General features: G+C 35.4%; 103 protein-coding genes, 4 tRNA genes and 11 pseudogenes (2 of these 118 only partly in view). 46 read left to right on the forward strand and 72 right to left on the reverse strand.

All coding sequences use genetic code 11. The features are described from left to right. From WKH12_RS01275 to WKH12_RS01285, 3 genes and pseudogenes are all read right to left on the reverse strand, one after another. Positions 1-102, reverse strand: a pseudogene (locus tag WKH12_RS01275) (transposase); its annotated part reaches 115 nt to the left of the window's first position; the annotation flags it as partial. Between the two features lie 63 nt (positions 103-165). Further along, positions 166-991: pseudogene (locus WKH12_RS01280) on the reverse strand (transposase family protein). A 79-nt stretch (positions 992-1,070) separates the two neighbouring features. Next, on the reverse strand, positions 1,071-2,054 hold the full coding sequence (locus WKH12_RS01285; RefSeq protein ID WP_265016760.1) for an IS481 family transposase: 984 nt from the start codon (positions 2,052-2,054) through the stop codon (positions 1,071-1,073). Between the two features lie 25 nt (positions 2,055-2,079). Between WKH12_RS01285 and WKH12_RS01290 the strand changes: the two are divergent. After that, positions 2,080-2,663 (forward strand): annotated as a pseudogene (locus WKH12_RS01290) (transposase); the annotation flags it as partial. Between the two features lie 433 nt (positions 2,664-3,096). On the opposite strand, the gene purD reads toward WKH12_RS01290, so the two are convergent. Both purD and serS read right to left on the reverse strand, forming a co-directional pair. Next, on the reverse strand, positions 3,097-4,368 hold the full coding sequence (gene purD, locus WKH12_RS01295; RefSeq protein WP_253307305.1) for a phosphoribosylamine--glycine ligase: 1,272 nt from the start codon (positions 4,366-4,368) through the stop codon (positions 3,097-3,099). Between the two features lie 34 nt (positions 4,369-4,402). Then, a complete protein-coding gene (gene serS, locus WKH12_RS01300) occupies positions 4,403-5,680 on the reverse strand; it encodes a serine--tRNA ligase (protein ID WP_434732676.1) in 1,278 nt (425 codons plus the stop codon). Positions 5,681-5,823: 143 nt separating this feature from the next. Between serS and WKH12_RS01305 the strand changes: the two genes are divergently transcribed. Both WKH12_RS01305 and dusB read left to right on the forward strand, forming a co-directional pair. Next, positions 5,824-7,152 carry a hypothetical protein gene (locus tag WKH12_RS01305; protein WP_434732449.1) on the forward strand — a complete coding sequence of 443 codons (1,329 nt, stop codon included), beginning with the start codon at positions 5,824-5,826 and terminating at the stop codon, positions 7,150-7,152. Further along, positions 7,137-8,099 (forward strand): tRNA dihydrouridine synthase DusB, encoded by a 963-nt coding sequence (gene dusB, locus WKH12_RS01310; RefSeq protein WP_434732450.1) that lies wholly within the window; start codon positions 7,137-7,139, stop codon positions 8,097-8,099. Before WKH12_RS01305 ends, dusB begins: the two co-directional genes overlap by 16 nt. 6 nt (positions 8,100-8,105) lie before the next feature. Here the strand turns inward: dusB and WKH12_RS01315 are convergent, their stop codons facing one another. From WKH12_RS01315 to WKH12_RS01375, 13 genes are all read right to left on the reverse strand, one after another. Beyond that, a complete protein-coding gene (locus WKH12_RS01315) occupies positions 8,106-16,619 on the reverse strand; it encodes a DNA-directed RNA polymerase subunit beta/beta' (RefSeq protein ID WP_434732451.1) in 8,514 nt (2,837 codons plus the stop codon). A 58-nt stretch (positions 16,620-16,677) separates the two neighbouring features. Further along, positions 16,678-17,079: a 50S ribosomal protein L7/L12 gene (gene rplL, locus WKH12_RS01320; RefSeq protein WP_434732452.1), complete on the reverse strand. Its 402-nt coding sequence runs from the start codon at positions 17,077-17,079 to the stop codon at positions 16,678-16,680. A 26-nt stretch (positions 17,080-17,105) separates the two neighbouring features. Beyond that, the gene (rplJ, locus tag WKH12_RS01325) at positions 17,106-17,624 is read right to left on the reverse strand and encodes a 50S ribosomal protein L10 (RefSeq protein ID WP_253307300.1); all 519 of its coding nucleotides are present in this window, start codon (positions 17,622-17,624) and stop codon (positions 17,106-17,108) included. A gap of 12 nt (positions 17,625-17,636) precedes the next feature. Then, positions 17,637-18,290 (reverse strand): 50S ribosomal protein L1, encoded by a 654-nt coding sequence (gene rplA / locus WKH12_RS01330; RefSeq protein WP_182183217.1) that lies wholly within the window; start codon positions 18,288-18,290, stop codon positions 17,637-17,639. A gap of 4 nt (positions 18,291-18,294) precedes the next feature. Further along, complete coding sequence (locus WKH12_RS01335) at positions 18,295-18,735, reverse strand: 50S ribosomal protein L11 (protein WP_253307298.1); 441 nt, start codon at positions 18,733-18,735, stop codon at positions 18,295-18,297. 2 nt (positions 18,736-18,737) lie between these two features. After that, positions 18,738-19,574: a transcription termination/antitermination protein NusG gene (gene nusG, locus WKH12_RS01340; protein ID WP_434732677.1), complete on the reverse strand. Its 837-nt coding sequence runs from the start codon at positions 19,572-19,574 to the stop codon at positions 18,738-18,740. After that, positions 19,564-19,764, reverse strand: a complete 201-nt coding sequence (gene secE / locus WKH12_RS01345) for a preprotein translocase subunit SecE (RefSeq protein ID WP_205517846.1) — start codon at positions 19,762-19,764, stop codon at positions 19,564-19,566. The genes nusG and secE overlap by 11 nt, the downstream gene beginning before the upstream one ends. Before the next feature lie 19 nt (positions 19,765-19,783). After that, a tRNA-Trp gene (locus WKH12_RS01350) sits at positions 19,784-19,856 on the reverse strand. 13 nt (positions 19,857-19,869) lie between these two features. Next, entirely contained in the window at positions 19,870-21,042 is a 1,173-nt protein-coding gene (tuf, locus tag WKH12_RS01355) for an elongation factor Tu (RefSeq protein ID WP_434732453.1), read from the reverse strand. A gap of 11 nt (positions 21,043-21,053) precedes the next feature. Then, positions 21,054-23,126: an elongation factor G gene (gene fusA, locus WKH12_RS01360; RefSeq protein ID WP_434732454.1), complete on the reverse strand. Its 2,073-nt coding sequence runs from the start codon at positions 23,124-23,126 to the stop codon at positions 21,054-21,056. 21 nt (positions 23,127-23,147) lie between these two features. Beyond that, complete coding sequence (gene rpsG / locus WKH12_RS01365) at positions 23,148-23,627, reverse strand: 30S ribosomal protein S7 (protein WP_434732455.1); 480 nt, start codon at positions 23,625-23,627, stop codon at positions 23,148-23,150. 5 nt (positions 23,628-23,632) lie between these two features. Beyond that, the gene (rpsL, locus tag WKH12_RS01370) at positions 23,633-24,007 is read right to left on the reverse strand and encodes a 30S ribosomal protein S12 (RefSeq protein ID WP_006279787.1); all 375 of its coding nucleotides are present in this window, start codon (positions 24,005-24,007) and stop codon (positions 23,633-23,635) included. Positions 24,008-24,781: 774 nt separating this feature from the next. Next, positions 24,782-24,858: transfer RNA gene (locus WKH12_RS01375), tRNA-Arg, on the reverse strand. A gap of 148 nt (positions 24,859-25,006) precedes the next feature. On the opposite strand from WKH12_RS01375, the gene WKH12_RS01380 reads away from it, so the two are divergent. The 9 genes and pseudogenes from WKH12_RS01380 to WKH12_RS01420 all read left to right on the forward strand — a co-directional run. After that, positions 25,007-25,735, forward strand: a complete 729-nt coding sequence (locus WKH12_RS01380; RefSeq protein WP_253309408.1) for an ABC transporter ATP-binding protein — start codon at positions 25,007-25,009, stop codon at positions 25,733-25,735. A gap of 173 nt (positions 25,736-25,908) precedes the next feature. Beyond that, positions 25,909-26,076, forward strand: a complete 168-nt coding sequence (gene tatA, locus WKH12_RS01385) for a twin-arginine translocase TatA (RefSeq protein ID WP_006013840.1) — start codon at positions 25,909-25,911, stop codon at positions 26,074-26,076. Between the two features lie 289 nt (positions 26,077-26,365). Next, positions 26,366-27,460 (forward strand): hypothetical protein, encoded by a 1,095-nt coding sequence (locus WKH12_RS01390; protein ID WP_434732456.1) that lies wholly within the window; start codon positions 26,366-26,368, stop codon positions 27,458-27,460. A gap of 226 nt (positions 27,461-27,686) precedes the next feature. Continuing rightward, positions 27,687-28,343, forward strand: coding sequence for an exopolysaccharide biosynthesis protein (locus WKH12_RS01395; RefSeq protein ID WP_264735898.1), 657 nt, complete (start codon positions 27,687-27,689; stop codon positions 28,341-28,343). A gap of 90 nt (positions 28,344-28,433) precedes the next feature. Further along, the gene (locus tag WKH12_RS01400) at positions 28,434-29,090 is read left to right on the forward strand and encodes an exopolysaccharide biosynthesis protein (RefSeq protein ID WP_341822799.1); all 657 of its coding nucleotides are present in this window, start codon (positions 28,434-28,436) and stop codon (positions 29,088-29,090) included. Beyond that, positions 29,083-30,456 carry a cysteine--tRNA ligase gene (cysS, locus tag WKH12_RS01405; RefSeq protein WP_341822798.1) on the forward strand — a complete coding sequence of 458 codons (1,374 nt, stop codon included), beginning with the start codon at positions 29,083-29,085 and terminating at the stop codon, positions 30,454-30,456. Before WKH12_RS01400 ends, cysS begins: the two co-directional genes overlap by 8 nt. Before the next feature lie 6 nt (positions 30,457-30,462). Then, positions 30,463-30,882: a YqaA family protein gene (locus tag WKH12_RS01410; RefSeq protein ID WP_096560637.1), complete on the forward strand. Its 420-nt coding sequence runs from the start codon at positions 30,463-30,465 to the stop codon at positions 30,880-30,882. A gap of 227 nt (positions 30,883-31,109) precedes the next feature. Continuing rightward, the gene (gene tnpC / locus WKH12_RS01415) at positions 31,110-32,465 is read left to right on the forward strand and encodes an IS66 family transposase (RefSeq protein ID WP_434732115.1); all 1,356 of its coding nucleotides are present in this window, start codon (positions 31,110-31,112) and stop codon (positions 32,463-32,465) included. A 20-nt stretch (positions 32,466-32,485) separates the two neighbouring features. Continuing rightward, positions 32,486-32,575, forward strand: a pseudogene (locus WKH12_RS01420) (IS66 family transposase); the annotation flags it as partial. 115 nt (positions 32,576-32,690) lie between these two features. Here WKH12_RS01420 and WKH12_RS01425 read toward each other — a convergent pair. Continuing rightward, entirely contained in the window at positions 32,691-33,734 is a 1,044-nt protein-coding gene (locus WKH12_RS01425) for a hypothetical protein (RefSeq protein ID WP_434732457.1), read from the reverse strand. Between the two features lie 50 nt (positions 33,735-33,784). After that, positions 33,785-36,343: a DNA polymerase I gene (polA, locus tag WKH12_RS01430; RefSeq protein ID WP_434732458.1), complete on the reverse strand. Its 2,559-nt coding sequence runs from the start codon at positions 36,341-36,343 to the stop codon at positions 33,785-33,787. A gap of 1,261 nt (positions 36,344-37,604) precedes the next feature. Between polA and tnpC (WKH12_RS01435) the strand changes: the two genes are divergently transcribed. After that, positions 37,605-38,960: an IS66 family transposase gene (gene tnpC, locus WKH12_RS01435; protein ID WP_434732010.1), complete on the forward strand. Its 1,356-nt coding sequence runs from the start codon at positions 37,605-37,607 to the stop codon at positions 38,958-38,960. Between the two features lie 75 nt (positions 38,961-39,035). On the opposite strand, the pseudogene WKH12_RS01440 reads toward tnpC (WKH12_RS01435), so the two are convergent. Then, positions 39,036-39,993: pseudogene (locus tag WKH12_RS01440) on the reverse strand (IS630 family transposase). 280 nt (positions 39,994-40,273) lie between these two features. Beyond that, positions 40,274-41,701 (reverse strand): sensor histidine kinase, encoded by a 1,428-nt coding sequence (locus WKH12_RS01445; protein ID WP_264688069.1) that lies wholly within the window; start codon positions 41,699-41,701, stop codon positions 40,274-40,276. 65 nt (positions 41,702-41,766) lie between these two features. Here WKH12_RS01445 and WKH12_RS01450 point away from each other — a divergent pair, with 65 nt between their 5' ends. Then, entirely contained in the window at positions 41,767-42,942 is a 1,176-nt protein-coding gene (locus WKH12_RS01450; RefSeq protein ID WP_434732459.1) for an aspartate aminotransferase family protein, read from the forward strand. A 10-nt stretch (positions 42,943-42,952) separates the two neighbouring features. Here WKH12_RS01450 and WKH12_RS01455 read toward each other — a convergent pair whose 3' ends face one another. From WKH12_RS01455 to WKH12_RS01470, 4 genes are all read right to left on the reverse strand, one after another. Continuing rightward, positions 42,953-43,195, reverse strand: a complete 243-nt coding sequence (locus WKH12_RS01455; RefSeq protein WP_434732460.1) for a hypothetical protein — start codon at positions 43,193-43,195, stop codon at positions 42,953-42,955. 83 nt (positions 43,196-43,278) lie between these two features. After that, complete coding sequence (tnpC, locus tag WKH12_RS01460; protein ID WP_434732159.1) at positions 43,279-44,634, reverse strand: IS66 family transposase; 1,356 nt, start codon at positions 44,632-44,634, stop codon at positions 43,279-43,281. 178 nt (positions 44,635-44,812) lie between these two features. Further along, the gene (locus WKH12_RS01465; RefSeq protein ID WP_434732461.1) at positions 44,813-46,069 is read right to left on the reverse strand and encodes a hypothetical protein; all 1,257 of its coding nucleotides are present in this window, start codon (positions 46,067-46,069) and stop codon (positions 44,813-44,815) included. An 85-nt stretch (positions 46,070-46,154) separates the two neighbouring features. Next, the gene (locus WKH12_RS01470) at positions 46,155-46,742 is read right to left on the reverse strand and encodes an ankyrin repeat domain-containing protein (RefSeq protein WP_434732462.1); all 588 of its coding nucleotides are present in this window, start codon (positions 46,740-46,742) and stop codon (positions 46,155-46,157) included. 136 nt (positions 46,743-46,878) lie between these two features. Between WKH12_RS01470 and WKH12_RS01475 the strand changes: the two are divergent. From WKH12_RS01475 to WKH12_RS01485, 3 genes and pseudogenes are all read left to right on the forward strand, one after another. Beyond that, positions 46,879-47,028: pseudogene (locus tag WKH12_RS01475) on the forward strand (MFS transporter); the annotation flags it as partial. Positions 47,029-47,100: 72 nt separating this feature from the next. Next, positions 47,101-48,115, forward strand: a protein-coding gene (locus WKH12_RS01480) for an IS630 family transposase (protein ID WP_434732009.1) whose coding sequence is annotated in 2 segments (ribosomal slippage) — positions 47,101-47,565 and positions 47,567-48,115 — 1,014 coding nt in all. Because the reading frame shifts where the segments join, the coding sequence is not laid out codon by codon here. 13 nt (positions 48,116-48,128) lie between these two features. Next, on the forward strand, positions 48,129-49,637 hold the full coding sequence (locus tag WKH12_RS01485) for an ABC transporter ATP-binding protein (RefSeq protein ID WP_434732463.1): 1,509 nt from the start codon (positions 48,129-48,131) through the stop codon (positions 49,635-49,637). A 12-nt stretch (positions 49,638-49,649) separates the two neighbouring features. On the opposite strand, the gene lon is transcribed toward WKH12_RS01485, so the two are convergent. The 5 genes from lon to WKH12_RS01510 form a co-directional block, all read right to left on the reverse strand. Then, positions 49,650-52,100 (reverse strand): endopeptidase La, encoded by a 2,451-nt coding sequence (gene lon, locus WKH12_RS01490; protein WP_434732464.1) that lies wholly within the window; start codon positions 52,098-52,100, stop codon positions 49,650-49,652. Positions 52,101-52,115: 15 nt separating this feature from the next. Next, entirely contained in the window at positions 52,116-53,393 is a 1,278-nt protein-coding gene (clpX, locus tag WKH12_RS01495) for an ATP-dependent Clp protease ATP-binding subunit ClpX (protein WP_253309481.1), read from the reverse strand. Further along, positions 53,393-54,019, reverse strand: coding sequence for an ATP-dependent Clp endopeptidase proteolytic subunit ClpP (gene clpP / locus WKH12_RS01500; RefSeq protein ID WP_164225183.1), 627 nt, complete (start codon positions 54,017-54,019; stop codon positions 53,393-53,395). The genes clpX and clpP overlap by 1 nt, the downstream gene beginning before the upstream one ends. Positions 54,020-54,030: 11 nt before the next feature. Continuing rightward, positions 54,031-55,365, reverse strand: coding sequence for a trigger factor (gene tig, locus WKH12_RS01505; RefSeq protein WP_434732465.1), 1,335 nt, complete (start codon positions 55,363-55,365; stop codon positions 54,031-54,033). A 158-nt stretch (positions 55,366-55,523) separates the two neighbouring features. Next, positions 55,524-55,605 (reverse strand) — tRNA-Leu (locus tag WKH12_RS01510). A 140-nt stretch (positions 55,606-55,745) separates the two neighbouring features. On the opposite strand from WKH12_RS01510, the gene WKH12_RS01515 reads away from it, so the two are divergent. Further along, the gene (locus tag WKH12_RS01515; RefSeq protein ID WP_434732466.1) at positions 55,746-56,342 is read left to right on the forward strand and encodes a BON domain-containing protein; all 597 of its coding nucleotides are present in this window, start codon (positions 55,746-55,748) and stop codon (positions 56,340-56,342) included. Between the two features lie 60 nt (positions 56,343-56,402). Then, positions 56,403-56,792: pseudogene (locus WKH12_RS01520) on the forward strand (glutathione synthase); the annotation flags it as partial. 133 nt (positions 56,793-56,925) lie between these two features. Here the strand turns inward: WKH12_RS01520 and ltrA are convergent. The 3 genes from ltrA to WKH12_RS01535 form a co-directional block, all read right to left on the reverse strand. Then, the gene (gene ltrA, locus WKH12_RS01525; RefSeq protein WP_434732173.1) at positions 56,926-58,269 is read right to left on the reverse strand and encodes a group II intron reverse transcriptase/maturase; all 1,344 of its coding nucleotides are present in this window, start codon (positions 58,267-58,269) and stop codon (positions 56,926-56,928) included. A gap of 76 nt (positions 58,270-58,345) precedes the next feature. Continuing rightward, positions 58,346-59,360 (reverse strand): IS630 family transposase gene (locus WKH12_RS01530; protein WP_434732009.1). Its coding sequence is split into 2 segments (ribosomal slippage): positions 58,346-58,894 and positions 58,896-59,360, totalling 1,014 coding nucleotides; the frame shifts between segments, so codons are not numbered across the junction. Between the two features lie 63 nt (positions 59,361-59,423). Then, positions 59,424-59,570: a hypothetical protein gene (locus WKH12_RS01535; RefSeq protein ID WP_434732467.1), complete on the reverse strand. Its 147-nt coding sequence runs from the start codon at positions 59,568-59,570 to the stop codon at positions 59,424-59,426. A 454-nt stretch (positions 59,571-60,024) separates the two neighbouring features. Here WKH12_RS01535 and WKH12_RS01540 point away from each other — a divergent pair, with 454 nt between their 5' ends. After that, on the forward strand, positions 60,025-60,207 hold the full coding sequence (locus WKH12_RS01540; protein ID WP_434732468.1) for a hypothetical protein: 183 nt from the start codon (positions 60,025-60,027) through the stop codon (positions 60,205-60,207). Then, positions 60,197-60,739: pseudogene (locus tag WKH12_RS01545) on the forward strand (glutathione synthase); the annotation flags it as partial. The gene WKH12_RS01540 and the pseudogene WKH12_RS01545, both read left to right, overlap by 11 nt. On the opposite strand, the gene murG reads toward WKH12_RS01545, so the two are convergent. Beyond that, entirely contained in the window at positions 60,724-61,755 is a 1,032-nt protein-coding gene (gene murG / locus WKH12_RS01550; protein WP_434732469.1) for an undecaprenyldiphospho-muramoylpentapeptide beta-N-acetylglucosaminyltransferase, read from the reverse strand. The pseudogene WKH12_RS01545 and the gene murG overlap by 16 nt on opposite strands. 69 nt (positions 61,756-61,824) lie before the next feature. On the opposite strand from murG, the gene WKH12_RS01555 reads away from it, so the two are divergent. Beyond that, positions 61,825-62,220 (forward strand): hypothetical protein, encoded by a 396-nt coding sequence (locus tag WKH12_RS01555; RefSeq protein ID WP_434732470.1) that lies wholly within the window; start codon positions 61,825-61,827, stop codon positions 62,218-62,220. Position 62,221: 1 nt separating this feature from the next. On the opposite strand, the gene lpdA is transcribed toward WKH12_RS01555, so the two are convergent. After that, on the reverse strand, positions 62,222-63,607 hold the full coding sequence (gene lpdA / locus WKH12_RS01560; protein ID WP_341822764.1) for a dihydrolipoyl dehydrogenase: 1,386 nt from the start codon (positions 63,605-63,607) through the stop codon (positions 62,222-62,224). A gap of 251 nt (positions 63,608-63,858) precedes the next feature. Here lpdA and tnpC (WKH12_RS01565) point away from each other — a divergent pair, with 251 nt between their 5' ends. Further along, entirely contained in the window at positions 63,859-65,214 is a 1,356-nt protein-coding gene (tnpC, locus tag WKH12_RS01565) for an IS66 family transposase (RefSeq protein ID WP_434732115.1), read from the forward strand. An 88-nt stretch (positions 65,215-65,302) separates the two neighbouring features. Here the strand turns inward: tnpC (WKH12_RS01565) and WKH12_RS01570 are convergent, their stop codons facing one another. From WKH12_RS01570 to gatB, 5 genes are all read right to left on the reverse strand, one after another. Further along, entirely contained in the window at positions 65,303-66,244 is a 942-nt protein-coding gene (locus WKH12_RS01570) for an ankyrin repeat domain-containing protein (RefSeq protein WP_434732471.1), read from the reverse strand. Beyond that, a protein-coding gene (locus WKH12_RS01575) for an IS630 family transposase (protein ID WP_434732009.1) occupies positions 66,241-67,255 on the reverse strand; the annotation gives its coding sequence in 2 pieces (ribosomal slippage) (positions 66,241-66,789 and positions 66,791-67,255; 1,014 coding nt in all). The genes WKH12_RS01570 and WKH12_RS01575 overlap by 4 nt, the downstream gene beginning before the upstream one ends. A gap of 53 nt (positions 67,256-67,308) precedes the next feature. Further along, positions 67,309-67,575: a hypothetical protein gene (locus WKH12_RS01580; RefSeq protein ID WP_434732472.1), complete on the reverse strand. Its 267-nt coding sequence runs from the start codon at positions 67,573-67,575 to the stop codon at positions 67,309-67,311. 129 nt (positions 67,576-67,704) lie between these two features. Beyond that, positions 67,705-68,472: a hypothetical protein gene (locus WKH12_RS01585; protein ID WP_434732473.1), complete on the reverse strand. Its 768-nt coding sequence runs from the start codon at positions 68,470-68,472 to the stop codon at positions 67,705-67,707. A 204-nt stretch (positions 68,473-68,676) separates the two neighbouring features. Next, positions 68,677-70,101 (reverse strand): Asp-tRNA(Asn)/Glu-tRNA(Gln) amidotransferase subunit GatB, encoded by a 1,425-nt coding sequence (gene gatB / locus WKH12_RS01590; RefSeq protein ID WP_434732474.1) that lies wholly within the window; start codon positions 70,099-70,101, stop codon positions 68,677-68,679. Positions 70,102-70,475: 374 nt separating this feature from the next. Here gatB and ruvX point away from each other — a divergent pair, with 374 nt between their 5' ends. Then, complete coding sequence (gene ruvX / locus WKH12_RS01595) at positions 70,476-70,943, forward strand: Holliday junction resolvase RuvX (RefSeq protein WP_253309368.1); 468 nt, start codon at positions 70,476-70,478, stop codon at positions 70,941-70,943. 44 nt (positions 70,944-70,987) lie between these two features. Here the strand turns inward: ruvX and ruvC are convergent, their stop codons facing one another. The 11 genes from ruvC to pheS form a co-directional block, all read right to left on the reverse strand. Further along, positions 70,988-71,476, reverse strand: coding sequence for a crossover junction endodeoxyribonuclease RuvC (ruvC, locus tag WKH12_RS01600; protein WP_253309367.1), 489 nt, complete (start codon positions 71,474-71,476; stop codon positions 70,988-70,990). Beyond that, positions 71,477-72,304 (reverse strand): cytochrome c oxidase subunit 3, encoded by an 828-nt coding sequence (locus WKH12_RS01605; protein ID WP_341822789.1) that lies wholly within the window; start codon positions 72,302-72,304, stop codon positions 71,477-71,479. Between the two features lie 47 nt (positions 72,305-72,351). Next, positions 72,352-73,011, reverse strand: a complete 660-nt coding sequence (locus tag WKH12_RS01610) for a TenA family protein (RefSeq protein ID WP_264731414.1) — start codon at positions 73,009-73,011, stop codon at positions 72,352-72,354. 43 nt (positions 73,012-73,054) lie between these two features. Continuing rightward, complete coding sequence (locus WKH12_RS01615) at positions 73,055-73,729, reverse strand: TenA family protein (protein ID WP_353288874.1); 675 nt, start codon at positions 73,727-73,729, stop codon at positions 73,055-73,057. 125 nt (positions 73,730-73,854) lie between these two features. Then, entirely contained in the window at positions 73,855-75,027 is a 1,173-nt protein-coding gene (gene metK, locus WKH12_RS01620; protein WP_434732475.1) for a methionine adenosyltransferase, read from the reverse strand. Positions 75,028-75,090: 63 nt separating this feature from the next. Next, a tRNA-Ile gene (locus WKH12_RS01625) sits at positions 75,091-75,167 on the reverse strand. A 9-nt stretch (positions 75,168-75,176) separates the two neighbouring features. Beyond that, positions 75,177-75,446 carry a 50S ribosomal protein L27 gene (gene rpmA, locus WKH12_RS01630; protein ID WP_096617064.1) on the reverse strand — a complete coding sequence of 90 codons (270 nt, stop codon included), beginning with the start codon at positions 75,444-75,446 and terminating at the stop codon, positions 75,177-75,179. A gap of 10 nt (positions 75,447-75,456) precedes the next feature. Then, positions 75,457-75,759: a 50S ribosomal protein L21 gene (gene rplU, locus WKH12_RS01635; protein WP_434732476.1), complete on the reverse strand. Its 303-nt coding sequence runs from the start codon at positions 75,757-75,759 to the stop codon at positions 75,457-75,459. Between the two features lie 330 nt (positions 75,760-76,089). Continuing rightward, the gene (locus tag WKH12_RS01640) at positions 76,090-76,554 is read right to left on the reverse strand and encodes a P44/Msp2 family outer membrane protein (protein ID WP_434732477.1); all 465 of its coding nucleotides are present in this window, start codon (positions 76,552-76,554) and stop codon (positions 76,090-76,092) included. A 71-nt stretch (positions 76,555-76,625) separates the two neighbouring features. Further along, entirely contained in the window at positions 76,626-77,918 is a 1,293-nt protein-coding gene (gene glmU, locus WKH12_RS01645) for a bifunctional UDP-N-acetylglucosamine diphosphorylase/glucosamine-1-phosphate N-acetyltransferase GlmU (protein ID WP_253307320.1), read from the reverse strand. Further along, positions 77,919-78,962 carry a phenylalanine--tRNA ligase subunit alpha gene (pheS, locus tag WKH12_RS01650; RefSeq protein ID WP_264735885.1) on the reverse strand — a complete coding sequence of 348 codons (1,044 nt, stop codon included), beginning with the start codon at positions 78,960-78,962 and terminating at the stop codon, positions 77,919-77,921. It lies immediately after the preceding gene. Between the two features lie 145 nt (positions 78,963-79,107). On the opposite strand from pheS, the gene WKH12_RS01655 reads away from it, so the two are divergent. The 5 genes from WKH12_RS01655 (at position 79,108) to WKH12_RS01675 (ending at position 83,908) form a co-directional block, all read left to right on the forward strand. Then, on the forward strand, positions 79,108-80,895 hold the full coding sequence (locus tag WKH12_RS01655; protein ID WP_434732478.1) for a hypothetical protein: 1,788 nt from the start codon (positions 79,108-79,110) through the stop codon (positions 80,893-80,895). A gap of 266 nt (positions 80,896-81,161) precedes the next feature. Then, the gene (locus tag WKH12_RS01660; RefSeq protein ID WP_434732479.1) at positions 81,162-81,749 is read left to right on the forward strand and encodes a riboflavin synthase; all 588 of its coding nucleotides are present in this window, start codon (positions 81,162-81,164) and stop codon (positions 81,747-81,749) included. A 57-nt stretch (positions 81,750-81,806) separates the two neighbouring features. Beyond that, complete coding sequence (locus tag WKH12_RS01665) at positions 81,807-82,412, forward strand: CvpA family protein (RefSeq protein WP_253307316.1); 606 nt, start codon at positions 81,807-81,809, stop codon at positions 82,410-82,412. Positions 82,413-82,552: 140 nt separating this feature from the next. Then, positions 82,553-83,263 carry a DUF6444 domain-containing protein gene (locus tag WKH12_RS01670; protein ID WP_434732480.1) on the forward strand — a complete coding sequence of 237 codons (711 nt, stop codon included), beginning with the start codon at positions 82,553-82,555 and terminating at the stop codon, positions 83,261-83,263. An 18-nt stretch (positions 83,264-83,281) separates the two neighbouring features. Next, entirely contained in the window at positions 83,282-83,908 is a 627-nt protein-coding gene (locus tag WKH12_RS01675) for an IS66 family transposase (RefSeq protein ID WP_434732481.1), read from the forward strand. A 32-nt stretch (positions 83,909-83,940) separates the two neighbouring features. On the opposite strand, the gene WKH12_RS01680 is transcribed toward WKH12_RS01675, so the two are convergent. Further along, positions 83,941-84,363: a penicillin-binding transpeptidase domain-containing protein gene (locus tag WKH12_RS01680; protein ID WP_434732678.1), complete on the reverse strand. Its 423-nt coding sequence runs from the start codon at positions 84,361-84,363 to the stop codon at positions 83,941-83,943. A gap of 12 nt (positions 84,364-84,375) precedes the next feature. On the opposite strand from WKH12_RS01680, the gene WKH12_RS01685 reads away from it, so the two are divergent. Further along, a complete protein-coding gene (locus tag WKH12_RS01685; protein ID WP_434732329.1) occupies positions 84,376-84,714 on the forward strand; it encodes a helix-turn-helix domain-containing protein in 339 nt (112 codons plus the stop codon). Here WKH12_RS01685 and WKH12_RS01690 read toward each other — a convergent pair. Further along, positions 84,705-85,719, reverse strand: a protein-coding gene (locus tag WKH12_RS01690; RefSeq protein ID WP_434732009.1) for an IS630 family transposase whose coding sequence is annotated in 2 segments (ribosomal slippage) — positions 84,705-85,253 and positions 85,255-85,719 — 1,014 coding nt in all. Because the reading frame shifts where the segments join, the coding sequence is not laid out codon by codon here. The two genes, WKH12_RS01685 and WKH12_RS01690, sit on opposite strands and share 10 nt — an antisense overlap. Before the next feature lie 77 nt (positions 85,720-85,796). Between WKH12_RS01690 and WKH12_RS01695 the strand changes: the two are divergent. Continuing rightward, a pseudogene (locus tag WKH12_RS01695) lies at positions 85,797-86,308 on the forward strand (IS3 family transposase); the annotation flags it as partial. Between the two features lie 74 nt (positions 86,309-86,382). Next, a complete protein-coding gene (locus tag WKH12_RS01700; RefSeq protein ID WP_434732482.1) occupies positions 86,383-87,561 on the forward strand; it encodes a ribonuclease D in 1,179 nt (392 codons plus the stop codon). A 155-nt stretch (positions 87,562-87,716) separates the two neighbouring features. Here WKH12_RS01700 and coaE read toward each other — a convergent pair whose 3' ends face one another. Beyond that, positions 87,717-88,304, reverse strand: a complete 588-nt coding sequence (gene coaE / locus WKH12_RS01705) for a dephospho-CoA kinase (protein WP_253307192.1) — start codon at positions 88,302-88,304, stop codon at positions 87,717-87,719. Between the two features lie 166 nt (positions 88,305-88,470). On the opposite strand from coaE, the gene WKH12_RS01710 reads away from it, so the two are divergent. Then, positions 88,471-89,874, forward strand: a complete 1,404-nt coding sequence (locus tag WKH12_RS01710; protein WP_434732483.1) for an NAD(P)H-dependent flavin oxidoreductase — start codon at positions 88,471-88,473, stop codon at positions 89,872-89,874. A gap of 80 nt (positions 89,875-89,954) precedes the next feature. Beyond that, on the forward strand, positions 89,955-90,794 hold the full coding sequence (locus tag WKH12_RS01715) for a hypothetical protein (protein ID WP_434732484.1): 840 nt from the start codon (positions 89,955-89,957) through the stop codon (positions 90,792-90,794). Positions 90,795-91,303: 509 nt separating this feature from the next. Here WKH12_RS01715 and WKH12_RS01720 read toward each other — a convergent pair. From WKH12_RS01720 to WKH12_RS01740, 5 genes and pseudogenes are all read right to left on the reverse strand, one after another. Continuing rightward, positions 91,304-92,456, reverse strand: a pseudogene (locus WKH12_RS01720) (transposase). A 243-nt stretch (positions 92,457-92,699) separates the two neighbouring features. Beyond that, positions 92,700-93,863, reverse strand: a complete 1,164-nt coding sequence (dxr, locus tag WKH12_RS01725; RefSeq protein WP_264731948.1) for a 1-deoxy-D-xylulose-5-phosphate reductoisomerase — start codon at positions 93,861-93,863, stop codon at positions 92,700-92,702. 73 nt (positions 93,864-93,936) lie between these two features. Continuing rightward, positions 93,937-94,434: a hypothetical protein gene (locus tag WKH12_RS01730; protein WP_434732485.1), complete on the reverse strand. Its 498-nt coding sequence runs from the start codon at positions 94,432-94,434 to the stop codon at positions 93,937-93,939. 142 nt (positions 94,435-94,576) lie between these two features. Next, a complete protein-coding gene (locus WKH12_RS01735; protein ID WP_434732486.1) occupies positions 94,577-95,281 on the reverse strand; it encodes an ABC transporter ATP-binding protein in 705 nt (234 codons plus the stop codon). After that, a complete protein-coding gene (locus tag WKH12_RS01740) occupies positions 95,274-96,056 on the reverse strand; it encodes an MlaE family ABC transporter permease (RefSeq protein WP_434732487.1) in 783 nt (260 codons plus the stop codon). The genes WKH12_RS01735 and WKH12_RS01740 overlap by 8 nt, the downstream gene beginning before the upstream one ends. A gap of 331 nt (positions 96,057-96,387) precedes the next feature. Here WKH12_RS01740 and rpmF point away from each other — a divergent pair, with 331 nt between their 5' ends. Genes rpmF through WKH12_RS01755 form a run of 3 tightly spaced genes read left to right on the forward strand, consistent with a single transcriptional unit; the run spans position 96,388 to position 98,567 of the window. Then, the gene (rpmF, locus tag WKH12_RS01745) at positions 96,388-96,570 is read left to right on the forward strand and encodes a 50S ribosomal protein L32 (RefSeq protein ID WP_434732488.1); all 183 of its coding nucleotides are present in this window, start codon (positions 96,388-96,390) and stop codon (positions 96,568-96,570) included. A 10-nt stretch (positions 96,571-96,580) separates the two neighbouring features. Next, positions 96,581-97,618: a phosphate acyltransferase PlsX gene (gene plsX / locus WKH12_RS01750; RefSeq protein ID WP_253310008.1), complete on the forward strand. Its 1,038-nt coding sequence runs from the start codon at positions 96,581-96,583 to the stop codon at positions 97,616-97,618. Beyond that, a complete protein-coding gene (locus WKH12_RS01755; protein WP_434732489.1) occupies positions 97,611-98,567 on the forward strand; it encodes a beta-ketoacyl-ACP synthase III in 957 nt (318 codons plus the stop codon). Before plsX ends, WKH12_RS01755 begins: the two co-directional genes overlap by 8 nt. 515 nt (positions 98,568-99,082) lie before the next feature. Here the strand turns inward: WKH12_RS01755 and WKH12_RS01760 are convergent. Together WKH12_RS01760 and WKH12_RS01765 are read right to left on the reverse strand one after the other, a co-directional pair. Then, positions 99,083-100,097, reverse strand: a protein-coding gene (locus tag WKH12_RS01760; RefSeq protein ID WP_434732009.1) for an IS630 family transposase whose coding sequence is annotated in 2 segments (ribosomal slippage) — positions 99,083-99,631 and positions 99,633-100,097 — 1,014 coding nt in all. Because the reading frame shifts where the segments join, the coding sequence is not laid out codon by codon here. Positions 100,098-100,622: 525 nt separating this feature from the next. Continuing rightward, positions 100,623-101,117, reverse strand: coding sequence for a Smr/MutS family protein (locus tag WKH12_RS01765; protein ID WP_264688028.1), 495 nt, complete (start codon positions 101,115-101,117; stop codon positions 100,623-100,625). 92 nt (positions 101,118-101,209) lie between these two features. Between WKH12_RS01765 and rlmB the strand changes: the two genes are divergently transcribed. The 3 genes from rlmB to WKH12_RS01780 all read left to right on the forward strand — a co-directional run bounded on the left by rlmB (position 101,210) and on the right by WKH12_RS01780 (position 103,314). Next, positions 101,210-101,974: a 23S rRNA (guanosine(2251)-2'-O)-methyltransferase RlmB gene (rlmB, locus tag WKH12_RS01770; protein ID WP_264731958.1), complete on the forward strand. Its 765-nt coding sequence runs from the start codon at positions 101,210-101,212 to the stop codon at positions 101,972-101,974. 80 nt (positions 101,975-102,054) lie between these two features. Then, the gene (locus WKH12_RS01775) at positions 102,055-102,777 is read left to right on the forward strand and encodes a Bax inhibitor-1/YccA family protein (RefSeq protein WP_434732490.1); all 723 of its coding nucleotides are present in this window, start codon (positions 102,055-102,057) and stop codon (positions 102,775-102,777) included. After that, positions 102,778-103,314, forward strand: a complete 537-nt coding sequence (locus WKH12_RS01780; RefSeq protein WP_253307274.1) for a cytochrome c oxidase assembly protein — start codon at positions 102,778-102,780, stop codon at positions 103,312-103,314. It abuts the gene before it with no gap. A gap of 277 nt (positions 103,315-103,591) precedes the next feature. On the opposite strand, the gene WKH12_RS01785 is transcribed toward WKH12_RS01780, so the two are convergent. Further along, positions 103,592-104,317 carry an ankyrin repeat domain-containing protein gene (locus WKH12_RS01785; protein ID WP_434732491.1) on the reverse strand — a complete coding sequence of 242 codons (726 nt, stop codon included), beginning with the start codon at positions 104,315-104,317 and terminating at the stop codon, positions 103,592-103,594. A gap of 147 nt (positions 104,318-104,464) precedes the next feature. On the opposite strand from WKH12_RS01785, the gene WKH12_RS01790 reads away from it, so the two are divergent. After that, positions 104,465-105,442, forward strand: a complete 978-nt coding sequence (locus tag WKH12_RS01790) for a quinone oxidoreductase family protein (RefSeq protein WP_434732492.1) — start codon at positions 104,465-104,467, stop codon at positions 105,440-105,442. Positions 105,443-106,309: 867 nt separating this feature from the next. On the opposite strand, the gene WKH12_RS01795 is transcribed toward WKH12_RS01790, so the two are convergent. Beyond that, positions 106,310-106,474: a hypothetical protein gene (locus tag WKH12_RS01795; protein ID WP_434732025.1), complete on the reverse strand. Its 165-nt coding sequence runs from the start codon at positions 106,472-106,474 to the stop codon at positions 106,310-106,312. Continuing rightward, positions 106,443-107,657: an IS66 family transposase gene (gene tnpC / locus WKH12_RS01800; protein ID WP_434732026.1), complete on the reverse strand. Its 1,215-nt coding sequence runs from the start codon at positions 107,655-107,657 to the stop codon at positions 106,443-106,445. The genes WKH12_RS01795 and tnpC (WKH12_RS01800) overlap by 32 nt, the downstream gene beginning before the upstream one ends. A gap of 70 nt (positions 107,658-107,727) precedes the next feature. Between tnpC (WKH12_RS01800) and WKH12_RS01805 the strand changes: the two genes are divergently transcribed. Then, a complete protein-coding gene (locus tag WKH12_RS01805; protein ID WP_434732493.1) occupies positions 107,728-107,910 on the forward strand; it encodes a hypothetical protein in 183 nt (60 codons plus the stop codon). 131 nt (positions 107,911-108,041) lie between these two features. On the opposite strand, the gene WKH12_RS01810 is transcribed toward WKH12_RS01805, so the two are convergent. After that, a complete protein-coding gene (locus WKH12_RS01810; protein WP_264735363.1) occupies positions 108,042-108,380 on the reverse strand; it encodes an outer membrane protein assembly factor BamE in 339 nt (112 codons plus the stop codon). A 130-nt stretch (positions 108,381-108,510) separates the two neighbouring features. Between WKH12_RS01810 and WKH12_RS01815 the strand changes: the two genes are divergently transcribed. The 3 genes from WKH12_RS01815 (at position 108,511) to tsaB (ending at position 111,496) form a co-directional block, all read left to right on the forward strand. Beyond that, positions 108,511-109,500 (forward strand): ribonucleotide-diphosphate reductase subunit beta, encoded by a 990-nt coding sequence (locus tag WKH12_RS01815; RefSeq protein WP_434732494.1) that lies wholly within the window; start codon positions 108,511-108,513, stop codon positions 109,498-109,500. A gap of 263 nt (positions 109,501-109,763) precedes the next feature. Continuing rightward, positions 109,764-110,894 (forward strand): cation:dicarboxylate symporter family transporter, encoded by a 1,131-nt coding sequence (locus WKH12_RS01820; RefSeq protein ID WP_341822669.1) that lies wholly within the window; start codon positions 109,764-109,766, stop codon positions 110,892-110,894. After that, complete coding sequence (tsaB, locus tag WKH12_RS01825) at positions 110,894-111,496, forward strand: tRNA (adenosine(37)-N6)-threonylcarbamoyltransferase complex dimerization subunit type 1 TsaB (RefSeq protein WP_264688015.1); 603 nt, start codon at positions 110,894-110,896, stop codon at positions 111,494-111,496. Before WKH12_RS01820 ends, tsaB begins: the two co-directional genes overlap by 1 nt. Here tsaB and WKH12_RS01830 read toward each other — a convergent pair. From WKH12_RS01830 to rpmH, 6 genes and pseudogenes are all read right to left on the reverse strand, one after another. Beyond that, positions 111,491-112,072 carry an AAA family ATPase gene (locus WKH12_RS01830; protein ID WP_434732679.1) on the reverse strand — a complete coding sequence of 194 codons (582 nt, stop codon included), beginning with the start codon at positions 112,070-112,072 and terminating at the stop codon, positions 111,491-111,493. The two genes, tsaB and WKH12_RS01830, sit on opposite strands and share 6 nt — an antisense overlap. Before the next feature lie 61 nt (positions 112,073-112,133). Next, entirely contained in the window at positions 112,134-113,489 is a 1,356-nt protein-coding gene (gene tnpC, locus WKH12_RS01835) for an IS66 family transposase (protein ID WP_434732010.1), read from the reverse strand. A gap of 78 nt (positions 113,490-113,567) precedes the next feature. Continuing rightward, on the reverse strand, positions 113,568-114,101 hold the full coding sequence (locus WKH12_RS01840) for an IS630 family transposase (RefSeq protein ID WP_434732680.1): 534 nt from the start codon (positions 114,099-114,101) through the stop codon (positions 113,568-113,570). Next, positions 114,031-114,510, reverse strand: a complete 480-nt coding sequence (locus WKH12_RS01845) for a helix-turn-helix domain-containing protein (RefSeq protein ID WP_341822923.1) — start codon at positions 114,508-114,510, stop codon at positions 114,031-114,033. The genes WKH12_RS01840 and WKH12_RS01845 overlap by 71 nt, the downstream gene beginning before the upstream one ends. A gap of 53 nt (positions 114,511-114,563) precedes the next feature. After that, positions 114,564-114,884: pseudogene (rnpA, locus tag WKH12_RS01850) on the reverse strand (ribonuclease P protein component); the annotation flags it as partial. A 19-nt stretch (positions 114,885-114,903) separates the two neighbouring features. After that, the gene (rpmH, locus tag WKH12_RS01855) at positions 114,904-115,038 is read right to left on the reverse strand and encodes a 50S ribosomal protein L34 (protein WP_006279898.1); all 135 of its coding nucleotides are present in this window, start codon (positions 115,036-115,038) and stop codon (positions 114,904-114,906) included. Positions 115,039-115,145: 107 nt separating this feature from the next. On the opposite strand from rpmH, the gene pstC reads away from it, so the two are divergent. Beyond that, positions 115,146-115,343 carry the beginning of a phosphate ABC transporter permease subunit PstC gene (pstC, locus tag WKH12_RS01860; protein WP_434732495.1) on the forward strand. Its footprint extends 891 nt past the window's final position, so 198 of the gene's 1,089 nt are visible here — the first part of the coding sequence; its start codon is at positions 115,146-115,148; its stop codon lies off the right edge, out of view.

Genomic DNA, 115,343 nt, shown 5'->3' on the forward strand with positions numbered 1-115,343 from the left:
TATGGTGGCAAAAATAAGATTTTACACTTCCCACTTTCTATTAATTTCCTTGTTTTTTTTGGACTTATGAAAACTTGCGTTGTCAAGAATTACTAAACCCCCTGCGAAACAAGTGGAAGCGGGTTGTCCGATAAAATCGGTAAGAAATCCCAAACCCAAAAGATGTTAAAACCCATGCCTCAAATTCACAATACCTGCAATAATATTAAATCTCATGTTATATTTTTTCTGAAAATTACGGTAAACATGCGACATAATCTTAAATATCTTTATCTCACGGATCTTATTTTCTACTCTCATTCTAAATGATGCTAATCTTCTATTATGCTCTTTCTGCTCTGGAGTTAATGGCTTTTTACGATACTTTTTATATGGAATTATGACATTGCTCTGCAGCTTTTGCCAGCCCTGATAGCCAGAATCGGCGTATTTTATGCTATCCGTGGGAAGAAGTTTTTCCTTTTTCCTTATCTTAAAATCGTGCTCGATGCAACTTTGAAATCGACAAAATTTGCCCATTTTCTTCGATCACAATTTCGGTTTTTATCGTGGTCGTTTTCTTTTTTCCGGAATAACTTTTCTTGCGTTTTTTGTTGTCTTTCGGACGCTGCACAGGCTGCTCTGTTACATCTGCTAAAATCTTCAAAATCCCGTCTGTAGTCATCGTTCTATCCTTTTTTATAGTAATTTTTTTGGCCAATAATGGCTCCATTTTCTTCAAAAGTCGGCAAATATTTGAGTTGTGCAAATTAAACAAAAAGCCCAAAAATGGGTGCGTTATGTATGTTCGACAATAAATTAATATACATAAAATCTTGTCTTCTAACGTCTCAATGTGCGATTTTCTTCCTTGGCATTTCTTTTGTTTTTCAACTTTTTTCCATTCTGGCCTAACTTTTTCTACTGTTTTTTCAAATTCTTCTTTTGTCAGACCAGTTAATTGCCTCAAAACATACGGGGTTTTTGCAACTTTTGCGTAACTTATTGCCAAATTTGCTATTTTATACACTTTTTAGTGTTTTTTATCCATTTTTTACCTTTTCGCAGGGAGTCTAATGTTTGTCCAGGTCTTAGATGTATGGTCCCAGAGTGTGGTGGTGTTGGTTTAGTATAAATAATTCTGGAGACTGTGTCCACTGATAACATATAAATTCATAAGGAGTAAGACCCTTAAGAGTTTTGAGTCTCTTTGCATAATTATAAGCGATAACAAAGTTATAAAGGTGTTCTTTAAGTTGCTGATGCGATTGATAGTAATACTTCTTAACTGTAGTATCCTTTAAAGTTTTATTCATACGTTCAACTTGCCCATTTGTCCAAGGATAGCTAACTTTTGTCAAACGATGTTCAATAACATTCTCTTCGCAAACTCTATCAAATATGTGTTGGAAAGCATACTTATGACGCTTCTGGTTTGTAAATTGTATACCGTTATCTGTCAAAATAGTATGGATTTTATACGGTAAAATTCTAATTAAATTACGTAAGAACTCAGCAGCTATGGGTTTTGTAGCACTGTTATGCAACTCAACATAGGTGAATTTGGATGTCCTATCAATAGCAACAAACAAATGTAATTTGCCCTCCTCAGTTCTAACTTCAGCAATATCAATATGAAAGTAACCGATAGGATATTGTTTGAATTTCTTTTTTGACTTAACTTCTCCATCAACAGTTGGTAATCTGCTAATGTTGTGTCTTTGTAAACAACGATGCAAGCTAGAGCGAGTCAAATGCGGAATTGTAGACTGCAGAGCGTAAAGGCAATCATCTAGTGGCAGTAGTGTATACTTGCGAAATGTAACTATTATAGCTTCCTCTTCTAGCGTTAAAACAGTCGATCTTGGATGCTTTGGACCCATATCAGCATCTTTCGTAAATGAACGTTTTCTCCACTTAATAATAGTTTTTGGATTAAGGTTATAATGCTTGGAGAGTTTTGCTATGCTCTCTTTTCTATTTTGTATTGCTCTACGAATCGTCTGTGTTGTTTTGGCGCACCCATGTAACCATAACTCCTCCTTTGATGGTATTTTTTTCTCATATTTTATCATACCATCACACTCTGGGACCATACATAGGTCAAAAATGGAAAGAAACGAGGAGCCAAGTGCTTGTATAGTGGATAGCCAATCTATAAAGACAACAGAAAAAGGGGGTCAAAGGTTACGATGGAGGCAAGAAAGTCAAAGGTAGAAAGAGGCATATAATCACAGATACTCAAGGGTTTATACTCAGTTGCTATGTCGGAGCTGCCAATGAAAATGACAGAGATGGCGTGAAAATAGCATTAGATAACATGAAGAAAAAATATAGTAAAATTAGAAAAATGTGGGCTGATATGGGGTATCAAGAAAAAGATTTAAAGGATCATATAAAGAAAGAATATGGAATAGACATTGAAATTGTTAAGAGGCCTCCGTGCAGATTTTGGGTGCATCAAGACACGCCACCAGAACTATTGCCTCAACGAGATCCAGGATTTAAAGTGCAGCCCAGAAGGTGGGTTGTAGAAAGAACTTTTGCTTGGATCAATAGGAATAGAAGGCTATCAAAGGAGGAATAGAAGGCTATCAAAGGAGTATGATTTGCTTACAACATCTACTGAAAATTTTATATATTTAGCTATGAGTAAGGTTATATTGCAGAGGGAATATTCTTGAATTTACTGGTTTGCGGACAAGTTCTTATACCAAACTTCGTTATTGGGAAGACAAATAGAATATACGATAAATTCACTTAAACCTCCATTTATAGGCGGAAAGCACTCTTTTTCATTTGTCTCATTATTATTGAGAATTGGTATTATACAGCTCGACAAGACTAATTAACAGTTGAAACATCTAGCTCTACAATTGCTACCAAATATTTTGCATTATTATCACTTTAATATATTCTTTCACTTATTTTTTTTCTTTGCCACTTCCCTTAACGGATACATTTTTCTTCGCTGTTTCCTGACGAATCAATGTTAATTTAGCATTGAATACTACTAAAAACTTAAATAATACAACCATTTTCAGCAACAAAAATCAGCTAGCGTGAGGGGTGTTCGTTTTGGAATCGGTTGGTCTACCTGCTAACCGACAGCTAACATTAACTACCAATATCGTATCTGAAGAAGCCCCCTGGCCATTCTAAAAAATTTAATGCTGAGTACACCTTACTTTTGGCTTCCTCTATAGTGCTCCCTTCTGCTACTATATTTAGCACTCTTCCGCCATCTGAAACCCAATTACCACTCTCATCTAATTTAGTACCAGCGTGAAATACCAATATACCAGGAATGCTTTCAATTTTATCTAATCCCTTAATTACTTCTCCCTTTTGATAATCACCCGGATAGCCTTTACTTGCAACAACTACACAAACTGTAGATTTGTTGTTAAGTTCCACCATTTTGACATTTAACTTTCCTTCTGCAACTGACAACATCAATTTTAACAAATCGCAATTTGAATCAAATCTAGGTAATATAGATTGCGTTTCTGGATCACCGAATCTAACGTTATACTCGAGAAGTTTTGGGCCATCTCTGCAAATCATTAAACCAGCAAAGAGTACTCCCTTATAAGGCGTACCCATGTTAACCAATGCTTGAGCTGTAGGGTATATTATTTTTTGGATGATTTTTTGCTCCATGTCCTTACTTATAATTGAAGGTGATGAGTACGATCCCATACCCCCAGTATTTTGGCCTTCATTATTTTCATTCACTCTCTTATAATCTTTTGCGCACCCAAGAGTTACTACTTTCAACCCATCAACAAGAGCAAAAAAGCTTACTTCTTCTCCAATTAAAAATTCTTCTATGATTATTTCTTCACCTGATTCACCAAATTCTTTCTCCACTAGCATTGAATCTATTGCTGAAAAAGCTTCGTTTTCTGCGCAACATATCATCACGCCTTTCCCTGCCGCAATTCCATTTGCTTTCACTACAAGTGGAAACTTTATTTTATTGCTACGTACAAAATCTTTAGCTAATCCTTCATCAACAAAACACTCGTACTTGGCAGTTGGTATGCCATATCGCTTGCATAGTCCTTTGGTGAAAGACTTTGATCCCTCAAGTTTTGCAGTTGCTTGACTCGGAGCAAAAACATTTATTCCCTCTGCAACTAAATCATCAGCAAGCCCATCAATTATTGGTTGTTCTGGACCAATAACAACCAACTCTATATTTTCTCTCTTGCAAAATTGTGTAACATCCACTGAATTTTGAATATTTACATCCACAAGAGTCCCAAGATCTTTCATAGCTTGGCGACCAGGAGTTACATATAACTCAGTCAAGATAGGAGATTTTTTTAGAGCCCAAAGTAGAGCGTGCTCACGTCCACCAGAACCTATAACCAGAACCTTCATCTTTATTTCCTCGCTTTTCTATATGTCAAAATTATTATTTGCTTATAACAGTATCATTACTCATGTATTTTTGCAACACGTTTGGTATTGCAATCGACCCGTCAGAATTTTGATAATTCTCCATTATGGCAACAATCGTTCTTCCTATAGCTAAAGCTGAGCCGTTTAAAGTGTGAACATATTTTTTTATCTTTTTATCAGTTTCTGAAGAGTATTTAGCGTTCATCCTTCTTGCTTGAAATGCACCACAATTTGAGCAGCTTGATATTTCTCTATATTTATTTTGCTCAGGTAACCATACCTCTATGTCATAAGTCCTTTGTGCAGCAAAACCCATATCACCACTACACAGTAGCATTACTCTATACGGTAATTCTAGTTTTTTTAATATCTCTTCAACAACATTCGTCATGCGCTCAAGTTCATCATTTGATTGGTCTTCAGTTGTAATACTCACCAACTCCACTTTACCAAATTGGTGTTGCCTTATCATGCCTCTCGTGTCTCGCCCTGCGCTGCCTGCTTCTTTACGAAAACACTCTGAATACGCAGTAAAACGAATAGGCAGTTCTTTTTCCTCTACTATTTTATCAGCAACCAAATTTGTTAAAAACACTTCACTTGTGGGAATCAACCTCAATTCGTCGGTAGTTAAATACGAATCGTCAGAAAATTTCGGTAGCTGACCAACATTATACATAGCTTCGTTTTTCACCAAAGCTGGGTGGTACACCTCAGTATAGCCAAATTCATTAACATGCATTTCAAGCATAAAATTTATTAGCGCTCGTCCAAGCTTAGCTAACTGTCCTTTTAATATCGCAAATCTTGATCCGGAAATTTTCGCCGCTTGTTCGAAGTCCATTAAACCTAATTTTTCTCCGAGTTCATAATGAGATTCTGGTACAAAATCAAACTGTCTTTTTCCTCCATATCTTCTCACCTCTAAATTAGAGTTCTCATCTGTGCCTATTGGCACATCTTGCGCAGGAATATTCGGCAAGTTAGATAAAACATTCACTAACTTATCCTTTTCTGCTTGTTCTTTTAAGCTAATTGCCTCTATCTCATTCGTGATGTCTTTTGACAACTCTATTTGCTCTTCACAGGGGCTCTTGCTCATTTTAAGCTTCTTTATTTCCTCTGTGATTTCATTGCGCTGCCTATTTAAATCTTGCAATTTAGTGGTTAATGACCTTTTCTCGTGATCAATTTCTAATACCTCTTTTGCAGTAAACTCTCTTATCCCCCTGCTTTTCATTGCCTTTTCAAATCCTTCAGGGTTTTTGCGTATATATTCTATATCGTGCATATATTGTGCTATTACTAACATTATTACTGTACTTCAAAAGCTCTTAATATTCAATATTTTCTCATACTACTAAAATTATTATGGTTGATTTTTTTGTTAGAATTTGTTAAAATTTAATTAACTTAGCGTTCATAGGATATAGTATGTCGAGCATCATAAAAAAATATAATCAATTTAAAGAGAGCACTTACTTTGCTGGTGGAAAATTCGTTATCTACGCTACTTGTGTATGCCTAGCAGCCACATTTGCTGTTGGCTATTTGGGGTTGATAATAGGATTCCCTCTATTGACCTTTCCACTTGCTATGCTCATCTCTAACCCCGTAGTTTGGGTTTTAATGGGAATAATTCTTACAGTAGCATACAAAATGGTTGTTGAACCTTTATTTTACTTAGCAAAGAACTATATTAATGGAAAAGGAGCAGGTCAAGGTGAGCAAAAAACTCAAGATGGAGATAGTGGTATTGTACCAGGCAGTGAACCCGATTCAAGGAACAGTAGTCGTAGAAGCTCTTTGGATAGTGGTTTGGGTGGTAAAGAGTTTCATGAAAATTTGGACACTCTTGTGCATCAAACAAATAGAAAGAATTACGCTTACTGGTTGCAGCAACATGATATTGCTAATATTGCAAGAATTAAATATAAGTATTCAGAAGGTTTTACGGATGGTGTATTCTTCTGTATTCCTGGTAATCTTGAAACCTTGAGTGAAAGGTTGGGAGAATATAAAAATAAAGCAGAACGAGAGAGTTCGAAAAGGATATTTACTTCAGTTATTAATTTGGGTGGTAATCATTGGGTAACGCTAGTTGTTGCATACAACTCGGATAATAAACAATTTAGAGCTTATTATTGTGATTCTTTTAGTGCTGATTTACCAAGTCCTGGTAGTCAACGTAAGAAAATAGAACTTGCAAATGCAATTAAAGAATTGGTTACACCTCTTACTGATCAAGCTAGTGAGTTGAATGCGCAAGGAAAAAAAGAAATGAGTAAAGATGTCAAAGAGACAGCACAAACGTGTCGGAACAAGAAAAATGAATTAATTAATGTCCCAATAAATACTGATAATATAGTGAGCGCACTGGAAGCAGTTTTGGAAATAGAGAACTGTAATATAAGAAGCTCCGGAGCCAAACAACAAAGCGATGGACATAATTGTGGAATATTTGCATTGGAAAACGCTCATAGGATTACGCAAATGCTCAACGAAGGTAAATCATTTGATGAAATTGACGCAGAGTTATCGGAATACAAGCCTAATCCAGAACAATTGCAAAAGAAAAGAAGAGAGTTTACAAAAGCGCTTATGGAAGATGAAAAATGGAAGGAAGATCTAGAAAACGGGCTTTTATGCGATCTTCCACCAGGAACGGACACCTCTCTTACCTCAAGGGGTGCAGAATACAGCTCAGTTTGCTATATAGTTTACAATGAAGGATTACCATTAACCTTATGCCCCTCCAAATAGGAAGTTTGACGATTGATTCTTCAGTTATTTTAGCTCCAATGTCAGGGGTAACTGATTATCCGTTTAGAAGTATTGTAAAGAAGCTAGGTGCAAGTTTGTTAGTTTCAGAGATGATTGCAAGCAGAGCTATGATTATGCAAACTCGTCAGAGTCTGCAAAAAGCAAAAGTCGATGAATTAACTGCTGTGCAGCTTGCTGGATGCGAGCCGGATGTAATGGCAGAAGCTGCAAAACTAAATGAGGATATGGGTGCAAAAATAATAGATATAAATTTCGGTTGTCCTGTTAAAAAAGTTGTAAACGGTTATGCAGGATCAGCGCTAATGCGTGATGAGAAAAAAGCCGCTGAGATAATTGAGGCCGTGGTCAAAGCAGTGAATGTGCCAGTTACGGTGAAAATGCGCACTGGATGGAACGATGAAAATCGCAATGCACCGAGGCTTGCGAAAATTGCCGAAGACTTAGGAGCAAAAATGATCACTATGCATGGAAGAACGAGGGCACAGCTCTATAACGGCCAAGCAGATTGGAAATTCGTTAGAAATGTTAAAGAGCAAGTGAAAATTCCAGTTATAGTAAATGGCGATATTAAAAATTTAAATGATATTCAAAGTGCTCTCAAAGAATCTGGAGCAGACGGAGTGATGATAGGTCGTGGTGCCTACGGTAAACCTTGGCTGATTAATCAAGCAATGAACTTTCTCAGTGGAAGTGAAACTTCTGAGCCAACAGCTTCAGAGAGATTAAGCATCATACTCGAGCATTACGACAATATTCTTGAGTACTATGGAAATAACACAGGAATAAAGATGGCCCGCAAACACATAGGTTGGTACAGTAGCGGGCTTCAAAGCTCATCTGAATTTCGCATGAGAGTAAATAACATGACAGATAGCACAGAAGTGAAAGAAAATATTATTGGCTTTTTTGGTCAAGAGACACACTAGCTGTACTCAATTCGACTGATCATATGCCACTACGCTCTCTTCCTCACCAGAGTGTAAATGACAATTATTATCCATAAACCATTTCTCGTCATAAGTTTCAATATCAAAATATTTTTCATATTTATCTATATTATCACAAAGTGAAAGTGCTCTGATCTTATTCATAATCAAACCTGTACCAGCAGGAATTAATCTTCCTACTATAACATTTTCTTTTAATCCACTTAAAGGATCACTCTTCCCGCAGAATGCTGCTTCTGTAAGTACTTTTGTTGTCTCTTGGAAAGAAGCAGCAGAAATAAAGGAGCTAGTTTCAAGACTTGCCCTAGTAATCCCCTGCAGAATAGGAAGATAATGAGCAGGCCGTTTGCCAGAGTTACTCATAGCATCATTTTCCCTATCAACTTCCAGCTTGTCAATGCTTTCGCCAACCAAGTACATAGTATCACCAGGATCAGTAATTTCCACTTTTTGTAGCATTTGTTTTAAGATCACCTCTAAATGCTTGTTGTCTATACGAACACCCTGCAATCTATAAACTTGCTGTATTTCAGAAATCATATAGTGCGCTAAAGCTTCTAACCCAAGCACACGTAAAATATCATGGAGATCAGGGTCACCATCCATCAATAGATCACCTTTACGTACAAAATCACCTTCATTGACTATTACATGCTTACTTCTTGATACCAAATATTCAACTGGAGAAATTTGTTCATCTACAGGTTTAATTAATATACTGCGTTTTCCTCTACGGTCTTTTTCAGAAAACGCTACATAGCCATCTATCTCACTAACAATAGCATGCTCTTTAGGACGACGTGCTTCAAATAACTCTATAACCCTCGGTAAACCACCAGTAATATCACGAGTTTTAACTGACTCTCTTGGTGTTCTTGTAATAACATCACCTGCATGAACCTTCTGGCCATTTTGTACATTGAGCACTGCACCAATTGGTATAAAATAACATGCTTCAACGCCACTTGCGAGTGTCATTACTTCACCATTATCGTCAAGCAGCACAATACGAGGACGTAAACTAGCTCCACCAGAATGCAATTTCCAGTCTTTTACTACTTTGCTTGATATTCCTGTAGATTCATCCATCACTTCAGTGATCGAAATTCCATCTTTTAAGTCCTGATAAGACACTGTACCAGTCTTCTCCGTGATAATAGGCAATGTATAAGGATCCCATTCCGCAACTTTATCGCCAATTTTTACTGACCCACTCTCATCCACATAAAGTTTAGCACCGTAAGGTACACTATGCTTCAACTTCTCACTACCAAGGCTATCAACCAACACGACTTCACAGGAACGGCTTATCACAATTTTATTTCCGTTTCTATCTATAATTATATTACTATTGTTTAACTTTATTTTAGCACTAATAGAAGCTATAATATTTGAGGATTCAACGCCTCTAGTCATTACCCCACCTATATGGAAAGTACGCATCGTTAACTGAGTACCTGGCTCTCCAACAGATTGAGCAGCTATAACACCAACTGCTTCACCTATTGAAACAATTTTACCAGTTGCAAGGTCTCTTCCATAACACAAAGAACACACACCAGGACTTATTTCACAAGTTAAAGGCGATCTAATTTTTACAGCATCAAGACCTGCAATGCTGATTTGCTTTACTTTATCCTCATCAATTAATTCCCCTGCTTTTACTAATAATTCTTTTGTCACTGGGTTATATATACCATTTGCAGATGTTCTACCCAGCACAACACTCTCTAGAGATGCAACTATAGTACTTCCTTCAACTGTAGCTCTCACAACAAGACCATTTTTTGTTTTACAGTCATGCTTTGTAACTATGCAATTTTGAGACACATCAACTAAACGACGAGTTAAGTATCCAGAGTTTGCAGTTTTAAGCGCAGTGTCAGCTAAACCTTTACGCGCACCGTGAGTAGAATTAAAGTATTCAAATACGTTCAATCCTTCACGGAAATTAGAAATTATAGGTGTTTCTATAATCTCACCAGAAGGTTTGGTCATGAGCCCTCGCATTCCTGCTAGCTGTTTCATCTGTGAAGTAGAACCCCTTGCACCAGAGTTAACCATCATATACACTGAGTTGTACTTACTATTTCCATCATATATAGATATTGCTTTTAACATATCATTAGCTATCATATCCGTACACTTAGACCATTCATCTATAACCTTGTTATACCTCTCACTTCTAGTTATTAGCCCATCTTGATATTGCATAGAGAATTTCTTAATTTCACCCCTCGCGTGATCAACATGTGTAGCTTTAGTTTCAGGTATAACCAGATCACAACGACCAAAAGAAACACCAGAAAATGTGGCATACTCAAAGCCAAGTACCATTAATTTATCAGAAAATGCCACTGTAGCACTTTGACCACAGTTACGATATACTAAATCAACTATACCAGTTATTTCCTTGACTGTTAATATCTGATTTATTAGATCGAAGCCTAGATTCTCATGCTTAGGAAAAATTTGCCATAATATTAAACGGCCAGGAGTTGTACAAACAGTTTTATAGTGAGTTTCACCGCTGCTATTAATATACTCCATCCTATACTTTATACTAGAATGAATATGTAAAGTACCATCACTCAAAGAATGCTCAACTTCACAAAAAGCACCAAAAGATGGTAAATTATCTTCCTTAGGTTCTTGTAAAGTCAGATAATATATACCAAGTACTATATCTTTACTAGGAACTATAATCGGTCTGCCATTAGAAGGACTTAAAACGTTATTAGTGGACATCATCAACACCCTAGCTTCAAGCTGAGCTTCCAATGAAATTGGCACATGCACTGCCATTTGGTCACCATCAAAATCAGCATTAAACGCCGTACAGACAAGCGGATGAAGCTGTATTGCTTTGCCTTCAATAAGGATTGGCTCAAAAGCCTGAATACCAAGTCTATGTAGCGTAGGCGCTCTATTCAACAAAACAGGATGCTCTTTTATTACCTCTTCAAGCATATCCCAAACTTCTGGTTTTTCTGCTCTTATCAACTTACTAGCAAACTTAATAGTTGGAGCCATACCATACATCTTAAGCTTTGAGTAAACAAAAGGTTTGAATAGTTCAAGAGCCATTCTTTTTGGTAATCCACACTGATTTAGTTTCAAAGTTGGACCAACAACTATTACAGAACGTCCAGAGTAGTCTACCCTTTTTCCTAAGAGGTTCTGGCGAAAACGACCCTGTTTTCCTTTTAACATATCACTAATGGACTTTTTATATCCAACAGCACCAGCTTTGTTTACCAAAGTATTACGACGACTATTATCAAAAAGAGAATCAACTGCTTCTTGTAACATCCTTTTTTCATTACGAATCATAATCTCAGGAGGATTTAAGCTCAACAATTTCCTCAACCTGTTATTTCTATTAATAATAGTCCTATAATGATGATTCAGATCAGAAACTGCAGGACGACCACTTTCAAGCGATACCAAAGGACGCAAATCAGGTGGTAAAATAGGTATAGTTGTAAGTATCATCCACTCAGGCCTATTTCCAGATTTAATGAAGTTTTCAATAATACGCAATCTCTTTATAATTTTCTTTCTTCTTATCTCAGAAGCAACAGACTCTAATTCTAGTCTTAAATCCTTCCTAATTTCATGTAAATCAAGGCGCGTTAGCAACTCTCTTATAGCTTCAACACCTTGCATAGCTACAAAACTATCGATCCCATAGCTATCTTTAGCTTCATTATAAGCTTTTTCACTAATAATCTCACCTTTTTCAAAAGGCGAAACAAGAGGATCTATCACGATATAATTATCGCTATATAAAATATTCTCAATATCTCTGAGAGACATATCCAATAATGCTCCAATTCTTGAAGGAAGCGATTTCAAAAACCATATATGAGCAACAGGAGATGCAAGCTCTATATGACCCATCCTTTCTCTTCTTACTTTAGAAGATGTAACTTCTACTCCGCATTTTTCACATATGCGACCTCTGTGTCTTCTTTTTTTGTATTTTCCACATAAACATTCATCGTTATTGACAGGGCCAAAAACCTTAGGGCAAAATAATCCACCTTTCTCAACTTTGAACGTACGATAATTTGCAGTTGAAACATCTTCTATCTCACCACAAGATATACGCTTAATACTTTCAGGGCTAGCAATCGATATGCTAACCTCATTAAAAGGTTGTGCAATGTTAGTGTGAGATATATCTTCAATCACTACATCATTTTGCTTTAAATCTACATTTAAACATAAAGAACGTAGTTCTTTTATCATCACATTAAAGGATTCAGGAATTCCACATTCAAAATTACTGTCACCTTTTATTATCGATTCGTAAATCTTAACTCTACCATTAATATCATCAGACTTCACAGTTAACATTTCCTGCAAAGTATAAGCAGCACCATAGGCTTGTAATGCCCAACATTCCATTTCACCAAAACGCTGACCACCAAAATGAGATTTTCCTCCTAGAGGTTGTTGAGTAACCAAACTATAAGGCCCTACTGAACGCGCATGAATTTTACCATCAACCAAGTGGTGCAACTTAAGCATGTACATGTAACCAACTGTAACCTTGCGGTCGAATTTTTCACCACTGCAACCGTCATATAATACAGCTTGTCCAGAGTTATCCAAACCAGCAAGTTCAAATAATTTTGCTATTTGTTCATCTTTTGGACCCTCAAATACAGGTGCAGCAACAGGAACGCCATCACGTAATTTACGTGCAAATTCAATGAGATTATTATCACTAATATTACGAATATCATTACAGATAGATACGTTACTACCATAGCTATAAACCTCAATCAGGAAATTACGTAAATTGCTGTATGAACTTTTACAAGAGTTCAAATAGTTCTCTACTAACGCATTCAACTCGTCATTTAGTGCATTTTTATTAGGTGTATTTAAAACAGAAGCCATTATTTCATCATCATCAATATTTTCAATTTTTTTATTGTCAAGGTATGCTACTGCAAATTGTGTAAAATTATCATCGTTAAGGGACCTAATTCCCTTGCAAAAAGCACTTTTGATTTTATTGATCTCATCGAGAATATTACTTACCCTTTCCCCTAATTTTCTACAAGCCCAACCTACATGCGTTTCCAGTATTTGCCCTACATTCATTCGTGAAGGAACACCAAGAGGGTTAAGAATAATATCAACAGGAGTACCATCTTCCAAATAAGGCATATCTTCCACTGGCACAACTCGAGAGATCACACCTTTATTCCCATGTCTACCAGCCATTTTATCCCCTGGTTGCAGACTATGTTTCACAGCAATGAAAACTTTTACTGACATCGACACACCTTGAGGCAGGTCATAACCTTCATGTAATTTTTCTACTTTTCGCTTAAACTGTGCTATTGCATGTGATACTTTTTCATCAAAATCTTTTTTTAAGCTCTTAACTTGCTCAGAAATGGGTTGGTTTTTTAATCCTATACTCCACCATTGCTCACGTTCAATAGAGTCAAATTTTTCTCGATCTTGAGAACCAGAATTAATAAGAAGTTTCTTCAGTTCATCATAGAAATATTCACTAGTAACATTGATTATATAATCTCGCTCTTCCTCAAAGTCATTTACCTCTTTTTGTTTGATGAGTAATGCCCTTTCATTTTCTTCAACCCCTCTGCGTGTAAAGACTTGTACATCAATTACTGTCCCTTCAACATCTGGAGATGTATATAAAGAGGAATCCGCACAATCGAATGACTTTTCACCAAAAATTGTCATTAATAACTTCGTTTCAGGAGGCAATGAAAGAGAAGGTTTAGGTGTAACTTTACCTACCAGAATATAGCCTGGACCAACTCTTGTACCAATTTTCACTATACCACTATCATCTAAGTGATATAGATTTTCTTCATTAACACCAGGTATAGCACGAGTTATTTTTTCTGATCCTAAAGGGGTATCATGTACAACACAGTCAAATTCTTCTATATGAATAGAAGTAAAGAGATCTTTTTTAACAACTTCACTAGAAATAATAATAGAGTCTTCAAAATTATAACCTTGCCAAGACATAAAAGCGACTAGCAAATTTTTACCAAGCGCCAACTCACCACTGTTAATTGCAGGACCATCAGCTATTACATCACCCTTTTTAACATAATCACCTACGCACACTAGCGGTCTTTGATTAATACAAGTATTATGGTTAGAACGCTGAAATTTCCTTAGATGATAAATATCTACGTCCAAGTAGTTAACCCTTTCTTTATCAAAAGCACGTATAACTATAGAGTTACTATCAGAACTATCAACTATGCCATCGCGTTTTGCTAAAACTACAGCACCAGAGCCAGAAGCTACAAAAGACTCCATACCAGTAGCAACCAGAGGAGCGGTAGGCTTCAATAAAGGTACGGCCTGACGTTGCATATTTGAGCCCATTAATGCTCTATTAGCATCATCATTTTCTAAAAATGGAATCAAGGAAGCCGCAACTGATATTACCTGCTTAGGAGATACGTCAATGTAACTCACCTGATCACTACTTACCATAATGAAACTACCAGCATATCTACAGTATAGCATATCATCAACAAAGCAATTATTTTCATCGAGCTTTGCGCTGGTATCAGCTATATAATATAAACCTTCATCTATGGCAGACAGATACTCAATTTGATCAGTAACAACCCTATTAACTACTTTTCTATAAGGACTTTCAATGAAACCATATTTATTAATACGCGCGTATATAGCTAAACTGTTGATTAACCCTATGTTTTGCCCTTCAGGAGTCTCAATAGGGCAAATTCTTCCATAATGAGTTGGATGAACATCACGCACTTCAAATCCTGCCCGTTCTCTTGTTAAACCGCCAGGACCTAACGCGGACAACCTTCTTTTATGTGTTATTTCAGATAACGGATTAGTCTGATCCATAAATTGAGATAATTGAGAAGAATTGAAGAAATCTCTTAAGACATTAGTTAACACTTTTGGATTAATAAAATCAGATGGAGAAACTTTATCTAAACTAGAAGTGGACATAGAATCAACTATTGCGCGTTCCAATTTCAACAACCCAGTTCTAAATTGATTTTCTATAAACTCTCCAACTGATCTTACTCTTCTGTTTCCTAAATGATCAATATCATCTACAGATCCTTGACCGTCACGTAACAATACTATTTTTTTTACAATTTCAATAATATCTTCATACGTTAAAACAGTTAAATCCTTATCATAATTTAATCCAAGGTAAGAGTTAAGCTTCAACCTACCAATGTTAGACAAATCATAATATTCCGGACTGAAGAAAAGATTACGGAAAAACTCCTCTACTATCTCTAAAACAGGAACTTCACCAGGACGCAAAACTCTATATATTTCATATAGCGCATCCTGATAAGACATGTTTTCGTCTAAGAAAAGCGTATTTAATATATAAGGTCCAACAGATACATTATCTATGTTCAATACTGATATTTCATCCACAGACAATAACTCAAGCTTCTTTATGTCTTCCAGCTTTATAGATTCACCAGCAGATAAAATTTTCGTAGAGCTAGCACTATCCATTAAATCTTCTGCGAGGAATAAACCACATATAGAATTAAAAGGAACCAGATACTCTTTCAATTCATTATCATATAGCTTTTTAGCTAGTCTTGAGGTGATACGAACGTTAGCTTTAAGCAGCACATTACCTTCAATATCCATTAAGTCGAAAGGCAACCTCACTCCTTTAAATTTATCAGGAACAAAAGGCACTTTCCAACCATCTTTATGTTTTACATACTTTATTTTCTCATAAAATCTATCGAGTATATCATTATTTGATAGACCTAACGCCTTTAACAAAACTGAGATTGGCAATTTTCTTTTTCTATCAACACGAAAATACAAATGATCTTTAACATCAAATTCAATATCAAGCCAAGAACCCCTATAAGGAATAATTCTAGCAGAATAGATCAATTTACCAGAATTGTAAGTTTTTCCCTTATCGCTATCAAAAAATACACCAGGAGACCTATGCATTTGTGAGACAATAACTTTTTCTACACCATTAATGATGAAAGTGCCCTTATCAGTCATCATAGGCAACCCACAAAAGTGGACTTCCTGCTCTTCTATAGATTTTACAACGGTTGCAAGTTTAGAATGATCTCCACTCTCTTTAATCGATTTATATTCATCAAGAGAAATACCATCCTGCATAACAACAAGACGTATAGAAGCAATAACCTGAGCAGAAAAAGTTACACCACGCTTTATACACTCAGATTCATCATACTTAGGATCATCTACCCTACAACTTATAAACTCAATAGTAGCCCTACGCAAAGGATCATTTATTGGAAAGATTGTATGAAAGATAACTTCAAGTCTTTCATTACCCTTATTCTTAGGAGCAAATGAATCATACGATTCTTTTTGAACCTTAACCAAATCCAATAAAGAATCTTTTAAATCAATCGACCTAGAATAAGAAACTCTAGGAACAAAAGCACCAGAAGCGTACATATAAGAAGAATCAACCATTAAAATACCCCAAACTAATTAAAAGAGCTATATCAATATAAAATTAATACATTAAATATTATTCAAGCTCCACTTTAGTTGCTCCTGCTTCAATAAGTTTTTGCTTGATTTTTTCTGCTTCGTCTTTAGGAACATTAGCAGTTAAATCTTTAGGTAAAGATTCAACCAACTCTTTTGCTTCTTTTAAACCCAATGTAGAATTAACTTCTCTCACAGCTTTAATAACTCCTATTTTTTTACTCGCATCAATTTCTTTAATCACAACTTTATACTCAGCTTTTTCTTGAGCAGCAGGAGCAGCAGCATTATCACTAATAGGCGCCCCAGTACCAACAGCCCCACCAAGAAAAGAACCAGCAGGCAACCCTATTTTCTCTTCTAGAACTTTTACAAGTTCAGAAGCCTCTAATAGGTTTAAAGATAATATTTTATCAACCAAATCACTTGTTACATTACTCATAATTACCACCTTACTTAACAACAAATTTATTTTTTAGAACTATAATAATCCAAAACTCTCATAAGCCTCATAGAAGATGAATTAATAGACAACGCCAATCGAGCAGGAATATCATAAGATATTAAACGCATAATTTTAACACGCAACTCATCCAAAGAAGGCAACTTAGCCAGTTTATTAACATCTTCCACTGTTAACAATTCATTTATATGAGCCGCGCAAATCACAGACATTTTTTCTTTGTTAGCATTAATAAAATCAACTATTAACTTTGCAGCTTCTACTATGCCACTAGAGTATATAATAGCAACAGAACCAGAAAATTTGCCTGATAAATAAGAAAATTTACCAGTCCTTTCCAAAGCCAAGCGCGCTAGAGTGTTTTTAACTACTAATACCCCACCTGCTATAGACTTCAGGCTATTCCTCAGAGTTAATGAATCATTAGCATTTATAGATTTAAAATTTACTAATATCAAGAAATCATTATTTACAAATACGTTTATTGTGCTCTGTATAAATTCATCCTTATTTTTACGCTTCACGGTATCACTCCCTTAAATTATATCTTCCACTTTGCTTATCTTATAAGCTTCACCCATAGTTGAATTTAAAAAAACACCCTTAAAGTAAATTCCTTTCGCAGAAATAGGTTTATTATCTTTAATTACTTTAAGAAAGGCTTTTAAATTTTCTAGCAAGTCATCAATATCAAATTTAATATTTCCTAATTTACCATGAATAACACCATTTTTATCTGTTCTAAATTTTATCTGACCAGACTTAATGGTTTTAATAGCTTCTGCAATGTTAGAAGTCACAGTACCAAATTTAGGGTTAGGCATCAGCCCTTTAGCACCCAATACTTTTGCAATAGGAGTGATTTTTGCCATAAAATCAGGAGTAGTAATGCACCAATCAACATCTAATTTTCTACCCTTTTTTATTTCTTCAACTAAATCCTCTCCTCCTGCAATATCAGCACCAGCTTTTTCAGCTTCTAATAAATGTTTATCTTGAGCGAAAACAGCTACTTTAATATTCTTCCCGATACCTTTAGGCAAAACTACTGTACCACGCACCTGCTCTTCAGATTTACGTGAATCTACGCCTAAATTGACTGCAATATCAACTGATTCATTAAATTTTGCTGAAGCAGACTCAATAATCTTCTTCAAACACTGCTTAGGATTATCATTATATGTATTCATTTACCTAACCTTCCACAACTTCTATACCCATAGATTTTGCAGTGCCTACAACCATTTTCACTGCTGAATCTTCATTATCCACTTTCATATCAACCATCTTGCACTTTGCCACTTTAATTATAGCAGACATAGGTAATTTAGCCACTAATTCTTTACCAGGATTACCAGAACTTTTACTTAATTTAGCCTCCTGCTTAAGTAAATAAGCCACAGGTGGACCGCTGACAGTAAAATCATGAGAGCGATCATCCTTTATGGAAATTCGCACTGTTACTAAATCGCCTACTTTATAATTAGCGTTAGCAGCGCTAGTAACTTTATTAAAAGCTTCACAAAACTTAGGAACAGGTATACCACGTGGACCAAGTACTGAAGCAATTTTCGGTCCTGGAATTGCTTTCCCAGCTTCCATAAGTAAGTTAATCTTAGCAACTATAACACTCATAATTAATCCTCTATTTTCTCTACTTGAGCCAGATCAAGCTCTATTATTGTCGGCTTACCTAAAATTGATACTTCCACATTAATAATTTTTTTCTCATCGTTTACCATATTTACCTTACCAGTAAAATTTTGAAAAAGACCATCATTAATTTTCACTTTTTCACCTTTTTCATAACCATAACCTAACTTCTTTGTCTCTTGAGCATTATAAAGTGCATTACACATTGAGTGAATCTCATCGTCCAAAATCACCTTTGGAATATTACCATTTTTCAAAAACCCATAAACCTTAAGAGATTTTGGTATATTATTGATAAAATTCAATACTTCATCGCATAAATTCACGTATAAAAAGACATAACCAGGAAAGCATTTCCTTCGTGTAGCAATTTTCTTAGATTTCAACTCTACTTCACTTAGCTCTTCATATGGAATAAAAACTTCCTTAAAGTGACCATTAACACTCAATCTCATAGAATTTTCCAATATATGTTGGCGCACTTTCTCTTCACAATTGGAAGCAACTCTCAAAATATACCATTTATATCTATTAAATTCTTTACACTTTAAACTTATCTCATCATCTGAAATCATCTCAAAATCACCAGATTCGCCACTGCAGAATCCAGGCGTTTGATTCAAAATATTTTTGCTTTCATCACATAGATGCATATATACATACACTTCACATAACTCTTTTATATCAGACTTTGAATTACATACCGTTTGATAAGGAATAAACACTTCCTTAAAATAAACAGCATTACTTACCAATTCACGTATATTTTGCTCATATCCATAATCAACTCTAATGATATACCATTTATATTCACATTCCATAAATAATTCCAAATAAAGCCTTAATTACGTAAAGAGACATAAAATCCACAAAACAGAAGAAAATCGAAAAGCATAATATAACAATCATCACAACAAATAGAGATGACAACACCTCCTGTTTCTTTACCCAAGCAATTCTTCGTATTTCTTGCTTTATATCATAGAAAAAAACACACAAACTTTTTAACATTTTCACCACAACATTAATGCAGGAGCGATAGGAATTGAACCTACAACCTCTGGTTTTGGAGACCAGCGCTCTACCAATTGAGCTACACTCCTATAACTCAAACTCTCACTCCAAAATTTCAGAAACAACACCAGAACCAACAGTTCTACCGCCTTCTCTTATCGCAAAACGCAATCCCTTATCCATTGCTATCGGTACTTGCAATTCTACTTCTACACTCACATTATCTCCTGGCATTACCATCTCCTTCCCATCTAGCAATTTTATGCTCCCAGTTACATCCGTTGTCCTTAAATAAAACTGTGGCTGGTAATTCGCAAAAAATGGTGTATGCCTTCCTCCTTCCTCTTGCTTTAATATATAAACCTCCGCCCTAAACTTTCTATGCGGCGTTATCGTCCCCGGTTTTGCTAATACTTGCCCTCTCTCCACTTCTTCTCTTTTTGTTCCTCTTAACAATATTCCTACATTGAGTCCTGCACTCCCCTTATCCAGCAACTTCTTAAACATTTCTACACCTGTGCATATCGTCTTTTGCGTCGCTTTCAGACCTATTATCTCTATCTCTTCTCCCGTCTTTATCTCTCCCTTCTCTATCCTTCCTGTTACCACCGTTCCTCGCCCCGATATCGAAAATACATCCTCGATTGGCAATAAAAATGGTAAATCCACAGGCCTTGGTGGAACTGCCACATACTCATCTAACTTTTCCATCAATTTATCTATTGATTTCTTTCCATATTCGCTACTGTCATCCTCCAGCGCTTTCAATGCAGACCCCACTACCACAGGCACTTCATCCCCTGGAAATCCGTATTTATTCAGCAATTCCCTCACTTCCATTTCTACCAAATCTATCATATCAGCATCAGCAACATCAGCTTTATTTATATACACCACGATATATCCAACACCTACCTGCTTCGCTAGCAATATATGCTCTCTCGTTTGTGGCATTGGCCCATCAACCCCCGACACTACCAATATCGCCGCATCCATCTGTGCTGCACCTACTATCATGTTCTTTACATAGTCAGCATGTCCAGGACAATCAACGTGTGCATAATGCCTTTTTTCCGTCTGATACTCAACATGCGCTGTTGCTATCGTTATCCCCCTTTTCCTTTCTTCTGGCGCCTTATCTATCTGATCGTACGCTACAAAATTTCCATAATGCTTTGTTATCGCCGCTGTTAACGTTGTCTTCCCATGATCCACATGTCCTATTGTTCCCACATTTACATGCGGCTTTCCAAATGCTTCCACTACTGCTGTCATAATTATTACCCTTAATTATACTTTAACTTTAACTCATCAACCACATATTGTGGTACTTGTTCATAATAAGAAAAATGCATACTATACTGAGCTCTTCCCTGAGATATAGAACGCAAAACATTTATATAACCAAACATATTCGCAAGAGGTACGAAAGCAAGAATTATAGTGCTACTATTATGCGTTTCCATACTTGAAACTTGCCCCCTTCTGCTATTTACATCGCCCATGATATCGCCCATATACTCTTCAGGCGTAATGATTTCAACTTTCATTATAGGTTCTAACATTTTTGGACCAGCTTTGTTTGCCATCTCTTTAAAAGCACCTTTAGCAGCAAGTTCAAAAGCTAAAGGACTAGAATCAACTTCATGGAAAGCACCATCAATAAGGGTAGCCTTAAAATCAATAACCGGAAAACCAGAGATCATGCCTCCTTCTTTTATCAACTCTAAACCATTTTGTACACCAGGAATATATTCTTTTGGAATTGCACCACCTACAATTTTACTTTCAAATTGAAACCCAGAACCAGGCTCAAGAGGTTCAAATATAATCTTTACTTTTGCAAATTGGCCAGCACCGCCGGACTGTTTTTTATGAGTATAATCAATTTCAACAGATTTAGTGATAGTTTCACGATATGCAACTTGAGGCGCACCGACGTTAGCTTCAACGTTAAACTCGCGCTTCATTCTATCAACAATAATCTCAAGATGCAGCTCACCCATGCCTTTCAATATAGTCTGTCCACTCTCCGCATTTACTGACATTCTTAAAGAAGGATCTTCTGCAACCAATCTATTTAAAGCAACACCTAATTTTTCCTGATCTGAAGTAGTTTTAGGTTCCACAGCAATTTCAATAACAGGCTCAGGAAATTCCATACGCTCTAATAATATAGGAAAATCAGGTGAACATAAAGTGTCACCAGTAATTGTTCTCTTTAATCCAACTAAGGCAACTATATCGCCAACTTTAGCTTCGTTTATATCTTCTCTGTTATTTGCATGCATAAGCAGCATTCTGCCAATTCCTTCAGTCTCATTTTTTCCCGCATTTAACACAGCGGATTTGGATTTTAACTTACCGGAATAAATACGAATAAACGTCAAGCTGCCTACAAACTTATCCGTCATCACTTTAAACGCAAGAGCAACGAATTTCTCTTTTTCTGAAGGTTTGATCTCAATTTTCTTTTCTGAATCTTTAGGATCAGTTCCAACAATTACATCAACATCAATAGGAGAAGGTAAAAAGTCAACCACACCATCTAAAAGTGGTTGTACGCCTTTATTTTTAAAAGCTGATCCACATAATACAGGAACAAATTTTCCTTTGATGGTTCCATTTCTCACGCATTTTTTCAGTAAATCTACTGGCAGATCATTAGACTCAAAGTAAGTATTCATCGCTTCATCATCCATCTCAGCTGCAGCATCTAATAAAAGATTTCGATATTCTTGAGCCTTGTCAAGCAAATCAGAAGGAATATCTTCATAAGAAAATTTAGCACCCAACGTTTCTTCTTGCCATATAATAGCTTTCATAGAAATAAGGTCAATTATACCTTTGAAATCTTTCTCACTTCCTATTGGCAGCTGAATGACTAAAGGTGCTGCACCAAGCTTCGTCTTTATCATATCAACACATCGATAAAAATTTGCCCCTATTCTATCCATCTTATTAACAAAGCAGATACGAGGAACGCTATATTTATCAGCTTGACGCCAAACTGTTTCAGATTGAGGTTCAACTCCAGCAACTCCATCAAATACAGCAACTGCACCATCCAAAACCCTTAAAGATCTCTCAACTTCAATAGTGAAATCAACGTGACCTGGAGTGTCTATTATATTGACCCTATGATCATTCCAAAAACATGTTGTTGCAGCAGATGTGATTGTAATACCACGCTCTTTTTCCTGCTCCATCCAATCCATAGAAGCTGCCCCATCGTGCACTTCACCAATTCTATTTTGCTTACCAGTATAAAATAAAATACGCTCTGTTGTGGTAGTCTTACCAGCATCTATGTGAGCCATTATTCCTATATTTCTGTATTTAGATATCCCAATTTGCATATCACAATTAATTAGCTAACATTAAAAACGAAGATGAGAAAATGCCTTATTAGCCTCAGCCATTTTATATTTTTCTTCGCACATCTTAAACGCACCACCGCGTTTATTATAAGCATCCAGTATTTCAGATTGCAAACAATCAACAGTGGTTTTTCCACTCTTTTTTCGAGCAGCAGAAGTTGCTTTAGCAATCCACCTTAACGCTAAAGAAATCGCTCTATCTTGTCGAACTTCAACAGGCACTTGATAAGTTGCACCACCAATGCGTCGAGAACGCACTTCTATAGAAGGAGTAACATTTCCTACCGCTGTTTCAAAAATTGATAACCCACCTTCGCCTATTTTCTTTTCAGCTAAAGACAAAGCGTAATAGATAATCTTTTCTGCAGTAGATTTTTTACCACATTTCATGATTGTATTAATGAAACGCATCAGCAAAACACTGCCATAACGCGAATCAGGACTTATTTCTCTTTTTTTTGCTTTATTCCGACGAGCCATAAATTTTAACCAGATTTCTTTACACCATATTTTGAACGAGCTTTCTTTCGATTTTGCACGCCACGCAGATCAAGGGCACCTCTTATTATGTGATAACGCACACCTGGCAAATCTTTAACCCGCCCACCACGTATCAAAACAACAGAATGCTCTTGTAAATTATGACCTTCACCAGGTATATAAGCTGTCACTTCACCATACCCACTAATTTTTACTCTGGCTACTTTACGGAGTGCTGAGTTAGGCTTCCTAGGAGTTGTAGTATACACCTTAGTGCAAACACCCCTCCTTTGAGGGTTGCTTTCTCCCAAAGCTGGTACCTTTTTCTTATGGGTCAATCCTAATCTACCCTTACGTATTAATTGATTTATCGTAGGCATATGTTATAAATTCAAGCTCATTAAAATAACTAAGTTTTTAGTTATAAAATAATAAACCTCAATAGTCAATATAAAAATAAACATTACTACTCTAATAATTAAGCTCAACTGCTTTGAAAGCCATCAGTAGACTTCTTGCACTACCTCCCAAGCCACAATTGTCATTCAGTAGAAACGAAAAACTTCCTTGACAAACTCCGCCAGCCCCCTTATTATGACAATAAGGGTATTTATGACTCAAAACTTATTTTTGACCTGCAGGCTCAATGACAAAATTCAGTAAAAAACTTAGGGTATTTTTTGGCGGATTACATAAAATTATAGCGGCTGCATGTCTTTTTTATTTTTTCTACATTCAGCCAAATCGCGCTTATTTTAAGCGTTAGCACATTATTACAGCGCCACTTACAGTAATATAGAGTCAAAACTCGCTACTCGGGGCTTCTCTTGCCTTTTTTTTTATTTGGTAAATTTCTTAAATATTTATAACTAAACGACAACCGTCATCCCTGTAAAGGTCAAGTATCCCGCTACGTGTTAGCGGCTAAGAGATACCGCGAATGAATCGCGGTATGACGGTTCGTGGCGGTATGACGGTTCGCGGTGGCATGACGATAACCTCGTCATCCCGCTGCTTGTTAGCGGGATCTATGCTAAGAGATACCGCGGCGGTATGACGTAGGGGTTGCCAAGAACTTGTCATTCCAGTGCTTGACACTGGAATAGGTGTGTGTATTTGTGAAAAAAAATCTCCATGAAATTTGTGAAGCAATGTGGTGGGACTAGTGCGATTCGAACGCACGACCTTCGGATTAGGAGTCCAACGCTCTATCCTGCTGAGCTATAGTCCCGTGTTTCCTACCATTTATGTAAAGTTATAGCAAAAAATCCTTCTCTTTTCTAGATTTCTTGCATAACCAATTTATGACGACAAGAAACATTTCTGTACTTCTTGAGTATAATGCTATTATATTTAATAACATGGTTTAAGTAAGATTAATGCTAGTTAACAACATTGGTTATTTCTATAACAATCAAGACGACTTTGCTTTAAGCAATATAAACATTAAAGTAAAAAAAGGAAGTGTTGCATGTTTATTGGGGCATTCTGGCTGTGGCAAGTCAACAATTTTGAAATTAATTGCAGGGATAGAAAATCCAAAATCTGGAACTATTTTTATAAATGATAGGTTAGTTGCAAGCAATAAGGCATCAGTCGCTATAGAGCATAGAAATATCGGATTGATTTTTCAGCATTCTGCATTATTTCCTCACAAAACAGTAGTAGAAAATATAACCTTTGCTATCCGCAGCTCTTCCAAGAGAGAAAAGCACCTAATTGCATTGGAAATCTTGAAGTTACTCAATATAGAAAAATATGAAAATATGTACCCTAACGCCTTATCTGGAGGACAGCAACAATTAGTTGCAATAGCAAGAGTGATGGCACAAAACCCTGATGTTGTGTTGTTAGATGAACCATTTTCTAATTTGGATATACTGCTCAAGTGCCGAATAAGACAACATATATTGTCCCTTTTTAGAAGTAAAAATATCCCTGTGCTAATGGTAACTCATGACCCGCAAGAAGCATTGAAAGTTGCAGATTTTATCTACGTAATGAAAAATGGTAAAATTATTCAATCAGGAGTTTCTAGCGATATATACCATAGGCCTAAAGATGATACGCTAGCAAAGTTTTTTAGTGAGCTCTCCTCTACTCTATAGTTAAGCGAAAAGTTTCCACTTATTCGCTGCAAGAAAACAATCTAGTTTGGAATTGTTATAAAATAATTAAAAAACCTTGATTTATAATTAAATAAAGGTGATATAATCTATGTGTTACTTGACTTCAGTCAAGTTTTAATATTTAAAGGTCAATATTTTAAATGGAGGTGAAAATGAGTTTAGGACCATGGCAATTGTTTCTAGTCTTAATAATAATTTTAGTTCTGTTTGGTGCAGGCAGATTACCGCAAGTTATGGGTGATTTAGGAAAAGGCATCAAAAACCTTAAACAGGAGCTTAAGGACTCAGAAAAATTATCGTCTAATGAACCAGATCGTTAGCGTCCTCATACTTCGTGACACGCACTAAGGTGCGTGTTACTCACTTAAAGCATCAATTATTTTTCAATCTTTCCGCTTAAGCTGTTGCGTCTGCTTCACCTTCCTCTGAATTCATAATTTTTCTAATATTGTTAAAATGCTTTATAGAAATTTTCGCGGTCACTTTATATAGCATACAAACAAGTCTTGTAGTGAAAATTTAAAAATACAATCATTATTATTAATAAATTTTTATACATACTATACTGATAATGTAAGAGTAAATTTATTTAAATAGTGAGGTACGAAAATGAGTAAAAATAACAATCAACAATACAAAAACTATTCTGAAGATTATAATGGTAAAATAGGTATTAACACTAATGGACAAAAGTTTCAATTAATCAAAAATAACTCAAATCCTGTATACAATTATGAAGTTCGTGATATGGATGGGAATCATATATATAACATTAGAGAACAATGTATACCAAAATTCTTTAATAAGATATATAAGCCTTCAGAGTCAAAGATCTTTGACAAAGCACCAGAAACTATAGAGGAAGTATTACCAAAAGTATTTTCATTCCAAGATGAAGGTATAAAATATAATATAAGGTATGATGACATGTCATCACAAGAGAAATTCCAAATTCAAAAGGACATTTATGTTGCTTATGAAAATTTTAAAAAATTGTTTGATGTAAACAAACCTGAAACAACTTTAAATTTAGAAGTTAATGTTTTTAACAACAAGAATGATTACCAGAAATATAATGAATTAGCTGGCATTGACGCAGATAATGCTTATGGTGCAACTGATGGTAAAGCGATAGTAGTATACAAATTTGCCGGTATGGACTTTGTTTTAGGTCATGAGCTGGGCCATGTGTTCCAAAATGAGCTATTAACAAATATGAAGAATTCATTAGACCCTGAATTAGTTGGAAATTTAATCGGGAATCAAGTAGAAGAAGAAAATAAAAAAGATATAGATAGTGGACAGACAAAAGAATATAAAACTGAAGAATATGAAAATCCAGCTCATAACAAGGCATTAGAGCTTAGAGAAAGCAATGAAGATGATAAAAAAACAAATATAGTGGAGGAAGAGGAAACAGAAGGAGATACACTATATAATAACAAAGAACTCTATAGAGAAAAAAGAGAAGTGCAAAAAGAAACCACCAAGCTAGATGACAATACAGAAGAAAGTCAATCTACACAAACGAGTGAACCTGGTGTATTTTCATCTATTGCATCTATTTTTAGAAGTTTTATATCATGGATATGGGGCACAGAAGAAGAAAGTGAATCTATCGAATTATCACAGAGTTCATTGTATTCTGATCCATTAAGTGACGAAAGTCATTATTCACAGTCAGATACTAATGATATACTATAACTTTTTTTTATAGGTAGTTTAACCCTTGCGTGTAACCCAAAAAACACGCAAGGGAAAACTGTATTGCATTGATGCTGTAACAAACAACTTCATTTGCACCAACTGCAAGTATAATGACAAAATTACGATTGTACTTTAACTCTAACAATTAACAATAATAAATGTATATTGAAATACAGCAATAATTACGTTAGTTTAAAAGGAATAGTTTGATTAAAGGATAATTGTGCAAAAAAGTGAGAAACTAACTAAAGATAAAAAACTAGCTTCTGATATTCTAAAAGAGGTTGCAGATACCAATAACAATGATAGCGATAAAGTAACTTTGTTCGATATTAAAACGGCTTTGCATGAGCGCGGTTTTGGTATTTTAATAATCATCTTCTCCTTGCCACTATCGGTGCCTATACCGGTTCCACCTGGTTATACAACTATTCTTTCTATACCTTTAATCTTATTCTCACTGCAGCTTCTATTTGGATTTGATTCTCCTTGGATGCCCAGTTGGCTAGAAAGAAGGTCTTTTCAGCGTTCAACACTAGCTCTTGTGGTAGAGAAAACTTCCCCTGTATTAGAAAAAATAGAAAAATTCATGAAGCCAAGACTATCTTTCATTTTCTATGGGCCTGGTGAGAAGATTCTGGCTTTTATGATGTTGCTTTGTGCAATAATAATAGCTCTTCCATTACCTTTTACTCACTTCCTTCCTGCAATTGGCACAACTCTTATTTCACTTGGTATTATGAGTAAAGACGGGTTTCTATCCATATTGGGAGTTTTAGTGTCATTGTGTGCGTTGTTGCTTACTCTTGTTGTAATAGTCAAAGGACCACAACTTATAACCGGAGCACTTTCTCTTCTTAAAAGCTTTACAACACTTTAACAAAAGAATGAAGTACTAGCGCGAAATGAATAATGCATATTGAAATAAAACAATAATTGTGTTAAGAATTACTTTTATCAAGGGTTTTTCGTGTCACAAAATGATAAGTTGACTAAAAGTGATAAACTAGCTTCTGATATTCTAAAAGAGGTTGCAGATACCAATAACAATGATAGCGATAAAGTAACTTTGTTCGATATTAAAACAGCTTTGCATGAGCGCGGTTTTGGTATTTTAATAATCATCTTCTCCTTGCCACTATCGGTGCCTATACCGGTTCCACCTGGTTATACAACTATTCTTTCTATACCTTTAATCTTATTCTCACTGCAGCTTCTATTTGGATTTGATTCTCCTTGGATGCCCAGTTGGCTAGAAAGAAGATCTTTTCAGCGTTCAACACTAGCTCTTGTGGTGGAGAAAACTTCTCCAGCATTAAAAAAAATAGAAAAGTTCATGAAACCAAGAATGTCTTTTATTTTCTATGGGCCTGGCGAAAAAATTTTAGCTTTTGTAATGTTGCTTTGTGCATTATCAATAGCTCTTCCATTACCTCTTACCAACTTTATTCCTGCAATTGGTACGACTCTTATTTCACTTGGTATTATGAGTAAAGATGGGTTTCTATCCATATTGGGAGTTTTAATATCATTGTGCGGACTATTGCTTACTCTTGTTGTAGTAGTCAAAGGGCCACAACTTATCATTGGGGCATTTTCTTTTCTCAAAAGCTTCGTATATGGTTAGGCTTTACAACACCTTAACAAAAAAAAAGGAACTTTTTACACCAATCGATAAAGATCATGTGAAAATGTATGTTTGCGGACCAACAGTATATGACACAGCACATATAGGCAATGCACGGTCTGTTGTTGTGTATGATGTGTTATTTCAGCTACTTAAGTTTTGTTATGGCAAAGTTACCTATGTGCGTAACATAACCGACATTGATGATAAGATAATCAATGCAGCAAGTGAGAAAAATAGCAACATAGAAAGTATAACCACATATTACATTAAAGCTTTTCATGATGATATGGAAAGCATAAATTGTAAAGAGCCAACACACGAGCCAAAAGCAACGGAAAACGTAGATTATATTATAGAATTAATTGAACATTTACTGCAATCAGGCCACGCTTACGAGTCTGACAAACACGTGTATTTTAATATAGAATCTTACCATGAATATGGTGCTTTATCAGGAAAAAAAACTGATGAATTGGTTCCAGGTAGCAGAGTTGAAGTTAATGAAAATAAAAAGCACCCTGGAGATTTTGTACTGTGGAAGCCTGCAAGTGATATTGACTACAAACTTTCAAGTTATTGGGATAGCCCATGGGGAGAGGGCAGGCCTGGATGGCATATAGAATGCTCAGCAATGTCATATGCTTATCTTGGCAAAGATTTTGATATTCATGGTGGCGGCATAGATTTACAATTTCCTCACCATGAAAATGAAATTGCACAGAGTAAGTCTGCATTTGCTGGATCAATGTTTGCAAAATACTGGATACATAACGGCTTTCTTACAGTAAATGAAGAAAAAATGAGCAAGTCCTTATTTAATATAGTCAAAGTAAGAGATTTGCTAGATAGTGGAATAAAGGGTGAAGTAATACGCTATGCACTGCTCAAAACTCACTACAGAAAACCACTTGATTGGACAGAAAACGTTATTTCTGATGCACAGGAAACCTTAAATAAATTTTATCGGTTATTACGTGGCTTAGATACAACGAATATTGATGAAAGTAACGCAGAGATTTCTAAAGATTTTATAGACGCTTTAAAAAACGACTTAAACATTCCTGAAGCTCTAGCTATACTGCATGAAATGGCTGCAAAAATCAACAAAATGAGTAATGAAAGTGAAAAGCTTAAATTAACTGAGAGTTTTGTTAAGAGTGCCAGATTTATTGGTCTTCTTGAGTCAAGTTATCAAGAGTGGTTTGCTGTGGATGTAAATCATCAAGAAATAGAAAGGTTGATAGACTTAAGAAAAATTGCAAAAAAAAATAAAAATTACGATACTGCAGACAAAATAAGGGATCAGTTGAAACAAATGGGGGTTACAATTTCTGACAATGAAGATGGTACAACAACTTGGTAAACTTATATGGAAGATTACTTTCTGCTGTTTAAAGATAGCCTATTATCATCGTTAATCTTGCCTATACACCAAGGCTTTATGTTTGAAGCTATGCTGTACTTTAGATCACATCACAATCTACTACTTATGTTATTTTTTGGAGTACTAGGATCAAGCCTTGGTGGAATAGTTAATTGGTACTTAGGTAGAATAACAATCTCTATACGAAAATCATACCACAAATTAGAAAACGAATATACAATGCCAAAAGTTACAAAAAATTTGCTAATTTTTGCAACTTTATTACTTTCATGGGTGCCAGCACTTGGAAGTGTGATTCAAATTTTATCAGGTTATTTCAAGTTAAACCTTTATATCCTTGCCCCTTTAATCATTCTATCTAATTTCTTCTATTTGTTATATCTAATACTTACTTTTGGAGTATAACAGCTATAGTATTACAGCTATTAAAGCCCACTTCTGTCATCCTATGCCCTGATAGAAGCGGAGCTATAAATTAAATGCAAATTTCTAGTAATAGGATGCACCATGAGCTAAAAGCAATTCTACAAGTTCTTGGTGATTATATTTAGTAACCGTTCACGGAGATAAGGTGGTTTACAAAGTAAGTATAAAAGTGTAAAGAGATAGGAAGCTAAATATGGAATGGGTAAATGACAACAGTGCTGCAAGAAAAGGTTGTAGCAGAAAACGCTAATCTCAAGGAAGAAATAAAAGCACTGATCAGAGAAAATGATAGCTTGAAAGCAAAAATAGTTGAATTAGAAGACAAATTGGGCTTAAATTCGCAAAATTCATCGCTGCCACCATCACGAGATATATATCGTAAGAAAGCAAAAAAGAAAAGTGATAAAAAACCAGGAGGTCAGCCAGGACATAAGGTGCATAAGCGTGAATTAATGGCTGCAGACGAGGTAGTGAGATGCACAATTGATACAATTTGTATGTGTGGAGGTAAGATTACTTTAGAAGATGAAATTATTCATCAGAAGGCAGAGTTGCCAGAAATTAAGCCAATTGTAACTGAGTACAGGTTGCAAAGAGGACATTGTAGAGTATGTAATAAAAGAATTACAGCAAATTTACCCGAAGGTGTTGCAAGAGATTTTCTAGGACCCAATGCTAAAACAGTTATAAGCAGCCTTAGCGGCTTTTTTATTAACTCAAAAAGAGAGGTACAGCAAATTTTGGGCAGTATTTTTAATCTAAATATAAGCCTTGGTTTAGTCTCAAATACTGAACGCAGGGTATCGAAGAAGTGTGCATCTGAATATGAGAAAATGAAGGAAGAGTTGCAAGGAAGCGAGTATTTGCATATAGACGAAACAGGGCACAGAAATCAAGGAAAGAGAGGCTGGAGTTGGGTAATAACAAACAAAGCGTTGACACTTCTGAAGGTAAGCGAGTCTCGTGGTAAGAAGGTGTTGAAGAGTTTACTGCCAGAATATGATGGTATATTTGTGAGCGATAGATACGCTGTATACAATTACTTCAATCATGAAAATAGACAGATATGTTGGGCACATCTGGCAAGAGATTTTGAGAGATTTGCCCATAGTAAAAATGTTGAAGTGAGCAAAATTGGCCAAGCACTAAAATCGCTCAGCAATAAGGTGTTTGTAGTAGATAAGGCAAAAAAACAAAATTTGATAGATAATTTGAGATTTTATCGACTGGTGCGAAAAATTCGGAAAAGGGTAAAACATTTTTTACGTAAAATGACGAGGGTTGCAAATAGCACTCAAGCTTCAAGAATGGCCGCTAAGATGTTACGATCTGAGGATATGATGTGGAAGTTTTTAAGAAAACCTGAAGTGATAGAAACAACTAATAACCTTGCAGAACGGCAAATTAGACGGTACGTAATTTATCGTAAAAACAGCTTTTTCACCTGGTCAGAACGTGGAGAAAGATTCGTGGAAAGAATGTTGTCGATATTTTTGACATCACGTCTCAATGGCCAGAACCCCTTTCAAAAGCTACAGAATCTAGTAGCTGTCACTGCTTAGTTCTTTAATTCATTCTCACAATCCGTGAACGGTTACCAACTAATAACCTTGCAGAACGGCAAATTAGACGGTACGTAATTTATCGTAAAAACAGCTTTTTCACCTGGTCAGAACGTGGAGAAAGATTCGTGGAAAGAATGTTGTCGATATTTTTGACATCACGTCTAAATGGCCAGAACCCCTTTCAAAAGCTACAGAATCTAGTAGCTGTCACTGCTTAGTTCTTTAATTCATTCTCACAATCCGTGAACGGTTACCAGTAGACTGCTCACTCTTTTGAGTAAGTTGCTCCTCAGTTGTTACAGCAGGTTGATTACCCTGCCCAGTTTCATTAACTTTGGATCCTAAAATTTTACTAATACCATCAAGAATTTTCCCATCCCATCCTTCTTTTTTCTTTTCATCTCGTGAATGAGGGTTATATAAAGTACCTTTTTTGTCATTTGAAAAAAGAACCTCCACTCCCCCTTTTATGGCGAATATTGTACCAATAACGGCAGCAACTATCGCGAGTGTAGTAGGACCAAAAATTAATATTGAAGCAATGGAAAAAGAAATAGGAAGAAAAATCTTACGTAAGAATGCTGTTGCCATCTCTTCATCACTGAGTGGTGGTTCATCCTCTTCTTTTTTATCTTTACCTAAGAATGGTATTTTTTCTTTCACCCCATTCATAAAAGAGCTGGAAATATTTTTTGGGTCTATCTTTATTCCAAACGGCCACCCAGCAAGCTTTATGAATGAATCTTTAGCTTCTGTACCACGTATATCAGCTACACATTCAGCTACTTCTTGCTTTATTTTGTTATTCTTTAAATTCTCTTCACTAGCTAAATTTTTTTCTCTAATTTTTTCAAATACGGAAAGTAAAAGCTGACAAAAGTTTTCTTCACTTAGTAACTTTATATCTTCTTGATTAATATTATTGAATATACCTTCATGATTTTTTGATATAAAAGTAAAAATTTTCTTTTCATTTCCATTCTGTAATCGCTCTAATCGTTCATCTAATGACTTCAGATCATCCTGTAATTCTTGTTTTTCTCGATCTGGAAGTTCTTCTTTCAATTTCTGTTCCTTCTTTTCTATTTCCTGTTTCGTTTGCTTTTTTAGATTTTCTAGAGTTTCTGGATTTTCTAAAGTATCTAGGAAAGCACGATAGATTAACTGGTGCTCCTCGTTTTTAAATTTAAAAACTTTCTCATCTTTGTTAGTTACCTGATTTGAAGGCTCCAAATTCTTTGTTTGTGGAGTTAATATTTTTGTCATAACTGAGTTACTCACATTTACTATACTTTAATTGTAACATATTTTTCATATTAATTCAAATAATCTATACTCTTAGAATCCGCCATGTTTAAGTCATAATTAAGAGCCCAGTTGTCGCCAATTTTTATTTCTACTTCAAGTGGTATAGAAATTTCTATTGCATTTTCCATTACGTCTTTCATAAGTTTTGCTGTTTCTTGCACCTTTTCGTCCTCTACTTCAACCAGTAGTTCATCGTGAACCTGGAGGATTATTTTACCTATCTTCAGCTGATCAAAAAGCTGAATCTTCGCACGTTTTATTATATCAGCAGCGGTTCCTTGCAGTGGTGCATTTATTGCTGCCCTTTCTGCAAATTGTCTTACATAAGGAATTGTATTGTTTATGTCTCTTACAAAGCATCTCCTGCCAAACAAAGTTTCTACATAACCATGCAATCTTGCGATAGACACTGCTTTTTCCATATAGACCTTTATTTCTGGGTAACAGGAAAAATAGTAATTAATGTATTCAGCAGCTTCCGCAATGGTAATTCCAAGCCGTTTTGCAAGGCCAAACGGGCTGATTCCATATATAATTCCAAAATTAATGGATTTTGCTTTGCGTCTTAATTGCTCATCTATTTCTTGCACTCCAAAAACTTGCCTAGCGGTGATATCGTGAATATCTTGTCCGTTTGCAAAAGCTTCTTTAAATGCTGCAACGTTTGCAACGTGTGCCAGGAGCCTCAATTCTATTTGCGAATAGTCAGCAGAGATTATCTTGCACCCTTTTGGCACAATAAATGCTTGTCTGATAAGATTTCCCTCTTCGCTTCTGATAGGAATATTCTGTAAATTAGGATTGCTGGAGCTCAGCCTTCCAGTTGCAGTTATTGAAAAGCTTGTGTGTATTCTATCATCGAGCGGATCAACCTGTTTTATTAATGCATCAGTGTAGGTACTCTTCAATTTACTTGAATGTCGCCAACTTAAAATTTTACCTGCAATTTCTACCCCTTCTTCTTCGAGTGCCTCTAGAACTTCATAATTGGTGCTATACGATCCAGATTTTGACTTTTTCTTTTTATTAAGCCCCATTTTATTAAATAAAACATCACTTAATTGTTTTGGTGACGCAATGTTGAATTTCTCCCCTGCCAAATTATATATCTCACTTTCAAGTACAGCAATTACCTGCTGAAATTTATCGGACAGCTCCTGTAGTTTTTGAATATTTAGTAATATTCCATTTTTCTCCATATTAAATATCACTTTCATAAGTGGCTTATCGAAGCGCTCGTAAATTGTGAACAATTTTTCCTGAAATAACCTTTGCTTTAGCTTTTCATGAATTGCTATTAAAGTTTTTGCCGAGAAAATTTCTGCATTTTCACTCAAATTATGCGCAACTATGTTTGGAATACTGTGATCATGTTTTCCTGTATCCAAGCTATACGACATTATCATCAAATCATCAACTGAATCTAGCATCTTCTCCACTGCAGGGAAGATTTTCCTCATCTCTTTAATGTTATGTATTATTTTAAGCACCCCATTTGAGAGTAAAGTTGAGTTGATTGTAATGAGTGCATTTTGTATGCTATCTTGCTCTATACAAAAAATATTACTTTCGCTATAAGATAGACTTAATACATTGTTTTCAAGGTGGTAATGAATTGCAATTTTGCCTTCATATCTACAATGCTCCAAAAATTTCTCTAACTCTTCACTACTATATTCTATTTTCTCTTTTGTGCTAGATCCATTATAGGAAAAAAGCTTTTCTATTTTACCTATTAAGGAATTGAATTCATACTTCTTTAAAAAGGATAATAGTTTTTCCATATTTGGAGGGCGAACTTCACATTTTGCAATATCATGTTGAAGGTCTACTTTTTCGCATAGTGATAAAAGTTCTCTTGAAATTAGCGCTTTTTCCTTATGTTCAGCAAGAATATTACGAATCCTCGTTTGCTCGATGTTATCAATGTTCTCTATAATATTATTCAATGAATCAAATTCATCTAGTAATTTAGCTGCAGTCTTCGGACCTATTCCCGGAACGCCTGGAATGTTGTCAGATGCATCACCAGTTAGAGAAAATAAATCAAGAAGCTTGTGTGAGTTTACACCAAATTTTTCTATTACTTGTTTTTCATCTATATATATATTTTTAATGGGGTCGAATATTAAAATATTGTGGTTCAAGAGTTGAAATAAATCTTTATCTGATGAAACGACTACCACTTTAAAGTCTTGGTGGTTGGCGTATTTTGCAGCTAGTGTTGCGATTATGTCATCTGCTTCATAACCTTCAATTTCTTCATAGCTGAGGTTAAAAGCTTCTACCGCTTCCCTCAGTATGGTGAACTGTGGAATTAGATCCTCAGGAGGGGTTACTCTGTTTGCTTTGTATTCAGGATATAAATTGTGCCTAAAATTCTTTTTTCCTGCATCAAGTGCTATAGTTAAGTAGTCCGAATGGGCAATGTACTTAAGAACCATATTCAGAAAGCCATATACACCACCTATTGGCATTCCTGTTGTGGTAATTAAGTGAGGTAGTACATAGTAAGCTCTGAAAAGAAAACCATAGCCATCGATGATTGTGAAAGTTTTTTCTTTCATTGTAGATATTTATGCGTGCTTTTGATGGTCCACTATTTAGCTGCGAAAATCAAGTTTTTGTTTTTCTGCTTTTGAGCATTGTAAGAGATTCTGCCGAAAATAGCATTCATGCATGGTTATACCAATTAGACTTCTTGCATAACCATATGACGAACTTTTATTGGGAATAGAAACGAAAAAACTTACTTGACAAACTCCGCCAGCCCCCTTATCATGAAACTGAAGGTATTCAGTTATCTTCATCTGTGCAGATTAAACAGCAAGAAAACAACGTAGTTGGCGTCTTATTTTTAATTTTTTGCACTATGTGCACCTTATGTCTTCACAACATTTCTAGGTTTTTGCCTATATAAGCTGAAACGCGCTTATAAGTCGTTTAAGACAGTATAGTACGCCAATTTGCAGGATTAGAGAGTGACAACTAGCTAACACGGGGTTTCTTTTGCCTTTTTTTCTGCTTAGTAAATTTCTTAAACATTTTAGCTAAGGTAAGTTGTATTTAAAAGCAGCTAAATTGCAGTGTTTAAGACTTAAAAAACGCCAATGTTTTTAAATAGATATTAATCGGGGCTTCTTTTGCCTTTTTTTTTATTTGGTAAATTTCTTAATATTTGTGGCTAAACGACAATCGTCATCCCGCTGCTTGTTAGCGGGATCTAGAGATACCGCGGCGGTATGACGGTTCACGGCGGTATAGTAACTCGTCATCCCGCTACTTGTTAGCGGGTGAGATACCGCGGCGGTATGACGGTTCGCGGTGGTATAGTAACTCGTCATCCCGCTACTTGTTAGCGGCTAAGAGATACCGCGGCGGTATGACGGTGTAGATGATGGTTAAGTAATTCGTCATCCCGCTGCTTGTTAGCGGGATCTAGAGATACCGCGGCGGTATGACGGTTCGCGGTGGTATAGTAACTCGTCATCCCGCTACTTGTTAGCGGCTAAGAGATACCGCGGCGGTATGACGGTGTAGATGATGGTTAAGTAATTCGTCATCCCGCTGCTTGTTAGCGGGATCTATGCTAAAAGATACCGCGAATGAATCGCGGTATGACGGTTCGCGGTGGTATGACGATAACCTCGTCATCCTGCTACGTGTTAGCGGGTGAGATACCGCGGCGGTATGACGGTTCGCGGTGGCATCTCGTCATCCCGCTACTTGTTAGCGGGATCTAGAGAGTAACCGTTCACGGAGATAAGGTGGTTTACAAAGTAAGTATAAAAGTGTAAAGAGATAGGAAGCTAAATATGGAATGGGTAAATGACAACAGTGCTGCAAGAAAAGGTTGTAGCAGAAAACGCTAATCTCAAGGAAGAAATAAAAGCACTGATCAGAGAAAATGATAGCTTGAAAGCAAAAATAGTTGAATTAGAAGACAAATTGGGCTTAAATTCGCAAAATTCATCGCTGCCACCATCACGAGATATATATCGTAAGAAAGCAAAAAAGAAAAGTGATAAAAAACCAGGAGGTCAGCCAGGACATAAGGTGCATAAGCGTGAATTAATGGCTGCAGACGAGGTAGTGAGATGCACAATTGATACAATTTGTATGTGTGGAGGTAAGATTACTTTAGAAGATGAAATTATTCATCAGAAGGCAGAGTTGCCAGAAATTAAGCCAATTGTAACTGAGTACAGGTTGCAAAGAGGACATTGTAGAGTATGTAATAAAAGAATTACAGCAAATTTACCCGAAGGTGTTGCAAGAGATTTTCTAGGACCCAATGCTAAAACAGTTATAAGCAGCCTTAGCGGCTTTTTTATTAACTCAAAAAGAGAGGTACAGCAAATTTTGGGCAGTATTTTTAATCTAAATATAAGCCTTGGTTTAGTCTCAAATACTGAACGCAGGGTATCGAAGAAGTGTGCATCTGAATATGAGAAAATGAAGGAAGAGTTGCAAGGAAGCGAGTATTTGCATATAGACGAAACAGGGCACAGAAATCAAGGAAAGAGAGGCTGGAGTTGGGTAATAACAAACAAAGCGTTGACACTTCTGAAGGTAAGCGAGTCTCGTGGTAAGAAGGTGTTGAAGAGTTTACTGCCAGAATATGATGGTATATTTGTGAGCGATAGATACGCTGTATACAATTACTTCAATCGTGAAAATAGACAGATATGTTGGGCACATCTGGCAAGAGATTTTGAGAGATTTGCCCATAGTAAAAATGTTGAAGTGAGCAAAATTGGCCAAGCACTAAAATCGCTCAGCAATAAGGTGTTTGTAGTAGATAAGGCAAAAAAACAAAATTTGATAGATAATTTGAGATTTTATCGACTGGTGCGAAAAATTCGGAAAAGGGTAAAACATTTTTTACGTAAAATGACGAGGGTTGCAAATAGCACTCAAGCTTCAAGAATGGCCGCTAAGATGTTACGATCTGAGGATATGATGTGGAAGTTTTTAAGAAAACCTGAAGTGATAGAAACAACTAATAACCTTGCAGAACGGCAAATTAGACGGTACGTAATTTATCGTAAAAACAGCTTTTTCACCTGGTCAGAACGTGGAGAAAGATTCGTGGAAAGAATGTTGTCGATATTTTTGACATCACGTCTCAATGGCCAGAACCCCTTTCAAAAGCTACAGAATCTAGTAGCTGTCACTGCTTAGTTCTTTAATTCATTCTCACAATCCGTGAACGGTTACAAGATTTCTCCCCAATTGTTCTAATACCAATTCTCATTATTAGTGAATCAAATAAGAGGCATTGCAGAGTTGTTTAATTGTGGAGTGAGAAAGAGAGGCAATAAATTTGCACAAAGCGCTCTCAAGCAGAGCAATTGTATCATAGATTTTATTGCGCAAAATGTTCTGTTTTATGTATAACCAAAACCTCTCAACAGTCAGGTGAATATGGAGGTAGGTATATAATGTCAATATTTTTAGGCACCTTTAAATTTTTTGACTTATGCCAACTAGCACAATCCATGATAAGAAATGCTTCCCTTGTTCCTAAATATTGTGACATCTGCTCAAGGAATATATTCATACAATCAGTATTGACGTTTGAGCCAGAACTCTCTCCATTTCTGGTGCACTATAGAGATAAAAATTTTCCTACCTAGTTTTACCTTAACCTGTGTCCTAATGCCTTTTTTAAACCACCCGTGTCCAATCTTTGAATGTGTGCCAAACCGCGATTCATCGAAGAAAAACAGCTCTTTTTCAGGATACATGACAATAGTTTCATTAAGATTTTTTTTTAAACTCCTCTTGTTTACTTTTATCTTGTCCGTTATGCACTGGTCTTGGTGTGATATATGAGAATTTCATTCTTTGCATATTACGGTGTACTGTAGACTTGCTAAACCAAACCTTTCCTGAATTCTTATTTTCATTTCTTTTATAGTAATATTGGGGTTTTCCTCTATCCACACCTCAACTTGTTCACGTTGACTTTGATTCAATATAGTTTTTCTACGTCGTTGAGGTGGAGCAAATAATTTTTCTTCTCTTCCAAACTTTAGGTCATGCAGTAAGTGCCTTTCTTGAAATGCAACATATTTTTGCTACGGCTGTTATACTATGCTTTTTTGCTGCAATTACAGCATTTAGTTTTTTTGCAACATATGCATTATTTCTTACTTTCTTCAGCATTTCTTTTGCTCACTTTTTCATCCAATAATTTTGATCTTAATGCCATTTAAACCTCGCTATTTTACTTACTCCAGTATGGCTTTTTTTCCATTATTGTCTATCCGTTACTTGTATAGCGGGAATTGGTATAACTAATTTACTTATCAACATATCCACTAACTATAATCTGTATACCGCTACACAGTTAGAAGTATTTTTTGATTTTACAATACAGCTTGAGATTCAATTTTTATAATTTTCTTGTTGACTAGCCAGACGGTACCTACCTTCTCGGCTTGCTGCTTTTGATAAAGTGTGGTTTTCAAGACAATATCAAATAGATCCTATTAAAAATCAATCGAATCTTCACATGTTTGTTCTTCATAAAAGAAGTTCAATGTTATCGTAGTACCAAGTTTTGCTTCACTTTTAATGTCGAAAGTTCCACCCATTAACTCTACTAATTTCTTGCTTAGCGGTAATCCGATGCCCGTACCTTCATTTCTATATCCCGAATCTGCTTGGCCAAAAACAGACATAACTTTATATATATCCTGCTGCATTATTCCTATTCCATTGTCATGAAACTCAATAGTTAATAAGTTTTTTTCTATATTTTCTTTTATCACCATTCTTATTAAACCATCTTTGGGAGTAAACTTGATTGAGTTTGATAATAAATTTATTATAACTTGTTTCATTCTCTTAGGATCTGCAATGACTAATAATTGTTTATTAGTCGTCTCTTTTTTTAAATTAATCCCGGCTTCTTTTAATTTAGGTAATAGCATATTTACGCATGAATCTATTATTTTGTTCAGGTTAAACTTCACTTTTTCTACTGTTAAACTACTTGATTCAGCTTTTGAAAAATCTAACACATCATTAATTAAGGTAAGTAAGTGTGTTCCTGCATTATATATATCGTCTGCATACTCCTTGTATTGAGAGTTATCCATTGAACCTAAAGTTTCATTTTTGATCAACTCCGCAAATCCAATAATAGCATTAAGAGGTGTGCGTAATTCATGTGTAACGCTTGCAAAAAATTTTAGCTTATTTGCATTTTCTTGCTCTAATGCCTCTTTTATCTGCTGTAATTCAATGTTAGTTTTATGTTGCTTGGCTAGCATTTGGGTATTAGAAAATTGCAAATAGAACATTATTAATATTAAAATTATTAATAATAAGCCCAAAAATGTTAAAAATAGGCCATATGCTATAACATAAGAATTATTGTAGTTTCGAAGAATCTTCAAAAAAAACGAAGGTTTAACGCTATTTTCATGGAATATAGGAAAAATAGAAGTTAATGTATTTCCTGTAGTATAAAATATTTCTTGGTTACTTAATAGTTCATCAATTTCATCGTTTGTAAGTAACTGTTCATAATCATAATCTTGAGTGTTAAAATTACTGAATATTATTCTGCTGTTTTGATCATACAGTATTAAGCTGAAATCCTTTACTTTGCTCACTGATTGTAATAATTCAGCACGCAGTTTTACCAGTTGGTTTATGTAGTCAAAATTTTTGTATTTAATGTGATGCTTTTCTATTAGTAAATAATGGTATTTTTTTATTATGCCATTTTCCAGTATACTTTTTAAGTTTACACTTGAATCACGGTAAGAAGAAAGGAAATTACTCCTTAGTAAATAATTACAATATATCACACTGAATAAAATCATAAAGATCGATGAGAGTAATGCAATAACTTTTGTGTATTTGTTTTTCTCCAGCGCAGAAAACATTGATTTACCTAGCTTATACATATTCTTCTTATTGTGAAACAACGGTTTTTATGTTATTAATAATAAAATTTAGCATATAATATTTTATGACAATTTCTCCTATTTTGCCAGTTTATTCTCCTGTTAACATAAATTTTTCTTATGGTAAAGGTATTTACTTGTATGATATTGACGGTAAGCGCTACGTAGATTTTCACTCTGGAATAGCCGTTAGTAGCTTAGGTCACACCAATTCGCGATTAATTAGTGCTCTAAAATTGCAAGGAGAAGAATTATGGCATATATCAAATACCTATAATATACCTGCTGCCAATAATTTTGCAGAAAAATTAATAAACAACAGTTTCGCTGACACTGTATTTTTCTCAAATTCTGGATCAGAGGCAGTAGAATGTGGGCTTAAGATTGCTAGGGTCTATCAAAACGGAAAAGGCAATAAAAACCGTCACAGAATTTTAACATTCCATGGTGCATTTCATGGAAGAACCTTCCTAACTTGTGCTGCAAACGATAAACAGAAATTTTCTGAATTACTGAGTCCCTGTATTGATTGGTGTGATAATATCGAGCCCAATATTGAGAGCATAAAGAAAGCAATTTCTAATGACATAGGTGTTATATTAATAGAACCAATACAAGGGCAAGGTGGTATCAAAGTAATGAATGAAGCCTTTATGAAAGAACTAAGAAAGCTGTGTGATGAAAATGACATATTGTTATTTTTTGATTGCGTACAATGCGGTGCTGGTAGGACAGGAAAATTATTCGCATACGAACATATAGGAGTGGAACCTGATATATGTGCTCTTGCAAAGGGAATAGGAGGAGGCTTTCCGCTAGGGGCTTGTCTTGCAACTGAAAGGGCTGCTAAGTATATGGCGGTCGGTATGCACGGTTCCACTTTTGGTGGCAATCCGCTTGCAACCTCAGTAGGTAATGCTGTGCTCGAAGAATTGCTCAGTCCTGGCTTTTTGAAAAATGTTGAAATTAGAGGTAAGTATTTAAAAAATAAATTAGAAGACTTAGCAAGTAAATTTCCAATAATAGAAGAAGTGAGAGGGAAAGGGTTAATGCTTGGAATAAAGGTGAAAGCAAACAATAAAAAGTTTGCAGAAGAGCTAAGTTATCGCGGCTTGCTTACTGTTGGGGTAACATCAGATAACGTTGTGAGAATTTTACCTCCACTAATTATCACTGAAAATGAGATTGATGAAGGAATTGAGATTCTTAGACAATACTTATCTGAAAAATCTTCTGATTAAGTGCTACGTATCAAGCAGATGCAGACACATAAGGAGATTTCTCTTCATGAGGTATTGGCTGTATCAGGACTGAAGATAGGTCAGTAGCTATAGCATCAGCCATCTCGTTCATGTATTTTACCTTATCCTGCTCTCTTATCAGTGTAAGCTCATTCATATCACTTAGTGAGTCAAACTTTGTTGCATCCTCAAATATAAATGATTGTATGATGCTTGTCGGAGTATAGAAAAAAGCGTTATTACCAAGCGACAATGTTATGTCTAATAAATCCTGTACTAAATCGTTTCTAAAAACGCATTGTAACCGTTCACGGATTGTGAGAATGAATTAAAGAACTAAGCAGTGACAGCTACTAGATTCTGTAGCTTTTGAAAGGGGTTCTGGCCATTTAGACGTGATGTCAAAAATATCGACAACATTCTTTCCACGAATCTTTCTCCACGTTCTGACCAGGTGAAAAAGCTGTTTTTACGATAAATTACGTACCGTCTAATTTGCCGTTCTGCAAGGTTATTAGTTGTTTCTATCACTTCAGGTTTTCTTAAAAACTTCCACATCATATCCTCAGATCGTAACATCTTAGCGGCCATTCTTGAAGCTTGAGTGCTATTTGCAACCCTCGTCATTTTACGTAAAAAATGTTTTACCCTTTTCCGAATTTTTCGCACCAGTCGATAAAATCTCAAATTATCTATCAAATTTTGTTTTTTTGCCTTATCTACTACAAACACCTTATTGCTGAGCGATTTTAGTGCTTGGCCAATTTTGCTCACTTCAACATTTTTACTATGGGCAAATCTCTCAAAATCTCTTGCCAGATGTGCCCAACATATCTGTCTATTTTCACGATTGAAGTAATTGTATACAGCGTATCTATCGCTCACAAATATACCATCATATTCTGGCAGTAAACTCTTCAACACCTTCTTACCACGAGACTCGCTTACCTTCAGAAGTGTCAACGCTTTGTTTGTTATTACCCAACTCCAGCCTCTCTTTCCTTGATTTCTGTGCCCTGTTTCGTCTATATGCAAATACTCGCTTCCTTGCAACTCTTCCTTCATTTTCTCATATTCAGATGCACACTTCTTCGATACCCTGCGTTCAGTATTTGAGACTAAACCAAGGCTTATATTTAGATTAAAAATACTGCCCAAAATTTGCTGTACCTCTCTTTTTGAGTTAATAAAAAAGCCGCTAAGGCTGCTTATAACTGTTTTAGCATTGGGTCCTAGAAAATCTCTTGCAACACCTTCGGGTAAATTTGCTGTAATTCTTTTATTACATACTCTACAATGTCCTCTTTGCAACCCGTACTCAGTTACAATTGGCTTAATTTCTGGCAACTCTGCCTTCTGATGAATAATTTCATCTTCTAAAGTAATCTTACCTCCACACATACAAATTGTATCAATTGTGCATCTCACTACCTCGTCTGCAGCCATTAATTCACGCTTATGCACCTTATGTCCTGGCTGACCTCCTGGTTTTTTATCACTTTTCTTTTTTGCTTTCTTACGATATATATCTCGTGATGGTGGCAGCGATGAATTTTGCGAATTTAAGCCCAATTTGTCTTCTAATTCAACTATTTTTGCTTTCAAGCTATCATTTTCTCTGATCAGTGCTTTTATTTCTTCCTTGAGATTAGCGTTTTCTGCTACAACCTTTTCTTGCAGCACTGTTGTCATTTACCCATTCCATATTTAGCTTCCTATCTCTTTACACTTTTATACTTACTTTGTAAACCACCTTATCTCCGTGAACGGTTACGAAATCTTGATAGGTTAAAAGAACAAAACCCTAAGCCACGGAGTTTTATAAGTGAATCAGCTATATCTCAAGTTATTGATACTTTACATAAAGCAACTAAAAACCAGGCTGTTGGTTAGTACCGTTACAGACAACAACTTCGTAGAGCTTGCTTGATATCATGTAAGCACCAGCTCCCACTATTAACGCAGATACAACTATTGCTAAAATGGGTAGTTGAACTGAATAACAGACCAAAGCTGTTGCTAGTGCAGCAACAATACCAACAGCAATTGCAATTTTTTGTTTTCTAGAAAATATTGGTGGCTCTTTTTGAGAATAAACCCCAGAATTAATAGGAGGGTGTCCCATTACTGTTTTCTCACTAGCTGCCTTCTCCCTTTTTTCTTTGCTATCAGAATCACCTCCTGTTTTTTTCTTACCGTGCTGTTTTACAGTACCTTTATCAGGCTCTTTTTGTGCAACATGCTGTTTTGTTACATTACCTTCCTCTTTTTTTGTTTCAGTTGATGCTCTTGGTTCACCCCAAAGCTCTCGCTTTATAACATGCAGGTTATCTCTGATATAGCGACATACCTCATACATTAGATCTTCTTCTTTCCGCTTTTCTACTTCTTGCTCCTTTCTTCTTAGCTGTTCTATAAAACCACACAGCTTTTGTTTTATAGGCACAAGTTCATTATTGAGTTCTGTATAACTGCTTTTAACCGTTTCTTTTTCTAGCGTAATTTCTAGCATTCCTACAAACGTCTGAAGGCTAGCGTACAGACTACTGTAGTATTCATCATTTAGCGTTTTTTTAAGACTGTTAAGATTACTGAGCTCTTGTTTCAGGTTATTAAAGAATTTCTTATCTGACGTTTCTTTAAAGTTTTCACAAAGCTCTTGCCTAGTGACCAGTGTAGACATTAGTTCCTTCGGTGGGCTACAAAATCGTACATGTAGTTTACCGATTACAGGGTTTCCTGGAAATGCAGCAATGATCTTGTCAAATAAATCGTAATATTTAATAAGAGGATTACCTTCAATCTCAATAACAGGCCCTTGAGAAAACTCTTGTTCAACTTCACCGTCAACAATAGTACCTTTAACGGCAAGCTTTATACCTGATATTCCAAGTATTTGAGGTATCGCTTTACTGCAAACTTGAAGGCCCCTTGTACTGATTAGGCCATTTCCTCTTATGATACTAACAAGTGACTCAAGGTCCTTATTCTTATCTACCAACTCAAGTAACTTTCTGTGGTACTCTATTGAATCCTTTTGCTTCCACGCTATAGGTACGAAGTTGATTTTCAATATTACTTTCAGGAGTGTAGCCACCAGTGTTCTTAGCATAAATATTAGCCCCATATTTTATAAAAAATTCTATTAAATCAATAAGTTGTTCTTTGAAAGCTTGTTCTCTATCTAATATGTCAAATGACTGACGAATAAGCTAATGTAAAACAGTATTTCCTCTATTATCCACCACTTCATTAATGTTTGCTCCACTTTCTAGTAGAAGTTTTGCTGACTCTGCGTTGAGACTTTCATCAGAATAACGGCATGCTCTGGATAATAGAGTTTTTAAATCATGAACATTATCATCATCATCCATTGCATTTGGATCTGCCCCTGCGTCTAATAATAATTTTACTACTTCTTTATTCTTATCTTCTTCGGTGTAAACAGCTCTACTTAACGGAGTCTGATTATTGCTATCTCTTATATTAATGTCAGCTCCCTTTTCCAATAAACATTGAATTAGTAGTATACATGCAGGCTCTTTTTCTCTGCATTCAATTGCCCTATGTAGTAGCGTTGTTTCTTTAACTCTATTTAAACTACTGTATAACTTGAACTTAAAACTTGGATTAAAATTACTATTTTTCCACTCTTCATATACAGTACTAAAATTTTCTCTTAACTGATTTTTTATTTCCTCATAAATTCCAGTATAACTAACCTTACCAGAGTCAATATTATTACTTATTCTTGCAAATATATTCCTAAACTTTTTTAATTGAGACTCACGTGGTGCCATATTACTCTAACCCTAAAATTATTTAATTGTACAATAAAGCTAAAGAAAGTCAAGTCCAGCACTTATTCAGGAAACAATAGCTTAAAAAGAGACTTAGTGTTAAATTTCTAATAGATTACTTATAAAAATAAATCTTATGGAAAGCAGAGCTAAGGCTTGGTTCATTTGGCTGATCAGTAACTTGGTTGTTATACTCAGCAATATTCAGATAGTTTATACTTTTATAAGTGTGAATCTTGAAAAAGAACTTGGACTTACAATCGCGCAAGTTGCGCTAGCTAATACCAATTCCTAAAAATAAATAGAGGAATAAAGAAAAATTTCTAAAATAGAATAATTTAAGAATTAGTGGGGAGTTATGGCAGGAAAAAGTAAAGCAATAGGAGAAGAATTATATAATAAGTGTAACCTGGAATTAAAGAAGCACGGCATAAGAGGAGAGATAGGAAGAAGATTACAGGCAATAATATCTGCAAAAGAATATGGAATAACAAAAGTTGCTCAAATATACCGAATTACTAGAACTACATTGATGAAGTGGATTACAAGATTTAAGGAAGGAGGAGTCAATGCGTTTAAAATACAACCAGGACGTGGAGTAAAGCCGAAGTTGAGCTACAAGCAGCAAGAAGAAATTAAAAATGTCATAGCAGAAGAAGGAGCCAACCTAACGGCTAAGAAATTAAAAATCATAATTGAGAAAATGTTTTCTATTGAGGTAAGTAAGTCTACAGCACATAGACTGATGCAAAAGTTAGGTTTTTCGTATATTACTCCAAGGCCTGTGCACAATAAACAGGATAAAAATAAACAAGAAGAGTTTAAAAAAAAATCTTAATGAAACTATTGTCACGTATCCCGAAAAAGAGCTATTTTTCTTCGATGAGTCGCGGTTTGGCACACATTCAAAGATTGGACACGGGTGGTTTAAAAAAGGCATTAGGACACAGGTTAAGGTAAAATTAGGTAGGCAAAACTTTTATCTCTATAGTGCAGTTAATCCTAGAAATCGAGAGAGTTCTAGCTTATTCGTACCAAACGTCAATACTGATTGTATGAATATATTCCTTGAGCAGATGTCACAATATTTAGGAACAAGGGAGGCATTTCTTGTTGTGGATTGTGCAGGATGGCATAGATCCAAAGGTTTAAAAATACCACAAAATATTACCTTAATCTATTTACCTCCATATTCACCAGAGTTAAATCCAGTAGAGCGTTTATGGCAATATTTGAAAGACAATCTCATTAAAAATAGAATATATGACTCTGTTAGTTTATTGGAGGATACTGTATGTGCATTCATTCGTAATATTACGGAAAGTTCGATCAAAACCATTTGTTCTGTGAGTTATTTGCCTACTTATTTATGAGATTTGGTATAAGATGATCCCTAATCTCCGTAAAAACATTGTTGAATCGAGTATTGACATATTATTAAATCAGGATAATAGCTACTATCAAAATAACTTCTCCGGCAGTCTTGCTAACAAGGTTAATGATTTGACAAATTATATTCCAGATATCATGCAAATTATGGCTGACAGGGTCATGGGTCGTGCATTAGCGCTTAGCATCGCAATTTACTTTTTATGGCAAGTAAATATTAATTTTGCTTTATTGATGTTGACTTGGTCTACATTATTTGTTCTGTCTTCCCTCTTACTTGCAGGAAAGGTAACGCGTCTTGCAGATGCATGGTCAGAGCTTGGCTCAAGCATTACTGGTAAAATGGTAGATGTCTTCTCAAATATCATGTCTGTAAGGTTATTTGCCAGCAAATACCAAGAAAGATTATCTTTGCGAGCTACTCATAGCGAGGCTGTTAAAGCAGAGCAAAGACTTCAGTGGCTGTATACGTGGATTTTTACTTTCTATGGCTTCTTATTTCTAATCATGCAAATACTTAATTTATATTTCCTAATTAAAGGAAGAGGGCAAGGGTCAATTACTGCTGGAGATTTTGCTTTTGTTCTTACTGTTAATATAGCAATAGCTAATTTTCTTTGGATGATAGCTAAAGATTTCTCACAATTCTCTAAGTCATGGGGAAGGATTACTCAAGCTTTGAGAACAATTACTTCAATCCCTGAAATCCAAGATCAGCCAAATGCAGCAGATCTGGTCGTTAAAAAGGGGGAAATTAGTTTTGATAAAGTTCATTTTCATTATAAAGATGCAGAACCAATATTTGAAAACAAATCCATAATAATTAAACCTGGTCAAAAAGTAGGACTTGTTGGTTATTCTGGTGGTGGTAAATCAACATTTGTAAACCTGATTCTTAGGCTTTATGACATAAAATCTGGAAAAATTTTAATTGATGGACAAGATATTCGCAATGTAACCCAGGATTCTTTACACAAAAATATTGGCATGATTCCGCAAGATCCATCGCTTTTTCATAGAACTTTGATGGAAAACATTCGCTATGGAAAAACAGATGCTAGCGATGATGAAGTAATTGAAGCGGCAAAAAAAGCACATGCTCATGAGTTTATTTCAAAATTACCCCAAGGTTATGAGTCTCTTGTTGGAGAAAGAGGTGTGAAACTTTCAGGAGGGCAAAGGCAGCGTATTGCAATTGCAAGAGCTATTTTAAAAAATGCTCCTATATTAATTCTGGATGAAGCAACTTCACAACTTGATTCTGTGACTGAAAGTAATATTCAAGAATCTTTATGGGAGTTGATGCAAGATAAAACTACAATAGTAATAGCCCACCGCCTATCTACGCTTTTGCATATGGATCGCATTTTAGTGTTTGATCAAGGCAAGATTGTAGAAGATGGCACGCATCAGGAACTTCTTGATAAAAATGGAATGTATAAAACTCTGTGGGATGCACAAGTTGGTGGGTTTTTGCCGGACAAAAGAGAAATGGAGATTGTATAATATCTTCTTAATCTAATGCTTCAATGTTTCCGACATAGGAAAAGTATCATCTTTATTTTCTATAGAGGAAGGCACACTATTTTGATTATCATCACCATCAATTGGAGTAGTAGGGTGCATTAAAGCAACTTTCATAACTTCATCAATATTCTTAGCAAAAACTACGTTGATCCCCTCTTTGATGCTTGCAGGAATCTCTTGCATATCTTTCTCATTTTCACTTGGTATAATCACAGTTTTGATTGATCCTCTGAGCGCTGCAAGTAACTTTTCTCTCAAGCCCCCAATAGCTAAAACTCTACCACGCAATGTCACTTCGCCTGTCATAGCAACATTTTTGTTAACTGGTATATTTGTCATAAGAGAAACAATAGACGTACATACCGCGCCGCCAGCAGAAGGGCCATCTTTTGGTACAGCACCCTCAGGTACATGCAAATGTATATCATTATTTTGGAATTTTTCGGGCTTTATACCAAAAAACAAACAATTTGATCGAATATAACTATACGCAGCTTTTATAGATTCTTGCATAACCTCTCCAAGCTTTCCTGTGTATTTTATTTCTCCCTTGCCCGGAATTAGGACTGATTCTATCATCAAAATATCACCACCTGTTTCAGTATAGGCAAGCCCAGTTACTACTCCCACTAAACTCTCATTTTCTGCAATACCAAAGGTATATTTACGTACCCCTAAATAATCTTGTAAATTGTCAACCCCTACGGATATTTTCTTATTTTTATCAGTCAATATTTCTTTAACTGCCTTTCTCATGAGCTTTGCAAGCTCCCTTTCCATACTCCGCACACCACTTTCACGTGTATATAAACGTATCAACTTGTATAACGCCTCATTAGTTATGTCCCATTCCTTCTGATACAAACCATGCTCCTTCTTTAACTTCGGAATAAGGTGGTGTGTAGCAATACTGATTTTTTCATCTTCAGTATACCCGGACAATTGTATAATTTCCATCCTATCACGCAAAGGATGTGGCAAATTTAAGCTGTTTGCCGTAGCTACAAACATTACACTTGAAAGATCAAACTCAACTTCCAAGTAATGATCCGTAAAGTGTTTATTGTGCTCAGTATCTAAAACCTCAAGTAATGCAGATGCAGGATCGCCACGCGAATCAGAACCCATCTTATCTATTTCATCAAGCAGAAAAAGCGGGTTGCATGAATTAGCTTTTTTCATATGTTGAATAATTTTACCAGGCATTGAGCCAACATAAGTTTTCCTATGCCCTCGTATCTCGGACTCATCACGCACACCACCAAGAGCTATGCGAACAAAATCTCTTCCTACTGCTCCTGCCATAGACTTAGCTAAAGAAGTTTTACCAACACCTGGCGGTCCAACCAAGCAAAGTATAGGACCTTTTATCTCTTTTACTCTTTTTAATACTGCTAAAAATTCTATTATCCTATCTTTTACTTTCTCTATGCCATAATGATTTTCATCTAAGATTTTCTTAGCTGCATTTAAGTTAATTTTTGCATCTTTGTACTTTCCCCACGGCAAATCAAGTAACCAATGCAAGTAACTAGATATAACTGTAGCTTCAGGAGAAATGGGATTCATTTTCTTGTATCTCTTCAAATCAGTTATAGCTTTCTCTCTTGCTTCCTGAGAAAGCTTTGTTTCATTTATCTTTTTTTCAAATTCATTGAGTATATTCCCTTCATCACCATTCTCAAATTCGTCTAATTCTTTCTGTATAGCTTTCAATTGCTCGTTAAGGTAGTAAACTTTCTGAGTGCTTTCAACTTGCGATTTAATTGTCTTATATAAACGGTTTTGTGCGTTCAAAATACTTATTTCTCCCTCAATAAAAGCAAAAGCTTTTTTTAAACGCTCTTTTGGGTCATAAGCCTCAAGTATGCTTTGTTTATCCGATACTTTTATATTTAAATGTGAAGCTACCGTGTCTACAAGTTGATCAACTTCTTTGATTTGATCAATGGGGTTAATGGCAACTTCAAGCTGATTTTTCTTGTTTAGCTTACACCAGCTATCGAACGCGTCTATAACAGATCGCCTTAAAGCTTCTAAATCAATATCGTCTTCATCTTCTTTATAATGATTGTCTAACTCTACCCTGGCTTGTAATAAAGTATGAGAGCTAATATATTCTACAACTCTTCCCCTTCTTATCCCCCGGATTATAACTTTTACTGCATTGTCAGGCAATTTTATTAATGGTTGTATAATGTTTGCTAACACACCTACTTCATAAAGATCTTCAGGCTCTGGATTATCAACAGAGCCATCTTTCTGTGCTACAAGAAAAATCTCATTTTGGTGACTACTACTTGTTGCATATTCTAGTGCATTAACAGATTTTTCTCTGCCTATGAATAAAGGCACCATTATATTTGGAAAAATTACTACATCTCTTAAAGGTAATACTGGCAATGCAGTAAAACTAGAGCTCACAGCACGTTCAATGTTCATAATATATGCCTCAAATTAATCATTAACCGTTATAACATTGCCATTATTATTATGATTAACCGTTGCTTTTCCTAATTCTACCATTTTCTTAGTGATTACTATAGTGCTACCTTCAAAATCTCCGTTTCCAGCTGTATACATAACGTCAAGCAAAAGTGACTCCAAGATAGCACGTAACATTCTTGCACCTGTTTTATAGCTTATAGCCTTTTTAGCAATAGCTGATATTGCTTCATCTGAAAACTCAAGGTTTACTTTGCTAAACGCAAGCAATGCTTTGTACTGTTTTATTAGTGCATTCCTTGGCTCTGTCAACACATGTATTAAATCTTCATGATCCAACTCATCTAAAACAGCAGTTATTGGAACCCGCCCTACAAATTCGGGTATTAAACCGAATTTGATTAAATCTTCAGGTTGAACATCATGTAAAGCATTCTTTTTCTTTTGCTCTTTAGACTGACTTATATCTGCTCCAAAGCCAACTGACGTTCCCTTTTTTCTCGCTTCAATAATCTTATCGAGGCCTTCAAAAGCTCCTCCACAAATAAATAGTATGTTACTAGTATCCACTTGTATAAACTCTTGTTGTGGGTGTTTTCGCCCTCCTTGTGGCGGAACATAAGCAACTGTACCCTCCATAATCTTAAGCAGAGCTTGCTGGACCCCTTCACCTGAAACGTCACGGGTTATTGAAGTGCTTTCAGATTTTCTTGTAATCTTGTCTATTTCATCTATAAACACTATACCACGCTGTGCTTTTGCAACGTCATAATTTGCAGCTTGTAATAAACGCGACAACACGCTTTCTACATCATCACCCACATAACCTGCCTCAGTTAAAGTTGTCGCATCAGCCATAGCAAATGGCACATCTGAAACTTTAGCAAGTGTTTTGGCTAGCAAAGTCTTACCAGAACCAGTGGGACCAATAAGCATTATATTTGACTTCTCGATTTCAATATCACTTATAGCATGAAATTGTACCATGGATTGACAATGGTTATACATAGCTACAGATAAAACGTGTTGCGCGTGTTCTTGACCTACAACATGCTTGCTGAGAAAATTTTTTATATCCTCAGGTTTCTTTAGTAATAGCTTCATATCAGATATACGATCTGAATTAAAAGATCTATCTTTCTTTTGACTTATTGCTTTATGGGATAATTCTATGCACTCATTACAAATAAACACCTTTAAACCATCCGAGGAGTTAGTAATCAATTTATCTACTTCATCTTGCGCCTTGTTGCAAAAAGAACAGTAGTGTAAATCATTATTGTTATCCATTAACCCACCTTTTGTTTAACTTTAATATTTTCAATTTCAATATCTGTACGCTCAGCTATCACCCTGTCAATTAAGCCAATTTTCCTTGCTTCTTCAGGATCCATGAATTTATCTCTTTCCATCATTCCTTCAATTTTCTTCAGTGAATTTCCAGTATGTTTTTCATAAATTTGATTTAGTTTTTTCTTAACTCGCAAAATTTCATTAGCATGTATTTCTATATCAGTTGCTTGACCATGATAACCACCAGATGGCTGATGTATCATAATTCTTGAATGAGGTAGAGAGTAGCGCTTACCTTTTGTACCAGATGCAAGCAATAAGGAACCCATAGACGCAGCTTGACCTATACATAAAGTTGAAACGTCTGGGTTTATATACTGCATTGTATCGTAGATCGACAAACCAGCAGTTACAACACCACCTGGTGAGTTGATGTACATACAAATGTCTTTATCGGGATTTTCCGATTCTAAAAATAAAAGCTGTGCTACTATTACACTGGCCATGTTGTCCTCAATAGGACCTGTTACGAAAATTATTCTTTCTTTCACTAGTCTTGAATATATGTCATAAGCGCGCTCACCGCGACTAGTTTGTTCAACTACAATTGGTATAAGAGTCATACCTTTTCCTATTAAATATTACCAAACAATTCCTTTAATTCTTTCACAGAAATAATCTGCTCTTCTTTACTAACTTTTTCTATTATATAATCTGTCACTCTATACTCAAGCGCTTGCCCTCTAACTAATTCTTGAAATTGTTTATTTGATTCAAAATGCTTAAGTACTCTGTCAAACGGTACATCCTTACTGACATATTGATTTACAATAACATTCAAAACATCATTTTGAGTTAATGATATTTTATTTTCTGCACTAAATTTCATAAATAACATAGCAAGCTTTACACGTTTTTCAGCTTCTTTACAAGAATCATTTTGAGCACCCAGTTCTCCTTCCATTCTTTGTTGCTCCTGTTTTACTATGTCTGTGGGTAAATCAAAACTATAATTAGCATCCAAATAATCAAATAGCTCCTTTTTAATTAAGAGATTTCTCATTTCGGTGCACTGATCACCAATCATTTTTTTTGCATGACTTATTAGCAAAGAATAATCTTTAAAACCAATACTCCTAGCTATTTCATCATCATTTTCAAAATCTTTGGCAATTTGAATCTCATTAACTCGCACAGAAAAATCAGCTTCCTGTCCTGCAAGTGAAATGGCTTGGTAATTTTCAGGAAATTGCAACTTAAAGTCCTTTGTTTCTCCCTTTTTCATACCAGTTAATTGATCTTCAAAACCATTAATAAATGTGCCAGACCCTAAATTAACGGCAAAATTTTTGCTACTTCCACCCTGAAAGAGCTTATTCCTAATCCGCCCTTCAAAATCAATTATCAATTTATCCCCATCTTTCGCTTGATAAGAAGCATCATCAACAGAGGCAAAATTGGGGAACTTTGTTTTAATAGAATCAATAAATTCTTTTATATCTTCCTCTTCAATCTTTGCTTCAATTTTCTTTAAGTTTATTTTGTCAAGATCTATCATCGGTACTTCAGGCATCGACTCAAAAGATAGCTTGTATACAAAATTGCCCTCCTCATTTTCTTTGCCCAGATCTGGTAATGATATAACATCAACCTTAGGATAAATGTGAGACTTGACTTCAATTTTTTTCATCAAATCACTTGAGCAATAATCAATTGTATTATTTATCACATATTCCAAAGCTTCGTTTTTATAATTTGCAACAACAAGGTCATAGGGCATCTTTCCAGCCCTAAACCCAGGTGATTTTGCATTTTCTGCTATCTCTTGCAACCTGGAATTTACCTTTTGTTTTATATAATCACTACCAACTGTGATTTCATACTCATACTTTAGTTTATCTATACTAAGCTCTTTGTAGATATATACGCTACTTACTTCGACTGTATTTTGAGGTATATTATTAGACATCATAATTCATTTATTAACATTTTAATTCATATCTTAATAGAGTCATTTTACCAGAATTTAAGTTAAACACAATCCTTAAGAACAGGTTTTTATACAAACAAAAGTGTATTCAGTGATTATAAATTTTCCCTTAAAACCTAAGTTACATGACTTTAAAGTGCGGATAGAGGGACTTGAACCCCCACGAGCAAGCTCACCAGGACCTAAACCTGGCACGTCTACCAATTCCGCCATATCCGCAAGAAATTTTCAGTACCCTATTATAGGTATTCCATTAAAAATATTCAAGGTTTAAAGTCTTACTTAATTTATAGTATTTACACAATCAAAAAAGCTTATTAACATTTCTTAATGAAAGCTCTAAATCCTGAAAATCAATAATGAGATTAATAACAAGCTTCTTACTTGCAATTTTTTTGATTACACAAAGTGGTTGCACAACCCTTATAATAGGTGGTGTGGTGGCTACAGCGACAGCAACAGCAATAACAATGCAGGACAAATCCTTGGGAAATATCATTGATGATACGACTATGGTCATCAGAATTAATAAGGGGCTCTTAAAACATGGGCTATTTTCATCCATAAAAGTTAAAGTAAGTGAAGGAAGAGTATTGCTCATTGGAAGTGTTGACACTCCTGAAAAACAACTTACAGCAGAAAAAATAGCTTGGCAGCAAAAAGAAATTAAAGAAGTGATAAATGAAATAAGAGTAATACCAATTCAAATGGCTTCCATGCTAGACACTACTGTAGATGGCATGATAACAGCGGAAATAAGAACAAGACTTCTAGGGAAAAGAAATATTAAATCAATTAATTATAGCGTTAATACGGTTGATAAAGTTGTTTATTTGATGGGTATAGCCCAAAATAAAGCGGAATTAAAAGCTGTAATATCAATTGCAAGAAAAGTAAAGGGAGTAAAACAAGTTGTAAGTTATGTACGATATAAGTACAGTAAATTACGCCATTAGGCAAAAATCGCCTTCAAATTATAACATTTGTACAGTTGTGACAATAGGTAGAGAACATAAATGAAAGTTGCCTTTCAGATGGATGAAAATATAAATTTTGAAACTGACACTACATTCGTGCTAATAAAGGAAGCACAAAGGAGGAAGCACGAAGTTTTTGTCTATGCTCCTAACAATTTAGCACTAAAGCTAAACCATCCAATTGCTCTTGCTCAGAAAGTCAGCGTTGATGATTTTAGTTTTATCTCTAAAGAGGATGTAGCAATCAACTTGAATGAAATGGACATCATATTTATCAGACAGGATCCACCCTTTGATATGCGCTACATTACAACAACCTATATCTTAGAAAAAACCAGCGCATTGGTAATTAACAATCCAACAGAAATAAGAAATTGTCCTGAAAAATTGATAACTTCATTATTTCCAGAGCTAATTCCGCCGACTGTAGGGTCGAGAACTGGCGCGCCTACTTTAGGGTTTGGTGGCTGATCCATTGTTTTCACAATAGGCCTCAATCCAAATTCCCATGTTAACGTTTCCAGCTCCCGCCTCGTCAAACGCAGCATGCGGTTTTCCCGCACTACGCTTTCCTAGCAGATTCTTTACCAAAGTTTATCACATATTGTACTGGTGATGCTTTCGGTTTGTAATACCTTATTCTGTAGTCTGAATATAGACCCAGCGTTTTGTATATCCATTCGCTACTCCACTTCTTCCACCCAAACCCTTTCTTTGCTTTCCTGGCTCGCATTAAGTTGCGTCTTACCTTCTTTTCCACCCAATGTTTTACGTAATTGAACTTTCGACCAGAGTTCCCTATCCTAAAGTAGTTTACCCACCCTCTCAATATCGGATTGATGTCATGTATCACTCTTTTTATCGGTTGCGATTTATAGCGCCGAAATATTTCCTTCAACTTGCGTAGCAGGTTTGTTCGTGCTTTCATCTGCGGTGTTTTCCTGACATTCCATTTTCCTTGTCTTGTGATATTCTCTTGAAAATCAAACCCTAGGAAGCTAAATGTTTCTCCTTTCTTTAGGTTGATGACTTTTGTCTTTTCTTCATTTACGCTCACTTCTAGTTTTGCTAATTCTTCTTCCAACCTTCTGTATACTGCTCTTTCTAGCCATTCCCGTTTCGGGTGTTCACTAATCAGTATCACTAAATCGTCTGCCCATCTGGCATATTCCATACGTTGGTACTTTCCTTCTTTGGTCACCTCTTTTGCTTTCTCCAACATTTTATCTACCTCATTTAGGTATATATTGCTTAGTAGTGGCGAAAGTGGTGATCCTTGTGCTATTCCTCGTTTTCCTCCTGTTTTGAGGATTAGCTTAATCATGCGCATGATTTCTTTGTCATTTATTCTTTTGGCAATCTTTTCCATCAGAATATGATGTCGCACATTGTCGAAGTAGGATTTCAGATCTACGTCAATTACTTTTGTATTGCCTTTGATTGCTGCTTCCGTTACTTTTTGTACTGCTTCATGCGCATTACGCTTAGGTCTATACCCGTATGATCCTTTTTGGAAGTCTGATTCGAATATCGGTTCAAGTATTAGCTTCAGTGCTGTTTGCACTATTCTATCCCGGATGCAGGGTATGTTCAACTTTCTGAATTTTCCTCCAGATTTTGGTATTTCCTTCCTCCGGTTCCTATTTGGGCTATAGGTCTTGGTTATTAGTTCGTGTCTTATTTGTTGAAGATACTTTTCTAAGCCTTCTGCCTCTATCGATTCGAATGTCATCCCATCTATTCCTGGTGCCCCATTACTCTTCTTTGTTAGCTTATATGCTTCTTCCAGTGTCTCCATCTTACAGACGTGAACATAGATTCCCCAGAATCGCCATTCCGGTTCTGCTTTCGCTTTGATATATATCTTTCTTCTCAGGTCTTGTAATTTTATTGGCATTTTTATCATTTTTACCTTTACCTTCCTTTTGTTAAAAGATTTCTACTAGCAGGGTGCCTTTGCTCCATGAGCGTTATACCAAATCTCATAAATAAGTAGGCAAATAACTCACAGAACAAATGGTTTTGATCGAACTTTCCGTAATATTACGAATGAATGCACATACAGTATCCTCCAATAAACTAACAGAGTCATATATTCTATTTTTAATGAGATTGTCTTTCAAATATTGCCATAAACGCTCTACTGGATTTAACTCTGGTGAATATGGAGGTAAATAGATTAAGGTAATATTTTGTGGTATTTTTAAACCTTTGGATCTATGCCATCCTGCACAATCCACAACAAGAAATGCCTCCCTTGTTCCTAAATATTGTGACATCTGCTCAAGGAATATATTCATACAATCAGTATTGACGTTTGGTACGAATAAGCTAGAACTCTCTCGATTTCTAGGATTAACTGCACTATAGAGATAAAAGTTTTGCCTACCTAATTTTACCTTAACCTGTGTCCTAATGCCTTTTTTAAACCACCCGTGTCCAATCTTTGAATGTGTGCCAAACCGCGACTCATCGAAGAAAAATAGCTCTTTTTCGGGATACGTGACAATAGTTTCATTAAGATTTTTTTTTAAACTCTTCTTGTTTATTTTTATCCTGTTTATTGTGCACAGGCCTTGGAGTAATATACGAAAAACCTAACTTTTGCATCAGTCTATGTGCTGTAGACTTACTTACCTCAATAGAAAACATTTTCTCAATTATGATTTTTAATTTCTTAGCCGTTAGGTTGGCTCCTTCTTCTGCTATGACATTTTTAATTTCTTCTTGCTGCTTGTAGCTCAACTTCGGCTTTACTCCACGTCCTGGTTGTATTTTAAACGCATTGACTCCTCCTTCCTTAAATCTTGTAATCCACTTCATCAATGTAGTTCTAGTAATTCGGTATATTTGAGCAACTTTTGTTATTCCATATTCTTTTGCAGATATTATTGCCTGTAATCTTCTTCCTATCTCTCCTCTTATGCCGTGCTTCTTTAATTCCAGGTTACACTTATTATATAATTCTTCTCCTATTGCTTTACTTTTTCCTGCCATAACTCCCCACTAATTCTTAAATTATTCTATTTTAGAAATTTTTCTTTATTCCTCTATTTATTTTTAGGAATTGGTATTATATGCTTCTTCCAGTGTCTCCATCTTACAGACGTGAACATAGATTCCCCAGAATCGCCATTCCGGTTCTGCTTTCGCTTTGATATATATCTTTCTTCTCAGGTCTTGTAATTTTATTGGCATTTTTATCATTTTTACCTTTACCTTCCTTTTGTTAAAAGATTTCTACTAGCAGGGTGCCTTTGCTCCATGAGCGTTACCTCATACCAAACTTCGTTATTGGGAAGACAAATAGAATATACGATAAATTCACTTAAACCTCCATTTATAGGCGGAAAGCACTCTTTTTCATTTGTCTCATTATTATTGAGAATTGGTATCACTTCTTCACTACTACGCACCCATCCGCCACCCTCTCATCTTCAGTTCACTTCCTGTTTTCCAGTTATAGAACCTACCTCTCCAAGGTATTTCTCCTTGGGATGAGGAGGGCTTCTCCAGTTGCTTTGTATGTCCTCATTGCCATGCCGTTACTAACACCCCGCTGAAGTAGACCTATCGTTTCATTCGTTTTTCGTCTGGTCTATTCTGTCTTCGCCAGTACCAAGATGGCTCGACCTTCAGAATATTCCTTTCGAGGCAATCTGTGTATTCGCTTTCGCTACGGCCTGGTAATTCGCCATTATCCTACGATAATGTTGTCGGTAGGCTTCAACATTTTGGTTTCCCTCCATGCTGCTACCCAAGCTACAGGATTCCGACTTTTATCCTGGTAGGTCTATCTCCTACTGAACAATACTTGCCTTCTCTGGACGCACTTGATCACTGAAAATATATCGATGATTAGAGATTTCTACTACAACTATCAAGATATTATTCTGAAGCCGTTGTATAGTTATGGAGGAAACGATGTAATAAGAATACGAGATGAAAACAGCATTCAAGTGGTAGTGGATCTCATGATAGCAAAATATGAATGTCCTGTAATTGCGCAATCATTTTGTAAAAACATAGATAAAGATAAAAGAATATTGCTACTTTATGGTCAACCAATTGGAGTAATGAAACGAGTTCCAAAAATCAGTGGAGAGATCAGAACAAACATGCGACTTGGAGCAAGTTTTGAGCCCGCTCAAATGAACAATAGAGACAATGAAATATGTAACAAAATTGGTCCTGAATTAAAGAAAAGGGGGCTAATATTTGTTGGTATTGATATTATAGATGACTTCCTGCTCGAAATTAACACAACTTCACCCACGGGAGTGGTTTATATCAATAAATTATATAATATATCGCTAGAAAAAGACCTTTGGGATGTGTTTGAAGAAAAAGCAAGCAGCCATCAACTAAACCTGTGAAAAATTACCTTAACAAACTCAGTAGTCCCATTCTTTATCCCTGTTTTTTTTGTATTATTGGTCATATCACGCAATTTTTGAGAATTATTTAATAGATCAAATAGTACCTCTGTTAGATTTTTTTTTGCTTCACTATTCTGCTCAACTATTACAGCTGCTCCCGAATCTTCAATATATTTTGCGTTATAAAATTGGTGATTATCTTTTGAGTCAGGGTAAGGAATGTATATAGCAGCGCGCCTAGCAAGAGTGATCTCTGCTATTGAAGTTGCTCCTGCTCTGCTAATTACCAAGTGAGCATTGGCTAGTCTATTTCCCATATCATCAAAAAATTCACTTAATTCACAATCGATCTTTTCACTTTTGTATAGACTCTTGACCTTGTTTATATTTTTCTTCGTACATTGCTGCGTTACTCTAATTTTCTTTTTCATTTTAATAGGTAAATCACAAATTACGCTGCTTACTACATCATCAAAAAAATTTGCACCTTGGCTACCTGCTATGACTAATATGTTTAGGGCTTTCTCAGTGCTAGAATGGCTCTGTGCTTTTATATCAATAAAATTTCCTGTAAAAATACATTTATTACCTTCTGCATATTTAGTCTCCGGAAAGCTGGTTGCAATTAATTTTGCACTCTTGAAAAAGAATCTATTTACTCTTCCTAAAACTGTATTTTGTTCATGTAAAATTATAGGTATATAAAGAACCCTTGCTGCAAGAAGAGTTGGAAAAGAAGCATAGCTACCAAAACCAATTACTAATCTTGGCTTCAATTTTCTGATTTTATATATTGCTAGCACACAACTATACATTAATAAAAGGAAAAACTTAAATTTGTTGCCGCTTGGTCTACGTAATGGTAAAATATAGCTTTCTATGTCGATATTTTTATTTGTTTTTTTATCAGTGAATAATATGCAATTGTATCCTTGTGTCTTTAGTGCTTTTGCTAAGGCTATGGCCGGAAAGATATGCCCACCTGTGCCACCTGTTGCTAAAATAATATCCATCTGTAAATAATGAATCCTAGATTGTTAACTGTTATTTAATAATTTGCACGTAGAATTTTATTAAGCTTTATGATAGTTGAGTTAAAAATGCCTGAAAGTAGTAACAGTAAAAAAGAATCTAACGTGAAAAATAAGCCTCAAGAACAAAGAGAAGGCAGAAGCGGAGGTTTTTTAGAACTGCTAAAAAATATAATAAAAATTCTTTTCAATTCGGTTGTTGACCTACCTGAGCACGAGCAGCATAATAAAATGAAAAGCACTAATCTACAACAAGGTTTGGATACTAAAGGAAAAGGCACAGAAGATCTTCATCCAAAGGCAAAGCTTGAAGTCAAAGAAGCAGCTAAGGGATTGAAAGAAGAGTTACAGAATTCTGATGCTGGTGGTAATCAATCTATTAAAATTAAAGTGCCTAATCAAACTACTACCCAAGACATTGACAACTCTAAAACGATGGAACGTTAGTTCAACTATTTAACGACTCATCATCTGCAGCAAGCACTGATTCGTGTATCATCTCTGAAATGGTTGGATGAGGAAAAATCGTAGATTTTATGTCGAAGTCTGTTCCTTCTAGTTGCTTTGCAAGAGCAAAATTGCTAATTAACTCCGTTACTTCTGCACCTATCATGTGGCTACCCAGAAGTTCGCCTGTCTTTTTGTCTATAATTGTTTTCACTAACCCTTCAGTTTCACTGAGTGCAATAGACTTACCATTAAAGTTAGAGTGAAATTTTCCTATTTTTACATCATACCCACCTCTTATTGCCTGTTCCTCAGTAAGGCCGATGCTCGCTATTTGTGGATGAGAATAAGTGCAATTTGGTATGCATTCTTTTTTTAACGCATGAGCACTTTTACCAGCAATCTTTTCAACGCAGATCACAGCTTCATGGCTCGCTTTATGTGCTAAACATGGTGGGCCAGCTACATCACCTATTGCATACACATTTGATTCACTAGTTTCATACCATTCATTCATTTCAATAAAACCAGAAGGGCTTAATTTAATTTTTGTATTTTCTAAACCTATATTTTCAATATTTGCTTGAATTCCAACCGCAACAATCACCCTATCAAATTCTTTGCTCTCGCCACTACTTAGTAGCACTTGAGCAGAGTCTTTACTTTTAGTAAGAGCTTTTACGCTACTGTTTGTATATATTTTTATCCCCTGTTTTGTGAATATTTCTTCTGCTAGGCCTGAAATGTCTTTATCTTCCAGCGGCAAAATAGTGCTCTTTATCTCTATGATTGTTACATCAACCCCCAAAGTACTATAAAAACTTGCAAATTCTATTCCAATTGCACCAGACCCTATGATTAGTAGTGATTTTGGTAATCTCTCTGGAGTCATAGCGTGCTGCGCATTCCATATTAAATCTCCATCTGCCTCTATTTCAGGCAGATTCCGTGCTCTCACGCCTGTTGCTAAAATGATATGTTTGGAAACAATTTCTTGTTCTTCCTTATCGCCAGCAACTTTTATAGTACTATTGCCTGCAAGTTTACCAAAGCCTTGATGAACTTTGATGTTATTTTTTTTCATCAAATATGCAACACCGCTTGACAATTTATCAACAACGTTTCTTGAGTATTTCACTATTGATTGTATATCAAAACTCGCTCCCTTTACTTCTATACCAAACTCTTTTGATCTTTTTATTAGCCTATAAACCTCAGATGCTCTAAGTAGTGATTTTGTTGGTATACATCCCCAATTTAAGCATATACCGCCTAAATTTTTTTCTTTTTCCACAATTGCAGTTTTAAACCCAAGCTGTGCCGCCCTAATTGCTGCTATATAACCACCAGGACCGCTACCTATAACCGTAATATCATACTCATTCATCAGTTTTCTTCGTATTCAAAAAGATTATATATAACAGATGGAAACCGTATGATCAATATTCAGGTAGCTGACAACATAGAAACGAAAAAACTTGCTTGACAAACTCCGCCAGCCCCCTTATCATGACAATAAGGGTATTTACGACTCAAAACTTGTTTTTGACCTGCAGGTAACCGTTCACGGAGATAAGGTGGTTTACAAAGTAAGTATAAAAGTGTAAAGAGATAGGAAGCTAAATATGGAATGGGTAAATGACAACAGTGCTGCAAGAAAAGGTTGTAGCAGAAAACGCTAATCTCAAGGAAGAAATAAAAGCACTGATCAGAGAAAATGATAGCTTGAAAGCAAAAATAGTTGAATTAGAAGACAAATTGGGCTTAAATTCGCAAAATTCATCGCTGCCACCATCACGAGATATATATCGTAAGAAAGCAAAAAAGAAAAGTGATAAAAAACCAGGAGGTCAGCCAGGACATAAGGTGCATAAGCGTGAATTAATGGCTGCAGACGAGGTAGTGAGATGCACAATTGATACAATTTGTATGTGTGGAGGTAAGATTACTTTAGAAGATGAAATTATTCATCAGAAGGCAGAGTTGCCAGAAATTAAGCCAATTGTAACTGAGTACAGGTTGCAAAGAGGACATTGTAGAGTATGTAATAAAAGAATTACAGCAAATTTACCCGAAGGTGTTGCAAGAGATTTTCTAGGACCCAATGCTAAAACAGTTATAAGCAGCCTTAGCGGCTTTTTTATTAACTCAAAAAGAGAGGTACAGCAAATTTTGGGCAGTATTTTTAATCTAAATATAAGCCTTGGTTTAGTCTCAAATACTGAACGCAGGGTATCGAAGAAGTGTGCATCTGAATATGAGAAAATGAAGGAAGAGTTGCAAGGAAGCGAGTATTTGCATATAGACGAAACAGGGCACAGAAATCAAGGAAAGAGAGGCTGGAGTTGGGTAATAACAAACAAAGCGTTGACACTTCTGAAGGTAAGCGAGTCTCGTGGTAAGAAGGTGTTGAAGAGTTTACTGCCAGAATATGATGGTATATTTGTGAGCGATAGATACGCTGTATACAATTACTTCAATCATGAAAATAGACAGATATGTTGGGCACATCTGGCAAGAGATTTTGAGAGATTTGCCCATAGTAAAAATGTTGAAGTGAGCAAAATTGGCCAAGCACTAAAATCGCTCAGCAATAAGGTGTTTGTAGTAGATAAGGCAAAAAAACAAAATTTGATAGATAATTTGAGATTTTATCGACTGGTGCGAAAAATTCGGAAAAGGGTAAAACATTTTTTACGTAAAATGACGAGGGTTGCAAATAGCACTCAAGCTTCAAGAATGGCCGCTAAGATGTTACGATCTGAGGATATGATGTGGAAGTTTTTAAGAAAACCTGAAGTGATAGAAACAACTAATAACCTTGCAGAACGGCAAATTAGACGGTACGTAATTTATCGTAAAAACAGCTTTTTCACCTGGTCAGAACGTGGAGAAAGATTCGTGGAAAGAATGTTGTCGATATTTTTGACATCACGTCTAAATGGCCAGAACCCCTTTCAAAAGCTACAGAATCTAGTAGCTGTCACTGCTTAGTTCTTTAATTCATTCTCACAATCCGTGAACGGTTACTTATTTTTAGTGTTAACGTCTGCGTTGTGTTTTAGTAGCACTTTGTGTTATATCAACTTTTCTTCTTATTTAGCAAAGCGCAACGTAATATTGATAATTTTAGTCCTAATATTAAAACAAGTACCCTGTTTACAAGATATTCTACTACTATCAGACTTCCACTTCCAGAGGCATAGCAGTGTGACAGAGTTTTATTATATCCGTTCTTAGTATCAAAACTACCACCTTTTTCAACAAGGTACTCCATTGTATACACGTAATTCTCAACAGCAAGGTCTAATGAAGTGCTATCAACCTTACTCTGAGTATTAATGCTTTTACCAAAATAAGATATTGAACAAAATAATATTGCTCTGTATAGAGCTGAGCTCAACGGAGTACCACCATACCTGCTCTTAGCATTAATCTCAGCATCCTGACTAACAAGATATACTACCACATCCAACATTCCACTGTATACGGCTAAGTGCAATGGAGTATCGTTATATATGCTCTTAGCATTAATCTCAGCACCTTTACTAATAAGGTACTTTACTACATCCAATTTTCCACTGTGAGCAGCTCTATGAATAGGAGTCCAGTTGCTTCTGTTCCTCGCATTAACATCAGCACCTTCGCTGATTAGATATTTTATGATACTCAACTTTCCGTGGTATGCAGCTAAATGTAATGGAGTTACATGATACAGTAACTCTGTAGTATTAACATCAGCACCTTTATTAATTAGATACTTCACCACATCTAGTTCTCCATTATAAGAAGCCAAGTGTAATGGAACCCAATCATCTTCGCTTCTAGCATTAACATCAGCGCCTTCACTAATCAGGTATTTCACTACACTAAAATTCCCATTATAAGAAGCCTGGTGTAACGGAGTTTGACCACGATTGTCCTCAACATTAACAGTTCTTACCAATTTACCTGGGTAATGTCTTTCTACATGTTTTATTATTTCACTAACTGCACCACAATCACCACTTATACCAAATCTCATAAATAAGTAGGCAAATAACTAACAGAACAAATGGTTTTGATCGAACTTTCCGTAATATTACGAATGAATGCACATACAGTATCCTCCAATAAACTAACAGAGTCATATATTCTATTTTTAATGAGATTGTCTTTCAAATATTGCCATAAACGCTCTACTGGATTTAACTCTGGTGAATATGGAGGTAAATAGATTAAGGTAATATTTTGTGGTATTTTTAAACCTTTGGATCTATGCCATCCTGCACAATCCACAACAAGAAATGCCTCCCTTGTTCCTAAATATTGTGACATCTGCTCAAGGAATATATTCATACAATCAGTATTGACGTTTGGTACGAATAAGCTAGAACTCTCTCGATTTCTAGGATTAACTGCACTATAGAGATAAAAGTTTTGCCTACCTAATTTTACCTTAACCTGTGTCCTAATGCCTTTTTTAAACCACCCGTGTCCAATCTTTGAATGTGTGCCAAACCGCGACTCATCGAAGAAAAATAGCTCTTTTTCGGGATACGTGACAATAGTTTCATTAAGATTTTTTTTTAAACTCTTCTTGTTTATTTTTATCCTGTTTATTGTGCACAGGCCTTGGAGTAATATACGAAAAACCTAACTTTTGCATCAGTCTATGTGCTGTAGACTTACTTACCTCAATAGAAAACATTTTCTCAATTATGATTTTTAATTTCTTAGCCGTTAGGTTGGCTCCTTCTTCTGCTATGACATTTTTAATTTCTTCTTGCTGCTTGTAGCTCAACTTCGGCTTTACTCCACGTCCTGGTTGTATTTTAAACGCATTGACTCCTCCTTCCTTAAATCTTGTAATCCACTTCATCAATGTAGTTCTAGTAATTCGGTATATTTGAGCAACTTTTGTTATTCCATATTCTTTTGCAGATATTATTGCCTGTAATCTTCTTCCTATCTCTCCTCTTATGCCGTGCTTCTTTAATTCCAGGTTACACTTATTATATAATTCTTCTCCTATTGCTTTACTTTTTCCTGCCATAACTCCCCACTAATTCTTAAATTATTCTATTTTAGAAATTTTTCTTTATTCCTCTATTTATTTTTAGGAATTGGTATTACAGCAAGAAAGTGTAAAGGAGTGATTTTCTTTGTAGAAAACAGTCCTCTATACATATAAGATGAGTTAAAGTAAAAATCATCAATCAACTTATCATGTGTACTTACATATCCCCAAACAGATGCAATATGACTTACATTCTTTTGTTCTATATTACTGTTATTTATTAATTCTAAGGACTTTCTTAAAATTTCTTCTTCTCTGCCTTTCTCTTGTAATTTTAATCTATTCACTTCTTGCATTAATCTGTAAATGTCTGCTACCTCTTCTCCTATTCTATTGACTTTTTCCTCTATTCTATCTGCTTTTTCATTTACTTTCTTTACTTCTTCCTCTATCTTACCTAAAGTACTAGCCCACAGCTCAACTTCTCAAAAAAGTTCTTCTCCTTCTTTGTACGAAAGAGGACGCGCTTTTATATCTTTTACCCAGTCTGATATTTTTTTTAGAAGATTATTACAAAAGATTTGATTGTCACCAATATAGTCAAACTTTTTGTTCAACCTACTACTCAACTTACCTAGCAATAATTCTCTTAGCTGAGCTTCATGGGGTAAGTTAACGACGAACACCAGTTCATTTAAAAAGTCCTCTATCTCTTTATTGCTGACTTCCTTGCCTATCTCACGCTTTATAAAATCCATATTTTGTTTCAAGTATTGAGCAACACTACCATCTGAATCACTAATTCTATATCTTGCACTATCACCTATATCCAGAAACTCATCTTTTGTGTCTATCCTTACAAATGAAAGTTCTTTTCCTTTATTCTTTCCACTCAACATCATTCTCAGCTTTCTTACTGGATAAAGTATCGAATCCGTGGAATCAAAATCAGCATTTGTAACAATGACAAAATCCTCTATTTCACCCTCAAACTCTCCATTATCTTTGATCTTTAAATAAGCAATTAGATATTTTATTAAGCTAAACGCACCACCCTTTTCCCGTGTTAATAATTTACCTATGCTGATTTTTTTGTGCCTACCTTTCTTATGCTTGATTTGTATGAATCTATGTACTATCTTTCCGTCTTGTTCATAACGAAGAACGATATCATCAAAATCTTTGGCTGACTCCTTCTCTGTGAATAGGCGAAAAGAATATTTCCTATCTACTGCACGTTTAGGAAACAGCATTAGCCATCCCACTTGGTACATAATACCAGGAAAGGTGCATTTAAACACTGAGCAGGACGATCTTTCAAGCATCCTCAACCTCACATAATTTTAAAAATAGTACCGACAAATGGTAAAAAAGTTATATGTCATGATATACAGATATCGTAACAAAGACCTTGGAATATCTACGAGATGTGCTGTTATGTAAATAAAAAAATGTGACTAATTACTTAATCTTTCACTCAAAATTGAATTCACGATATCAGGGCTGGCTTTTCCCTTGGTAAGTTTCATAACTTCGCCAACAAAGAATCCGTATAACTTTGTTTTACCGCTTTTGTATTCTTGAACTTTATCTTGGTTGCTATTGATGATTGTGTCGATAATTTCCGATATTTGACCTCTATCGGTTATTTGCTTTAGGTCTTGCTCTTCTATAATTAGAGATGCAGGTTTGCCAGTTTCAAACATAATATCAAAAACTTGTTTACCAAGTTTAGCAGAGATCGTTCCATCAACGATAAAATCTAAGAGTTCTGACAAAGCATTTGCTTTGATTGGGGAGCTCACAATATCAATATTTGCTTTATTTAAACGACCGAAAAGCTCTACAGTTAACCAGGTGACCGCGAGCTTTGAATCATGTTTTTTTATCAATTCCTCAAAGTAATCAGCAATCGCCTTATCGGAAGTAATGACGTTTGCATCGTATTCATTGATACCTAATTCCTCAATGTATCGCAGCTTTTTTTGATCTGGCAACTCGGGCAAAGATGATTGAATTAAATCAATTTTCTCCTGGCTTACCTCAACAGGTAATAAATCAGGCTCAGGGAAGTATCTATAGTCGCTTGCATCTTCTTTGTTTCGCATCACTTTTGTTTTTCCCGAAGCAACGTCAAACAATAAGGTATCTTGACTTATTTCTTCCCCACCTTCTAAAATTTCAATTTGTCTTTGTATTTCATAGTCTATAGCTTGCACAACATAACGTATCGAGTTTAGATTTTTTATCTCACAACGAGTGCCAAATGTGCTACTGCCTTTTAGGCGGACAGAAACATTTGCATCACAACGAAGTGATCCCTTTTCCATATCACCATCACATGAACCAATGTAACGCAAAATCTGCCTCAATTTTTTCATGCATTCTGCAGCTTCCGCAGATGAACGGAAATCTGGTTCTGAAACAATTTCCATTAAAGCAACCCCTGCACGATTTAAATCCACATAAGTTTTGCTTTCCTCATGAACGCTCTTTCCTGCGTCTTGCTCTAAATGAATTCTCGCAATTCTTATTTCCTTTTCATTGTCGTTGATAAATACTCTACCATTTTTAACTATTGGCTCAAAAAACTGGGTTATCTGGTAACCTTGCGGTAAATCAGGATAAAAATAATTTTTCCGATCAAAGTAAGAACACTTATTAATTTCTGCAGAAAGTGCAAGACCGGTGCGTATTGCTTGCTCTATGCAGTAATAATTTAGTATTGGCAGCGTACCTGGCATTGCCGCATCAACTAGAGAAACTTGAGTGTTATGCTCAGCACCAAACTCCGTTGATGAGCTAGAAAATAGCTTCGTATTAGAAGAAACTTGAGCGTGCACCTCAAGCCCAATTACCGCTTCCCAATCCTCTTTCGTCATGTATTTTATTTAAATGATAATCTTAATATTCTGCAAAATTAACACAAAAAGTCAAAACAAAACCCACATTTTTATTTTTTGTCTTAACTTTTTAACCTATAGTAATTAAAATATGACCTTACCCAGAAAGAGTGAAGAGAAAGAAAAGGCGTTTTTTTATAATAAAAATGTTTTTTCAAAAGGAGTAGTAATGACAAAAAGAAGAGAATATACAGTTGAGTTTTAATTAGAAGCTGTGTATTAAACAGCGTAGACATTCTGCTATTAATTATTGCATTCCTGAGCAATTTGATTCATTATTCTTTTTGTAAAAAATTTTCTTGACTTTCTCTCTACTTTTTCTGGGTAAGGTCACTTTAAAGGAAGTCTAATAGATGCTACATAGAAATCCAGATGAGTTTCTAAAGTCTATTCCAAAAGATAAGCGCATAATGTGCCTTGACATGGGAGAAAAGCAAATAGGCATAGCATTTAGCGATAAAACACAGCTTATAGCCACAGCTCATAGTGTATATTATAGGAAAAATATGAGCAAAGATTTAGGTTATCTGCATAGAATATTCAAAGAAAATGAAGCTGGATCAATGGTAATAGGACTACCATTAAAAATGGACGAGCAAGAAACTAAATGGTGTAAAACCATAATCCAATTCGCAAATAAAATAATAAAAAAATATAAAGTACATATATACTTACAAGACGAAAGCTTCTCAACATCTATCGCAACTCATACACTAAAAATCACTGGAATATCAATCACAAAATCGAAAAAAATAGATGATAAAATCTCCGCATGTATTATTTTGCAACGAACGTTAGACAAGATAAATACAATCAAATAGTTTTTTCAGATCTGGAAATCTTCAAACTGAATCTCATATAAAAGTTACTCAACAAAACAAGAACCTTTCGTATAAGCATGACAAATTGCTACAGCAAGAGCATCAGCAGCATGGTGACATTTTATACTCAAATTTTTAACTATTTGCTTCACCATAAATATAATCTGATCCTTATCAGCATGGCCATTTCCGGTAATGCTTTTTTTTACATAGTTTGCATCATATTCATTCATAGTTAGCTTTGTTATTTTTAACGCTAAAATTACAACCCCTCTTGCATATCCTAAAGTTAGTGAAGATTTAGGATTTTTATTAACAAAAATTTTTTCTACTGCAGCTTCATTCGGAGAATACTGAAATATTACTTTCTTTAATTGTTCAAAAATTATATGTAAGCGTTCACCTGTACCCAATTTACCATCAGTTGATATGGTACCGCCGCCCAAAAATTCAATATTATTTTTCTCGTTCAGGCTGATAATGGCCCAACCAGTCTTGCTTATCCCTGGATCTAGACCTATTATTTTAACCACTTAATAAACGCTTAACCAATAGACAAACAAAAATAAAAACATCCAGACTACATCTACAAAGTGCCAATACCAGGAGGCAAACTCAAAGCACAAATGGTCCTGAGGTGTAAACTGGCCTTTCCGCGCTCTAAATAAACACACTGATAAAAATATTATTCCTATTATAACGTGTGCGCAGTGAAAACCGGTAATCATATAAAAATTGGATGTATAAATAAGCTTTTCTCCTGTTTCTTGTAGAGAAAAACTCGCTTCATGATACTCTATTGCTTGCACTATTATAAAAAAAACCCCAAGCAATATAGTTATGGACAGCATTTTAATCATGCTCTTTTTATCATTTTCAAGTAAAGAATGATTTGCCCAAGTAATTGTTGTACCAGAAAGCAATAATATTAATGTATTCATGAATGGTAGTGACCACGGATCAGGTGGCAAAATTCCCTCAGGGGGCCATTCAACTTTTTTTGCAGGAGAAAACGCCTCAAATAAAAAAACTGGATCAAGCCAGGCTTTAAAGAATGAACAAAAGAACACTATAAAAAATACGACCTCCGAGAGAATAAATAAGTACATTGCAAATTTGAGTCCATGTTTTACAATGGTAGTATGACATTTATCATAAATGGCCTCCCTTATTACATCTCTCCACCAATAGAACAGCACCCCTGATACTGCGGAGATTCCCAGAACTAAACAAAACATTCCGAAAATTTGTTTATGAAGCGCGCCAACTAATCCAAGTGCAAGAATAAGAATTGCTGCTGATATAGCAATTGGCCAAGGACTTGGATCCACTAAATGAAAATCATGTTCTTTACTTTTCATAGCATTTTAAAAAATACTTATTAAGGATACAAATTAGCTTAAAATTGTCAATGTTCCTTAGGAAATTGATTGAATCTTGAAAAATTATATGCACCGTTCAAAAAATCTAACACAAATTGTGCAGTTATTCTAAACAACTCAAGCATTTTGCTCTTTTCATTTTCTCTTGCTCTGCTGCAATATCCATCAATAATATTTTCCAAAATAATGCATCCAGACTTTACTGAATCACTGTAACAAAAATAAAACCAATCCCTATATCTATTATTTTTTTTGAATCTATTTTTCATGCTATCAACGACAGTCTTGTATATAAACATGCAAGAATACAAAACCGTCATAGCCTCATAGGTATTACTATACGAGATGGATAAAAGAAAATTAGTGAAATTAAAACACTCAAGAGATTTCTTTCCACGACTTATACTGTACATAGTAAAGTAGTAGTCATATAGCACTCTATTAACAGTCACTGCTCTTTGGGCTACTTCAGTAAGCGAGATAATACTACTATAATCTTCCATTCTGGATGCAGTAATTAAGGTGGTACGAATATAATCACCTAAGAGCAACGTCTTTTGTTGAGCATAGAATTTGAAGTTCTCTATATTTAGGGTGTTATTCGCCAACTTAACATTAAAAGGATGCTCAATTATATCCTTTAAAAGATTTGACCCGTAACAGCTCCTAATTATGCCACTGAACACTGTAGTTACCGATAAAGATCAAGTCAACGTAAATAATCCGCTGCTAATATTCTTTGCTAGATATATTAGAGTAATACATCTCATCCCAGAATATTACCTCAAGTTCTAATCCGTTACGAAAAAACTCGAGCATCTTTTTCTTCTCCTTATTACTAGATTCTCTATACAGCTTATTCACAATCTCAGTTATAGCATCAGCTGTGTTATCCACTATATTAGTATTATAGAGATTAATCCATTTTTTATACTTATTGCTTGAAGGAATGCTATCTTTTACCGTATGTTGAAAGGTGATCTGACACATACCAAAACATGGATAAGAAGCTGCTAAGCCTTCAGCTACTGAATTATGGTATGCAGCACGCATGAAGAAATCAATAAAGGCAGAACTAGATTTCGATCTTTTGTGATTATCGGATGAGTTACATTCTGTAAACTGCTCCTCGCATAGACTTCGCATACTGAATATTTTACGAGCTATAAAGGTTAATTTATCCATTGTTTCAATATCATTAGCTCTAGCTGCAATAATTAAAAAAGCACGAGTGCAATCCACTAAGCATAAAAAAGTCTGTTGAACGTAGAACTTGAACTTCTTATAACTTAATTTGCCATTCATCAATTCAACATAAAAAGGATGTTCTTCTATTCTATCAATAAGATCAGATGATTCTTTTATAGCTATGCTACAGAATTCTTCTTCTATTACGTTATACATTTTATGAGCCTCACAATAAAAACTGAATATAATAATTATCACTAATATAGTATAATTATTATGAAAAAGCAATTATACTTCAACAATAAGCTAGTATATAAATATGAGGCTGTAAATCAAAAATTTTAGCAATCTAAAGAAATTTTACTATTACCTTCTATATTGAATTCTTTACAAAGATCAGCAGACAAGTTCATGCTTTCCCAAGAAAATCCACCGTCATTTTCTGACTCTTTACCAAAATGTCCATAACAGGCTGTACGTTTATATATAGGGCGATTAAGCGATAAATGCTTGATTATGCCTTTTGTTGATAAATCTATACTATTCTCGATAAACTCTTTAATTACTCTTTCCTCCACCGCATTCGTACCAAATGTATCAATATAGAATGAAGTAGGTTTTGATACACCAATTGCATAAGAAAGCTGCACAAGACAACGTTCAGCTAAACCTGCAAAGACAATATTTTTAGCAAGGTATCTTGCCATATAAGCTGCAGATCTATCAACTTTGGTTGCATCTTTTCCGGAAAATGCCCCTCCACCGTGTGGAATATAACCTCCATAGGTATCAACCATAATTTTTCGTCCGGTTAATCCACAATCACTAACCGGTCCACCAATAACAAATCTACCAGTTGGATTGACTAAGAGATTTTCCTCAGGACATATCCACCCTTTAGGTAAAGATGAAACTATGTAAGGATAAATTATTTCTTTTACTTTTGATTGATCCAAATCCTCAGGGTGCTGTATTGAGACAATGATACTTTCAGCACGTACCGGGAGGTTATTCTCATATGCCAAAGTGATTTGTGATTTTGCATCCGGACCAAGCTTTGCTTCTTTAACTGCGCTCATGATATTTTTCAGAATCGAGTGTGCATAAAAAATGGGTGCTGGCATAAGGTTTTCTGTCTCTGTTGTTGCATAGCCATACATTATGCCCTGATCGCCAGCACCTTGATCCAACCCTATTGCAATGTCATTTGATTGCTCATGCAGCAGTATATTTACCTTCACTTTTCTCCAGTGGAAACCATCATGCTCATAACCAATATCTTTTATTGTATTCCGTACAATACTTTCAATCCTGCTATTTTTGATGTTAGGTCCGAATACTTCCCCAGCTATAATAACGTTATCTTTGGTGACTAAAGTCTCTATTGCAGCTCGCGCAAAAGGATCAGTGAAAAGGTACTCATCAAGTATTGCATCTGAAATTTGATCTGCTACTTTATCTGGATGACCAGCAGCCACTGACTCACTGGTTACTAAATTTTTATATAAACTCATGCTTTAGGTTTCTGCTTATACAATACCAAAACCGCTATAAAAACACAGTTAGTAATTACTAAATGGTGGGTCTGGGAAGAGTTGAACCTCCGACCTCACGCTTATCAGGCGTGCGCTCTAACCACCTGAGCTACAGACCCCTGATTTATTCAAGCTGAAGCTTTCATATTATCTGTAGGCAAGATATCAATAAAAGTCTTTTTATTTGCTGACCTTCTAAAGCTGACCCAGCCTTCTACTTTAGCAAAAATCGTATGATCTTTACCTATACCAACATTCTTCCCAGGATGGAATTTTGTGCCTCTTTGGCGCACAATTATGTTACCAGGAATAACCTTCCCATTCTTCTTTATTCCTAACCTACGACCTGCTGAATCTCTACCATTACAGGAACTACCACCTGATTTTTTAGTTGCCATATCTTACCTCTTACTTTTGAAGATTAATTTCATTGATACGAAGAACAGTTATATACTGCCTATGACTAGTCTTTCTACGGTAATTTTTTCTTCTTTTCTTCTTAAAGATTATAATTTTTTCTCCTCTACACTGCTCCAATACTTCAGCTTTAACAGTAGCATTAGATGAATAAGATAAGCCATTATTTGAAATACAAATCACCTTATTGATTTCTACCTCTTTTTTTTCTTCAACTTCTAACTTCTCTACTTTTATTATACTGCCTTCTTTTACTAAATATTGTTTTCCACCAGTCTCAATTACTGCAAACATGATAAATATAAATTATTGTTATTAACTTTAATCGTAAACGATGTCATATATGCTGTCAATATAAATAAAAAACATGACTTAATGCTCCTTCTGAGCTACTTAAATACTTCTATCTTTTTTCACCTTGTTATCTGCTTTTTCTCAGACAATAATTAATTCTCAAAAAATCTTGTTTTGAACAGAAGCAAAACTTGATCATTTTTAATCTCCCTCACTTTGCTTTTGCGGTAGGTCTCTAATTAAAACTCCATAATACGGCTTATTAATTATCTAGCAAAAATTCAGCTTCAATTTGAAAAAAGTACAACCTGTTGCTATTCAGCTGGGGTTTTATAAGTTATAATTTATTCCAAGCTCAAATCCATGATTATAATCTTCAAATGCTTTCAATAGACTATAACCAGCAAAAGCACTTGTCCTTGAAGAAAGCGGAAGGTCCAGACCAGAGCTTATTTTATATGAGAAACCAAATTCTAACTTACTCAAATCGATAGCAGCGCCTATACCAACATTGACATACGGAGTGATATCCGTGTTTGTAAACTCGTAATGATAACATAAATTTGCTAAAATTCCTCCTTGCAGTCTATATTTAAAAATATTTGCAACTGAAATCATAGGCTCAACTGAAATTTTTACGCTGTTTGTGTAGTGATAACCGATACTATGACTAAAATTGCCAGAACTGTATGACGAAGAAGTATAGATCCTATCTCTAACCCAATCAACTCCAAAACATGGTACTGACAAAGAAACAGCAGGCAATATAGCTACTAAGGTAAGTAATTTTTTCATTTTTACCCTCCAAATATTGATATACGCATGTATACAAATATAAGCATTAAAAATAATATAATTACAGCGAATTACTTTATTCTCTTAATCACCTGCTTTTCTCTTGCTATTGCAAGGCTTTTTTCTGGTACATCTTCCACTATAACACTACCTGCCGCAATTACAGAGTCATCATGAACATTAAGCGGTGCAATGAGTGAGCTATTGGCACCAATAAAGCAATTGCTTCCTATGTTCGTTTTATGTTTCTTTTTCCCATCATAATTACAAACAATAGTACCTGCTCCTATATTACTCCTCTGCCCTACTTTAGCATTTCCTATATAACTTAAGTGTTTTATTCTAGTGTTTTGACCAACTTCACTTGTTTTCACTTCCACAAAATTTCCTATTTTTGCCTTATTACCAATTGTTGTGTTTCCGCGTATTCTGGTAAATGGACCGACCTCAGCATTACTTTTAATTAAGCAGTTTTTTAAATGCGAAAATGGCAGTATTTTCGCACCAGACTCTATTTTCACTCCAGTACCGAAAAAAACATATGGGTAAATAACTGAATCTCTGGCAATTTGCGTATCAAGAGAAAAGAAAACAGTCTCTGGAGCAACAAGCGTTACTCCAGAGTTGGTAAAAAATTTTCTTTTGTTTTCTTGAAAGTAAAATTCAGCTTTTATAAGGTCATTTCTGTTATTTATTCCCGTTGCCTCTTCTCCACCGGTAATAACGTAACCGACATTTAAATTACTCTTCACTGCAATGGAAACTATATCGGTCAAATAATATTCATGAGTTGAGCTATTGCACTCTATTTTCTCCACCAATTCACGTAAATTCTTTGCACATGCAACCATTATTCCAGCATTTGCAAGAAACTCTTCATGATTATTTTTATCACTCTTTGCTTCTACGATTTCTCTTAAGGAACCATTCTCAATAATTAACCTACCGTATTCTTTATTGCTTGTCCTAAAACCTAGGCAAACTAGAGCCTTGCCTTCTAAGCAACTAACCATTTTAGTTATTGTGCTGCTTTTTATGAGTGGGGTATCTCCATACTGCACAATAATTATGCTCGAATCTGGCAATTCTTTCAGGTTTCTCATCGCAGTTTTGACTGCATCTCCCGTGCCAAGTGTTAATTCTTGTGTAATTAACTGTATATCCTTAAAGCACTTTAGTCTTTCAATTAAAGGCAGATCAACTACAACAGCAATATTTTCAGGATTTAACTGTTTTGCATTGTAAATGACATGCTGGAGCATGGAAAAACTGCCTATTTTGTGTAGGACCTTAGGCAAATCTGAATTCATCCGCCTGCCATGCCCTGCAGCAAGTATAACGAACGTATGAGTTTTACTTATCACTTATCTTAAAGATGAAAAATGAAAACCGTAATGATCAAGCCAGCTGATTTTGTTGTCATAAAAGCTCCTTAAGTCGCTAATTTGATATTTTAGCATTGCAAGCCTTTCTATACCAATGCCAAACGCAAAACCGCTGTATTTAGTGTGATCTATTCCAACATTTTGAAATACATTTGGATGCGTCATACCGCATCCCAGTACTTCTATCCATTTACTACCTTTATAACTTATGTCCACTTCTGCAGAAGGCTCGGTAAAAGGGAAAAAACTATTACGAAAACGTATCTTCAGCCCTTTATCTCCAAAAAACTTATTAAGGAAGTGATGAATAGTAAATTTTAACTGGCCCATATTGACATTCTCATTGACATATAACCCCTCTATTTGATGGAACATAGGGGTGTGAGTTGCATCAAAGTCGTTTCTGTATACTCTACCAGGAGATACGATTTTAATCGGAAAAGTTTTCGCTTTTTCCATAGTTCTGATCTCCACAGATGAGGTATGAGTGCGCAGCACCATTCTTTTGTCGTTTATTTTATTCTTTAAGTAGAAGGTATCTTGCTCCTCCCGCGCAGGGTGGTGACTTGGAGTATTCAGTGCATCAAATACATGAAATTCATCTTCAATGTCAGGGCCATCAACTGCTTTAAAACCCATATGTGCAAAAATAAGCTTTACTTCATTTAGAACCTTACTGAGTGGATGGACCTTGCCCATTTTTTCTGGTCTAACGGGCAACGTGATATCAACCGCCTCGTTCTGCAATTTAAAGTTAACTTCTTCGGCTTTTAGTGCATTTTCCTTATTCATTATAAGCTGATCTAGCTTATTACGTAAAACGTTGATAACTTCGCCTAAATTGCGCTTTTTTCCTGCGTCTTCTATCTCTTTTAAGTTGTCAAAATAAGCTTTAATTACACCCTTTTTTCCCAAATATGATAGCCTGACTTTTTCTAAATCTTGTAAAGAAGAAGCATTCTCAATTTCAGAGACCGCTTTATCTTCAAGTGAAGGTATTTCATTCAGTAGCTCTTTATTCATCTTAGAAACGCTGGCTTAAACTTTAATTATAGTAAAATCTTGAATAGCATCAACAATCTAAAAACTGTCCCATTTTGATTATTAATTTATTCACCAATTAGTTTTTTTTATTTACCTTTGCGTTGATGAATTTGCTGTATCAACCATGCACAACAGTGACACTGAAACTGATAATAAGTACAAAATAGAGGATTTACCTAAGTTCTTTAAGGAAAGATCCAAAAACATAAGTAAAGCATTTTCTAGCAAAATAATTAAGATCAGTACCATTCGCTCGAGAAGTATTGAAAGTAATATACAAGAATTTTCATTTGAGCTAACAGCAACAGGTAAAGACACCTTTAATACAAGACCATTTCAAATAAAATCTTTAATTGATTTTTTTAAAATCTGCCTTTCTCGGGAAAAAAATTTTACAGTCAACATAAAAGTACCAAAAGAAAGCAGTGAATTATATAATAACTACTGTAAAACTAATAGTGATAAAACTGTAGAAGAATTCGTAAATAATGCTCCGTCTCAAATCCTTCTGCAAGGAATAACAATCATACTACAAACAAATGTTAAAGACATTAACTTAGATAATTTGCACCAAATAGGGTCATTTTTAAATGAAAAGCTAAAACATGCAGAAAAAACTGAAAATGAGGAACAGAGTCAAGTTACACTACAAGTAAAAGAAGCAGAAAATAAAGACAGACAAGAACAGAGTGAAACTAAGCAAAAAAACGCACAAAATAGACAAATTGTACCATTTACAGGCTCGTTTGGCTTTAACGTAGCAAGCAAAGTAAATTGTAAAGCTCCAGTGGTTACTGCTGCAATAAAAGCTAATATACCAAAATATAGAGTCTTCCTTCCCTTATCCAATTTTTTTAATGATGTAATAAGGTTATCCCTTTTAAGAACACCAAAACCTTCTATACAGAGCAACAATATACCATTTGGTGTCATTCCAGCGCTTGACGCTGGAATCCAGAAAAAAAAAGAAAAATGGACCCCAGTGTCAGCTACTTGGATGACAAGTAGTATAGGAAATCCAATACCTCAAGGAGCAGAACAGAATGTAGGTCAAACTACTTCGCACACAGAGTATTTTAAGGCTAACAGAAAAAAGAAGTCAAAAAAGCAGACCAAAGAACTATCAGAGAAAGAAAAACAATTAGCCATAAAACAAGCACAAAATGATGCTAGAGTAGCTATGTTAGATAACCAGATTGAGCGCAGGGGAAAAAAACTCGATGAAATATTTATTGAAGTGATGAATGGATACAAAAATCAAGATCCAGAAACATTTCGCAATGTTTTTAACTCAATATTCAATATTGTTTATTTTCAAGATAAACAATTACATGAAATATTAGAGTCAGGTGAGATATCAGAAGTATTAGAAATACTAGAAATACCACAACCAGCTGGCAAGTCTTCTTTTCCAAAAGAGTATTTACATAAGCAAGTATATAAAAAAAAAGAGCAATTGCTCAAATTAGTTTCAGGTGTTTATATACAACAACCTCCTACGCAACATGAAAATACTCCTCATAAATCTACAAACCCTTTACCAATAAATAAATCTAAAGATCCTTCACCAGCAACAAATGAAGCTAAAACTCTACCACCTACTAACATTACACTCAAATCACCGTTAAAAACTGTATTTTCCTCAAAAAAGGCTTATTTTTGTCTATTTATAATAGTAGCATCTGCATCAACACTTTGCTTATGGCATTTTCCATTAGGAAAAGTGTCAATGTTAAAAGGATTAGTGCCACCAGAAAAAAGAGAAAATATTGGGTTAGCGTTGAACATAGGGTTACCAACATTGATTACATTATGTGTTTTGAGTTTAGCTTACTTTATATATTCTGAATATTCTATAGAATCTGTTAAGCAAGTAAGTGAAAACGATCCCCTTTCTCGCGCCTATAGCTAGTGCAGGCTCAGTTTTCCTACGTCATACCGTCACGGTATCTCTAGATCCCGCTAACACGTAGCGGGATGACGAGCTTATCTTCATGCCGCCGCGAACCGTCATACCGCGATTCATTCGCGGTATCTCTAGATCCCGCTAACAAGCAGCGGGATGACGAATTTGTCGTTTTTTAAATTGTCGGTAAACCAGAATTACTTTAGCTATAACAAAATAGAAATAAGTTGTTGTAAAAAATTTTTCATGGTAAAATTATTTATTTTCACCATATGTTTAAAGGAATTATCACAGATATCGGAACTATAACTGATACTACCACTCACTCCAATTCTTTCCATATCAAGGCACAAAACTTGTCCTCTATAAATAAAGGAGATTCAATAGCTTGCTCTGGTGTATGTTTAACTGTTGTGAACATACTGAACGATGTATTCACAGTTCAAGTGTCTCAAGAAACTATGAAGGTTGCTAACTTAAATACGTGGAGAATAGGAAAAAAAATAAACCTAGAACAAGCAATGCGGCTAAGCGACAGAATCGATGGCCACTTGGTTCAGGGTCATGTTGATGGGGTAGTAAAAATTTTAACAATTAAGCGAAATTTAGATTCTCATGAAATCAAACTATCGTGCCCACAAGAATTAATTAAATTTGTTGCAAAAAAAGGCTCCGTTACACTAGACGGGGTTTCCCTCACAGTGAATTCAGTTATTAATCAGGAATTTATAGTAAATATAATTCCCTATACATGGGAAAATACAACTTTTCAGTACAACAAAATAAATGATTATCTGAATTTAGAAATTGACATGATCGCTAGGTATTTAGATCAATTGATGCAGCATAAATACAATTAATTTTACAACCTTGTTATTTACAACTATTATATCTTGAAAACCATATAGATATAAAATATGCTTTTCGATAGCCTAATTATCTTCATTGTTGTTCTATGCGTAATAATCTCGGTAACTAGAGGTTTTATAAAAGAGCTATGCGCACTAATGTTTCTATTTTTATCAATTTTTCTGACAGCTAATCACTATGATTTTTTCACTCCAAATTATAGTAAATATTTTGATTCTAAAGTTATACTAAACATACTTTCTACAATCTCTGTATTTATTATACTTAATCTTATATTCATGATAATAAACAACTGGCTAATGTACATATTATCACCCATAAGGTTGGGGTTTATCGATAGAGTTACTGGAATCTTTCTCGGAGTGCTTAAAGGAATATTGCTCTCTTATGTATTATTTTTTGCTGTGCACTTATATTGCTACACAGTATATGACAAAAAAGAATATGGCAAAAAAGAGGAACATTCTGAAATAAAAGCAGAAGACATATTGCCTAATTGGATAATAAATTCACACTCTTATCAGGCTTTATTTGTGACAGCAGAAGAAGTAATTGACATGTATGTACCAGAGTCGTTGATACTAAAAATAAAAGAGATCGGTGGAGAAATGGTTGATCAAGAAAAACCCAAAAACAATAAAAAAGAAGAGTAAATATTTATTTATAAATATGTTCATTAGGAGTATTCAAAAAGCCATATGTGTCAGGTTAGTAACCGTTCACGGAGATAAGGTGGTTTACAAAGTAAGTATAAAAGTGTAAAGAGATAGGAAGCTAAATATGGAATGGGTAAATGACAACAGTGCTGCAAGAAAAGGTTGTAGCAGAAAACGCTAATCTCAAGGAAGAAATAAAAGCACTGATCAGAGAAAATGATAGCTTGAAAGCAAAAATAGTTGAATTAGAAGACAAATTGGGCTTAAATTCGCAAAATTCATCGCTGCCACCATCACGAGATATATATCGTAAGAAAGCAAAAAAGAAAAGTGATAAAAAACCAGGAGGTCAGCCAGGACATAAGGTGCATAAGCGTGAATTAATGGCTGCAGACGAGGTAGTGAGATGCACAATTGATACAATTTGTATGTGTGGAGGTAAGATTACTTTAGAAGATGAAATTATTCATCAGAAGGCAGAGTTGCCAGAAATTAAGCCAATTGTAACTGAGTACAGGTTGCAAAGAGGACATTGTAGAGTATGTAATAAAAGAATTACAGCAAATTTACCCGAAGGTGTTGCAAGAGATTTTCTAGGACCCAATGCTAAAACAGTTATAAGCAGCCTTAGCGGCTTTTTTATTAACTCAAAAAGAGAGGTACAGCAAATTTTGGGCAGTATTTTTAATCTAAATATAAGCCTTGGTTTAGTCTCAAATACTGAACGCAGGGTATCGAAGAAGTGTGCATCTGAATATGAGAAAATGAAGGAAGAGTTGCAAGGAAGCGAGTATTTGCATATAGACGAAACAGGGCACAGAAATCAAGGAAAGAGAGGCTGGAGTTGAGTAATAACAAACAAAGCGTTGACACTTCTGAAGGTAAGCGAGTCTCGTGGTAAGAAGGTGTTGAAGAGTTTACTGCCAGAATATGATGGTATATTTGTGAGCGATAGATACGCTGTATACAATTACTTCAATCGTGAAAATAGACAGATATGTTGGGCACATCTGGCAAGAGATTTTGAGAGATTTGCCCATAGTAAAAATGTTGAAGTGAGCAAAATTGGCCAAGCACTAAAATCGCTCAGCAATAAGGTGTTTGTAGTAGATAAGGCAAAAAAACAAAATTTGATAGATAATTTGAGATTTTATCGACTGGTGCGAAAAATTCGGAAAAGGGTAAAACATTTTTTACGTAAAATGACGAGGGTTGCAAATAGCACTCAAGCTTCAAGAATGGCCGCTAAGATGTTACGATCTGAGGATATGATGTGGAAGTTTTTAAGAAAACCTGAAGTGATAGAAACAACTAATAACCTTGCAGAACGGCAAATTAGACGGTACGTAATTTATCGTAAAAACAGCTTTTTCACCTGGTCAGAACGTGGAGAAAGATTCGTGGAAAGAATGTTGTCGATATTTTTGACATCACGTCTAAATGGCCAGAACCCCTTTCAAAAGCTACAGAATCTAGTAGCTGTCACTGCTTAGTTCTTTAATTCATTCTCACAATCCGTGAACGGTTACCCCCCGGTATGGTGTATCCCTTGAGGTTCATCAATAGCAATTAGCACTATATACCTTGGGTCAAGCATGGTTAGCACTCCTATAAATGACGCTATGTTTGCATCTTTGCTATATTTACCATCTACAACTTTTTCCGCCGATCCAGTCTTTCCCCCTATTGAATATGCCTTCATTTTTGCTTTTCTGCCAGTGCCATCTGTTACTGCTGCGCGTAATAATTTTCTCATTTCCCTGGAAGTTCTTCTTGAGATAATTTGCTCTCCTATACTTCTTTTATTCAACATCAAGGTTGCGTTATGAAATACCCCATTGTTGATTAATGCTGCTGCAGTTTGTGCAAGATGTATAGGAGTTATACCAATTCCTAAAAATAAATAGAGGAATAAAGAAAAATTTCTAAAATAGAATAATTTAAGAATTAGTGGGGAGTTATGGCAGGAAAAAGTAAAGCAATAGGAGAAGAATTATATAATAAGTGTAACCTGGAATTAAAGAAGCACGGCATAAGAGGAGAGATAGGAAGAAGATTACAGGCAATAATATCTGCAAAAGAATATGGAATAACAAAAGTTGCTCAAATATACCGAATTACTAGAACTACATTGATGAAGTGGATTACAAGATTTAAGGAAGGAGGAGTCAATGCGTTTAAAATACAACCAGGACGTGGAGTAAAGCCGAAGTTGAGCTACAAGCAGCAAGAAGAAATTAAAAATGTCATAGCAGAAGAAGGAGCCAACCTAACGGCTAATACCAAATCTCATAAATAAGTAGGCAAATAACTCACAGAACAAATGGTTTTGATCGAACTTTCCGTAATATTACGAATGAATGCACATACAGTATCCTCCAATAAACTAACAGAGTCATATATTCTATTTTTAATGAGATTGTCTTTCAAATATTGCCATAAACGCTCTACTGGATTTAACTCTGGTGAATATGGAGGTAAATAGATTAAGGTAATATTTTGTGGTATTTTTAAACCTTTGGATCTATGCCATCCTGCACAATCCACAACAAGAAATGCCTCCCTTGTTCCTAAATATTGTGACATCTGCTCAAGGAATATATTCATACAATCAGTATTGACGTTTGGTACGAATAAGCTAGAACTCTCTCGATTTCTAGGATTAACTGCACTATAGAGATAAAAGTTTTGCCTACCTAATTTTACCTTAACCTGTGTCCTAATGCCTTTTTTAAACCACCCGTGTCCAATCTTTGAATGTGTGCCAAACCGCGACTCATCGAAGAAAAATAGCTCTTTTTCGGGATACGTGACAATAGTTTCATTAAGATTTTTTTTTAAACTCTTCTTGTTTATTTTTATCCTGTTTATTGTGCACAGGCCTTGGAGTAATATACGAAAAACCTAACTTTTGCATCAGTCTATGTGCTGTAGACTTACTTACCTCAATAGAAAACATTTTCTCAATTATGATTTTTAATTTCTTAGCCGTTAGGTTGGCTCCTTCTTCTGCTATGACATTTTTAATTTCTTCTTGCTGCTTGTAGCTCAACTTCGGCTTTACTCCACGTCCTGGTTGTATTTTAAACGCATTGACTCCTCCTTCCTTAAATCTTGTAATCCACTTCATCAATGTAGTTCTAGTAATTCGGTATATTTGAGCAACTTTTGTTATTCCATATTCTTTTGCAGATATTATTGCCTGTAATCTTCTTCCTATCTCTCCTCTTATGCCGTGCTTCTTTAATTCCAGGTTACACTTATTATATAATTCTTCTCCTATTGCTTTACTTTTTCCTGCCATAACTCCCCACTAATTCTTAAATTATTCTATTTTAGAAATTTTTCTTTATTCCTCTATTTATTTTTAGGAATTGGTATAAGAAGCAACAAACGGACAATAGAGTCGTAGCTCTCAATATATTAGACCAAAACTTTATTGTCGATCAACCAAATAAAATATGGGATTACTTATATAAAAACCAAAGAAGGATGGCTATATTTGGCAGGATCTATATTCACGCATGGTAGTTAATGAGCAGTTCAATAAATAAACAATTGGTTGTTGACTCTTTATTGATGGCCGTTAATAAGCGCAAACCCGATAAAAATCTGCTGTTACATAGCGATCAAGGGTCACAGTATACCTCTCAAAATTACCAATTTCTATTGAATACAAAAAACATCATTTCCAGCATGAGCCATAAGGGATGTTGTTACGATAACTCTGTTGCAGAAAAGTTCACTCAAAAGGGAGCTGCTTATTGATACTTTTCGCTCAACAAACCAGAACTGCCATATTTGAATACATAGAAATCTTTTATAACAAACAACGTAGGCATTCTACTATTAATTATTGCATTCCTGCACAATTTGATGCATCATTCTCATGACAAAAACGTCTTAACTTTCTCTCTACTTTTTCTGGGTAAGGTCAGATAAAGTAGAACCACCAAGTGAAAAATATATGCTAATTAGTACAACATCAGAGCTGGAAGATACGTGTGAAGAATTAATAGCAAAAAAGCCGAAATTTATAGCAGTTGACACGGAGTTCATTAGAAATAATTTAACCTACTACCCAAAATTATCGTTAATTCAAATTTCTTACGGAGAGAAGAGTTTTATTGTAGACGCATTAGTGCCAGAAATTGATTTATCATTCATTAAGAAAATAATGCTAAATCAGGGGATAACCAAAGTGTTTCATAGCTGCAGGCAGGATATAGAATCCTTACTCACTGTGTTTAAATGTATTCCCACTCCCATTTTTGATACCCAAGTTGCCGCTATGTTTTGTCATTATTATCATGACTTTATTGGTTACTCAAAAGTAGTAGAGCAATATCAAGGAGTAGTGCTGGATAAAATTAAAGCTAAAAATTCAGATTGGTTAAGGCGTCCGTTGTCCGAGGATCAGTTAGACTATGCAATAAACGACGTGGTACACCTATATGACTTATACCAAATATTGTGCAATAAACTTGAAGAAAATAATAGGATGTGTTGGTTTCAAGAAGAGATGGAATCAATAGTTAATATAAATAAGTATTTACATAGTCCAAAAGATGCATGGAAGAGAATTAAATTTAATTATGAAACAAATCCAAGATTGGTATTAACTGTTAAAGCAGTTAGTGAATGGCAAGAGACCTTAGCACAGCGCTATAATATGAATCGTAGTAAAGTAATTAATAATGCTGTAATAGCTGGTTTTATTGAAAAAAATGTAGAGCATGTTGATGAGATTTTAGATGATCTCAAGAGGAATGCAAAAAATATAAAAGATGCAGATTTACTAGAGTTTGTGAATATTTTTAATGAAAATGAAAAAAATTGGATGCAGCAAAACAACATCTTACCGAATAATTATGACAAATCTGTATTCGATATACTCTCAATTATTTTAGATAGTAAATGTAAAGAAAGTAACATATCAAGGAAATTAGTTTCTTCAAAAGATGAGTTAACCGGGTCAATATCTGGGCAGATAGATAAACTATTCAAGGGGTGGAGATACGATTTTTTTGGCAGGTCAGTTGAATCATTTTTGAACACAAGCTCAAAATTTGAGATTTCAGCAGTGAAATCCGCAAATAATACAACTAAAATTCGGAGTAATTTGGTGGAGAATAACTGTTGCTAAAGTAACTTAGATTTATCGACAATCGTCATTCCGCTGCTTGTTAGCGGGATCTAGAGATACCGCGGCGGTATGGCGGTTCGCGGCAGTATGAAGATAACCTCGTCATCCCGCTGCTTGTTAGCGGCCAAGAGATACTGCGGCGGTATGACGTAGAGCTACGTGTTGAGGTTTAATGAATCCACTATTTTTTTTATTTGAGAAAAAACATACTCTTTGCTTACACTGGTGTCGATAATAAAGTCACTCATCTTCCTTTTCTCCTCAATAGATAACTGAACATTGAAGATTAAATTTAGCTTTTCTTTATCTATGTTGCGTTCGTTAAGTCTTTGAGCTTGCACAACGCTATCTGCATAGATAAAAATAATAAGGTCACAGTATGAATGAAATTTTGTTTCTAATAGAAGTGGCACATCTAAAACTAAAAGCTTTCTATCGATCTTTTTTTCCTTGGCAATAAAAAATTCTAATTCACGCAGCACAGCAGAGTGAACCAAAGATTGAAATTGTTTCCAATTTTCATCGTAGGCTAAGAAATATTTAGACAGTACTGTTCTACCTATTTCACCATTTACTACCACTCCAGGAAAATTTTTTTCTGCATAACTTATTATGCTTTTATCCACTTTATAAAGTTGGTGTACAACAGAATCAGCATCAAACACAGCAGCACCAAACTCTTGAAAGCAATTAGCTACAAAGCTCTTTCCTACCCCAATTCCGCCTGTTAGACCTATGATCATATAGCAAAATACATTAGACTTCTTTCGAAACTATATTACAGTAGCTGCTGTGTCTACTCAAAACCCAAATTTGGCTATGCAGAGGCTCTGATGATAAAAGAAAAAATAAACAGCTATTATTTTTTTAGTAATTAAGTAAAATAGAGTGAAAGATTGCGAGGAAGTTTTGAAAAATAAGATAAAAAAGATAGTAATTTCAGGAAAGGAAGTGTGGCCAATCATTGAGGGCGGCAAAGGCATCGCAATCAGTGATGGAAGGTCAAGTGGAGCATTTGCTGCAGCAGATGCTGTGGGTACGTTTTCTGGTGCAAATGCTAAGCTTATTGATGATAATGGTGAGTTAGTGCCGCTGATTTACAAAGGCAAAACAAGAAATGAAAAACACAGTGAATTGATTGAGTATAGTATTAAAGCTGGAATCAGTCAGGCAAAAATAGCGAATGAAATATCAAAAGGTCATGGAAGAATACATATGAATGTGCTTTGGGAGATGGGAGCAGCAGAACGCGTGCTTCATGGCATATTAGAAAAAGCAAAAGGCTTAGTTCATGGTATTACCTGCGGTGCTGGTATGCCTTATAGGCTTGGAGAAATTGCAGCTAAATATCAGGTTTATTATTACCCTATTGTCTCATCGGTGCGTGCTTTTAAAGCATTATGGAAGCGTACTTACCAAAGAATATCTTCCTGTTTGCTTGGTGGAGTAGTGTATGAAGATCCATGGCTTGCTGGAGGGCACAATGGACTCAGTAACAGTGAAGACCCAGAGCTACCACAGGCTCCATTTGAAAGAGTTGCAGAGCTTAGATCTTTCATGAACGAGATCGGTCTTTCAGAAACACCAATTGTTATGGCAGGAGGAGTGTGGCATTTGAAAGATTGGGAACATTGGTTTGACAATCTGCAAATTGGACCAATAGCTTTTCAGTTTGGCACTCGTCCACTTTTGACGAAAGAAAGCCCAATTTCTGCAGAGTGGAAAAAGAAGCTACTCACTTTAGAAGAAGGTGATGTATTTTTAAATAAATTCAGTCCAACAGAGTTTTACTCATCTGCAGTAAAAAATAACTTCATACGTGAGTTGCAGAAACGGAATTCACGTCAAATAAAGTTTTCAGAAAATGCCAGCGAAGAATTTAGTAGTGAATTTGCAATGGGTAGCAGAGGTAGGAAGATCTACCTTACTTCAAAAGACAAAGAGCTGGCAAATACATGGACTAAAGCAGGGTATACAGAAGCAATGAAAACTCCAGATACAACTGTTATTTTTGTGACGCCAGGCAAATTTGCAGAGATAAGACAAGATCAAATCAATTGTATGGGATGCTTAAGTCATTGTTTGTTTAGCAATTGGAAGGATCACGGCGACCATTCAACAGGACGAAAGCCAGATCCACGGAGTTTTTGTATACAAAAAACACTGCAAAACATTATACATGACGGCAATATTGAAAATGAACTCATGTTTTCCGGGCACAATGTGTACAAATTTAAGCAAGATCCGTTTTATGAGAATGGCTACGTACCGACAGTAAAAGAGCTGTTGGAAAGGATATTAACTGGGTATTAAGTTATGGTTGATTTGACAAGAAGACGTTACTTTGTTATAATAAGTATTTATTAATTTAGTCTTAACTTAAGAGGGTATTTATGGTAGCAAGTGATAGTGTTTTAAAAAGGTATGCGTTAGCCTATATAAAAAAATCTGGTAGTAACAGTAATGTTAAAGAGTTTTTACAATTTTGTAATACGCAAAACACCACAAATTGGAGTGAGGAGAATTTTAAAAATGCGTATGAAAAATTTACACATCCAAATTCAAGCAATAGGCACGATACAGGAAGCAGAAATAATCAATATAACGCAGGGAATAACAGGCAACCTACAGGCCCTCAGGTTACACACGTACATGTACACAATGATAGAGGTTTAGATTTTTGGGATTATTTACTACTTCGCAGCCTGTTTGGTGGTCATACTACAGTTATAAATAACCCTGGTTTCAGTAGTGGTAGCCATCAAAGCAGAGAAGATAAGAAAAAAGACTCGGAAGACAGTAGAAAGCTATTAGCTTTAGGTATGGTAGCTGCAGTTGTGTGTGTTGCTTTCCATGCTGGTATGTGTTTTTGGTATAACAGCAGCAGAAAAGCGGCTAGAAAAGAAGAAAAAATAGATTATCTTGATAATAAGCTTAAGATGCTTAGGAATATAGAATTTGCGGTTGGCGCTGTTTCTTTAGCGGCTTTGGTAGCTTGTGCTGTTTATCCAGTGTGGGGTTTAGTTATCCTTGGCGTTAATTCTCTCGTATGTTTTGCTGGTGGTTTAGCTTTTCATATGAAGCATGAGAAAGAATCAGATAATATTGAGAAGGCTAAAGAAGCAGTTAGGAATTATGGACCACCTCCTTACTCTCCTCCAAGCGCTCCTCCTTATAGTGAATTTAATGATTCTAATGTGAGTGGGGTGTTTGAGAATTATAAGGTGTGCTAAACCCATAACTGTACGAACATTTTGATTTGGGCCCATCAGGAGGGTGTCATTCCAGTGCTCCTTTCTCGTCATCCCAGTGCCCAGACACTGGGATCCAGCTAAGTTAGTGAGTGTAAAAGTAGCCAACCTTACGTTAAAACACAACGTTCTTGATGAGATTGCATAAAAACTGGATTCCTTACATCATAGAGGCACTGCCATTATAGAGTAAAATGAGATCCCAGTGTCTGGGCACTGGGATGACAGCTAGCCTGACAACCGTCATCCCGCTACTTGTTAGCGGGATCTAGAGATACCGCGGCGGTATGACGGTTTGCGGTAGTATGACGTAGTACTGCTGTCGTCCCGCTGCTTGTTAGCTGATGAGATACCGCGAATGAATCGCGGTATGACGGTCTGCGGTGGCATGACGATAACCTCGTCATCCCGCTACTTGTTAGCGGGATCTAGAGATACCGCGGCGGTATGACGAGGGAGAACAGTCAATGGCGTCAACTTAAGAGCATACATTAGCAAACTCTCCTAAAGACATGATGGCGTTTAGGCTTATCTACTTTATCGCGGCTATACAATCTTCCCGGTCGGATCTTAACTTTAGCGCGTATACTTGCTCTATCAAAAAGGGCTTGAAAATCTTTTGGCGCAACAAGCACTTGATAAAGTTTCTGTCTCATCACACCAAATAAAACTGAAAAATTTAAACGATACTCAGCAATTTGATCTGGGTTCCAAGGCCCTTGTGCATCACACATATGAAGCGATAATATATTGCACATGACCAAGTTTGCCCAAAATTCTTGTAATACAGCCTCTCCAGAAAAATTATCTAACTCTGCTCCTACTTTGAGTCGTTTATAGCACTCCTCTATGTGCCACCTTAATACATAAGCTTTACTCCAAAGTCTCGATCAAAAACTCTGTTTCTCCGTTGGCTAATGTCAGCTCTTACTTTCTGTCCTTTCATTTTATTTTTTAGCTTTTCATTTTCCAATATAAAATCAAAATCTAATTCGCCAGCGTTCCCATAGCTTGCTATAATTTCTTTTTTGCAAGCGAAAAATAAAATCTACTTCCAAATCATCATGCTGCTGAATGAATTTTACTGAAGACGATCATAGATAAATAATAATTTCTCTTGATTTAATGAACGCATTTGAGTGATAACTTCGGGTAATTGCTCTTCCGCCAACGTTTGTTCACCTATATTCCAAGCCGCAAGACGAGCACTACAAATCAGCGAAGTACACAAATCAACAAACAAATTGCCAATGGTGCCTGTTGTTCCATTTGGTTTAAAGCGGCCAAACTCGGATACAATTTCCTCAGAGCTGAATACCAGAACCATCTGCTGCAATAAGTCTATAGCCTCTCCAAGTTCCATACTCAGGTTCATCCTGATAGGCTGTTTGGATGCTTAAATTCTTGAAAGCCTGTATGGCAAATCTTATACCTTGCTTTAGAAAAAGCTTGCTTTGAGGGTACATGTCAATGGCTCCATAAGTTCAAATTCTATTCCCAAACTTTTTTTAACTAACTATAGAAAATACTGTCGAAAAAAGAAGTTTTCTTGTTCGTGTAAAACTCAACACAATGGATTTTCTGAAAAGTTTTCGAGTATATTGCATTTTTAATTTGTAAGATAAGATCTTTTCCTTTTTGCATGCCTCACCTAAAAATGACACATTTTAAACTTTTTTGTTGCAATAAAATAGAAACAAAAGTGCTGTCTCTTGTAGTATTTTACTCCTTAACATCCCTTAAGTTGATGCCATTGCCTGAACGGATACAATTATTCAACCATATTTTTGAAGATAGCTAGTTTCTGTATTTATTTTAAATTGAAGAAAGCTCAAATGAAAGATCGTGTTTTGCTAAAATCACAGAATGCAGTCTGGTTACATTACTCTAGCTATACGCAACAACTTTACTTTCAACAATTTTATTAGCAATAATACGACTTTCACAATCAATATTTATTATATCAGATAGTGAATTAATATCAGTGTAACTATCAAAACTTTCCATTGTTGATTCCACTACCTCTACTATTTTTAAAAAGCCAATTCGTGACTTCAAAAATTCATTAACAGCTATTTCATTTGCAGCATTGAGCACAATACTGTTTGTTTGTGGAGCAGAAGAGTTTAACACTGCCATGCTAAGCTTTAGCGCAGGAAAACGCTTATGGTCTGGTTCTTGAAAGGTCAATTTTCCTTGCTTTGTTAAATCTAATTTACGATTTAAAGCTGATCTTTCCGGCCAAGACAAAGCATATGAAATAGGAATTGCCATGTCAGTTTCTGCAAGCACAGCAAAGTTGAACCCATCCTTATAAGTTACAATTCCATGTACTATTGACTCAGGATGCACTATTGCTTCAATTTTATCCGGGCTGATGTTAAACAAGTTATGTGCTTCTATTATCTCTAGTGCCTTATTCATCATTGTTGCACTATCAACTGAGATTTTCCTTCCCATATTCCAAGTGGGGTGACTAAGCGCCTGATCTACCGTGACATTTCTTAATTGCTCAGAACTATAGTTTAAGAATGGTCCACCAGAAACAGTAAGTATGATCTTTTCTACGCATTTGTCGTCATTTTGCAAAACTTGAAAAATTGCGTTGTGTTCAGAGTCGATAGGGATTATTTGTACGTTTTTTTCTTTAGCTTTTTTGAGTAATAACTTTCCACCGCAAACAATGCTTTCTTTGTTTGCTAGTGCAATGACTTTAGTACCGCTTTCTATGATGTGCATAACTGGTTCAAGGCCTGCAATGCCAATTATTGCAACAACTGAGAGATCAACAGGTATGGTAGCAATATTTGTAGCGCCAATTGCTATTTTTACATCTGTACCAAGTAGGTTTTCTCTTAAATCTTTGTAAAACCTTTCATCGGAGATAGCAACGTATTTTGCATTCAGCAGTTTTGCTTGGTGTGCCAGTAGAGCAAAGTCTGAATGGGCACTTAGTGCTTCCACTTGGTATTCTTCTTTTCTCCTTGAGAGCAAATCTACAGTCTTTTTTCCAACACTTCCTGTTGATCCTAAAACTGAAACCTTTTTCACTAAGACAAACTCACAACAATAGCAACTTTTCTTATTAGGTCTTCTCGCATACTATTCAGCAGTTTTTAAGCGTTTAACCAAGTTCATGTACGTGGTCATCGCCAACAGATGGTGAAGGACCAGGTGAAAAAGATTGACCATGGTGATCACCTGCATCATGCATGTCTTGCAAACCATCAGCATTATGAGCCATTTCATTATTGGCATGAGGGTAATCATCTGAGTGAGGTCCCTCATCACCATGAGCCATATCCATTCCTTCTGATGGCATATCTTCCCCACCTCCACCTGAAAAATGTTCTGCAATGCTTTCAAGAAATTTTATGCCAAACATATTACCTGATTTTCCAAACAGTGTTACTAAACTACTGCCACTTACCAAACTTTCAAACACGTTACTATAAGCAGCAATTGCTCCTTCATGAAAGTTGAACAACCATTTCATTCCATCCACGACTGTTGAAACAGAGTCACTATGACCAAGACCAAAACCACTTTTCTCACCAGCGGCTTCTTGGTGTTGCTGCTGCGCTTGCCATTCTGCAATATTTGGACCTTGAGCTTCACTCATAAATTTTTACTCTCAACCTTAAGCTATTATTTTATCACAAATATTGCAAAATATCAATAGAGCTTTTGAATATAGCTAATACAAACAATTTCTGTCATCTTATATAGGACCCAGTTTGAAAAAATCCGAATTCCAATGTCTGCTACCTTATATAACGAATGAATTTCTTTATATATTCGTTATTAGTATTTTGTATTTCCTGAACAGTTCCATGGGAAATGATCTCCCCTTCATGTAATACTGCTATTTTATCAGCTATTTTAAATGCGCTATGAATATCATGTGTAATCGTGATAATTGTAGTGTTAAGATCTTTAGATAATTTTATTATTATCTCGTTTACTATATCTGACATAATTGGGTCCAATCCTGAAGTTGGCTCATCTAATACGATGATTTCTGGATTGTGTGCAATCGCCCTTGCAAGTGCTACTCTTTTTTTCATTCCACCTGATAGCTCTATTGGAAACATATCTGCTATGCTTTCCTCCAGTCCAACATCATTTAACTTCTCGATTGCTAGCTGTTTTGCCTCCTTTTTGCTGATATTAAAGCGCTTTTTATAATTAAAAGATATATTTTCCCACACTGTAACGTAGTCAAATAAAGCGGAATTTTGAAATAAAACCCCAAATTTATTTTTGCTTTTACTATTTATTTTAACAGACCCTGAGTCTGGAGCAAGCAAGCCGATAATTGTTTTTGTTAGTACAGATTTGCCGCTTCCTGAGCCGCCAAGTATGACTAATGATTCCTCTTTTAATATATCGAAACTTAGATCTTTTAGTACTGTCCTATCATCAAAAGATAAGCTTAAGTTCAATATTGATATTATGGGGTTACGCATGTATCAAAGTAATCATGTAGTTTGCTAAAATGATCAGTATGGACGATAAAACAACAGTTGATGTTGTAGCAACACCTACTCCTCGTGCACCTTCTTTGCAATGATAACCGTAATAGCAACTTAAGACAGAAATTATGGCGCCAAAAGCAATTGCTTTTATTAGCCCAACAATAAAATCGTACATATTAAAGAACTGAGCTGTGTATTTAATGTATATATTTAAATTGTGGTTAAATTCGAAGACTGCAGTGATACATCCTCCAAATATTCCTATTAGATCTGCACATACTGTAAGTATGGGAAATACTATGATTGACGCTAAAATCCTTGGTGCAATTAAATACTTGAAAGGGTTGATGTTCAAAGTTGTAAGGGCATCTATTTGCTCGGTGATGCGCATTGTACCAATTTCTGCTGCAATTGATGATCCAACCTTCCCTACCATTATTAAGCTGATCAAAACTGGTCCTAACTCTTTAATGATAGTGATCGTAACAAGTTTGGGTATTATCTGCTCTTGGTTAATTAATGAGTCACTCAAGCTGCTTTGTAAAACTATCGCCGCTCCTATAAAAACTCCAGTGAGCCCAACAATTGGCAGAGAGAAAAAGCCTATCTCTATAATTTGTTTTGCTACGTTGCTAAAATAATATGGTGGCACAAAGCAGTGGTATAGAGATTGAATAAAAAATATGAATGCACTACCAAGCCTTAACAAAAAATTGATAAAGTACCTACCAATTATTCTAACACTATTTATATCAAAAAAGCTCACTTTGTATTCATTTTAGCTAGAGGTTAGTCTTACTGATTTTATTAAAATTTTTATTAACTTTATCGCAAAGTATAGCTGAGATATGTTTTAAGTTCAACATACTTGATGTTTTAATTTAAAGCTTAACCCAAGAAAGGTTTCCCTACGTCATACCGCCGCGGCGCTAACTAGTAGCGGAATGACGGTTTTTCAAATTGTAGGTAAACCTAAGCCACTTTAGCTATAGGACTCAATTACATAAGCAAACCTTACTTATTTTATTATCCCTGTTTACTTCTTGTAAAAAACATGTTATTAATGAATTGAATTTTGTAGTAGAATGGAGGAAGTTTTGGCAGTTCCAAAAAGAAAAAAGTCGAAGTCAAGGCATAATATGCATCGTTCTCATCATGCTATTGAGCCTAAGAATGTTGTGGTATGTTCAACAACTGGAGAATTCATGTTGCCTCACAATGTAGCAGTAGATGGCAGTTACAAAGGAAAACGAGTTTTCATTAAGCAACAGGCAGAATGACTATTATGGTATGTTACCTACGGTCAATAATCACATAGTTATTGCACTTGACGCTATGGGGGGCGATTTTGCGCCTCTTTCCGTAATTCAGGGTGCTGGTTTTTTTTTGGATAATCTTGTTGACCCAGGCATTAAAGTTCTTTTTCATATTTATGGAGATAAGGAAAAAGTATCTCCTTTGCTTTTGAAATATAAAAAAGTAAGTAACAATTCTGAGTTTACTCATTGTTCTGACAATGTCCTTGCAAATGATAAGCCATCTTTTGCGCTGAGACATCGTAAAGACTCAAGTATGAAAGCTGCAATTGTTGCAGTGAAAGAAGGTAAAGCTTTCGGAGTGGTATCTTCAGGCAACACCGGGGCGTTGATGGCAATTTCCAGATTTATTTTAGGAACATTACCAAATATTTATCGTCCTGCTATTGTCTCTATCTGTCCAACTAAGACAAAAAGCTTCGCTTTGCTTGACCTTGGTGCAAATGTCGATTGTAATGCCGATTCGTTATTCCAATTTGCATTAATGGGAAGTATATTTGCAAAAGTAGCGCTAAAAATTGACAATCCTGAGGTTGCTTTGCTAAATATCGGTACAGAAGAAGTTAAAGGTAATGACTCAGTGCGCGGCGCTTTTGAGTTGCTTAAAAACGCTCCAGGCATTAATTTCAAAGGGTATATAGAGGCAAGTGAATTTTTAGAGGGTAATATAGATGTGATTGTTGCTGATGGTTTTGTTGGCAATGTAATGCTCAAAACAGCTGAGGCAACCGCTAGTACTTTTATCAATCTAATAAAGCAGGAAGTATTCAACTCGTGGATAGCGAAAATGCTTATTGGTATATTGTTAAAATCTAAACTAAATAAAGCATTAACGCGTTTTAATCCCAAAATTAGAAGTGGAGCTATGTTTTTAGGGCTGAATGGTATCATCATTAAAAGTCATGGAAATTCTGATGCTATTTCTTTTGCCCATGCTATAAAATTTGCAGTAAATGCAATTAGTGAAAATTTAAATCAAAAGATAATTAACGGGGTAAGTCATATTGAATAAAAGTTTCATATTAAGCACTGGATCTTATCTACCAAGAAAAACGTTGAGTAACAACGAAATTGCATCGATAGTTGAGACAAGCGATAAATGGATAAGGCAGAGAACAGGAATAGTTCAAAGGCATATAGCAGATGAAGGAGAATTAACGTCAGATCTAGCTGTAAATGCAGCAAAAAGTGCTATAGAAAAAGCTAAAATTTCAGTAGATGAAATTGACTTGATTATAGTTGCAACAACAACGCCTGATAAAACTTTGCCTAGCTGTGCAACGATTGTACAAAGTAAGTTAAAATGTAAAAACGCATTTTCTTTTGATGTACAAGCAGCATGCTCTGGTTTTATATATGCAGTTACAGTTGCTGATTCGCTCATAAAATCTAACAATAGAATTAAATATGCGCTCGTTATTGGTGCTGAAATAATGTCTAGGATTGTTGACTGGGAAGATAGGTCAACTTGTGTACTCTTTGGTGATGGTGCTGGTGCAGTGATAATAAAATCGGAAATGGGTAGCAGCGTCATCATATCAACAAACTTACACTCTGATGGCAATGTGGACATATTATGTACGAACGGAGGGGTATCCTCTACTGATGATTCTGGAAAAATATGTATGAATGGAAGAGAAGTGTTTAAACATGCAGTGGGTAAGTTAACAGCCTCAGTAGAGGAAACACTAAGATGCAATAATTTGAAAATCACTGATATTGACTGGTTAATTCCCCATCAAGCAAACATTCGTATTATTGAAGCAGTAGTAAAGAAATTAGATTTTCCTATAGAGAAAGTGATTAATACCGTTGATAAGCATGCAAACACCTCAGCAGCGTCAATTCCACTGGCCTTAGACTATGCAATACAAGAATCAAAAATAAAATCAGGAAATCTGGTACTGCTGATTGCAATAGGTGCAGGTCTCACATGGGGTTCCGTGTTGCTGCGCTATTAGACTTCTTGCATTACCTCCTGTTACCCAACTCGTAGAACATCACACCATAGGGCACAGCATAACTGTATGAACATTGTGATTTGAGTCCACCAGATCTAAGTAGCTTGACTACTTGATTGGATGCTGAGTTGGTGAGTATAAAAGTATAGCTAACGCTGTCATACCGCCCACAACTGTACGAACATTGTGATTTGGGCCCATCAGGAGGGTGTCATCCCAGTGCCCTGACTACTTGGATCCAGGAAACTTAACTCTACATCAAGTAAATGTACAATAAGAACTAGATTCCAGACTGGAATGACAAGTTCTCGGCAACCCCTACGTCATACCGCCGCGGTATCTCATCCGCTAACACGTAGCAGGATGACGATTCTTCAAATCGTCAAGGTGTCATCCGAGTAGCTTGACTACTTGGATCCAGAAAACTTAACTTTAAATAAGTGGCTGCATAATAAAGACTAGATTCCAGCGTCACGCGCTGGAATGACACCATTTTCGGTCTCTCATACCAAATCTCATAAATAAGTAGGCAAATAACTCACAGAACAAATGGTTTTGATCGAACTTTCCGTAATATTACGAATGAATGCACATACAGTATCCTCCAATAAACTAACAGAGTCATATATTCTATTTTTAATGAGATTGTCTTTCAAATATTGCCATAAACGCTCTACTGGATTTAACTCTGGTGAATATGGAGGTAAATAGATTAAGGTAATATTTTGTGGTATTTTTAAACCTTTGGATCTATGCCATCCTGCACAATCCACAACAAGAAATGCCTCCCTTGTTCCTAAATATTGTGACATCTGCTCAAGGAATATATTCATACAATCAGTATTGACGTTTGGTACGAATAAGCTAGAACTCTCTCGATTTCTAGGATTAACTGCACTATAGAGATAAAAGTTTTGCCTACCTAATTTTACCTTAACCTGTGTCCTAATGCCTTTTTTAAACCACCCGTGTCCAATCTTTGAATGTGTGCCAAACCGCGACTCATCGAAGAAAAATAGCTCTTTTTCGGGATACGTGACAATAGTTTCATTAAGATTTTTTTTTAAACTCTTCTTGTTTATTTTTATCCTGTTTATTGTGCACAGGCCTTGGAGTAATATACGAAAAACCTAACTTTTGCATCAGTCTATGTGCTGTAGACTTACTTACCTCAATAGAAAACATTTTCTCAATTATGATTTTTAATTTCTTAGCCGTTAGGTTGGCTCCTTCTTCTGCTATGACATTTTTAATTTCTTCTTGCTGCTTGTAGCTCAACTTCGGCTTTACTCCACGTCCTGGTTGTATTTTAAACGCATTGACTCCTCCTTCCTTAAATCTTGTAATCCACTTCATCAATGTAGTTCTAGTAATTCGGTATATTTGAGCAACTTTTGTTATTCCATATTCTTTTGCAGATATTATTGCCTGTAATCTTCTTCCTATCTCTCCTCTTATGCCGTGCTTCTTTAATTCCAGGTTACACTTATTATATAATTCTTCTCCTATTGCTTTACTTTTTCCTGCCATAACTCCCCACTAATTCTTAAATTATTCTATTTTAGAAATTTTTCTTTATTCCTCTATTTATTTTTAGGAATTGGTATCAAATTGCTTTAGCTACAAACATTAAGAAATTTACCAAATGAAAAAAAAGGCAAAGAACTCCCGTGGTGCGAGTTTTGACTCTATATTACTGTAAGTGGCGCTGTAATAATGTGCTAACGCTTAAAATAAGCGCGATTTGGCTGAATGTAGAAAAAATTTAAAAGACATGCAGCCGCTATAATTTTATGTAATCCGCCAAAAAATACCCTAAGTTTTTTACTGAATTTTGTCATTGAGCCTGCAGGTCAAAAACAAGTTTTGAGTCATAAATACCCTTATTGTCATAATAAGGGGGCTGGCGGAGTTTGTCAAGGAAGTTTTTTCGTTTCTGCGGGCTACTTGAATAACGGCTACAATGTTTGTACAATTGTGCGTAACGCGCTGCCGAACACTGGTTTTTATATGGCTATATAAGAAAAATTAAGGCTTAAAAGGAAACTTAAGCAGCTAATAGGGCCTAAGCCTTTTTAATAAAACATAAAAAGCCCCTTTACCACCATGTTTTTTCGTAGCTTGCTGGTAGTATAGAACCATATGCTGGATTTTAGTATCATTTAACCACTTATTTAAGTTATTCTTTATAGTGTCTGTTTTATTTGTTGCACTGCCGTATCCCGTAATTACCAATAAACATCTATTTCCTGCTCGATAATTTTTGATAATAAAATCTATCAATTTACAGTAAGCATCCTCTATACTATAGCCGTGCAAATCGAGCTTATCGCTTATAAAATATTTACCCCTATCAACTTTTGATTTTGTGTTTTGGTCAAGACAAAATGATGAGTTACCATTATTGGTATTAAGAAAATTCCTTTGTAAGTCGGAGGTACCTTTATCAACCATAGACTTTATATTTACTTTATGATTAACTTTCAAAGTAACTTTTCCACATTCTATTGGCTTAACATTTTTTTGCCAATCCAACTCATCGTCCGACATAAACGCATTAATCGAATTGTATAATTTTACAACAATATCCAAACATAGTAAAATGTTGCTTATTCTATAAAAATCAGATTTTCGATAATACGATGAAATCGTCAAAAACTAATGAGAATTTTTGGCTGTATGGAAAGCACACCTGCATGTCAGCACTGAAGAATAAAAATAGGCGGTGTATAGAACTGTTAGTAACAGAAAATTTCTATAGAGAACATGAAAAAGAAATTAGGCAATGTGTAAATAGTAAGGGCATTAAAGTTCGATTAGTAGAAAACAAAATACTTAATGACGTTTTATCTAAAGGTGCTAACCATCAAGGAATTGCTTTAAATGTTGCCCCTATTCTTTGTAACTTAAGCATCGAAGAAGTAGCTGAAAGCTCAAACGACAGCTCTACTATAGTCATTTTAGATCAAGTCACTGACACGCACAATATTGGATCAATTTTAAGAACTTCAGCTTGTTTTAATGTCAACGCATTGGTTTTACCACATAATCATTCACCTGGCGAAAATGCATCTATTGCAAAAGCAGCAAGTGGAGCATTGGATATTGTTCCGCTAATATACGTTACAAATATAGTAAAAACTATGCAGTATTTAAAAAAGGTCGGCTACTGGTGTTACGGGTTTGATTGCAATGCTAAAGAAAATATAGATGAAATAAAGAGCTTTGAGAAAAAAAGAGTAATTATTTTTGGTTCTGAAGAGAAAGGAATGCGGAGGTTAGTTAAAGAAAATTGTGATTATCTTTTAAAAATACCAATGTCAAATGCAATTAACAGTTTAAATGTTTCAAATGCAGCAGCAATAGGCCTATATTCTATTTATATTAAAACAAATGCCAGCGCATAACTGTTTATAATAAAAATACTTGATAAAAATGTGGTTTTATATTATAATGTGTTAAATAATGGACAAAAGGAGTTATATTTATGTCTTACATGAGAAATGAACAGGATATCCGCTCTCAGGGCGTTTATTATAGCGCTGGGCTCAGAAGTTACCTAACTAAAGTATATAATTACATGGCTTTAGCTTTGGGCGTTACAGGGCTTGTTGCATTTCTAACGGTATTTTCTGGTCTTTTTCAGGTAATTCATTCTAATCCCGTCTTGTTAATCGTGGTAATGCTATCTCCTTTTGCATTGGTGTTATACATGCAGTATAGAATTCAGCACCTAAGTGCTCAGTCCGCCATTGCTATGTTTTTTATGTTTTCAGTGTTAATGGGGCTTTTCTTATCTTATATTTTTGTACGTTACACTGCAGAAAATATAACAAGAGCGTTCTTCATTACATCAATTATGTTCAGCTCTATGGCTTTGTATGGCAATACTACAAAAAAAGATCTGACTAGCATGGGTTCTTTCTTGATTATGGGAGTCTTGGGATTATTTATTGCACTCATAGTAAATTTATTCCTTAGAAGCAGTCCTCTCTATTTTGCAATATCGTTCATATCAGTAATAGTCTTTACCTTAATGACTGCATATGATGCTCAGAGAATCAAAGACGTTTATTATAGATATAATGATGGCTCAGAAGTCGCTACTACTAAATTGGCAATACTGGGTGCAACTGATCTTTATTTTAACTTTATTAACATATTTCTCAATCTACTCAGGTTACTTAACTTGTTCAATAATAGGGACTAGATGTTTTCCTTTTTAAGGAAAGGTAGTAAGAATTCTATAGTTTTCTTTTTAATATCTTTAGTCGTGTTGATGCTATGTCTTGCATATGCATCGGTACCATTATATAGCATTTTCTGTAAAGCTACCGGGTATGGTGGCACAACAAGAAAAGTAACTAATGCAACAATAAGTGCAACTGACCAAAAAATCAGGGTCCACTTCAATGCTGATATAATGTCCGATCTACCTTGGGAATTTAAATCAGAAACTAACTACGTTGACGTAAACATAGGAGAACAAAGTTTAGCATTTTATTACGCAAAAAATCTATCTGATCATCTTTCATTTGGTATGGCAGTATATAACGTTACGCCTTTCAAAGCAGGTAAGTATTTCAATAAAGTTGCATGCTTTTGTTTTGAAGAGCAAATGTTGCTACCAAAACAAAAAGCAGCTATGCCCGTATCTTTCTATATAGATCCTGAGATAATGCTTGATAGTAATACAAAAGATTTGAGCGAAATAACACTATCATACACGTTTTTTAAGCTTAAGTAACAAACTTTTTCTATTGTCCACCCAAGCAGCGTGAGCTATAGCTAAACTGACTTAGATTTACCGACAATTTGAAAAACTGTCATTCCGCTACCCGTTAGCGGGATCTATGCTTTGAGATACCGCGAATGAATCGCGGTATGACGTGTTGAAACAATCCGATAAGGTAAACCTCGTCATCCCGCTACTTGTTAGCGGGATCTATGGGATACCGCGGCGGTATGACGTGTTAGCTATAGAAGGAGTGCGTTGTTATTCAAATAATAGTTATGCAACAGATCTATTGAATTGAGCAGGAGCTCTTATTTGCTTTTTGCGCACTGACTACTTGTGTTTCAGTGCTTGGTGTTGCTGAATCAACCAATACCCATCTTTTATTATTTGCTTCACAAGCATTCCAATACTTAGCCAACTCCTTATTATTTTTTACAGAATCTGACATTTCTATGTTGGGATTTTCCTTTAATATGTGATTAATTAGCATCTTAGCACATTTTATCTGACTTTCAGCTCTTTCAGCATTCTCTTTATTTTGTGAAGATTGATCGAGGGAAAAGTTAGTAAAACCTTCTAAAATGTCACATGCTTGCCTATTAGAGGTAATGATTATTTTTCTCTCCATGAGAGTCTTAAAAAGGTTTGGAGATGGTATAAGAAAAGCTACATGTAGATAGGTAAATTCATCTCTTGGCTTAATGTCCGCTCCAGCTCTTACTAAAGCTTCTGCCACGTTAAGGTATTTAGAGTTGATAGCTATATCTAAGAGTTTTCTGGCATCTGGATCTTTGCCATCATTTTGCACACGAAATTCATGGTCAATTGCAAAATTTCCAGCTTTCCATAACTCAAATAAATCACTGCAGCTTTGACTATACTCTTTGCCTTCTTCTAACTTGCTTTTTATTAACTCTATTACATTATATGTTTTTATATTATTGCTTATTTTCTTAAATATCTCACAAAGAGCAATATACCTATTAATATATCTATCTCTTCTACCTAACATAATTTATACTCTCTAATTGCTTAAATAGCTTATTTAAAATATAGAGATATTTGATAAAAAAGTCAAGCTTGTTAATTGTGGAAACAATGACTTTGCAAAATATTAATTATTAGATAACATAATCAAAGTTTTTATCTTACATTCATCATGGTTAGAGCTATACAAATAAAAAAAACTGGGGGACCAGAAGTATTAGAATTTGTAGATAAGAATATAGGTGAGCCAAAAGGCGAGGAAGTTTTAATACGTCATACAACTATCGGCTTAAATCGTTATGATTTAGAGCACAGAAAAGGTACACGCAAAATTAAAAATTTACCATCAGTGCTTGGAGTGGAAGCAGTGGGAGTTATTGAAAAGCTTGGTAAAAAAATCAGTGATGGATTGAAGGTTGGAGATAGAGTTGGATATTGCACAGCTCCTCCAGGGGCATATTGTGAAAAGCGCGTTATACACCAGAAATATCTGATAAAAATTCCAGATGACATATCTGATGAAGTTGCTGCTGCAGTGCTGTTTAAAGGTATGACAGCTCACTATTTAGTTAATCAATCTTATAAAGTTAGGCCTGGTGCTTTCGTGCTAGTTCATGGGGCTAATGGTGGTTTAGGACAAATAATATGCCAATGGGCAAAGGATAAAAAAGGTGTAGTGATAGGTTCTGTAAGCTCTGATGAAAAAATGAAGATAGCTTTACAAAGTGGCTGCACATACGCAATAAACTACAATGATAAAGACTTCGTTTCTAAAGTTATGGAGATTACGCAAAACAGAGGAGTAGGTGCAGTGTATGACCCTATAGGTTACGCTACAAGCAAGCTTTCTTTTGAATCTTTAGGCAGGTTCGGCATATACGTTTCCTATGGGCAGATATCAGGTAACGCTCCTATTAGTTTTTCTTTACTTAGTTCACGTTCGTTATTTGCAACTGGAACCTCAATATACCATTATAAGCATGATAGATTCACATTAGTGCTTACCACAATGGAAATCTTCGAGATGATAAGAAAAAAACTTTTAACTGTACGGATCAATAAAAAATATAAATTTGGTGAAATAATTCAAGCTCATCGCGATATGGAAAATAGAAAAGCGAGTGGGTTAAATATTATCAAAATCTCTTAAATAAATTAGTAATTTAAACTAACCATTCATTAAATCATATCAACTAGAACTTCACATATTTAATTCTCCTTTTGGGGGAATTAAAAGCATATAGCTAAACTGACTTAGGCTTACCGACGATTTGAAAAACCATCATTCCGCTACGTGTTAGCGGGATCCAGGATTTTGATTGGGTTATAAAAGTATAGCTTAGGTTTTCCTACGTCATACCACTGCGGTATCTCCAGATCCCGCTAACAAGTAGCGGGATGACGAGCTTATCGTCATGCCACCGCGAACCGTCATGCCGCCGCGAACCGTCATACTACCACGAATCGTCATACCGCCGCGGTATCTCTTAGCATAGATCCCGCTAACAAGTAGCGGGATGACGGTTGTCAGGCTAGTACCTTCTCCTGTCATCCCAGTGCGTGACACTGGGATCTCATTTTACTTTATGATGATGTCATGAAAGTAGCTGACATTGGGATCCAGAAGACTTAATTTCAACCAAATAATAAAGGCTAGATCCCAGTGTCACGCACTGGGATGACAAAAAAGGAGCACCGGAATGACAGCAGTCCTACGTCATACCGCCGCGGTATCTCTTAGCATAGATCCCGCTAACAAGTAGCGGGATGACGGTTGTCGGTGAACCTAAGTTACTTTAGCTACAAACGTTAAGAAATTTACCAAACGAAAAAAAAGGCAAAAGAAGCCCCGGTTAATATCTATTTTCAGTATTGGCGTTTTTTAAGTCTTAAACACTGCAATTTGGCTGCTTTTAAATGCAACTCACCTTATCTCAAATGTTTAAGAAATTTACTAAGCAGAAAAAAAGGCAAAAGAAACGTAACCGTTCACGGATTGTGAGAATGAATTAAAGAACTAAGCAGTGACAGCTACTAGATTCTGTAGCTTTTGAAAGGGGTTCTGGCCATTTAGACGTGATGTCAAAAATATCGACAACATTCTTTCCACGAATCTTTCTCCACGTTCTGACCAGGTGAAAAAGCTGTTTTTACGATAGCCGTCTAATTTGCCGTTCTGCAAGGTTATTAGTTGTTTCTATCACTTCAGGTTTTCTTAAAAACTTCCACATCATATCCTCAGATCGTAACATCTTAGCGGCCATTCTTGAAGCTTGAGTGCTATTTGCAACCCTCGTCATTTTACGTAAAAAATGTTTTACCCTTTTCCGAATTTTTCCCACCAGTCGATAAAATCTCAAATTATCTATCAAATTTTGTTTTTTTGCCTTATCTACTACAAACACCTTATTGCTGAGCGATTTTAGTGCTTGGCCAATTTTGCTCACTTCAACATTTTTACTATGGGCAAATCTCTCAAAATCTCTTGCCAGATGTGCCCAACATATCTGTCTATTTTCACGATTGAAGTAATTGTATACAGCGTATCTATCGCTCACAAATATACCATCATATTCTGGCAGTAAACTCTTCAACACCTTCTTACCACGAGACTCGCTTACCTTCAGAAGTGTCAACGCTTTGTTTGTTATTACCCAACTCCAGCCTCTCTTTCCTTGATTTCTGTGCCCTGTTTCGTCTATATGCAAATACTCGCTTCCTTGCAACTCTTCCTTCATTTTCTCATATTCAGATGCACACTTCTTCGATACCCTGCGTTCAGTATTTGAGACTAAACCAAGGCTTATATTTAGATTAAAAATACTGCCCAAAATTTGCTGTACCTCTCTTTTTGAGTTAATAAAAAAGCCGCTAAGGCTGCTTATAACTGTTTTAGCATTGGGTCCTAGAAAATCTCTTGCAACACCTTCGGGTAAATTTGCTGTAATTCTTTTATTACATACTCTACAATGTCCTCTTTGCAACCTGTACTCAGTTACAATTGGCTTAATTTCTGGCAACTCTGCCTTCTGATGAATAATTTCATCTTCTAAAGTAATCTTACCTCCACACATACAAATTGTATCAATTGTGCATCTCACTACCTCGTCTGCAGCCATTAATTCACGCTTATGCACCTTATGTCCTGGCTGACCTCCTGGTTTTTTATCACTTTTCTTTTTTGCTTTCTTACGATATATATCTCGTGATGGTGGCAGCGATGAATTTTGCGAATTTAAGCCCAATTTGTCTTCTAATTCAACTATTTTTGCTTTCAAGCTATCATTTTCTCTGATCAGTGCTTTTATTTCTTCCTTGAGATTAGCGTTTTCTGCTACAACCTTTTCTTGCAGCACTGTTGTCATTTACCCATTCCATATTTAGCTTCCTATCTCTTTACACTTTTATACTTACTTTGTAAACCACCTTATCTCTGTGAACGGTTACAAAATCCCTTCCAAAAGTTACGACTGCTTAGTTCTTTATTCATTCTCACAATCCGTGAACGGTTACGGAGAAAGATTCGTGGAAAGAATGTTGTCGATATTTTTGACATCACGTCTAAATGGCCAGAACCCCTTTCAAAAGCTACAGAATCTAGTAGCTGTCACTGCTTAGTTCTTTAATTCATTCTCACAATCCGTGAACGGTTACAAAAAAATAGATCCCAGTGTCTGGGCACTGGGATGACGTAATACGGTTCTTGGATGACAAAGAAGGGCGGGAAAAACTCTGTAGTCAGCAGATTTTCAATCAGGAACAGCCAAAGATCTCTCTAAGATGTCAGTTTCTTTTGTATCTGCAACTTTACCGTTCTGATCGAATGAAATTTGCAGAGACTTACTGCTATACTTCCTTTTTCCTAAGAAGTTAGCTTGTTTAATTTTATATGAGACATAGTACCAAACATTGTCATCGAACTTTGATACTAATGTTGGTGATCCTAAAGTGTGAACCACTTTTTCTTTATCGTCACCTGCTTTTATCTTGCTCCACAATTCAACACTAATGCCAGGAGCTCCGTGGTTGTGAATAGTGTGTGTGCAGCTCACTGTAAATAATAAAATAAAAGATATTAATACTCGCATTTCTGTTGATAAATTACTTGAAGCTATAATACACTAATAAATTACCTGCCGTCAAATTTCAAAAAGTTAAATTGACTGATTCTCAATATCACTTAATATAATATTTACTTTAGAAAATAATAGGTGTCTTATGTCATTGTTAGAAGCAGATCCAATATACAAACCTTTTAATTACCCTTGGGCGTATGATGCGTGGCTGCAGCAACAAAGAATCCATTGGATACCTGAGGAAGTTCCGCTTGCTGATGACGTGAAGGATTGGAAAACTAAACTTTCAAGTGTAGAAAAAAATCTACTAACTCAGATTTTTAGATTCTTTACTCAAGCGGACATTGAAGTAAATAACTGCTATATGAGGCATTATTCAAATATATTTAAGCCAACAGAGATATGCATGATGCTTGCAAGTTTTTCCAATATGGAAACCATACACATTGCAGCTTATTCTTATCTTTTAGACACAATTGGCATGCCAGAAAGCGAGTATCAAGCATTTTTAAAGTATGATGCTATGAGAAAGAAATATGAATACATGCTGGAATTTGAGGAAAGCAAAAAACACGATAAAAAACATGTAGCTAAAACTCTAGCAGTGTTTGGTGCATTTACCGAGGGGTTGCAGTTATTCGCATCGTTTGCAATTTTGCTCAATTTCCAACGCTTTGGAAAAATGAAAGGCATGGGGCAGATAATCGCCTGGTCAGCCCGTGATGAAACTTTGCACACCAATTCAATTATTATGTTATTTAATACATTTATTAAAGAGAATAATGAAATTTGGGACAACGAGTTTAAAGAGGAATTATATTCTGCATGCCGCACTATTGTTGAGCTTGAGGACGAATTCATAAAGCTTGCCTTTGATTTAGGAGATGTTGAAGGACTATCCGCAGAAGAAGTGCGCAATTACATACGCTACGTAGCAAACAGACGGTTAATGCAATTAGGTCTTGAGTCCATATATGATGTCAATGATAATCCTATTCCATGGCTCGATGAAATACTAAATGGCGTTGAACATACGAATTTCTTTGAAAATAGAGTAACAGAGTATAGTCGTGCAGCAACTCAAGGCACATGGGAGGAGGCTTTTACTGAAAACGACACGAATAATAGGTGAGTGCTAATTTCACTCTTCTTTGTCATGCAAGTAGCTGACACTGGAATCAGTTTTTTGATCGAGAATGTTGTATAGTGCATAATCAATTTCCCTGGATCGAAGTAGTCAAGGCACTGGGATCTAATAGATAATATTCATGCAGTACGCGCGGGAGTAACAAAAGCTGCTTGTCTTTCATAATGTTTCGTAGCAATAGGCAGTTTTGCTTTACTTAACAACCAACTTACCATATATATGTCCATAGGACATTGGTATATAAGAACGTGCTACAACTATTAATCTTACTCACGGTCATCACTTCAGTTGCATTCTTTGGTCATTTAGTTCCAATGGAAGCAAAAACCTTCTTGTACTCAACGAGCCTGAGTATAAAAGAGGTTTTGCTATTTATAATGCCTTTTATTATTTTTGCGTTAATCTTTAGCAGTGTTAACAATCTTAAGCAGTCAGCTATAAAGTTTATATTGTTACTTATTATAATGATCTTCTTATCGAATCTGGCTTCAAGTTTAATAGCTTATTCTGTTGGGCATTTTATCATACAAAACACTTATTCAATACAAGATATAACGTATGAAGAAACAATTGTTCCTTTATGGTCGTTTAGGCTTCCGCTACTCCTTTCTAACTTTCATGCTCTTGCTTGTGGATTTGTGTCCAGCATAGTAGTGTCTATACTGCTACCTAAGAAAAGCAAAGAGCTTTCGAACAAAATGTTAGATTTAACTCTCTTTATTTTGAGGACGTTTTTGACGCCGATTATTCCAATATTTGTACTTGGGCTTGCTTTAAAAATGCAGCATGATCAAGTTTTATCTATAATATTTAAGGATTACTCAATAATTTTTATTATTATAGCATCTGCAACCTACCTTTATGTTTTCCTCTTATATGGAGCAGCAAATTCATTCAAGATCACAAGCTGGATAGCTAGTATAAGCAATATGATACCGGCATTTATTACTGCGATGAGCACAATGTCTAGTAATGCAACTATGCCGCTTACTCTTGAAGGAAGCAAAAAAAATGTAAAGCAACCTGATATAGCATCGTCTGTTATACCAATAACTGCTAGCTTCCATTTAGTAGGTGATTGCTTTTTTGTTATAATATTATCAATGGTAATTACTTCTGGTTATTTATTGTCCACAACGGACTATGTAACTTTTCTTCTCTATTTTTTGTTATTTAAGTTTGCTATCGTTGCAGTGCCGGCAGGAGGAATTATGGTAATGCTACCTATTCTTGAGAAATACCTCAAATTTTCTCCAGAAATGCTTTCGTTAATCACAGCCTTGTATATAGTGTTTGATCCAATAATCACTTCAGCAAATGTTATGGGTAATGGTGCCTTTACTATGATGTTTACAAAACTCTATGATAAGCTTAAGTAATGTCTATTTTAGCGATTGATACTGTAGGTACTGGTAGTTCAATAGCAATAGTTGATTATGATGGTAATTGTTTTGTAGAGCGCAATTCCGCCAGCAACAATCATGTAGAATCATTTTTTCAAATTCTGAATACTTTGTTTGATAAGCACAATTATAATTATGATAAAATAGATCATTTAGCGGTAGTAGTTGGACCAGGAAGTTTCACTGGAATTAGAGTTGGTATATCAGCAGCACAAGGTATAAATCTTGCTACAAATAAGCCATTATACGGAGTTAATGCGCTGGAAGTTCAAGCTTACACAATATCTTTGCTTTGTACGAATAGCAAAAAAAATATCAGAGCTATAATCAAAAATGCTCAAGGGTTTTATACGCAGTTATTTGATTTCAATTTATTGCCGCTATCTGGTCCAACTGCAGCACGTGAACCTGGATCCAAGTGTCACGCTACAAGCAGTGACTGCATTACACATATGGATTGCAATTTAAATGCTAGCCATGCAGGACTATTGGTTCATTATAGACTGAAGAACAAGCAAAAATTAAATGAAGTTGAGGCTCTATATTTAAATGAGCCTCAGTATATGAAATCATTATAGACTATTCTTTCGCGTACATACAATGTGGCTAAGCCTGTGCATCTGGTTTACTATCTCTTGAGCTACTTCTTTTATACTCATATCTGAATTTTCTATCTCTATGGCACTCGGTGGTATAAATAAATTGTTAATCCTAAATTGATCTATCATGCTATTTACATTAGTCACCTTCCTATTTTTTCTTTGCCTTTTTAATGCAATACGCTTTTGTAATGTCGGTAGATCACACCTAAGTACCACAGGAAGGATTTCTGTGTTCATTTTTTTACTAAGCCTTACTATTGAATCATACATCCTCATGTTCTGGTCATTATTTTCCATCAACTCATCAATAAATATGTAATTTTTTGAGTGAATCGGATAATTTTCTATTACCTGAAGCATAATTTGCATAATGTCATATATTCTATCTTGAACTTCTTTAGGTATTTGATCACGTTCAAAGACACCATTGTATATAGAGCAAACTTGAACATTGTTATAGAACTTACTATTTACAATTAATGCGTCTATCATATTGGACAATTCTATTGCTGTGGAAAGTTTACCACTTCCTGAAAGACCAGAGAGATATATGAAAAATCCTGCTGGCTGTTTTTTTGTAACCGTTCACGGATTGTGAGAATGAATTAAAGAACTAAGCAGTGACAGCTACTAGATTCTGTAGCTTTTGAAAGGGGTTCTGGCCATTGAGACGTGATGTCAAAAATATCGACAACATTCTTTCCACGAATCTTTCTCCACGTTCTGACCAGGTGAAAAAGCTGTTTTTACGATAAATTACGTACCGTCTAATTTGCCGTTCTGCAAGGTTATTAGTTGTTTCTATCACTTCAGGTTTTCTTAAAAACTTCCACATCATATCCTCAGATCGTAACATCTTAGCGGCCATTCTTGAAGCTTGAGTGCTATTTGCAACCCTCGTCATTTTACGTAAAAAATGTTTTACCCTTTTCCGAATTTTTCGCACCAGTCGATAAAATCTCAAATTATCTATCAAATTTTGTTTTTTTGCCTTATCTACTACAAACACCTTATTGCTGAGCGATTTTAGTGCTTGGCCAATTTTGCTCACTTCAACATTTTTACTATGGGCAAATCTCTCAAAATCTCTTGCCAGATGTGCCCAACATATCTGTCTATTTTCACGATTGAAGTAATTGTATACAGCGTATCTATCGCTCACAAATATACCATCATATTCTGGCAGTAAACTCTTCAACACCTTCTTACCACGAGACTCGCTTACCTTCAGAAGTGTCAACGCTTTGTTTGTTATTACCCAACTCCAGCCTCTCTTTCCTTGATTTCTGTGCCCTGTTTCGTCTATATGCAAATACTCGCTTCCTTGCAACTCTTCCTTCATTTTCTCATATTCAGATGCACACTTCTTCGATACCCTGCGTTCAGTATTTGAGACTAAACCAAGGCTTATATTTAGATTAAAAATACTGCCCAAAATTTGCTGTACCTCTCTTTTTGAGTTAATAAAAAAGCCGCTAAGGCTGCTTATAACTGTTTTAGCATTGGGTCCTAGAAAATCTCTTGCAACACCTTCGGGTAAATTTGCTGTAATTCTTTTATTACATACTCTACAATGTCCTCTTTGCAACCTGTACTCAGTTACAATTGGCTTAATTTCTGGCAACTCTGCCTTCTGATGAATAATTTCATCTTCTAAAGTAATCTTACCTCCACACATACAAATTGTATCAATTGTGCATCTCACTACCTCGTCTGCAGCCATTAATTCACGCTTATGCACCTTATGTCCTGGCTGACCTCCTGGTTTTTTATCACTTTTCTTTTTTGCTTTCTTACGATATATATCTCGTGATGGTGGCAGCGATGAATTTTGCGAATTTAAGCCCAATTTGTCTTCTAATTCAACTATTTTTGCTTTCAAGCTATCATTTTCTCTGATCAGTGCTTTTATTTCTTCCTTGAGATTAGCGTTTTCTGCTACAACCTTTTCTTGCAGCACTGTTGTCATTTACCCATTCCATATTTAGCTTCCTATCTCTTTACACTTTTATACTTACTTTGTAAACCACCTTATCTCCGTGAACGGTTACCATACAGTATCCTTCAATAAACTAACAGAGTCATATATTCTATTTTTAATGAGATTGTCTTTCAAATATTGCCATAAACGCTCTACTGGATTTAACTCTGGTGAATATGGAGGTAAATAGATTAAGGTAATATTTTGTGGTATTTTTAAACCTTTGGATCTATGCCATCCTGCACAATCCACAACAAGAAATGCCTCCCTTGTTCCTAAATATTGTGACATCTGCTCAAGGAATATATTCATACAATCAGTATTGACGTTTGGTACGAATAAGCTAGAACTCTCTCGATTTCTAGGATTAACTGCACTATAGAGATAAAAGTTTTGCCTACCTAATTTTACCTTAACCTGTGTCCTAATGCCTTTTTTAAACCACCCGTGTCCAATCTTTGAATGTGTGCCAAACCGCGACTCATCGAAGAAAAATAGCTCTTTTTCGGGATACGTGACAATAGTTTCATTAAGATTTTTTTTTAAACTCTTCTTGTTTATTTTTATCCTGTTTATTGTGCACAGGCCTTGGAGTAATATACGAAAAACCTAACTTTTGCATCAGTCTATGTGCTGTAGACTTACTTACCTCAATAGAAAACATTTTCTCAATTATGATTTTTAATTTCTTAGCCGTTAGGTTGGCTCCTTCTTCTGCTATGACATTTTTAATTTCTTCTTGCTGCTTGTAGCTCAACTTCGGCTTTACTCCACGTCCTGGTTGTATTTTAAACGCATTGACTCCTCCTTCCTTAAATCTTGTAATCCACTTCATCAATGTAGTTCTAGTAATTCGGTATATTTGAGCAACTTTTGTTATTCCATATTCTTTTGCAGATATTATTGCCTGTAATCTTCTTCCTATCTCTCCTCTTATGCCGTGCTTCTTTAATTCCAGGTTACACTTATTATATAATTCTTCTCCTATTGCTTTACTTTTTCCTGCCATAACTCCCCACTAATTCTTAAATTATTCTATTTTAGAAATTTTTCTTTATTCCTCTATTTATTTTTAGGAATTGGTATTAGATCTTTTTGTAAGTTTTTATAATTTGCTTGCATAATGTTTCTATGAGTTAGTATTATGTAGTAGTGCCCTATATTGCTTATATTTAAAATGCTAATTTTAGCAAGCATTCGTAATTGCCTTTTTATTTTATTTCTTTTTGCTGCTTTTCCGGCTTTTTTACTGATAGCCAGACCTACTCTAATAGTATGAGTGTACTTTTCAGGTTCTCTTTCTTTTATGGCGTACAGTGATATATAAAGCCCACGATAAAAAAGACTGCTGAGTGCTAACTTATTTTTGAAAGCAAAGGAAAAATCTTTTTTTTTATACTTACTATGCGCATAATTTGTTACACCCTAATGAACGGCGCCTATTAAGGATTTTTCTTCCAGCTCTTGTTGCCATACGTGAACGAAATCCATGTCTGCGCTTTCTTATCAAATTTTTTGGTTGAAATGTTCTCTTCATTGTTTTTATGTTAATATAATTATTTATTTTAAATTGTTTTACTTTATTGTCAAATGATGGTGAACTTGTATGACATTTTCGTAGAATAAAATTTGATGCATGGGAAAATGAATTCGGTGATAGTCATACCTGTCCTACTAATCCTTTTATTTTGTTTTAGTAGGTTTCAAGAAGTAAATAAGGTTAAATCTTATCTATATCTTAGTTGTGTATGGATGCTAACTTGGTTGTTAGTACTCTATAATAATTGTTTTGTAACTTTTATTTCTATAGCATTACTTTTTTTCATGCTTGCTTTTATCTTT

The sequence above is a fragment of the Wolbachia endosymbiont of Zygogramma bicolorata genome (assembly GCF_051130665.1).
Lineage (GTDB): Bacteria > Pseudomonadota > Alphaproteobacteria > Rickettsiales > Anaplasmataceae > Wolbachia.

What these genes read in the sequence shown, in the direction of transcription:
- plsX (WP_253310008.1), top strand. Translation starts at nt 96,581, where the DNA reads ATGTTACCTACGGTCAATAATCACATAGTTATTGCACTTGACGCTATG.
- tuf (WP_434732453.1), bottom strand. Translation starts at nt 21,042, where the DNA reads ATGACAGCAGTAGTGGAAGCATTTGGAAAGCCGCATGTAAATGTGGGA.
- WKH12_RS01640 (WP_434732477.1), bottom strand. Translation starts at nt 76,554, where the DNA reads ATGAAAAAATTACTTACCTTAGTAGCTATATTGCCTGCTGTTTCTTTG.
- WKH12_RS01570 (WP_434732471.1), bottom strand. Translation starts at nt 66,244, where the DNA reads ATGAGATTTGGTATAAGTGGTGATTGTGGTGCAGTTAGTGAAATAATA.
- WKH12_RS01305 (WP_434732449.1), top strand. Translation starts at nt 5,824, where the DNA reads ATGTCGAGCATCATAAAAAAATATAATCAATTTAAAGAGAGCACTTAC.
- rpsL (WP_006279787.1), bottom strand. Translation starts at nt 24,007, where the DNA reads ATGCCTACGATAAATCAATTAATACGTAAGGGTAGATTAGGATTGACC.
- WKH12_RS01815 (WP_434732494.1), top strand. Translation starts at nt 108,511, where the DNA reads ATGTCATTGTTAGAAGCAGATCCAATATACAAACCTTTTAATTACCCT.
- WKH12_RS01670 (WP_434732480.1), top strand. Translation starts at nt 82,553, where the DNA reads ATGACAACAGTGCTGCAAGAAAAGGTTGTAGCAGAAAACGCTAATCTC.
- WKH12_RS01790 (WP_434732492.1), top strand. Translation starts at nt 104,465, where the DNA reads ATGGTTAGAGCTATACAAATAAAAAAAACTGGGGGACCAGAAGTATTA.
- ruvX (WP_253309368.1), top strand. Translation starts at nt 70,476, where the DNA reads ATGCTACATAGAAATCCAGATGAGTTTCTAAAGTCTATTCCAAAAGAT.
- WKH12_RS01715 (WP_434732484.1), top strand. Translation starts at nt 89,955, where the DNA reads ATGGTAGCAAGTGATAGTGTTTTAAAAAGGTATGCGTTAGCCTATATA.
- WKH12_RS01810 (WP_264735363.1), bottom strand. Translation starts at nt 108,380, where the DNA reads ATGCGAGTATTAATATCTTTTATTTTATTATTTACAGTGAGCTGCACA.
- metK (WP_434732475.1), bottom strand. Translation starts at nt 75,027, where the DNA reads ATGAGTTTATATAAAAATTTAGTAACCAGTGAGTCAGTGGCTGCTGGT.
- cysS (WP_341822798.1), top strand. Translation starts at nt 29,083, where the DNA reads ATGGTTAGGCTTTACAACACCTTAACAAAAAAAAAGGAACTTTTTACA.
- WKH12_RS01315 (WP_434732451.1), bottom strand. Translation starts at nt 16,619, where the DNA reads ATGGTTGATTCTTCTTATATGTACGCTTCTGGTGCTTTTGTTCCTAGA.
- WKH12_RS01380 (WP_253309408.1), top strand. Translation starts at nt 25,007, where the DNA reads ATGCTAGTTAACAACATTGGTTATTTCTATAACAATCAAGACGACTTT.
- WKH12_RS01785 (WP_434732491.1), bottom strand. Translation starts at nt 104,317, where the DNA reads ATGTTAGGTAGAAGAGATAGATATATTAATAGGTATATTGCTCTTTGT.
- WKH12_RS01845 (WP_341822923.1), bottom strand. Translation starts at nt 114,510, where the DNA reads ATGGCAGGAAAAAGTAAAGCAATAGGAGAAGAATTATATAATAAGTGT.
- pheS (WP_264735885.1), bottom strand. Translation starts at nt 78,962, where the DNA reads ATGAATAAAGAGCTACTGAATGAAATACCTTCACTTGAAGATAAAGCG.
- WKH12_RS01605 (WP_341822789.1), bottom strand. Translation starts at nt 72,304, where the DNA reads ATGAAAAGTAAAGAACATGATTTTCATTTAGTGGATCCAAGTCCTTGG.
- rpsG (WP_434732455.1), bottom strand. Translation starts at nt 23,627, where the DNA reads ATGGCTCGTCGGAATAAAGCAAAAAAAAGAGAAATAAGTCCTGATTCG.
- tnpC (WP_434732115.1), top strand. Translation starts at nt 63,859, where the DNA reads ATGACAACAGTGCTGCAAGAAAAGGTTGTAGCAGAAAACGCTAATCTC.
- WKH12_RS01485 (WP_434732463.1), top strand. Translation starts at nt 48,129, where the DNA reads ATGATCCCTAATCTCCGTAAAAACATTGTTGAATCGAGTATTGACATA.
- WKH12_RS01660 (WP_434732479.1), top strand. Translation starts at nt 81,162, where the DNA reads ATGTTTAAAGGAATTATCACAGATATCGGAACTATAACTGATACTACC.
- tnpC (WP_434732115.1), top strand. Translation starts at nt 31,110, where the DNA reads ATGACAACAGTGCTGCAAGAAAAGGTTGTAGCAGAAAACGCTAATCTC.
- WKH12_RS01780 (WP_253307274.1), top strand. Translation starts at nt 102,778, where the DNA reads ATGTTTTCCTTTTTAAGGAAAGGTAGTAAGAATTCTATAGTTTTCTTT.
- rplA (WP_182183217.1), bottom strand. Translation starts at nt 18,290, where the DNA reads ATGAATACATATAATGATAATCCTAAGCAGTGTTTGAAGAAGATTATT.
- WKH12_RS01765 (WP_264688028.1), bottom strand. Translation starts at nt 101,117, where the DNA reads ATGTCGGACGATGAGTTGGATTGGCAAAAAAATGTTAAGCCAATAGAA.
- WKH12_RS01390 (WP_434732456.1), top strand. Translation starts at nt 26,366, where the DNA reads ATGAGTAAAAATAACAATCAACAATACAAAAACTATTCTGAAGATTAT.
- secE (WP_205517846.1), bottom strand. Translation starts at nt 19,764, where the DNA reads ATGTTAAAAAGTTTGTGTGTTTTTTTCTATGATATAAAGCAAGAAATA.
- tig (WP_434732465.1), bottom strand. Translation starts at nt 55,365, where the DNA reads ATGTCTAATAATATACCTCAAAATACAGTCGAAGTAAGTAGCGTATAT.
- lon (WP_434732464.1), bottom strand. Translation starts at nt 52,100, where the DNA reads ATGAACATTGAACGTGCTGTGAGCTCTAGTTTTACTGCATTGCCAGTA.
- tnpC (WP_434732159.1), bottom strand. Translation starts at nt 44,634, where the DNA reads ATGACAACAGTGCTGCAAGAAAAGGTTGTAGCAGAAAACGCTAATCTC.
- ltrA (WP_434732173.1), bottom strand. Translation starts at nt 58,269, where the DNA reads ATGATAAAAATGCCAATAAAATTACAAGACCTGAGAAGAAAGATATAT.
- rplL (WP_434732452.1), bottom strand. Translation starts at nt 17,079, where the DNA reads ATGAGTAATGTAACAAGTGATTTGGTTGATAAAATATTATCTTTAAAC.
- WKH12_RS01515 (WP_434732466.1), top strand. Translation starts at nt 55,746, where the DNA reads ATGAGATTAATAACAAGCTTCTTACTTGCAATTTTTTTGATTACACAA.
- tatA (WP_006013840.1), top strand. Translation starts at nt 25,909, where the DNA reads ATGAGTTTAGGACCATGGCAATTGTTTCTAGTCTTAATAATAATTTTA.
- WKH12_RS01730 (WP_434732485.1), bottom strand. Translation starts at nt 94,434, where the DNA reads ATGAGTGAAGCTCAAGGTCCAAATATTGCAGAATGGCAAGCGCAGCAG.
- WKH12_RS01655 (WP_434732478.1), top strand. Translation starts at nt 79,108, where the DNA reads ATGCACAACAGTGACACTGAAACTGATAATAAGTACAAAATAGAGGAT.
- WKH12_RS01425 (WP_434732457.1), bottom strand. Translation starts at nt 33,734, where the DNA reads ATGACAAAAATATTAACTCCACAAACAAAGAATTTGGAGCCTTCAAAT.
- WKH12_RS01580 (WP_434732472.1), bottom strand. Translation starts at nt 67,575, where the DNA reads ATGCAAGAAGTGAATAGATTAAAATTACAAGAGAAAGGCAGAGAAGAA.
- tnpC (WP_434732010.1), bottom strand. Translation starts at nt 113,489, where the DNA reads ATGACAACAGTGCTGCAAGAAAAGGTTGTAGCAGAAAACGCTAATCTC.
- gatB (WP_434732474.1), bottom strand. Translation starts at nt 70,101, where the DNA reads ATGACGAAAGAGGATTGGGAAGCGGTAATTGGGCTTGAGGTGCACGCT.
- WKH12_RS01665 (WP_253307316.1), top strand. Translation starts at nt 81,807, where the DNA reads ATGCTTTTCGATAGCCTAATTATCTTCATTGTTGTTCTATGCGTAATA.
- tnpC (WP_434732026.1), bottom strand. Translation starts at nt 107,657, where the DNA reads ATGACAACAGTGCTGCAAGAAAAGGTTGTAGCAGAAAACGCTAATCTC.
- coaE (WP_253307192.1), bottom strand. Translation starts at nt 88,304, where the DNA reads ATGATCATAGGTCTAACAGGCGGAATTGGGGTAGGAAAGAGCTTTGTA.
- WKH12_RS01470 (WP_434732462.1), bottom strand. Translation starts at nt 46,742, where the DNA reads ATGGCACCACGTGAGTCTCAATTAAAAAAGTTTAGGAATATATTTGCA.
- WKH12_RS01445 (WP_264688069.1), bottom strand. Translation starts at nt 41,701, where the DNA reads ATGTATAAGCTAGGTAAATCAATGTTTTCTGCGCTGGAGAAAAACAAA.
- WKH12_RS01700 (WP_434732482.1), top strand. Translation starts at nt 86,383, where the DNA reads ATGCTAATTAGTACAACATCAGAGCTGGAAGATACGTGTGAAGAATTA.
- rlmB (WP_264731958.1), top strand. Translation starts at nt 101,210, where the DNA reads ATGAAATCGTCAAAAACTAATGAGAATTTTTGGCTGTATGGAAAGCAC.
- fusA (WP_434732454.1), bottom strand. Translation starts at nt 23,126, where the DNA reads ATGCAAATTGGGATATCTAAATACAGAAATATAGGAATAATGGCTCAC.
- polA (WP_434732458.1), bottom strand. Translation starts at nt 36,343, where the DNA reads ATGAAAGAAAAAACTTTCACAATCATCGATGGCTATGGTTTTCTTTTC.
- WKH12_RS01775 (WP_434732490.1), top strand. Translation starts at nt 102,055, where the DNA reads ATGTCTTACATGAGAAATGAACAGGATATCCGCTCTCAGGGCGTTTAT.
- tsaB (WP_264688015.1), top strand. Translation starts at nt 110,894, where the DNA reads ATGTCTATTTTAGCGATTGATACTGTAGGTACTGGTAGTTCAATAGCA.
- WKH12_RS01285 (WP_265016760.1), bottom strand. Translation starts at nt 2,054, where the DNA reads ATGATAAAATATGAGAAAAAAATACCATCAAAGGAGGAGTTATGGTTA.
- serS (WP_434732676.1), bottom strand. Translation starts at nt 5,680, where the DNA reads ATGCACGATATAGAATATATACGCAAAAACCCTGAAGGATTTGAAAAG.
- clpP (WP_164225183.1), bottom strand. Translation starts at nt 54,019, where the DNA reads ATGACTCTTATACCAATTGTAGTTGAACAAACTAGTCGCGGTGAGCGC.
- WKH12_RS01450 (WP_434732459.1), top strand. Translation starts at nt 41,767, where the DNA reads ATGACAATTTCTCCTATTTTGCCAGTTTATTCTCCTGTTAACATAAAT.
- lpdA (WP_341822764.1), bottom strand. Translation starts at nt 63,607, where the DNA reads ATGAATGAGTATGATATTACGGTTATAGGTAGCGGTCCTGGTGGTTAT.
- clpX (WP_253309481.1), bottom strand. Translation starts at nt 53,393, where the DNA reads ATGGATAACAATAATGATTTACACTACTGTTCTTTTTGCAACAAGGCG.
- WKH12_RS01735 (WP_434732486.1), bottom strand. Translation starts at nt 95,281, where the DNA reads ATGCGTAACCCCATAATATCAATATTGAACTTAAGCTTATCTTTTGAT.
- WKH12_RS01410 (WP_096560637.1), top strand. Translation starts at nt 30,463, where the DNA reads ATGGAAGATTACTTTCTGCTGTTTAAAGATAGCCTATTATCATCGTTA.
- nusG (WP_434732677.1), bottom strand. Translation starts at nt 19,574, where the DNA reads ATGGAATGTGAATATAAATGGTATATCATTAGAGTTGATTATGGATAT.
- murG (WP_434732469.1), bottom strand. Translation starts at nt 61,755, where the DNA reads ATGGATATTATTTTAGCAACAGGTGGCACAGGTGGGCATATCTTTCCG.
- rpmH (WP_006279898.1), bottom strand. Translation starts at nt 115,038, where the DNA reads ATGAAGAGAACATTTCAACCAAAAAATTTGATAAGAAAGCGCAGACAT.
- tnpC (WP_434732010.1), top strand. Translation starts at nt 37,605, where the DNA reads ATGACAACAGTGCTGCAAGAAAAGGTTGTAGCAGAAAACGCTAATCTC.
- purD (WP_253307305.1), bottom strand. Translation starts at nt 4,368, where the DNA reads ATGAAGGTTCTGGTTATAGGTTCTGGTGGACGTGAGCACGCTCTACTT.
- WKH12_RS01615 (WP_353288874.1), bottom strand. Translation starts at nt 73,729, where the DNA reads ATGTATAACGTAATAGAAGAAGAATTCTGTAGCATAGCTATAAAAGAA.
- WKH12_RS01685 (WP_434732329.1), top strand. Translation starts at nt 84,376, where the DNA reads ATGGCAGGAAAAAGTAAAGCAATAGGAGAAGAATTATATAATAAGTGT.
- WKH12_RS01335 (WP_253307298.1), bottom strand. Translation starts at nt 18,735, where the DNA reads ATGAGTGTTATAGTTGCTAAGATTAACTTACTTATGGAAGCTGGGAAA.
- WKH12_RS01555 (WP_434732470.1), top strand. Translation starts at nt 61,825, where the DNA reads ATGATAGTTGAGTTAAAAATGCCTGAAAGTAGTAACAGTAAAAAAGAA.
- WKH12_RS01465 (WP_434732461.1), bottom strand. Translation starts at nt 46,069, where the DNA reads ATGGGGCTAATATTTATGCTAAGAACACTGGTGGCTACACTCCTGAAA.
- dusB (WP_434732450.1), top strand. Translation starts at nt 7,137, where the DNA reads ATGCCCCTCCAAATAGGAAGTTTGACGATTGATTCTTCAGTTATTTTA.
- WKH12_RS01585 (WP_434732473.1), bottom strand. Translation starts at nt 68,472, where the DNA reads ATGCTGTTTCCTAAACGTGCAGTAGATAGGAAATATTCTTTTCGCCTA.
- WKH12_RS01535 (WP_434732467.1), bottom strand. Translation starts at nt 59,570, where the DNA reads ATGATAAAAATGCCAATAAAATTACAAGACCTGAGAAGAAAGATATAT.
- rpmA (WP_096617064.1), bottom strand. Translation starts at nt 75,446, where the DNA reads ATGGCAACTAAAAAATCAGGTGGTAGTTCCTGTAATGGTAGAGATTCA.
- rplU (WP_434732476.1), bottom strand. Translation starts at nt 75,759, where the DNA reads ATGTTTGCAGTAATTGAGACTGGTGGAAAACAATATTTAGTAAAAGAA.